The sequence below is a fragment of the Spirillospora sp. NPDC048824 genome (assembly GCF_043198455.1).
Taxonomy (GTDB): Bacteria; Actinomycetota; Actinomycetes; order Streptosporangiales; family Streptosporangiaceae; genus Spirillospora.
In genome coordinates this window covers 1-94,545 of sequence record NZ_JBICUS010000022.1, presented here as the reverse complement: position 1 = coordinate 94,545, position 94,545 = coordinate 1, and the positions used below count along the sequence as shown (strand labels likewise).

84 protein-coding genes, 3 tRNA genes and 1 pseudogene are annotated in these 94,545 nt (G+C 71.1%); 46 read left to right on the top strand and 42 right to left on the bottom strand.

Features of this window, described 5'->3' with window-relative positions; all coding sequences use genetic code 11:
* Positions 1-114: 114 nt before the first annotated feature.
* On the bottom strand, positions 115-849 hold the full coding sequence (locus tag ACGFIS_RS32605) for an SMI1/KNR4 family protein (protein ID WP_392903297.1): 735 nt from the start codon (positions 847-849) through the stop codon (positions 115-117).
* Positions 850-1,477: 628 nt separating this feature from the next.
* Here ACGFIS_RS32605 and ACGFIS_RS32600 point away from each other — a divergent pair.
* Positions 1,478-2,023, top strand: coding sequence for a hypothetical protein (locus tag ACGFIS_RS32600; RefSeq protein ID WP_392903296.1), 546 nt, complete (start codon positions 1,478-1,480; stop codon positions 2,021-2,023).
* A gap of 143 nt (positions 2,024-2,166) precedes the next feature.
* On the opposite strand, the gene ACGFIS_RS32595 is transcribed toward ACGFIS_RS32600, so the two are convergent.
* On the bottom strand, positions 2,167-2,355 hold the full coding sequence (locus ACGFIS_RS32595; RefSeq protein ID WP_392903295.1) for a hypothetical protein: 189 nt from the start codon (positions 2,353-2,355) through the stop codon (positions 2,167-2,169).
* 185 nt (positions 2,356-2,540) lie between these two features.
* On the opposite strand from ACGFIS_RS32595, the gene ACGFIS_RS32590 reads away from it, so the two are divergent.
* Positions 2,541-3,200, top strand: coding sequence for an SMI1/KNR4 family protein (locus ACGFIS_RS32590; protein WP_392903293.1), 660 nt, complete (start codon positions 2,541-2,543; stop codon positions 3,198-3,200).
* An 86-nt stretch (positions 3,201-3,286) separates the two neighbouring features.
* Positions 3,287-3,901, top strand: a complete 615-nt coding sequence (locus tag ACGFIS_RS32585; RefSeq protein ID WP_392903291.1) for a tyrosine-type recombinase/integrase — start codon at positions 3,287-3,289, stop codon at positions 3,899-3,901.
* A gap of 246 nt (positions 3,902-4,147) precedes the next feature.
* Here ACGFIS_RS32585 and ACGFIS_RS32580 read toward each other — a convergent pair.
* Positions 4,148-4,218 (bottom strand) — tRNA-Gly (locus ACGFIS_RS32580).
* 79 nt (positions 4,219-4,297) lie between these two features.
* On the opposite strand from ACGFIS_RS32580, the gene dcd reads away from it, so the two are divergent.
* The 4 genes from dcd to ACGFIS_RS32560 all read left to right on the top strand — a co-directional run bounded on the left by dcd (position 4,298) and on the right by ACGFIS_RS32560 (position 8,231).
* Complete coding sequence (gene dcd / locus ACGFIS_RS32575) at positions 4,298-4,873, top strand: dCTP deaminase (protein ID WP_392903289.1); 576 nt, start codon at positions 4,298-4,300, stop codon at positions 4,871-4,873.
* 202 nt (positions 4,874-5,075) lie between these two features.
* The gene (locus tag ACGFIS_RS32570) at positions 5,076-6,335 is read left to right on the top strand and encodes a glycine betaine/L-proline ABC transporter ATP-binding protein (protein WP_392973507.1); all 1,260 of its coding nucleotides are present in this window, start codon (positions 5,076-5,078) and stop codon (positions 6,333-6,335) included.
* Positions 6,325-7,293, top strand: coding sequence for an ABC transporter permease (locus ACGFIS_RS32565; RefSeq protein WP_392903284.1), 969 nt, complete (start codon positions 6,325-6,327; stop codon positions 7,291-7,293). The genes ACGFIS_RS32570 and ACGFIS_RS32565 overlap by 11 nt, the downstream gene beginning before the upstream one ends.
* 50 nt (positions 7,294-7,343) lie before the next feature.
* Complete coding sequence (locus tag ACGFIS_RS32560; protein WP_392973505.1) at positions 7,344-8,231, top strand: glycine betaine ABC transporter substrate-binding protein; 888 nt, start codon at positions 7,344-7,346, stop codon at positions 8,229-8,231.
* A gap of 110 nt (positions 8,232-8,341) precedes the next feature.
* Here ACGFIS_RS32560 and ACGFIS_RS32555 read toward each other — a convergent pair whose 3' ends face one another.
* Positions 8,342-9,091 carry a ZIP family metal transporter gene (locus ACGFIS_RS32555; RefSeq protein ID WP_392903279.1) on the bottom strand — a complete coding sequence of 250 codons (750 nt, stop codon included), beginning with the start codon at positions 9,089-9,091 and terminating at the stop codon, positions 8,342-8,344.
* A 178-nt stretch (positions 9,092-9,269) separates the two neighbouring features.
* On the bottom strand, positions 9,270-11,417 hold the full coding sequence (locus ACGFIS_RS32550) for a (Fe-S)-binding protein (RefSeq protein ID WP_392973503.1): 2,148 nt from the start codon (positions 11,415-11,417) through the stop codon (positions 9,270-9,272).
* Between the two features lie 299 nt (positions 11,418-11,716).
* On the opposite strand from ACGFIS_RS32550, the gene ACGFIS_RS32545 reads away from it, so the two are divergent.
* Positions 11,717-12,313, top strand: a complete 597-nt coding sequence (locus ACGFIS_RS32545; protein WP_392973501.1) for a TIGR03086 family metal-binding protein — start codon at positions 11,717-11,719, stop codon at positions 12,311-12,313.
* On the opposite strand, the gene ACGFIS_RS32540 is transcribed toward ACGFIS_RS32545, so the two are convergent.
* Complete coding sequence (locus ACGFIS_RS32540) at positions 12,310-13,518, bottom strand: acetyl-CoA C-acetyltransferase (RefSeq protein WP_392973499.1); 1,209 nt, start codon at positions 13,516-13,518, stop codon at positions 12,310-12,312. The two genes, ACGFIS_RS32545 and ACGFIS_RS32540, sit on opposite strands and share 4 nt — an antisense overlap.
* 184 nt (positions 13,519-13,702) lie before the next feature.
* Here ACGFIS_RS32540 and ACGFIS_RS32535 point away from each other — a divergent pair, with 184 nt between their 5' ends.
* The gene (locus ACGFIS_RS32535; protein ID WP_392903269.1) at positions 13,703-13,957 is read left to right on the top strand and encodes a hypothetical protein; all 255 of its coding nucleotides are present in this window, start codon (positions 13,703-13,705) and stop codon (positions 13,955-13,957) included.
* 75 nt (positions 13,958-14,032) lie between these two features.
* The gene (locus ACGFIS_RS32530) at positions 14,033-15,598 is read left to right on the top strand and encodes a 3-hydroxyacyl-CoA dehydrogenase (protein ID WP_392973497.1); all 1,566 of its coding nucleotides are present in this window, start codon (positions 14,033-14,035) and stop codon (positions 15,596-15,598) included.
* A 118-nt stretch (positions 15,599-15,716) separates the two neighbouring features.
* Here ACGFIS_RS32530 and ACGFIS_RS32525 read toward each other — a convergent pair whose 3' ends face one another.
* The 7 genes from ACGFIS_RS32525 to ACGFIS_RS32495 all read right to left on the bottom strand — a co-directional run bounded on the left by ACGFIS_RS32525 (position 15,717) and on the right by ACGFIS_RS32495 (position 25,064).
* Positions 15,717-16,922, bottom strand: a complete 1,206-nt coding sequence (locus tag ACGFIS_RS32525) for a hypothetical protein (RefSeq protein WP_392973495.1) — start codon at positions 16,920-16,922, stop codon at positions 15,717-15,719.
* 2 nt (positions 16,923-16,924) lie between these two features.
* Positions 16,925-17,488, bottom strand: coding sequence for an RNA polymerase sigma factor (locus ACGFIS_RS32520; RefSeq protein ID WP_392903263.1), 564 nt, complete (start codon positions 17,486-17,488; stop codon positions 16,925-16,927).
* A gap of 186 nt (positions 17,489-17,674) precedes the next feature.
* Complete coding sequence (locus ACGFIS_RS32515) at positions 17,675-18,895, bottom strand: CU044_5270 family protein (protein ID WP_392903260.1); 1,221 nt, start codon at positions 18,893-18,895, stop codon at positions 17,675-17,677.
* A 16-nt stretch (positions 18,896-18,911) separates the two neighbouring features.
* Complete coding sequence (locus ACGFIS_RS32510; protein WP_392903258.1) at positions 18,912-19,463, bottom strand: RNA polymerase sigma factor; 552 nt, start codon at positions 19,461-19,463, stop codon at positions 18,912-18,914.
* Between the two features lie 164 nt (positions 19,464-19,627).
* Positions 19,628-20,863, bottom strand: a complete 1,236-nt coding sequence (locus ACGFIS_RS32505; protein ID WP_392903256.1) for a hypothetical protein — start codon at positions 20,861-20,863, stop codon at positions 19,628-19,630.
* Positions 20,860-21,465 (bottom strand): RNA polymerase sigma factor, encoded by a 606-nt coding sequence (locus ACGFIS_RS32500; RefSeq protein WP_392973493.1) that lies wholly within the window; start codon positions 21,463-21,465, stop codon positions 20,860-20,862. The genes ACGFIS_RS32505 and ACGFIS_RS32500 overlap by 4 nt, the downstream gene beginning before the upstream one ends.
* Positions 21,466-21,695: 230 nt before the next feature.
* Complete coding sequence (locus tag ACGFIS_RS32495) at positions 21,696-25,064, bottom strand: S8 family serine peptidase (protein ID WP_392973492.1); 3,369 nt, start codon at positions 25,062-25,064, stop codon at positions 21,696-21,698.
* A gap of 327 nt (positions 25,065-25,391) precedes the next feature.
* Between ACGFIS_RS32495 and dnaK the strand changes: the two genes are divergently transcribed.
* The 5 genes from dnaK (at position 25,392) to clpB (ending at position 32,303) form a co-directional block, all read left to right on the top strand.
* Positions 25,392-27,257, top strand: coding sequence for a molecular chaperone DnaK (gene dnaK, locus ACGFIS_RS32490; RefSeq protein WP_392903249.1), 1,866 nt, complete (start codon positions 25,392-25,394; stop codon positions 27,255-27,257).
* The gene (gene grpE / locus ACGFIS_RS32485; protein WP_392973509.1) at positions 27,251-27,904 is read left to right on the top strand and encodes a nucleotide exchange factor GrpE; all 654 of its coding nucleotides are present in this window, start codon (positions 27,251-27,253) and stop codon (positions 27,902-27,904) included. Before dnaK ends, grpE begins: the two co-directional genes overlap by 7 nt.
* A 139-nt stretch (positions 27,905-28,043) precedes the next feature.
* Entirely contained in the window at positions 28,044-29,222 is a 1,179-nt protein-coding gene (gene dnaJ, locus ACGFIS_RS32480; RefSeq protein WP_392903246.1) for a molecular chaperone DnaJ, read from the top strand.
* A gap of 5 nt (positions 29,223-29,227) precedes the next feature.
* Positions 29,228-29,674, top strand: coding sequence for a heat shock protein transcriptional repressor HspR (locus ACGFIS_RS32475; protein WP_392903242.1), 447 nt, complete (start codon positions 29,228-29,230; stop codon positions 29,672-29,674).
* 31 nt (positions 29,675-29,705) lie between these two features.
* Entirely contained in the window at positions 29,706-32,303 is a 2,598-nt protein-coding gene (gene clpB / locus ACGFIS_RS32470; protein WP_392903241.1) for an ATP-dependent chaperone ClpB, read from the top strand.
* Between the two features lie 48 nt (positions 32,304-32,351).
* Here clpB and ACGFIS_RS32465 read toward each other — a convergent pair whose 3' ends face one another.
* Positions 32,352-33,059, bottom strand: coding sequence for a hypothetical protein (locus ACGFIS_RS32465; protein WP_392903238.1), 708 nt, complete (start codon positions 33,057-33,059; stop codon positions 32,352-32,354).
* Positions 33,060-33,165: 106 nt separating this feature from the next.
* Between ACGFIS_RS32465 and ACGFIS_RS32460 the strand changes: the two genes are divergently transcribed.
* The 4 genes from ACGFIS_RS32460 (at position 33,166) to ACGFIS_RS32445 (ending at position 38,487) form a co-directional block, all read left to right on the top strand.
* A complete protein-coding gene (locus ACGFIS_RS32460) occupies positions 33,166-34,149 on the top strand; it encodes an NAD-dependent epimerase/dehydratase family protein (RefSeq protein ID WP_392903235.1) in 984 nt (327 codons plus the stop codon).
* A gap of 73 nt (positions 34,150-34,222) precedes the next feature.
* Entirely contained in the window at positions 34,223-35,851 is a 1,629-nt protein-coding gene (locus ACGFIS_RS32455) for an alkaline phosphatase D family protein (protein ID WP_392903233.1), read from the top strand.
* 483 nt (positions 35,852-36,334) lie between these two features.
* Positions 36,335-37,762, top strand: a complete 1,428-nt coding sequence (locus ACGFIS_RS32450) for an NYN domain-containing protein (protein ID WP_392903231.1) — start codon at positions 36,335-36,337, stop codon at positions 37,760-37,762.
* Positions 37,763-37,842: 80 nt separating this feature from the next.
* The gene (locus ACGFIS_RS32445; protein WP_392903229.1) at positions 37,843-38,487 is read left to right on the top strand and encodes a tol-pal system YbgF family protein; all 645 of its coding nucleotides are present in this window, start codon (positions 37,843-37,845) and stop codon (positions 38,485-38,487) included.
* A gap of 12 nt (positions 38,488-38,499) precedes the next feature.
* On the opposite strand, the gene ACGFIS_RS32440 is transcribed toward ACGFIS_RS32445, so the two are convergent.
* A complete protein-coding gene (locus ACGFIS_RS32440) occupies positions 38,500-39,027 on the bottom strand; it encodes a hypothetical protein (RefSeq protein ID WP_392903227.1) in 528 nt (175 codons plus the stop codon).
* A 138-nt stretch (positions 39,028-39,165) separates the two neighbouring features.
* Between ACGFIS_RS32440 and pyrE the strand changes: the two genes are divergently transcribed.
* On the top strand, positions 39,166-39,702 hold the full coding sequence (gene pyrE / locus ACGFIS_RS32435; protein ID WP_392903225.1) for an orotate phosphoribosyltransferase: 537 nt from the start codon (positions 39,166-39,168) through the stop codon (positions 39,700-39,702).
* Here the strand turns inward: pyrE and ACGFIS_RS32430 are convergent.
* Complete coding sequence (locus tag ACGFIS_RS32430) at positions 39,699-40,118, bottom strand: RodZ domain-containing protein (RefSeq protein WP_392903223.1); 420 nt, start codon at positions 40,116-40,118, stop codon at positions 39,699-39,701. The two genes, pyrE and ACGFIS_RS32430, sit on opposite strands and share 4 nt — an antisense overlap.
* Positions 40,119-40,178: 60 nt before the next feature.
* On the bottom strand, positions 40,179-40,904 hold the full coding sequence (locus ACGFIS_RS32425; protein ID WP_392903221.1) for a DedA family protein: 726 nt from the start codon (positions 40,902-40,904) through the stop codon (positions 40,179-40,181).
* Between the two features lie 173 nt (positions 40,905-41,077).
* Here ACGFIS_RS32425 and fbaA point away from each other — a divergent pair, with 173 nt between their 5' ends.
* The 6 genes from fbaA (at position 41,078) to ACGFIS_RS32395 (ending at position 45,939) form a co-directional block, all read left to right on the top strand.
* Positions 41,078-42,100 carry a class II fructose-bisphosphate aldolase gene (gene fbaA / locus ACGFIS_RS32420; RefSeq protein WP_392903218.1) on the top strand — a complete coding sequence of 341 codons (1,023 nt, stop codon included), beginning with the start codon at positions 41,078-41,080 and terminating at the stop codon, positions 42,098-42,100.
* A 97-nt stretch (positions 42,101-42,197) separates the two neighbouring features.
* Entirely contained in the window at positions 42,198-42,647 is a 450-nt protein-coding gene (locus ACGFIS_RS32415) for a winged helix-turn-helix transcriptional regulator (RefSeq protein ID WP_392903217.1), read from the top strand.
* A 57-nt stretch (positions 42,648-42,704) separates the two neighbouring features.
* Positions 42,705-43,229: a GNAT family N-acetyltransferase gene (locus ACGFIS_RS32410; RefSeq protein ID WP_392903213.1), complete on the top strand. Its 525-nt coding sequence runs from the start codon at positions 42,705-42,707 to the stop codon at positions 43,227-43,229.
* 35 nt (positions 43,230-43,264) lie between these two features.
* Entirely contained in the window at positions 43,265-43,684 is a 420-nt protein-coding gene (locus ACGFIS_RS32405) for a DUF3151 domain-containing protein (protein ID WP_392903210.1), read from the top strand.
* Between the two features lie 126 nt (positions 43,685-43,810).
* On the top strand, positions 43,811-45,094 hold the full coding sequence (locus tag ACGFIS_RS32400; protein WP_392903208.1) for an adenylosuccinate synthase: 1,284 nt from the start codon (positions 43,811-43,813) through the stop codon (positions 45,092-45,094).
* A gap of 5 nt (positions 45,095-45,099) precedes the next feature.
* Complete coding sequence (locus ACGFIS_RS32395; protein WP_392903205.1) at positions 45,100-45,939, top strand: glycerophosphodiester phosphodiesterase family protein; 840 nt, start codon at positions 45,100-45,102, stop codon at positions 45,937-45,939.
* A 20-nt stretch (positions 45,940-45,959) separates the two neighbouring features.
* On the opposite strand, the gene ACGFIS_RS32390 is transcribed toward ACGFIS_RS32395, so the two are convergent.
* Positions 45,960-47,045, bottom strand: a complete 1,086-nt coding sequence (locus ACGFIS_RS32390) for a magnesium and cobalt transport protein CorA (RefSeq protein ID WP_392903203.1) — start codon at positions 47,043-47,045, stop codon at positions 45,960-45,962.
* A 324-nt stretch (positions 47,046-47,369) separates the two neighbouring features.
* Between ACGFIS_RS32390 and purD the strand changes: the two genes are divergently transcribed.
* From purD to ACGFIS_RS32370, 4 genes are read left to right on the top strand one after another with little or no spacing between them, the layout of a single operon-like run.
* Positions 47,370-48,617, top strand: coding sequence for a phosphoribosylamine--glycine ligase (gene purD, locus ACGFIS_RS32385; RefSeq protein WP_392903201.1), 1,248 nt, complete (start codon positions 47,370-47,372; stop codon positions 48,615-48,617).
* Positions 48,618-48,654: 37 nt separating this feature from the next.
* Positions 48,655-49,800 (top strand): low temperature requirement protein A, encoded by a 1,146-nt coding sequence (locus ACGFIS_RS32380; protein ID WP_392903198.1) that lies wholly within the window; start codon positions 48,655-48,657, stop codon positions 49,798-49,800.
* The gene (gene purB, locus ACGFIS_RS32375) at positions 49,793-51,103 is read left to right on the top strand and encodes an adenylosuccinate lyase (protein WP_392903196.1); all 1,311 of its coding nucleotides are present in this window, start codon (positions 49,793-49,795) and stop codon (positions 51,101-51,103) included. Before ACGFIS_RS32380 ends, purB begins: the two co-directional genes overlap by 8 nt.
* 28 nt (positions 51,104-51,131) lie before the next feature.
* On the top strand, positions 51,132-51,914 hold the full coding sequence (locus ACGFIS_RS32370; RefSeq protein ID WP_392903195.1) for an MOSC domain-containing protein: 783 nt from the start codon (positions 51,132-51,134) through the stop codon (positions 51,912-51,914).
* Between the two features lies 1 nt (position 51,915).
* Here ACGFIS_RS32370 and ACGFIS_RS32365 read toward each other — a convergent pair whose 3' ends face one another.
* On the bottom strand, positions 51,916-52,959 hold the full coding sequence (locus ACGFIS_RS32365; RefSeq protein ID WP_392903193.1) for a suppressor of fused domain protein: 1,044 nt from the start codon (positions 52,957-52,959) through the stop codon (positions 51,916-51,918).
* 272 nt (positions 52,960-53,231) lie between these two features.
* Between ACGFIS_RS32365 and murA the strand changes: the two genes are divergently transcribed.
* Both murA and ACGFIS_RS32355 read left to right on the top strand, forming a co-directional pair.
* Positions 53,232-54,518: a UDP-N-acetylglucosamine 1-carboxyvinyltransferase gene (murA, locus tag ACGFIS_RS32360; protein WP_392904038.1), complete on the top strand. Its 1,287-nt coding sequence runs from the start codon at positions 53,232-53,234 to the stop codon at positions 54,516-54,518.
* A gap of 813 nt (positions 54,519-55,331) precedes the next feature.
* The gene (locus tag ACGFIS_RS32355) at positions 55,332-56,660 is read left to right on the top strand and encodes a transcriptional regulator (RefSeq protein ID WP_392903189.1); all 1,329 of its coding nucleotides are present in this window, start codon (positions 55,332-55,334) and stop codon (positions 56,658-56,660) included.
* Between the two features lie 52 nt (positions 56,661-56,712).
* On the opposite strand, the gene hisC is transcribed toward ACGFIS_RS32355, so the two are convergent.
* The 7 genes from hisC to ACGFIS_RS32320 form a co-directional block, all read right to left on the bottom strand.
* A complete protein-coding gene (hisC, locus tag ACGFIS_RS32350; protein ID WP_392903186.1) occupies positions 56,713-57,792 on the bottom strand; it encodes a histidinol-phosphate transaminase in 1,080 nt (359 codons plus the stop codon).
* A 54-nt stretch (positions 57,793-57,846) separates the two neighbouring features.
* A complete protein-coding gene (locus ACGFIS_RS32345) occupies positions 57,847-58,128 on the bottom strand; it encodes a DUF6401 family natural product biosynthesis protein (RefSeq protein ID WP_392903183.1) in 282 nt (93 codons plus the stop codon).
* A 49-nt stretch (positions 58,129-58,177) separates the two neighbouring features.
* A complete protein-coding gene (locus tag ACGFIS_RS32340; RefSeq protein ID WP_392903180.1) occupies positions 58,178-58,855 on the bottom strand; it encodes an NUDIX domain-containing protein in 678 nt (225 codons plus the stop codon).
* Positions 58,856-58,969: 114 nt separating this feature from the next.
* Positions 58,970-60,313, bottom strand: coding sequence for an SPFH domain-containing protein (locus tag ACGFIS_RS32335; protein ID WP_392903176.1), 1,344 nt, complete (start codon positions 60,311-60,313; stop codon positions 58,970-58,972).
* A 93-nt stretch (positions 60,314-60,406) separates the two neighbouring features.
* On the bottom strand, positions 60,407-60,589 hold the full coding sequence (locus tag ACGFIS_RS32330) for a hypothetical protein (protein WP_392903172.1): 183 nt from the start codon (positions 60,587-60,589) through the stop codon (positions 60,407-60,409).
* 129 nt (positions 60,590-60,718) lie between these two features.
* Positions 60,719-61,411 carry a hypothetical protein gene (locus tag ACGFIS_RS32325; RefSeq protein WP_392903169.1) on the bottom strand — a complete coding sequence of 231 codons (693 nt, stop codon included), beginning with the start codon at positions 61,409-61,411 and terminating at the stop codon, positions 60,719-60,721.
* 85 nt (positions 61,412-61,496) lie between these two features.
* Positions 61,497-62,168, bottom strand: coding sequence for a lysophospholipid acyltransferase family protein (locus ACGFIS_RS32320; RefSeq protein WP_392903166.1), 672 nt, complete (start codon positions 62,166-62,168; stop codon positions 61,497-61,499).
* A 368-nt stretch (positions 62,169-62,536) separates the two neighbouring features.
* Here ACGFIS_RS32320 and ACGFIS_RS32315 point away from each other — a divergent pair, with 368 nt between their 5' ends.
* Positions 62,537-62,926, top strand: coding sequence for an STAS domain-containing protein (locus tag ACGFIS_RS32315; RefSeq protein ID WP_392903163.1), 390 nt, complete (start codon positions 62,537-62,539; stop codon positions 62,924-62,926).
* A gap of 1 nt (position 62,927) precedes the next feature.
* Here the strand turns inward: ACGFIS_RS32315 and ACGFIS_RS32310 are convergent, their stop codons facing one another.
* The 7 genes from ACGFIS_RS32310 to ACGFIS_RS32280 are packed head-to-tail and all read right to left on the bottom strand — an operon-like array spanning position 62,928 to position 72,302.
* Complete coding sequence (locus tag ACGFIS_RS32310; protein ID WP_392903160.1) at positions 62,928-63,755, bottom strand: glutamate ABC transporter substrate-binding protein; 828 nt, start codon at positions 63,753-63,755, stop codon at positions 62,928-62,930.
* A gap of 14 nt (positions 63,756-63,769) precedes the next feature.
* The gene (locus ACGFIS_RS32305; RefSeq protein WP_392973489.1) at positions 63,770-65,284 is read right to left on the bottom strand and encodes a hypothetical protein; all 1,515 of its coding nucleotides are present in this window, start codon (positions 65,282-65,284) and stop codon (positions 63,770-63,772) included.
* Positions 65,281-66,057, bottom strand: coding sequence for an FHA domain-containing protein (locus ACGFIS_RS32300; RefSeq protein ID WP_392973488.1), 777 nt, complete (start codon positions 66,055-66,057; stop codon positions 65,281-65,283). The genes ACGFIS_RS32305 and ACGFIS_RS32300 overlap by 4 nt, the downstream gene beginning before the upstream one ends.
* 5 nt (positions 66,058-66,062) lie before the next feature.
* Positions 66,063-67,376 (bottom strand): VWA domain-containing protein, encoded by a 1,314-nt coding sequence (locus ACGFIS_RS32295; protein ID WP_392903152.1) that lies wholly within the window; start codon positions 67,374-67,376, stop codon positions 66,063-66,065.
* A complete protein-coding gene (locus ACGFIS_RS32290; protein WP_392903149.1) occupies positions 67,373-68,485 on the bottom strand; it encodes a protein phosphatase 2C domain-containing protein in 1,113 nt (370 codons plus the stop codon). The genes ACGFIS_RS32295 and ACGFIS_RS32290 overlap by 4 nt, the downstream gene beginning before the upstream one ends.
* A gap of 2 nt (positions 68,486-68,487) precedes the next feature.
* Positions 68,488-71,091 carry a tetratricopeptide repeat protein gene (locus ACGFIS_RS32285; protein ID WP_392903146.1) on the bottom strand — a complete coding sequence of 868 codons (2,604 nt, stop codon included), beginning with the start codon at positions 71,089-71,091 and terminating at the stop codon, positions 68,488-68,490.
* Complete coding sequence (locus ACGFIS_RS32280; RefSeq protein ID WP_392973486.1) at positions 71,088-72,302, bottom strand: hypothetical protein; 1,215 nt, start codon at positions 72,300-72,302, stop codon at positions 71,088-71,090. Before ACGFIS_RS32280 ends, ACGFIS_RS32285 begins: the two co-directional genes overlap by 4 nt.
* A gap of 342 nt (positions 72,303-72,644) precedes the next feature.
* Between ACGFIS_RS32280 and ACGFIS_RS32275 the strand changes: the two genes are divergently transcribed.
* The 4 genes from ACGFIS_RS32275 (at position 72,645) to ACGFIS_RS32260 (ending at position 78,927) form a co-directional block, all read left to right on the top strand.
* Positions 72,645-74,081 carry a hemolysin family protein gene (locus ACGFIS_RS32275; RefSeq protein ID WP_392903140.1) on the top strand — a complete coding sequence of 479 codons (1,437 nt, stop codon included), beginning with the start codon at positions 72,645-72,647 and terminating at the stop codon, positions 74,079-74,081.
* The gene (locus tag ACGFIS_RS32270; protein ID WP_392903137.1) at positions 74,069-75,085 is read left to right on the top strand and encodes a hemolysin family protein; all 1,017 of its coding nucleotides are present in this window, start codon (positions 74,069-74,071) and stop codon (positions 75,083-75,085) included. Before ACGFIS_RS32275 ends, ACGFIS_RS32270 begins: the two co-directional genes overlap by 13 nt.
* 140 nt (positions 75,086-75,225) lie before the next feature.
* Positions 75,226-76,206: a cation diffusion facilitator family transporter gene (locus ACGFIS_RS32265; protein ID WP_392903134.1), complete on the top strand. Its 981-nt coding sequence runs from the start codon at positions 75,226-75,228 to the stop codon at positions 76,204-76,206.
* Between the two features lie 81 nt (positions 76,207-76,287).
* Complete coding sequence (locus ACGFIS_RS32260; protein ID WP_392973485.1) at positions 76,288-78,927, top strand: hypothetical protein; 2,640 nt, start codon at positions 76,288-76,290, stop codon at positions 78,925-78,927.
* Positions 78,928-78,975: 48 nt separating this feature from the next.
* On the opposite strand, the gene ACGFIS_RS32255 is transcribed toward ACGFIS_RS32260, so the two are convergent.
* Positions 78,976-79,446, bottom strand: a complete 471-nt coding sequence (locus tag ACGFIS_RS32255) for a hypothetical protein (protein ID WP_392903129.1) — start codon at positions 79,444-79,446, stop codon at positions 78,976-78,978.
* A 200-nt stretch (positions 79,447-79,646) separates the two neighbouring features.
* Between ACGFIS_RS32255 and ACGFIS_RS32250 the strand changes: the two genes are divergently transcribed.
* Both ACGFIS_RS32250 and recQ read left to right on the top strand, forming a co-directional pair.
* Positions 79,647-80,306: an HAD family hydrolase gene (locus ACGFIS_RS32250; RefSeq protein ID WP_392903126.1), complete on the top strand. Its 660-nt coding sequence runs from the start codon at positions 79,647-79,649 to the stop codon at positions 80,304-80,306.
* Between the two features lie 45 nt (positions 80,307-80,351).
* Positions 80,352-82,208 (top strand): DNA helicase RecQ, encoded by a 1,857-nt coding sequence (gene recQ / locus ACGFIS_RS32245; protein ID WP_392973483.1) that lies wholly within the window; start codon positions 80,352-80,354, stop codon positions 82,206-82,208.
* 111 nt (positions 82,209-82,319) lie between these two features.
* Here recQ and ACGFIS_RS32240 read toward each other — a convergent pair whose 3' ends face one another.
* Together ACGFIS_RS32240 and ACGFIS_RS32235 are read right to left on the bottom strand one after the other, a co-directional pair.
* Positions 82,320-84,020 (bottom strand): hypothetical protein, encoded by a 1,701-nt coding sequence (locus tag ACGFIS_RS32240; RefSeq protein WP_392903122.1) that lies wholly within the window; start codon positions 84,018-84,020, stop codon positions 82,320-82,322.
* 59 nt (positions 84,021-84,079) lie between these two features.
* Complete coding sequence (locus tag ACGFIS_RS32235; protein ID WP_392973481.1) at positions 84,080-85,423, bottom strand: flavin monoamine oxidase family protein; 1,344 nt, start codon at positions 85,421-85,423, stop codon at positions 84,080-84,082.
* 43 nt (positions 85,424-85,466) lie between these two features.
* Here ACGFIS_RS32235 and ACGFIS_RS32230 point away from each other — a divergent pair, with 43 nt between their 5' ends.
* The 5 genes from ACGFIS_RS32230 (at position 85,467) to ACGFIS_RS32210 (ending at position 88,769) form a co-directional block, all read left to right on the top strand.
* Entirely contained in the window at positions 85,467-85,607 is a 141-nt protein-coding gene (locus tag ACGFIS_RS32230) for a hypothetical protein (protein WP_392903119.1), read from the top strand.
* Between the two features lie 69 nt (positions 85,608-85,676).
* On the top strand, positions 85,677-86,168 hold the full coding sequence (locus tag ACGFIS_RS32225; protein WP_392973479.1) for a DUF5666 domain-containing protein: 492 nt from the start codon (positions 85,677-85,679) through the stop codon (positions 86,166-86,168).
* Positions 86,169-86,228: 60 nt separating this feature from the next.
* Positions 86,229-86,906, top strand: coding sequence for a response regulator transcription factor (locus ACGFIS_RS32220; RefSeq protein ID WP_392903115.1), 678 nt, complete (start codon positions 86,229-86,231; stop codon positions 86,904-86,906).
* Positions 86,903-88,258, top strand: a complete 1,356-nt coding sequence (locus ACGFIS_RS32215; protein WP_392973477.1) for a sensor histidine kinase — start codon at positions 86,903-86,905, stop codon at positions 88,256-88,258. The genes ACGFIS_RS32220 and ACGFIS_RS32215 overlap by 4 nt, the downstream gene beginning before the upstream one ends.
* Before the next feature lie 205 nt (positions 88,259-88,463).
* On the top strand, positions 88,464-88,769 hold the full coding sequence (locus tag ACGFIS_RS32210) for a hypothetical protein (protein WP_392903109.1): 306 nt from the start codon (positions 88,464-88,466) through the stop codon (positions 88,767-88,769).
* A 468-nt stretch (positions 88,770-89,237) separates the two neighbouring features.
* Here the strand turns inward: ACGFIS_RS32210 and ACGFIS_RS32205 are convergent.
* Positions 89,238-89,310: transfer RNA gene (locus ACGFIS_RS32205), tRNA-Arg, on the bottom strand.
* A gap of 189 nt (positions 89,311-89,499) precedes the next feature.
* On the opposite strand from ACGFIS_RS32205, the gene ACGFIS_RS32200 reads away from it, so the two are divergent.
* Together ACGFIS_RS32200 and ACGFIS_RS32195 are read left to right on the top strand one after the other, a co-directional pair.
* A complete protein-coding gene (locus ACGFIS_RS32200) occupies positions 89,500-89,922 on the top strand; it encodes a hypothetical protein (protein ID WP_392903107.1) in 423 nt (140 codons plus the stop codon).
* Between the two features lie 150 nt (positions 89,923-90,072).
* A tRNA-Ser gene (locus ACGFIS_RS32195) sits at positions 90,073-90,161 on the top strand.
* Between the two features lie 154 nt (positions 90,162-90,315).
* Here ACGFIS_RS32195 and ACGFIS_RS32190 read toward each other — a convergent pair.
* The 5 genes and pseudogenes from ACGFIS_RS32190 to ACGFIS_RS32170 all read right to left on the bottom strand — a co-directional run.
* Positions 90,316-90,957: pseudogene (locus ACGFIS_RS32190) on the bottom strand (tyrosine-type recombinase/integrase); the annotation flags it as partial.
* Between the two features lie 761 nt (positions 90,958-91,718).
* Positions 91,719-91,997: a hypothetical protein gene (locus tag ACGFIS_RS32185; RefSeq protein ID WP_392903105.1), complete on the bottom strand. Its 279-nt coding sequence runs from the start codon at positions 91,995-91,997 to the stop codon at positions 91,719-91,721.
* Between the two features lie 175 nt (positions 91,998-92,172).
* The gene (locus ACGFIS_RS32180) at positions 92,173-92,379 is read right to left on the bottom strand and encodes a helix-turn-helix domain-containing protein (RefSeq protein WP_358464976.1); all 207 of its coding nucleotides are present in this window, start codon (positions 92,377-92,379) and stop codon (positions 92,173-92,175) included.
* A gap of 144 nt (positions 92,380-92,523) precedes the next feature.
* Positions 92,524-93,441: a phosphoadenosine phosphosulfate reductase gene (locus ACGFIS_RS32175; RefSeq protein ID WP_392903103.1), complete on the bottom strand. Its 918-nt coding sequence runs from the start codon at positions 93,439-93,441 to the stop codon at positions 92,524-92,526.
* A gap of 14 nt (positions 93,442-93,455) precedes the next feature.
* Positions 93,456-94,265, bottom strand: coding sequence for a C40 family peptidase (locus tag ACGFIS_RS32170; RefSeq protein ID WP_392973475.1), 810 nt, complete (start codon positions 94,263-94,265; stop codon positions 93,456-93,458).
* Between the last annotated feature and the right edge of the window lie 280 nt (positions 94,266-94,545).

The following is a 94,545-nucleotide window of genomic DNA, read 5'->3' as shown; positions in this document are numbered from 1 at the left end:
TACGCCGGGTACGGCGTGTTCGTTTATCCAGGCCACACAGCCACAGCAGCCACCTCGCCGCCGGTCAACGACCCACGGGAACAGCAGAAGAGCCGACAGTCGCGCGGAGGGCCATCATGTCGGATATGGACTGTGGGGTTGAACGTCCTGGAGCCATGCGGGGCGCATCCCCCAAGAGTCCGCCGGCGTGCTGCCCCATTCGCAGGCCGGTCCGAGGTGATCGATCTCTAGAGTCGAGTTGTCAGGATCAGCCGCGTACAGTTCCAGATCTTCGGCGTAGCGGACAAGCAGCTGCGTCCAGGACGGGGCCAGCACGTCCCATGAGGCGCATTCGACGTCGACCCGAACCACTTGTCCGGGTGTTCCCCCCGGTGCCGGATCAGAGTCGAGCAGCCACTGCACGTCGCCATTCATGTCGCCCACGACCACTGCGCCCGGCGAGCCGATGATCGGCCGTACCGGCCCGTTCAGCCAGAGCATCTTCGTATCGGCCAGGTATGCCCAGACTTGGGGATCGTCCCAGTCCGGCTCCGGATGGTGGTTGTCGCGCCACATCCGGGTCATCTCGATGATCTCGTTGGTGTCGCAGAGATAAGTAAGCGGTACCGGGCTGGGCTCAGGGGGCGGCAGGGTCGGACCGGGGTAGGTTCCGTCGTGAATGCGGAGGCTAGCGCGGAAATCCCAGGGCAGTGGTATGGCCAAGGCGGCCTCTACCGCATCGATTTCCTGTACCGCGGCCTGCGCATTGAGGTGGTGCAGGGAAGCCGGCAGGACGCGACTCAGGCCGGCCTCGATCCGCGCCCACGCCTCGGCAACGCGCTTGTCGACGTCGGCTCCAGTGTCGTTCACGACACAGACTCTAGACATCGCCGCCTTTGTACCGGTACGGGCGTCCTCTGCTGCCGCAGACCGCGCGCTCATGCCGAAGAGCGGATGTCAGCTGTTGGGTGTGGCGCTAGGGTGCTCCAGCGCCCAGGAGCAGATGGCGGACAGCGGCTCCTGCAGGGTCTTTCCGAGGCTGGACGCGCTACTTCGAGTGAAGCGGACGGGCGACGACGATGACGACGGCTCGGGGTCGCTGGTGCCGGTGGCGTAATCGCCCGCTAATGGCCCGCCGGTGATGACGGTGATAAACGATCAAGGCCCAGCGTCGGGGATCATGTCCCTGACCTGGGCCTTCTCAGTGAGCGGGTGACGGGAATCGAACCCGCGCTGTCAGCTTGGGAACCAAGACGGACTCGGCCGTCCCTCTTCCTGACCTGGCGTTCGCCCGTCCCGTAAGTGACCGCGAGTACCCCTCAATGACCGCCCCTAATGGCACGCTAATGGCACGCGCTCGGTCCACTGACCTGGGCTCTCGTGCGACCTCGTCGCCTGCCGCGCCTCTCGCCTTGCCTCGTCTGAAGTCAGGTCGCGATGGTTCAGCCGACGACGCTGGGCCTACCCGAAGGGGCGACCGAGGGGAGTGGCCGGCGCCGTGGGCAACTTCCAGCCCGAGCGTCATCACTCCTGGGAGCCGCTGCCCGGTACAGGCGAACCCGCGCTCACCAAGGGCAGAGACAAGTCGCAACCGAAGGCCCCCGATAGTCTCGCCGGATATCTGCACCACCACCCTGGAGACGAAGTGTCCGACACCCCCGAGCAGTTCGATGACGACGATGACATGTTCCATAACCCCGACCTCGTGGAGCGGGACGGCCTGGTCGCCATCTGGCTGAACGTTGCCTTCGAGGAGGACAACAAGACCATCGGCTGGTACGACCACGATTACGAGGAAGGCTCGACCATCGGCCACCTACAGCCGATACGCGAGTTGCTGACAGGCTTCAGCTACTGCGAAACCTGGATCGATGCCGCGGTACAGGCTGCGGAGAAACTGGGTGTTACCGAGGCGTACAACGCCTGGATGCTGTTCGACCACGAGTACGCGGCTCCAGCGGGGCCGTTCGAGATAGCGACAGAAGAAGAGAGGGTCGACGACCTAACTCCTTACTACCTGGGCGCGTTCCACTTCACCCCCTGACCCGTACAGGCGCAGCTCGGCGCCGGGTTCGGGGTCGGAATCACCACAGCCTGGCGGTACGTCAACGAGACGGTGACGCTGCTGTCGGCCCGATCCCCCAAACTCAGCCGGGCGCTGGCCAAGGCCAGAAAGGATGGCCTGCTCTACCTGGTCATGGACGGCACGCTGATCATTGTCGTACCGGCCTCGTGGAGCCGGCCGTGGATAAGGTAACGCAGGATCGTCATGTTCGCCGGTCCGAGCCCGGTGCGGATCTTGTTGGCGTCCTCGCCGAAGGTGACGTCCCGGACGTGGTGCAGCACCTCGATGAAACAGCAGTGCAGGGAGGTCATCGAGGTTTGTCGGACTGGCCAGGACACCGACGACGGGCGTTGAGATTCATGTACGCCGCTGTGGTTTACTGTAACTCGTTGCTGTGCAGAAACGTTTCACTTGATCTCCGTTCACCGCGCCGGCTGGGTCCGGCTGTGAGAGGATAATCTTTATGGACTTTAATTTTCGCGCGGAGTTGGACCAATTGGCCGAGGAGATCCGGCGGGATCCCCTGCTGGAACTGATCGAGTTCGAGGTGGGCGACCCCGTCCCGGAAGAATCCATCAACGCTGCGGAAGTTCGTTTCGGAACGCCCTTACCAGCGCCGCTGCGCCGGTTCTACCGGTCGCTCGGCAGTGTCAGCCTCTACTGGTGTTTCAAATCAAGCCTCGACGAGCGAACCCTTCAACTCATCAGCGAATGGGATCCGTACATGATCCCGGCCCCCGGCGTCTTCGACGGCGCTGTCAGGATTGTCCCGCTGGAGGATTTGCTGTTTAGCGAGGAGTTCACAATGGAGCAGCTCGAATGGCAAGAAGGAGAATCTGAACCGGAGTTCGACTTTAATGGAACGGTCTATACCAACAGTGATTTCGGCCGTATGGTGCGGCATTTTGACGCGATCAACCTCTATTATGCGATGTCGTTCATCGTGCAGCCGGACCATGCAGACTGGAAGATGATGCTCCTCGGCGACCACTGGATCGAGTACGACAACTCGCGGGTGACCTATCTGGAGGACTACCTCAGGTACGTCATCGCGGCCCGGGGTTTGGTGAGCGCCCGAGTGGAGTTGTTCAGCGAGTACCGCGGAGACCTCCACGAGCCGCTGCGATACGACAACGCCGTCGTCGCCGGCACCTGAACCCGACCTTCGGCCAGACGAACATCGGCGACATCCGGGAAGAGGACGTTCGGAAATGGCGGACGTCTCGTCTCAAGGCGGGCCCCATGAGCAAGCCGTCCTTCGGGCCGGTCACGGTCGCCAAGGCGTATCGGCTGCTGCGCGCCATCCTCAACACGGCGGTCCGGGACAAGCGCATCAAAGAGAACCCGTGCCAGATACCCGGCGCCGACCGGGAGTCGAGCCCAGAGCGGCCCGTCCTGAGCGTGGCCGAGGTCTACCGAATCGCCGACGTCATCGCGCCGCGCTACCGGGCGCTCGTCCTCCTCGCGACTTTCGGCAATCTGCGCTGGGGCGAGTTGGCGGGCCTTAGGTGCATGAACCTCGACCTTGACGCCGGGACGGTCCGGGTGGACGAAACCGTCTATGAGTTGGGGCCGCTGGTGAAGGGAACGCCCAAGTCGGAAGCTAGCCGGCGCACGGTCGTCCTTCCCGACCTGATCATTCCCGACCTGCGCAAGCACCTGGACGAGTACGCCCAACCCGGCCCCAAGGGGTTCGTGTTCGTCGGCGTCCGGGATGGGCAGCTTCGGCAGAGCAACTTCTCCAGGATCTGGGCTCGGGCGCTGGAGAAGGCAGAACTGGAAGTCGGTGCGATCCACGTCCATGACCTTCGCCACACGGGCAACACCTACGCGGCCGAGTCGGGCGTCGCTGGCTGAGCTGATGAACCGGATGGGGCACTCGTCCACGCGGGCCGCACAGGTCTACCTGCACGCGCGGCAGGATCGTGACCGGGAGATCGCCTCGTCGCTCGACAAGATGGCCGCGCGGGAACTCAAGAAGAGCAAGAAGAACAAGAAGCGGCGCAAGCCCAAGGGAGTCGGGCACGTAGCGGGCACGGTGGCTGATGAACAGAAGAGGCCCAGAGTCAGTGATAAGTCACTGGCCTGGGCCTTCACCTTGGGAGCGGGTGACGGGAATCGAACCCGCGCTGTCAGCTTGGGAAGCTGAAGTTCTACCATTGAACTACACCCGCGTGGGCGGCCGGTGGGGCCGCCATGCTGTGGATACTGTACCGGATCGTTGGTGCGGGTTGGGTGGGATAGTTTTCTGGCGTGCTGCTCTCCGATCGTGACATCAGGGCCGAGCTCGAGTCCGGGCGGGTGAAGATCGACCCGTATGAGCCGGGGATGGTTCAGCCGTCCAGTGTGGACGTGCGACTGGACCGGTGGTTCCGGGTGTTCGAGAACCACAAGTATCCGCATATCGACCCGGCTGTGGAGCAGCCGGATCTGACCCGGATCGTGGAGGTGGACGCCGAGGAGGCGTTCGTGCTCCATCCGGGGGAGTTCGTGCTGGCCTCGACGTACGAGGTGTTCGGGTTGCCGGACGATCTGGCGGCGAGGCTGGAGGGGAAGTCCAGTCTGGGGAGGCTGGGGCTGCTCACGCACTCGACGGCCGGGTGGATCGATCCGGGGTTCGCCGGCCATGTGACGTTGGAGCTGTCCAATGTGGCGACGCTGCCGATCAAGTTGTGGCCGGGCATGAAGATCGGGCAGATGTGTCTGTTCCGGACGAGTTCGCCGGCGGAGTATCCCTACGGGGCGGAGCGGTACGGGTCGCGGTACCAGGATCAGCGGGGGCCGACGCCGTCGCGGTCGTACATGAACTTCCATCGTACGAAGGTGTAGAACGTGCTCGATTCGTGACCCCAACGTGACGAAACGCACCAAAAGATGAAACATGTTCTCTGAACGGGTAGTTTCGGGCGACGCACTGGTTTGGCGTCTGGTTGACGATCTCATTGCGTGAGGTCGCCGCGTCCGGGCGCCTGGACGGATAAGGCGACCCGTTTCCGCGCCTCACCCGGCCGTGGGAACCCGAAAGGAGATCGTGTCAGTACTCCGCGCGGAAAGCGTCACCAAACTCTTCGGCCGTAAGTCGGCCGAGGCCCAACGGAAACTCAAGGCGGGCGCCGATCTGAAGGCGATCCGCGACCTCGGGGTCACGCCGGCTGTGGTGGACGCCTCGTTCGAAGTCCGCGAGGGTGAGATCTTCGTGGTCATGGGTCTGTCGGGGTCCGGCAAGTCCACGCTGATCCGGATGCTGAACGGACTGCTCGGGGTCACCTCCGGGAGCGTCGAGATCGACGGCGAGGACATCGCGAAGATGCCGCCGAAGGCCCTGCGGGCGCTGCGGCAGAACAAGGTCAGCATGGTCTTCCAGCACTTCGCGCTCTTCCCTCACCGGACGGTTCTGGCGAATGCCGCCTACGGGCTCGAGGTCCGCGGCATCCCGAAGGAAGAACGTGAGAAGAAGGCCCGAGAGTTCCTGAGACTGGTGGGTCTCGAAGGCTGGGAGGACAAGGTTCCTCGTCAGCTGTCGGGCGGTATGCAGCAGCGTGTGGGGCTCGCCCGGGCGCTCGCCGCGGAAACCGACATCATCCTGATGGACGAGGCGTTCAGCGCGCTGGACCCGCTGATCCGCCGGGAGGTCCAGGACCTCCTGCTGGATCTGCAGGGACAGTTCGGCAAGACGATCGTGTTCATCACCCATGACCTGAACGAGGCCATGCGCATCGGGGACCGCATCGCGGTGATGCGGGAGGGCCGGATCGTGCAGATCGGGACGGCCGAGGAGATCCTCACCGACCCCGCCAACGACTATGTCGCGCAGTTCGTGGCGGATGTGGACCGTACCAGGGTGCTGACGGCGTCCTCGGTCATGGAGAAGCCGCTGGTCACGGTCCTGTCGACGACGGGGCCGCGGACGGCGCTGCGCACGATGCGCGAGCATCAGACCTCGGCGGCGTTCGTGATCGGGCGGGACCGGAAGCTGATCGGCCGGGTCCGCGCCACGGTGATAGCGGACGCGGTGCAGGACAACGTCCAGAAGCTCGACGGGCTGATCGATCCGGAGGATCCGGAGCCCGTGGCGCCCGACACCCCCGTCGCGGACCTGTTCGTCCGGTGCGCCGAGAGCGACCTGCCCGTGCCTGTCGCGGACGAGGACGGGACGCTGATCGGCGTGATACCGCGGGTGACGCTGCTGACGGCCCTCGGCGCGATCAACTCGACGGTGGACGAGGTCATCGACGACGGGCCGGAGCCGGAACTGGCGCTGACGAAGGAGGGCAGCGGCGTTGACGACTGACGTGCGCGCGATCGAGCTGCCCCGGGCGCCGGTCGGCGAATGGTTCGACAGCCTGGTGAGCTGGTGCACCGACAACCTGGGGTGGCTGTTCGACGGGATCGGTTCGGCGATCGACGCGTCGGTCGTGGGGCTGACGGACGCGCTGACGGTCCTGCCGCCACTGGCGCTGACGCTGGTGCTGGCCGTGCTGGCGCTGCTGGTGAGCGGCTGGAAGCTCAGCGCGTTCACGGTCCTCGGCTTCGTGCTGATCGACAGCATGGAGCTGTGGGAGGACTCGATGGACTCCCTGGCCCTGGTGATCGTGTCGGCGGTGGTGTCGACGGCGATGTCGGTTCCGATCGGCATCGCGGCGGCCCGCAACGATGTGGTGAGCCGCATCGTCCGGCCGGTTCTCGACTTCATGCAGACGATGCCGGCGTTCGTCTACCTGATCCCGGCGATCTTCTTCTTCAGCATCGGGGCCGTCCCCGGCGTGGTCGCGACGGTGATCTTCTCGATGCCGCCGGGAGTGCGGCTGACCGAACTCGGCATCCGCGGCGTCGACCCGGAGATGGTCGAGGCGGGCGAGGCGTTCGGCACCCCGCCGAACCGGATCCTGACCCGCATCCAGATTCCGCTGGCGATGCCGTCGATCATGGCGGGCATCAACCAGCTGATCATGCTGTCGCTGTCGATGGTCGTCATCGCGGGCATGGTCGGCGCCGGCGGTCTCGGTGGCGTGGTGCTGGAGGGCATCAACCGGGTGGACGTCGCCAAGGGCTTCGAGGGCGGTATCGCCGTCGTCATCCTGGCGATCTACCTGGACCGCCTCACCGGTGCCCTCACCCATGGCCCGAGCATGCTCCGCACGCTGTTCGCGCGCGGCAGGAACGGCCGCGGTACGGCCCACCGCGGTGCGGCGGCGCCGGTGGCGGACCCGGTGGCAGACCCGGCAGCCGGCAAGCAGCTCGTCGGCTGACGAACCGCTCCCCCCAATCTCTCTATACGCAGGTCAACGAAAGGACGGGAATGCGCTTCAAGTTCAAGGGTCTGGCCATCGCGGCGATGACGCTGACGCTGGGGTTGAGCACCGCCGCGTGCGGCGACTCCAGCTCCGGCGGGGGAGAGGCCGACAAGGACATCACGATCGGCATGGTCGCGGGCTGGGCCGAGGGTGAGGCGGCGACGCAGCTGTGGAAGAGGCTGCTGACCGACAAGGGCTACAACGTCGAGGTCAAGACCCTCGACACCGGGCCGCTCTACGCCGGCATGGCCAAGGGTGACGTCGACCTGTTCCTCGACGCCTGGCTGCCGGGCACCCACGAGGACTACTGGAAGCAGTACGGCGACAAGCTGGAGAAGGTCGGCGCGTGGTACGACTCGGCGCCGCTGACGATCGCGGTTCCGGAGTACTCGCCGCTGAAGTCGCTTGAGGACCTCAAGGGCAAGGGCGGCCAGTACGACGGCAAGATCGTCGGCATCGAGAAGAGCTCCGGCCTGTACCGGGTGTCGCAGGAGGAGATGCTCCCCGCGTACGGCCTGAAGGACGAGTACACGGTCGCGACGTCCTCGACGGCGGCGATGCTCACCGAGCTGAAGAAGGCGATCGACGCCAAGGAGGACATCGTCGTCACGCTGTGGCGGCCGCACTGGGCGTACTCGAAGTTCCCCATCCGCGACCTGCAGGACCCGAAGGGCGCCATGGGCAAGCCCGACGGCATCTACACGGTCGCCAGCAAGGGCTTCAGTGAGGAGCAGGCGGACGTCGCCGGCTGGCTCAAGAAGTTCAAGATGACCGACGAGCAGCTCGGGACTCTTGAGGACCTCATGGAGAACAAGCACAAGGGCAAGCCCGACCAGGCCGTGGACGAGTGGCTGAAGAACAACGCCTCGTTCGCGCAGTCCATGACGGGCTGACCGCCCGCCTTCAGGGGCGTCACGTCCCAAGGCGCCAGAGGGCCGTCCGGGTTTCCGGGCGGTCCTCTGCCTTTGCGCCCCCGCGGTGTCCGGACGGGTCCGCGGAGGCGTCAGTGTGCGAGGCCGACGATGAACAGGACGGCGGCCAGCCCGAGCCCGGTGGCGCACAGCGTCATCACGCGCGGGTGGACGCTGTGGGCCTCGGGCAGGATCTCGGCGGCGGACAGGTAGAGCAGGACGCCGGCGAACAGCCCGAGGTACGGCCCGAGGACGGCGTCCGGTACCTGCGCCAGCGTCCCCAACGCGGCCCCGGCGACGGGGGCGGCGGCGTCGGCGAGGAGCAGCAGGACGGCGGGCCGGCGGTCGCCCCGGTTCAGGGACGCGGCGGTGACGGTGTTGAACCCGTCCGCGAAGTCGTGCGCGACGACGGCGAGGGCCACGAGGATCCCCACGTCCGTCCCCGACTGGAAGGCGAGGCCGATGCTGAGGCCGTCGATGAGGCTGTGCGCGACGAGCGCGGACGCGGCGAGCAGCCCCGCCGGGCCGGCGGTGGGCGCGTGGCCGTGGGCGTGCACGTGCGGGGCGTACTCGTGCTCGTGGGCCCGGTGGATCGCGACGGCCTGCTCCACGACGTGCAGCAGCAGGAACCCGGCCGCGAAGCCGATCATGGGGGCGGGGACGCCGAACGGGCGGTGCCGCGTCATCTCCAGCGACTCGGGGATCAGGTCGAACGCGACGACGCCGAGCATCAGCCCGCCGGCCAGTCCGAGGACGAGGTGCCGGTTGTCGCGTACCCGCATCGCCGCGACGCCCCCGACGAGCGTCATCAGGAACGCGACGAGGGACACGAGGACGGCCATCCCTGGGTTCTACCAGGCCGACCCGTCCGGAACCGCTCCCGGCGCCCTGAAACGCGGCAGAGGCCCTGGTGCGGGGCATACCGCAGGCGCCTCCCGTCCAGGGCCTCTGAAAGACGGGCGACGAGAAGGACCCCCGGCCGAGGCGGCGGCCGGGGGTCCTTCCTTCGTTCGGTGTCCGCTACTCGGCGGCCACGGGCTCCTTCTCCGGGGCGGAGCCTTCGCCCTTGATGGAGCGGATCAGGAGCTGGGAGACGTCGACGACTTCCAGGGACTCCTTGGCATCGCCGGTGTTCTTCTTCTCGTTGATGGCGTCGCCCAGCATGACGAGGCAGAACGGGCAGGCGGTGGAGACGGTGTCGGGGTTGGTCTCCAGGGCCTCGTCCACGCGCTCGGTGTTGATGCGCTTGCCGATGCGCTCTTCCATCCACATCCGCGCGCCGCCGGCGCCGCAGCAGAAGCCGCGGTCCTTGTGGCGGTGCATCTCCTGGGTCTTGACGCCTGGGACGGTCGCCATGATGTCGCGCGGCTGCTTGTAGACCTTGTTGTGGCGGCCGAGGAAGCAGGGGTCGTGGTAGGTGATGTTCTCCTCGATCGGGGTGACCGGGGTGAGCTTCCCTGTCTCCACCAGGTGCGCGAGCAGCTGCGTGTGGTGGACGACCTCGTAGTTCCCGCCGATCTGCGGGTACTCGTTGGCCAGGGTGTTGAAGCAGTGCGGGCAGGTCGCGACGATCTTCTTGGCGCCCGCGTCGTTCAGCGTCTCGACGTTCTGCTGGCCGAGCATCTGGAAGACGAACTCCATGCCCAGGCGGCGGGCCGGGTCACCGGTGCACGCCTCCATGGGGCCGAGGACGGCGAACTTGACGCCCGCGATGTGCAGGAGTTCGGCGACGGCCTTGGTGGTCTTCTTGGCGCGGTCCTCCAGGGCGCCGGCGCAGCCGACCCAGAACAGGTACTCGGTGTCCTCGGGGAGCTTGTCGTCGACGACCTCGACCTCGAAGTCCAGCTCCTCGATCCATTCGAGGCGCTTCATCTCGGACATGCCCCACGGGTTGCCCTTGTTCTCGAGGTTCTTCAGCATGACGCCGGCCTCGGACGGGAACGAGGACTCGATCATGACCTGGAAGCGGCGCATGTCCAGGATGTGGTCGATGTGCTCGATGTCGACCGGGCACTGCTCGACGCACGCGCCGCAGTTGGTGCACGACCACAGGACGTCGGGGTGGATGACGCCGTCGTCGGCGACGAGTTCCTTGTCCACCTGCATGGCGAGCTTCTGCTCGTCGGTGAACTTCTCCCGCTCCTCTTCCGAGGCGGTCATGTAGGGCGCCTTGGCGAGCGCGTGGTCGCGCAGTTCCAGGATGAGCATCTTCGGCGACAGCGGCTTGCCGGTGTTCCAGGCGGGGCACTGCGACTGGCAGCGGCCGCACTCGGTGCAGGTCGCCATGTCGAGGAAGCCCTTCCAGGTGAAGTCCTCGATCTTGCCGCGGCCGAAGATGTCCTCGTCGGGGTCGGCCTCTTCGAAGTCGAGCGGCTTGCCGTCCGACATCATCGGCTGGACGGCGCCGAGGCCGTCGGGGCGGCGCTTGAACATGACGTTCAGCGGTGCCAGGAAGATGTGCAGGTGCTTGGAGTGGACGACGAAGACCAGGAAGACGAGCGCGACGCCGATGTGCAGGATGAGCCCGGCCGATTCGAGGATTTCGAGGGTGTCGTCGCTCATGCCCTCGAACAGCTTGCCGGTCAGGTGGGAGAAGTAGGCGGCCTTGTTGTAGCCGAAGTTGCCGCGGGCGACCTCGACGCCCCGGAAGAAGAACATCGTCCAGATCACGTTGAAGATCATGAAGAGCGTGATCCAGGCGCCGGACAGGTGCGAGCCCTTGAACCGGGACTGGCGGCCCAGCCGCTTCGGCGAGTTCTTGAACCGGATGAGGGTGAAGACGACCAGGCCGGTGAGGCAGGCGAGGGCGATGGTGTCCTGGACGAAGCCGATCGGACCCCAGGTCTGCAGGACGGGGATGTGCGCCTCAAGCCCGAACAGCAGCTGGACGGCCGCTTCCCCGTAGACGGTGGCGAGCAGGAAGAAGGCCCACATGACGGCGAAGTGCGCGGCGCCGGCGATCGTCCATTTCAGCAGCTTGCGCTGGCCGAGGACCTCGACGGCCTGGCCTTCGAGGGCCTTCTTGGGCTCCCGCTTGACCTGCAGCGTTCGCTCAGGGTCGGGCTGGCCGCTCTTGGCGATCTGGTACAGGAACAGCACCCGCCGACCGGCGAGCGCCAGAGCGACCGCCGTTCCGGCGAGCCCAATGACCAACGTGATCCAGAACACTGTTCCGTCCTCCTGGGGTACGGGCGATGGCAGTCAGCGTAGGGCTCGCGACGGACTGCGCTTCATCCGGGGCCCGAATACTACTCGGTAGTAGCTTATGCGTCACATGCGCAGGTCACCCACGCTACGGCCGTACGAGGCCATTTCACGCACCGCCCTGGTGTCACGCATCCCCATACCTTATGGATTTCATGCGGCGATGAGTATCGGGCGGTTCCCGAGTCCATATCACCGGGCGGCGGCCGTCCAGCCGGCATCCCGTCCAGCGGTACGCACCGAACCGTTCCAGGAGGATTCGAATGACCGCGATGCCCGACCTCACACCCGCCGCGCAGCGCCTGGCCGGCCTGCTCGCGGGCGTCCGCGACCACCAGCTCACCGCGCCGACGCCGTGCACCGGCACCTCGCTCGCCGCGCTCATCGACCACGTCAACGGACTGACCCTCGCCTTCACGTGGGCGGCCACGAAGGACTTCCCGGACGGCGCGTCGCCGCCGCCGTCCGCCGACGCGTCCGCCCTGCCCCCGGACTGGCGCGCCCGCATCCCCGAGCAGCTCGACGCGCTCGCCGCCGCCTGGCGCTCCCCGGACGCCTGGCAGGGCATGACCAAGGCCGGCGGCATCGACCTGCCCGGCGAAGACGCCGGCCATGTCGCGATGAACGAGCTGGTCGTGCACGGCTGGGACATGGCCCGCGCCAGCGGCCAGCCCTACGACGCCGGCACGGAGGAGATCGAGGCCTGCCTCGCCTTCGTCGCGCCGACCGTCGAGCAGAGCGGAGGCAAGGGCGTCGAGGGCCTCTTCGGTCCCGCCGTCGAGATCCCCGGCGACGCGCCCGCCGTGGACCGCCTCGTGGCCCTCACCGGCCGCGACCCGTCCTGGACCGCGGCGTCCTAGACCCTTTCGAAGACCGCGGCGAGGCCCTGGCCGCCGCCGATGCACATCGTCTCCAGGCCGTAGCGGGCCTCGCGGCGGTGCATCTCGCGGGAGAGGGTCGCGAGGATGCGGGCGCCGGTCGCGCCGACGGGGTGGCCGAGGGAGATGCCGGAGCCGTGGACGTTGACGCGGTCCCAGTCGGCGTCCTTGAGGCCCCACTCGCGGGCGACGGCGAGGACCTGCGCGGCGAACGCCTCGTTCAGCTCGACGAGGTCGATGTCGGCGAGGGTGAGCCCGGCCCTGTCCAGGGCCTTCGCGGTGGCGGGGACGGGGCCGAGGCCCATCGTGCGGGGCGGCACGCCGGCGCGGGCCCACGACACGAGCCGGACGAGCGGCCGCAGCCCCAGCTCGGCGGCGCGTTCGGGGGTGGTGACGACGCAGGCGGCGGCCGCGTCGTTCTGGCCGCTGGCGTTGCCGGCGGTGACGGTGGCCTGGTCGTCGGACCTGCCGAGGACGGGACGCAGCTTCGCCAGCCCCTCGGCGGTCGTGCCGGGACGCGGGTGCTCGTCGGTGTCGACGACCGTGTCGCCCTTACGCCCCCGGACGGTCACCGGGACGATCTCCTCGGCGAACACCCCCGACTCCTGGGCCGCGACGGCGCGCCGGTGCGAACGCGCGGACAGCTCGTCCTGCTCCTCGCGCCCGATGCCGTACTCGCGCCGCAGGTTCTCCGCGGTCTCCAGCATCCCGCCGGGTACGGGGTGGTTGACGCCGCCGGCGGTGACGCGGCCCTGGGCGAGCGCGTCGTGCAGTTCGAGGGACGGGCCGCGGACGCCCCAGCGCGCCTGCGTCGTGTAGAACGGCGCGTTGCTCATGCTCTCCGCCCCGCCCGCGATGATCACGTCGCTGACGCCGAGCTGGATCTGCATGGCGGCGTCCAGGACGGCCTGGAGCCCCGATCCGCAGCGCCGGTCGATCTGGGTGCCGCCGACCTCGATGGGGAGCCCGGCGTCGAGCGCGGCGACGCGTCCGATGGCGGGGGCGTCGGCGGTGGGGTAGCAGTGGCCGAGGACGACCTCGTCGACCGCGTCGCCGGGCAGGCCGGTGCGTTCGGCGAGCGCGCGGATGACGGTGGCGGCGAGCTCGACGGGCGGGACGGTCTTCAGCACCCCGCCGAACCGGCCGATCGGGGTACGCAGCGGCTCGCAGATGACCGCTTCACGCATGTTCGCTCCTCAACTCGGGTGCCGACGGCGGCGCTTCGAAGGTTACGGCCCGGCTCCGGGCAGGGTGTCGGCGGGCTTCCGCCCAGTGGAGGACACCGCTCGGACGTTGGGGCGGACCGCGCCCGGGTAGCCCCGGCGTGGAGCGTCCCGCCCTGGGACGCTCATCAGGATCTGGGAGGACGTCATGGCGAGGCTGCCGATGAAGATGCTCAAGACGTTGATCGCCGCGGTGCTGGCCCTGACGCCGGCGTCGGTCCCGACCGCGATGGCGGTGGCCGGGGTTCTGGGGGCCACGGCCGCGGTGACGGCCGGCTGCGGCGGCGGCGGTGGTGACGAGGACGGCGACGGCGGCGGCGGTGACGAGGACGGCGGCGACCGGGAGAACGAGGACGGCGGCGACCGGGAGAACGAAGACGGCGGGGGCGGCGACGACGACTGACCCGCGAGCGGGCACCCGGCACCGTGGGCGTCCGGAACGCCCCCACTATCCTGCCGACGGACGCGGGAGGCGGCATTGCGGAGCGGCACGGTGGAGCACTGGGCGCGGGACGTGCGCACGATCCGGGTGATCGGCGCCGGGGCGATGGGGCGCGGCATCGCGCAGTTCGCGGCGGCGGGCGGGCTGACGGTGGAACTGGCGGACGTCCGGGCGGAGGCCGTGGTCGACGCGGTCGAGTACGTCTCCGGAATGTTCGACAAGCTCGTCGGCAAGGGACGGATGGCCGAGGGTGAGGCGGAGGCCGCCAAGGGCAGGCTGCGGCCGGTGGGTGAGCCGCTCACGCCGTTCCAGGAGTGCGATCTCGTCATCGAGGCTGTGCGCGAAGACCTGGATACCAAGCGGGAACTGTTCTCGGCCCTGGAGAAGGCCTGCCCCGAGCACACGATCCTCGTGACGAACACCAGTTCTCTGCCGGTGACGGCGATCGCGGCGGCTCTGAAGGACCCGTCCAGGGTCGCGGGGCTGCATTTCTTCAACCCGGTGCCGTTGATGCGGCTCGTCGAGGTGATTCCGGGCGCGCGGACGGCCGAGTGGATCCCGGGGGCGCTCGCCGAACTCGTCCAGCGTCTCGGGCACGAACCGGTGCTCGCGCCGGACGCACCCGGCTTCCTGGTCAACCATGCTGGGCGCGGCCTGGTGACGGAGGCTCTGCAGATCCTGTCGGAAGGTGCCGCCGAGCCCGTCGACATCGACCGGGTCGCACGGGACGTCCTGGGCCTCAAGATGGGCCCCTGCGAACTGCTCGACCTCACCGGGATGGACGTTTCGCACCCCGTCATGGAGTCCATCTGGACGGGCTTCTACACGGAGCCGCGGTTCCGTCCGTCCCGGCTCGGGCGGGCGCGGATGGAGGCGGGCCTGCTCGGACGCAAGACGGGCGAAGGCTTCTACAAGTACGTGGACGGGTCCAAGCAGGAGCCGCCCGAGGTCACGGCACCGGCCGTGGAGGCCCGCCCTGTCTGGGTGCACGGCGACGTCCGTGAGGAGCTGGGCGCGCTGCTGTCGACGGCCGGAGTCGAGGTCGAGGCGGGGGACGAGCCGTCCAGCCGGGCCGTCGTGCTCGTCGCACCGCTCGGGCGCAGCACCGTCGACACCGCCCGCACCGAAGGCCTCCCCCTAGAGCGCACCTTGGGCGTCGACCCGTTCGGCGGGTTTTTCACCCGTCTCACCGTGTCCGTGCACCCGGGTGTCGACCAGGAGACCGGTCGCGCCGGTCTCGCGGCCCTCGCCGCCCCGGGACGCCCCGTCACCGTCGTCCGGGACGCCCCCGCGCCCGTCGCTCAGCGGCTTGTCGCGTCGATCGTGAATGTGGGCTGCGGGATTGCGGAGCAGAGGCTCGCCCGTCCCGAGGACATCGACACGGCCGTCCGGCTCGGGCTCGGCTACCCGCGCGGTCCGCTGGAGTGGGGTGAGGACGCCGGGGCCGGCCGCGTCCTAGAGGTCCTGCGCGGCCTGCACGCCTCCACCGGGGACCCGCGCTACCGTCCGAGCGCCTGGCTGGCCGAACGGGTGGCGCTCGGCCTCCCCCTCACCGCGACCGGCACAGTCCCGTCCGACCTCACGTCCGACCTCACGTCCTGACGGCGACCGGGTACGCCCGTCCGGCAGGCCGGTCCGGCAGGCCCCGGCCCGGCAGGCCCCCGCCCGGCAGGCCCCCGCCCGGGTGCCGGACGGGGGCCTGCCGGGTGGGAGCCCCGGGTCACAGAGGCCAGGAAGGGAGCTTCTCGGCCGGCTTCGGCCTGGTGTCGGTCCAGCCGGAGTCGCGGACGACCGAGTAGTCGATCACGAACCCGGGCTCGCGGTCCCGGTACGGTCCTCCGGGCCTGGTCAGCACGTTCTGCGCGGCCAGCATCTCGCCGGTCTCCCGGTCGAAGATCAGCTCCGCCCGGCTGTCGTACTCGCCGCGTTCGGCCTCCGGCGCGCCCCACTCCCCGGTGATGCGGCTGGTCTCCCGGTCGGCTGCCAGCGCGACGCCCTCACGTCCCAGCGGGTCGGTCCGCTCACCCACCGACCTCACCCCCGGCTGCGCGGCGAGCGCCCGCATGAGCCCGGCCCGGACCGCCGGCGGCACGGGCGCGTCCTGCAGCATGTTCTCGACCAGAAAGAGCTTGTGGAAGGCGGTCATCGGCGGCGGCGTCCGCAGCCTCCCGCTGTGCTCCCCGACCCGCTCTTCGGCCTGGCGGAGCTTTCGCGGGTCCATGATCTTGCGCGACCCACGGGGCACGAAGAACATGGCGGCGAGCTTCTCCGGGTCGGTCGGCAGCCGCTGGAAGTCCTCGACGGTCCTGCCGCCCAGCCAGTTCCCGCCGCCCGCCGGGTCCGGGTCGTCCACCTCCCACTCCGTCGCCTTCCGGCCGTAGGTGTAGTAGTGGTCGTTCGACCAGACCCTGAACTCCGGCGGCGACCCGGCCTTCTTCCACAGCTCCTTGTCCCGCGCCGTGTGGAGCCTGGCCGGCAGTTCGCGTCCGTAGAACGCCTCGCCCATGCCCGACTTGGCGCCCGACCATCTGAAGAACTCGGTCTGCGCGCCGACGATCGCGTAATCACCGGTCTCGGCCCGCACGATGTAGGACTGGCCCGAGATCCAGCCGGAGGACCAGTACTTGCCGATCGGCTGCGCGGCGGCCTTGTCCGCCGCCGCCAGCACCGCCCGGTCGGCCAGCTCCACCTGAGACGGCGACCCCGGTGGTGCGGGCGCCCCCGAACCGACGGCGGTGATGGCGACGGCGGCCGCCGTGCCCGCCGCGACCACGCCGAGCCCGGCCTTGAACCGCAGCCCGAACCACGACGGTGTGCGGCGCGCCGGGGCGGCGATCTCCTTGCGCAGGCGCCGGCGGCCCGTGTCGGCGGCGGCCTCGGCCGGCCGCTCGTCCAGCATCTCGGCGATCATCTGCATTTCGTCCATGGTCAGTCTCCGTCGGTGAGAGAGAGGGCCGCACGCAGCTTCCGGCGTGCGCGGTTCAGGCGGGAGCCGACCGTTCCGGACGGGACGCCGAGCACGGCGGCGATCTCCTCGTGCTTGAGGTCGGCGAGCGCCACCAGCAGCACGACGTCGCGTTCCTTGCGCGACAGCCGGGTCAGCGCCCGCGCCAGGTCCGGACGCCTCCCGGCGGCCGTCACGGCGCCCACGACGCGGTCCTCATGGCCGCCGATGTCCGGTTCGGCGCCGAGCCGGGCGAGCGCCCGGTAGCGGCGGGTCTCGACGCGGCGGTGCTGCGCGACGAGCGTGGTCGCGATGCCGAACAGCCAGGGCCGGACGTCCCCCCGGGCGGGATCGAACGCGGCGCGGCGGCGGAACGCGGCGAGGAACGTCTCGGCGACGACGTCGTCCGCCGCCTGCGCGCCGAGGCGTCCGGCCACGTACCGGTACACGGCCGGGAAATGCCGGTCGTACACGGCGGTGAACCGCTCGGGGTCGTCCAGGGACGCGGCGACGATCGCGGTGTCGTCGATCTCGTGCGCGGTGGTCACGCGACCGTCCGTGTGCCGGATCCATCGGTCATCACACACCTCCAGGGGGGATTGTCCTCACCCCTTACTCCGTCACCGCCCCGTTCCGCTTTCGGTGATTCGCCGGCCGTTTTCCGAATGATCCACGCAAGCAGGCCCCCCGCCCCGGGTCGGGGGCGGAGGGCCTGCGGGACGGGAGCCCCGGGGTCAGTGAGGCAGCTTCGCCGGCGGCTTCGGCTTGCCGTCGGTCCACGTCGCCGACCGGACGGTCTGGTGCTCGACGACGAAGCCGGGCTTCATCCCGGCGTACTCGCCGCCGGGCCTGGTCAGCTGCTCCTGCCGGGACAGCAGCGCGCCCGTGCGCTCATCGAAGATGATCACCGGGCGGGAGTGCCACGTCCCCCGGCCGGCCTCCGGCCCGTCGGTGATCGTCGTGGCGCGGTCGGCGGCGGCCAGGGCGACGCCCGGCCGGCCCAGCGGATCGGTGACGCGGCCGATCGGCCGGACCCCCTCCTGAGCGGCCAGCGCCCGCATCAGGCCCGCCCGCACCTTCGGCGGGAGCGGGTTGTTCATCAGCAGGGACGCCACCCTCATGATCTTGCTGTGCGGCACGGCCCGCCGGAAGGCGGGGCCCTTCGCCCGCGCGCCCGGCTGGAGACCGGCGGCCGCCCCCTCGTCCTCCGGACTGAGGAACATGGCGGCGAGCTCGGCCGGGTCGGTCGGCAGGTTCCGCAGATCCTCCGCCGACTTGCCGTCCAGGAAATCGCCGCCGCCGCCCGCGTCGTGGCCGGCCTCCGGCCCCTCCGACCGCCACGGCGCCGCCTTGGTGGTGAACGTGACGTCGCCGCCGTCGGTCGGGACGCGGAAACTCGCCGGCGACCCGGCCTTCCGCCACAGCTCCCGGTCCCGTGCGGTCTGCGGGCGGGCGGGCAGGTCGCGCTGGAAGTACGCCGAGCCCATCCCGGACTTCGCGCCGTGCCAGCTGAACGACTCGCCGTGCGAAACGGTGATCGCGTAGGCCCCGGTCGGGGCGCGCACGACGGCCGCCCGGCCGCTGACGATGTCGCTGTACCAGTACTCGCCGGTCGGCTGCGCCTCGGCGTTCTCCGCCGCCGCCAGCACCGCCCGCTTGCCCAGGTCGACACTGGCGGGAGTGCCCGGCGTCGCCGGGGAGCCGGAGCCGGAGCCGATGGCCGCGACGGCGACGGCGGCCGCGGCGCCGGCGGCGAGGGCGCCCAGCCCGAACGCCCCCCAGCGGACGGGACGGCGCCCCCGTGCCCGTCCCGCGGGCGGCGCCGCCTCCGGGGCCGCCCGGAGCGCCCGCTCCAGGTCACGTTCCCGGCGCGCGCCGGCGGCGGCCGGGTCCGCCGAGGGGTCGAGCTGCCCGGGCCGTGCCGCGGACAGCGCCTTCATCACGTCATGCTTCATCGGACTGCTTTTCCTCTCAGGAGTGATTCGGGACGGCGCCGCGCGCGGACACGTCGGGGTCCGGTATCCGCGACTGCGCGGTCAACGCGCGCTCCAGCCGCCGCCGGGCGCGGTGCAGCCGCACGTAGAGCGCGGCCTTCGAGCATCCGACGACCTTCGCCGCCTCGTCCGGTGACAGCGCGTGCCAGGCGACCAGCGTCAGCAGCTCGCGGTCGCCGTCGGACAGGTCCGCCAGCGCGCGCAGCACCCCGGCGCGCTCGGCCACCGCCTCCGCGACGTCACCGGCGGGCGGCTGCCCCGCCGCCCAGGTCCGCAGCTCGCGGGTCAGCGCGTCCCGCCGTTCCCGCACCCGGTACGACTCGCGCAGCAGGTTGCGCGCGATGCCGAACAGCCAGGGCAGCGGCTCGTCCGGTAGGTCGCGGATGCGCCGCCACGCGACGCAGAACGCCTCACTCGTGATCTCTTCGGCGGCCTGCCCGCCGACCCGGCTCACGACATAGGCGTGGACGCGCGGATGGTACGCGTCGTAGACCGCCGTGAACCGGGCGATGTCTTCGGGGTCCGACAAGGTTCGAGCCCTTCGTCCGGGGGTTCGTCACCCGGGTAGTGGTCCGGGCCCGCCGCTTCTTACCGAAGCATCCGGAGTACCTGGAACGGAACGGCCGGTCTCGGTCCGGTGGAAGGACGGAGACCGGCCGGTGCGGGACCCCGGAACCGGGCCCGGCCTGCGGGTCAGCGCAGCCGGAAGGGCTGTTCCGCCGGCGGCGAGGGCTTGGTGTCCGTCCAGCCGGTGCTGCGGAAGACCTCGTAGTTGATGACGAAGCCGGGCTTCCGCGTCCGGTACGGGCCGCCGGGGTCGGTCAGCTCCTCGTGCAGGGACAGCAGTGCGCCGCTGCGCTCGTCGAAGACGATCACGTTGCGGGAGCGGTAGGTCCCCTGCTCGCTCTTCGGCGTGCCGGACTCGCCGTCGTCCGTGCTGGGGAGGGAATATCCGGCCAGCGCGACACCCTGGCGGCCCATCGGGTCGGTGACCTGGCCGATCGCATGGACGCCCGGCCGGGCTGTCAGCGCCCGGATGAGACCGGCCCGGACCTTCGGCGGCGTCGGGCCGCCCAGCAGCTCCCCCACGTTCCGGATCTGGACGTTGGGCAGCACCCGCGGGGCGATGGGCGGGGGCGTCCTCCCCAAGGACCGCAGCCTCTCCAGATCCGCCGGCCCCTCAAGGAACATCGTGGTGAGCTCGGCCGGGTCGGTGGGCAGGTTCTGAAGCTCCTCGGCCGACTTGCCCAAGGCGACCTTCCCGGCGCCCACGGGGTCCGGGCCCGTGCCCGGCACGTCCGAGCGCCACGTCGTCGCCTCGGTGGTGAAGGTGAGGTGCTTGTCGCCCGACCAGACGCGGAAACTCGACGGCGACCCGTCCTTGCGCCACAGTTCCCCGTCCCGGGCGGTCAGCGGGCGGGCCGGGAGGTCGCGGCCGTAGTACATCCCGCCCATGCCGGGCTTCACGCCGTGCCAGCCGAACAGCTCGCTGTGCGCGCCGACGATCGCGTACGCGGCGCCGGACTTGGACCGTACGACGTAGGACTGGCCGCTGACGACGTCGGTGTACCAGTACTTGCCGGCCGGCTGCGCCTCGGCGTTCTCCGCCGCCGCCAGCACCGCCCGCTTGCCCAGGTCCACCGAGCCCGGGGACGTGGGCGCGCCGGGCGCCTCCAACCCCGCACCCGGCCCCACGGCCACGATCGCGACCGCGGCCCCGGCACCCAAGGCGGCCACACCGGCACCGGCCTTGAGCCGCCAGCCGAACCGCCGCCGTCCCGCTCGGGAAGCCCTGAAGCGCTTCCCGCCCGGCGCCATCTCTGCCTCCAGCATGGTCAGCGCCTTCGCCGCGGCCTCGGCCGACGGGGGCGGCGGCTCGCGCAGCAGCCGCCGGATCCGGTCCGTCTCGTTCGCGTCGATGTCGTTCACGCGGGCGTCTCCTCAATGATCAGGGTGGGGTTGACTCCGCCGAGCGACTCCCTCAGGCGGCGGCGGGCACGGTGGAGCCGGGACGCGACCGTGCCGGTCTTCAGGCCGAGTGCCTGCCCGACCTCCTCGTAGGACAGGTCGGCCAGCGCGATCAGCAGCAGGACGTCCCGGTCCCCGCGCGGCAGGCGGGCCAGCGCGTCCCCGAGGTCGGCGCCCACGCCGCCGGCGGTGACGCGCGCCGCGATGACGTCCTCGTGGCCGTCCTCGGTGTGCTCGGCGGGCGTGCGTGCGAGGGCCCGGTAGCGGCGGCTCTCCGCACGCCGGTGCAGCCCGATCAGCCGGGTCGCGATGCCGTACAGCCAGGGACGGACCGTGCCGCGCTCCGGGTCGAAACGGCCGCGCTTGCGGAACGCGGTGAGGAACGTCTCGGCGGCGATGTCGTCCGCCGCGTCCACGCCGAGGCGCCGCGCCGCGTACCCGTGGATCGCGGCGAAATGGCGGTGGAAGATCTCCGCGAACGCGGCGGGATCGCGCCGCGAGCGGACGATCGCCACCGCGTCGGGCGCGTCCGCACCGGGATCCGGTGGGTCGGGATGGGCCATGAGGTGATCCTCGCTGTCGGGGGGGAAGTGCTCGGTCACCCGGTTCTCAACCGATGCCCCGCTCCGCCTTCACGCACATGCCTCATCCTGCTCATGGCGGACGGCGGACGGCGGACGGCGCGGTCTCGGGCGTCGTCCCCCCTCCCCGCGGAAACGCCTTCGCCCTTCCCGCAGGGAGCCCGGGAAGGGCGAAGACCTCTGGTGAGCGGTGAATCCGGCACCGCCTCGGATCAGCGGATGCGGTAGGCCCGGATGATCTGCTGGTCGATGCCGCTGCCGCCCGCGTCGGCGGCCGTGACGCGGACCGACACGGACCGGCCGCCTGCCGCCGGTGGGAGCGGCGCGCTGAAGCGGCCCTCGCCCAGCGGCTTCACGGCGGCGGCCTGCCAGGTCTTCCCATCGTCCAGGGACGTCCAGAAGCGCAGGCCGGTGACCTTGGCGCCGCCGGTGCCGGCGACTCGCGCGACCGTCAGGACGGCGGGCTTGCCCGTCGGCTGATTGCGCAGGTCGAGGCCGAGGTCGTAGTCGACGGTCAGCAGCGGGACGCGGACGCTCTCATTCCCGCGCGGCGCGGCCGAGCGGAACGTCCAGGACGTGGAGGTGCGGGTCGACACCGGCAGGATCGCCGACGCGTCGTTCCGGTACGTCAGCCGGTACTCCCTGCGGCCGGACGGGATGAGGAAGTCGCCGGCCGGCCCCTCCTTCTCGCCGAGCTTCTCGTCTCCGGCGAACAGCGTGAGCTTGCCCTTTATCCCGTTCACGCCGCAGTCGAACCCGTCCGGACGGGTCTGCAGGTCGACCAGCTGGACGTGCAGGTTGCCGCGCGTGCGGGTCGTGGGGGCGGGCGTGCAGATGCTCGGGGAGACACCGGTGGCGGAGTATGGGCCGGGGCGCAGCGGCTGACGTCCCCATGTGTGCTCGACACGCCGGCCCGGCCGGAGTTCGAGGAACGTGCTCTGGTCGACCCATCCGTCAGGAATGCCCTGCGGGGACCCCCAGGCCAGCCAGCGGACGCCTCCGCCGGTCGACACGTGATCCGTACGGGTCGTCCCGGCCGGTGTGTCGGACGCCAGTCCATCGAAGAGCAGCAGGCCCTCGGGGGTGAGCCCATAGCGCTTGTCGCTGATGAGTTCGCTCTCGTTCCCGCCGAATGCGGCGAACCGCTGGTGGACGCGGGCCATCCTCGCCTGGGCGGCGGTGGTGATGACGTGGGACGGATCCGCGGGGATCCCGCCGCCCAGAGGACGCAGCACGTCGTAGAACCCCTCGGGCCCGCTGAGCCGGTGTGCCGTGTAGGCCCGGAACCCGCCGGTCTCGGGGGCGTCCATCGGCTGGAGCATCATGGGTGACGTCTCGGCGTCGCCGGAAGTGACGAGCATCGTCCAGATGCCCTGCCTGGTGGAGCGGACGACGGCCGCGTAGTTCGAGAGCGCCTTCGTCCGGGTGCCCTCGACGCTCACCGTGGCCGGACGGGCCTTCGCGCCGTCGAGCGTGACGGTCATGTCACGGTCGACGAGGACCTCGGGGGTGCCGGCGAGGGCGTAGCGCCAGTCGTTCCCGCCCGTTCCGCCGTGCTGGACGGACCCGAGGACGGCATACCGGCCTTCCGGGACACGGATCTCGGTCGTGCCGTCCAGGACTTCGACGATCGTGGAGAGCTCGACGATGTCGGTCAGGTGGGTCACGGTCGCGTAGGCGTACAGGTCCGCGGCGTCCGTGCCGGGCAGGGGAGTCGCCTTGACGGTGAGCGTGTGCGTCGGGGGTTCGACGTAGAAGGTCACCGGCGTTTCGAGGGTCGCGCCGGCGCCCTTCGCGGTCACGACCGCCGTGTACAGGCCGGGACGTCCGGCGAGCTTCGAGGCGTCGATCTCCAGGTCGGCGGACGCGGTGGCGCCCGCCGGGATCTCGACCCGGGCGGGGACGCTCGCCGCGCCGTGGGCCGTGCGGCCCTGCCGGTCGACGACCTCGACGCTCAGCCCCATGTGGACGGGGCGGGAGGCGTTGGACGTCCAGCCGAGCTCCGTGGACAGGGCGCCGTGGTCCGGGTACTGCGACGTCCCGAGGTCGACGATGCTCTGGGCGGTGAGGACGGGGGCGCGTGCGGCATCGCCGGCGTCGAGCCGTCCGGCCCCGCGCTCGTAGGCGTCACCGCCGGTGGCGGGGTCGCCGGTGCCGACGAGGGCGGCCTTGAGCCGGGCGGGCTTCCAGCGGGGGTGCTTCGCGGCGAGCAGCGCCGCGGCGCCGGCGACGTGCGGTGCCGCCATCGACGTGCCGGACATCTTCGTGTAGTTCGCCCCGATCGGGGTGCCCAGCGCGGTGCCCTCGGCGCGCGCGGCGACGATCTCGACGCCGGGTGCGACGATCTCCGGTTTGGCGGTATGGCCGACCGGGCCCCGGCTGGAGAACTCCGCGAGTGCGTCGTGGGCGTCGACCGCGCCGACCGTGAGCGCGGCCTTGGCCGTGCCCGGCGCGCCGACCGACTGGATCGCACCGTCGTTGCCCGCGGCCACGACGAACAGCGTGCCGTGCTCGGCGGTGAGGTTGTCCAGCGCCACGGAAAGGGGGTCGGTGCCGTCGGTGGGGAAACCGCCGAGGCTCATGTTGACGACGTCGGCGCGCGGTGCGGCCCACTGCATCCCGGCGATCACGCCGGAATCGGTGCCGTAGCCCCGGTCGTCGAGGACCTTGCCGATCAGCAGGTCCGCGTCCGGGGCCATGCCCTTGCGCTCGCCGCCCGACGCGGCACCGGTCCCGGCGATCGTCGCGGCGACGTGCGTGCCGTGGCCGAGGCGGTCGGCGGTGCCGGGCGATTCGGAGAAGTTCTTCGTCGCGGCGATGCGGCCCTTGAGGTCCGGGTGCCCGGCATCGACGCCGGTGTCGAGAACGGCGACCTCCGCTCCCTTGCCGGTGTATCCGGCCCGCCACGCCTTCGGGGCGCCGACCTGGCGCAGGTTCCGGTCGAACCGGCGTGCGGTGGGGGCGGTGGGGGCGAAGTTCGCCTTGACCCTGCCGTCCAGCCAGATGCGCCGGATGCCGCCCGTGGCCTTGGCGGACGGGCCGCGCATCCCGGCGAGTGCGTCGCCGAGGGTGCGCGCGTCGTCCTTGGACTGCCGGACGGCGACGGCGTCGATGCTCGGCAGGTCTCGCGTCTTGTCGAGGGCGCCGCCGAGCGCCGACATGGCGTGGACGCCCTTGTCGCGCTGGACGATCAAGGGCAGGTCCTTGCTGCGGGCGTCGTCGTAGCCCTGCGAGATCAGGGCGGTGACGTCGAACAGTTCGCGGTCGATGACCCGGCCGGCCAGCGGCGCGATGTCGAGCGGAGTGACCACGACGTGCCCGTCCGGGCGGATCTCCTTGCGGAACGAGCGCTTCTCGCGGCCTGGTGCGGGGGTCACCGAGACCATCGGTGGCTTGCCCTCGACCGTCCGAACCTGGACCACGTCACCGGTCAGCAGGGTGACCTTCCATGCCTTGCCCGAGGGCAGGCCGCCCGTGGGGGGTGGCGGCGGGTCGGCTTGGGCCGGCGCGGGCGTCGCGGTGAGCGCGCCCGCCGCCAGCAGGATGCCGAGCAGTGCCCGGCTCCGGCTTCTGGGGGTCATCGAGTCTCCTCTCCTCACAAGTGATCACCCGATGCGGGTGATCGACTTCACGGCGGAGGTGTCGACGGATCCCGGTTTCTTTCAGGAGATGGGGAACTGGAATACCTGGCTCAGACGTCCTGTTAATGAAGACGTCAGCAAAGTTGAGTCCGGTCGACTCAAGTCATTTGACAACATGGGGAGGTCCGGGCACCCTTGCGAACAGCAACCGAACCGGCCGCACCCCGGGGGGCGACCGGGGCGCGATAACAACCGGAACCGCGGCAGAACACCCGAACTGCGGCAGACACCGGAACCGGTACACCGGAAACGACGGAGGACGAGAACATGGCACGTGCGGTCGGCATCGACCTCGGGACGACCAACTCGGTCGTCGCGATTCTGGAGGGCGGCGAGCCCACCGTCATCGCGAACGCGGAGGGGTCGCGGACCACGCCGTCCGTCGTCGCGTTCGCCAAGAACGGTGAGGTTCTGGTCGGAGAGGTCGCCAAGCGACAGGCGGTGACCAACGTGGACCGGACGATCCGTTCGGTCAAGCGCGAGATGGGCACCGACTGGAAGACCAAGATCGACGACAAGGACTTCAACCCGCAGCAGATGAGCGCGTTCGTGCTGCAGAAGCTGAAGCGCGACGCGGAGGCCTACCTGGGCGAGACCGTCACCGACGCGGTCGTCACGGTTCCCGCCTACTTCTCCGACCACCAGCGGCAGGCCACCAAGGAGGCCGGCCAGATCGCGGGCCTGAACGTCCTGCGCATCATCAACGAGCCGACCTCGGCCGCGCTGGCGTACCACCTGGAGAAGGAGAACGAGGCCACCATCCTGGTCTTCGACCTGGGCGGCGGCACGTTCGACGTGTCCCTGCTGGAGGTCGGCGACGGGGTCGTCGAGGTCAAGGCCACCAGCGGCGACAACCACCTGGGCGGCGACGACTGGGACCAGAAGGTCGTCGACTGGCTGGTCGAGAAGTTCAAGAACGCCAACGGCGTCGACCTGGGCAAGGACAAGATGGCCCTCCAGCGGCTGCGTGAGGCCGCGGAGAAGGCGAAGATCGAGCTGTCCGGTTCGTCCGAGACGCAGATCAACCTGCCCTACATCACCGCGTCGGCCGAGGGCCCGCTGCACCTGGACGAGAAGCTCACCCGTGGCGAGTTCCAGCGGATGACCTCCGACCTGCTCGACCGGACCAAGGCGCCGTTCCACTCGGTGCTGAAGGACGCCGGCATCGGCGTCGACAAGATCGACCAGGTCGTCCTGGTCGGCGGCTCGACCCGGATGCCCGCGGTGTCGGACCTGGTCAAGGAGCTGACCGGCGGCAAGGAGCCCAACAAGGGCGTCAACCCCGACGAGGTCGTCGCGATCGGCGCCAGCCTCCAGGCCGGCGTGCTCAAGGGCGAGGTCAAGGACGTCCTGCTGCTGGACGTGACCCCGCTGAGCCTCGGCATCGAGACCAAGGGCGGCATCTTCACCAAGATCATCGAGCGGAACACCACGATCCCGACCAAGCGGTCGGAGACGTTCACCACCGCCGACGACAACCAGCCGTCCGTGGAGATCCAGGTCTACCAGGGCGAGCGCGAGATCGCCGCGTACAACAAGAAGCTCGGCACCTTCCAGCTCACCGGTCTGCCGCCGGCGCCGCGCGGCGTCCCGCAGATCGAGGTCACCTTCGACATCGACGCCAACGGCATCGTGAACGTCAGCGCGAAGGACCAGGGCACCGGCCGCGAGCAGTCGATGGTCATCACCGGCGGCAGCGCGCTGCCGAAGGACGACATCGAGAAGATGATGCGCGACGCCGAGGACTACGCCGAGGAGGACCGCAAGCGCCGCGAGGAGGCCGAGGTCCGCAACCAGGCCGACACCCTCGCGTACTCGACCGAGAAGTTCCTGCGGGAGAACGACGAGAAGGTCCCCGACGAGATGAAGACCGAGGTGAGCGACGCGGTCGCCGAGGTCAAGAAGGCTCTGGAGGGCACCGACGTCGACGCGATCAAGGGCAGCGCCGAGAAGCTGGCGCAGGTCAGCCAGAAGATGGGCGCGGCCATGTACGCGCAGAACCCGGAGGGCGCGCAGCCGGGCGGCGAGGACGCCGGCCCGACGGCCGACGCGCAGGGCGGCGACCAGCAGGACGACGAGGTCGTCGACGCCGAGATCGTCGACGAGGACAAGCCGAAGGGTGATGCATCGTGACGTCCTCTCCCGACGAGGGCGAGGAGAAGGAGGGCCCGGTGATCCGCGACAAGCGGCGCATCGATCCCGAAACGGGGGAGGTCCGGGGGACCGGTGAGTCCGGCGCGCAGGCGGCGCGGCCACCGGCCCCGGAGGCCCCGGCCAACGGGGGCGCCGAGGTTACGGGCGAGGAGGTCTCCTCGTTGAAGACACAGCTGGCGGAGCGTCTCGCGGACCTCCAGCGGCTGAAGGCCGAGTACGACAACTACCGCAGGCGCGTCGACCGCGACCGGGTCGCGGTCCGGGAGCAGGCCGTCGGGCAGGTCCTGTCCGAACTGCTCCCGGTCCTGGACGACATCGGGCGTGCCCGTGACCACGACGAGCTCACCGGCGGCTTCAAGTCCGTCGCCGAGAGCCTGGAGGCGGTCACCGGCAAGCTCGGCCTGGTGCGGTACGGCGAGAAGGGTGAGCCCTTCGACCCGACCGTGCACGAGGCGCTCATGCATTCGTTCTCCCCGGATGTGACCGAGACGAGTGTCGTGGACGTCCTCCAGCCCGGTTACCGCATCGGCGAGCGGATACTGCGCGCCGCACGCGTCGCGGTGGCCGATCCCGAGCCCGACGCCGCCGGAGAGCCCGGCGACGAGGCGGGTGACGACGGCGAGTGACCCCCGGCCCGGCGCCGAGGGGTCCGGGGGTCGCCCCCCGGAAGGACCCGGTGTCCCGTCCCGGCCGCGACGGCCGGGGCGGGACCGCCGGGGCACGTGAAGACATGTGGCAAGTGGCGATAGCAGAAGGCGGGGCGCCGTGAGCACCAAGGACTACCTGGAGAAGGACTACTACAAGGTCCTCGGTGTCGCGAAGACGGCTTCCCAGGAGGAGATCAAGAAGTCCTACCGGAAGCTGGCGCGCAAGTACCATCCGGACGCCAACAAGGGCGACACCGACGCCGAGGACCGTTTCAAGGAGGTCTCCGAGGCCTACGACGTCCTGTCGGACGACAAGCGCCGCAAGGAGTACGACGCGGTCCGGTCGATGCCGGGCGGTTTCCGCGGCCAGCAGGGCGGCGGCTTCCCCTTCGACTTCGGCGACCTGTTCGGGCAGCCCGGCAGCGGCGGCGGAACGCAGGCGGGCGGCGCCGGGGAGCGCATCGGCGACCTGTTCGGCGGCCTGTTCGGGCGGGGCGGCGGCGGCACCCGCACGACGGGCACGACGCGGCGTGCGCGCCGCGGCGCGGACGTCGAGACCGAGGTGACGCTGTCGTTCGGACGCGCGATGAACGGCGTGACCGTCCCGATCAAGCTGACCAGCGAGGCCCCCTGCAACGGCTGCCGCGGGACCGGCGCCAAGGCCGGCACCGTGCCGCGGGTGTGCCCGAACTGCGAGGGCACCGGCCACGAGACCCGCAACCTCGGGAACTTCGGCTTCCAGGAGCCGTGCAAGGACTGCCACGGCCGCGGCCTCGTCGTCGACGACCCGTGCCCGATCTGCCACGGCAGCGGTCGCGCCACCGGCACCCGCACCATCCAGGCGCGCATCCCGGCGGGCGTCGCCGACGGCCAGAAGATCCGGCTCAAGGGCAAGGGCGCGCCGGGCGAGAACGGCGGCCCGCAAGGCGACCTCTACGTCAACATCAAGGTGCAGCCGCACCGGGTGTTCGGCCGCACCGGCGAGAACCTCACGCTGACCGTCCCGGTCACGTTCCCCGAGGCCGCGCTGGGCGCGGAGATCAGGGTGCCGACGTTCCAGGGCCAGCCCGTCACGCTGCGCCTGCCCGAGTCCACGCCGAACGGCCGCACGTTCCGCGTCAAGGGCCGCGGCGCCCCCCGGCGCGACGGCACCAAGGGCGACCTGCTCGTCACCGTCGACGTCCAGGTCCCTCAGAAGCTCGACGACCAGGCACGCGAGGCCCTCGCCCGGCTCCGCGCCGCGGGCACCGGCGACGACCTGCGCGCCGACCTCCTCCAGCAGGCACGACAGGAGTGAGTTGGGTGGATCCGTTCGGCGATGACACACCGGTTTATGTGATCTCGGTGGCGGCGCAGCTGTCCGGGCTGCATCCGCAGACGCTGCGGACCTATGACCGGATGGGGCTGGTGTCTCCCGGCCGGACGGCGGGACGGGGCCGCCGCTACTCGATGCGCGACATCGTGATGCTCCGCGAGATCCAGCGGCTCTCGCAGGAGGAGGGCATCAACCTGTCCGGCATCAAGCACATCCTGGAGCTGCAGCGCGACAACGTGCGGCTCCGCGAGGAGCTCCTCAAGGCGCACGCGGCGCTGGAGGACCTCGCCAACGAACTCGAATCGACGCGTTCCGTCGCGGCGCGGCTGGCGCAGCAGCGGCGGCACGGTGAACAGGGCGGTACCCCCGGCTCCGACCTGGTGCCCATCAGGCACACGAGCGTCGTGGTCTGGCACGAGCGGAACCGGGACTAGGACATCAGGTGGTTGACGGGGGGTCTGGGACATGGACTACAAGCTGACGCAGAAGAGCCAGGAGGCGGTGTCGGTCGCGGTCCGGAGGGCCGCGGCCGAGGGGCACCCCGAGGTGGAGCCCCAGCATCTGCTGGTCGCGCTGATCGCCCTGGCGGACGGCACGGCGGTGCCGCTGCTGGAGGCCGTCGGCGCGGACTGGCAGGCGATCAGGCGCCGCGCCGAGGAGCAGCTCGCGGCGAAGCCGAAGGCGCAGGGCTCGACGGTGGCGACGCCGCGCCTGTCGGGTCAGCTGCAGCGGTCGGTCAACACGGCGGCGAACCGGGCCCAGCAACTGGAGGACGACTACGTCTCGACCGAGCATCTGCTGGTCGGGCTCGCCGCGGACGGGGGCCCGGCGGCGGGCCTGCTCAAGGAGTTCGGTGCGACGCCGCAGGCGCTGCTGGACGCGTTCGAGAAGGTGCGCGGCCACGCCCGCGTCACCACCGAGAACCCCGAGGGCACCTACCAGTCGCTGGAGAAGTACGGCGTCGACCTGACGGCGGCGGCCCGCGACGGCCGGCTCGACCCGGTGATCGGGCGGGACTCGGAGATCCGCCGGGTCGTGCAGGTGCTGTCGCGGCGGACGAAGAACAACCCGGTGCTCATCGGTGAGCCCGGCGTCGGCAAGACCGCCGTCGTGGAGGGCCTGGCGCAGCGCATCGTCGCGGGGGACGTCCCCGAGTCGCTGCGCGGCAAGAAGCTCGTCTCGCTGGACCTCAGCGCCATGGTCGCGGGCGCGAAGTACCGCGGCGAGTTCGAGGAGCGGCTGAAGGCCGTCCTGAACGAGATCAAGGAGAGCGACGGGCGGATCGTCACGTTCATCGACGAGCTGCACACCATGGTCGGCGCGGGCGCGGCCGAGGGCGCGATGGACGCCGGCAACATGCTGAAGCCGATGCTGGCCCGCGGCGAGCTGCGGATGATCGGCGCGACGACGCTGGACGAGTACCGCGAGCGGATCGAGAAGGACGCGGCGCTGGAGCGCCGGTTCCAGCAGGTCTTCGTCGGCGAGCCGACCGTGGAGGACACGATCGCGATCCTGCGCGGGTTGAAGGGCCGCTACGAGGCCCACCACAAGGTGCAGATCAACGACTCGGCGCTGGTGTCGGCGGCGGCGCTGTCGGACCGCTACATCACGTCCCGGTACCTGCCGGACAAGGCGATCGACCTCGTCGACGAGGCCGCGTCGCGGCTGCGCATGGAGATCGACTCCCGTCCGGTGGAGATCGACGAACTCCAGCGCACCGTCGACCGCCTCAAGATGGAGGAGATGAACCTGTCCAAGGAGACCGACGAGGCGTCCCGGCAGCGTCTCGACCGGCTCCGCGCCGACCTGGCGGACAAGCAGGAGCATCTGACCGGCCTCGTCGCCCGCTGGGACAAGGAGAAGGCCGGCCTGAACCGCGTCGGTGAGATCAAGGAGCGGATCGACCAGCTCCACGGCGAGGCGGAGCGCGCCCAGCGCGACGGCGACCTGGAGACGTCCGCGCGGCTCACCTACGGCGAGATCCCGGAGCTGGAGAAGCAGCTGGAGGAGGCGTCGGAGGCCGCCGACAACCGCGACGCGATGGTCAAGGAGGAGGTCGGCCCGGACGACGTCGCCGACGTGGTCGCGTCCTGGACGGGCATCCCCGCCGGGCGTCTCCTCGAAGGGGAGACGGAGAAGCTGCTGCGCATGGAGGACGAGCTCGGCAAGCGCCTGATCGGCCAGGCGGCCGCGGTCCGCACGGTGTCGGACGCGGTCCGCCGCGCCCGCGCCGGCATCTCCGACCCGGACCGCCCGACCGGATCGTTCCTGTTCCTCGGCCCGACCGGGGTCGGCAAGACGGAGCTGGCGAAGGCCCTCGCGGAGTTCCTGTTCGACGACGAGCGGGCGATGACCCGCATCGACATGAGCGAGTACTCCGAGAAGCACAGCGTCGCCCGGCTCGTCGGCGCCCCGCCCGGGTACGTCGGCTACGAGGAGGGTGGGCAGCTCACCGAGGCCGTCCGGCGCCGCCCGTACTCGGCGGTGCTGCTGGACGAGGTGGAGAAGGCCCACCCCGAGGTGTTCGACATCCTCCTCCAGGTCCTCGACGACGGCCGGCTCACCGACGGGCAGGGCCGCACGGTCGACTTCCGCAACGCGATCCTGATCCTGACGTCCAACATCGGGTCGCAGTTCCTCGTCGACCCGACGCTGGAGAACGGCGCGAAGCGCGAGGCGGTCTGGAACGCCGTCCGGAACTCGTTCAAGCCGGAGTTCCTCAACCGCCTGGACGACGTGATCCTGTTCGACGCGCTGTCCACCGCCGAGCTGACCCGGATCGTGGACCTGCAGGTCGCCAAGCTGGCCGAGCGTCTCGCGGAACGGCAGCTCACGCTGAAGGTGACCGACGCGGCCCGCGAGTGGCTGGCGATGACCGGCTACGACCCGCTGTACGGGGCGCGCCCGCTGCGCCGCCTCGTCCAGACGGCGATCGGCGACCAGCTCGCCCGCGAACTCCTGTCCGGCGGCGTCCTCGACGGCGACGAGGTGGTCGTCGACCTCGACGAGCCCGCCGACCGCCTCACCGTCGAACCCACCCGCGGCCTGAACCTCACGAAGTAGGGCGCCTGTGTGCCCGCCACCCTTTCTGGGCCGGCGGGTGCCCGCGTGTCAGGCGGTGAGCCAGTCGGCGGGGATGTCGTCGCGGAGGCGGTCGAGGGTCTCCTCGTCGCGGGTGCGGACGGAGAGCCAGCCTCCGCCGTCGCAGAGGAGCACGCCCGGGCCGGCGTAGAAGGCCTGTCCGTCCTCGCCTTCGGGGTGGGCGGGGAAGGGCAGGCGGGTGAAGCGGCGGTCCAGTTCGCCGTCGTCCTCGAAGTCGCCGTGGTCGCAGACGGGCTCGTCCGCCTGGAGTGCCTCGGACAGGACGATCTCGATGCAGGACACGGAGAAGGCGTCCAGCCAGCCCTCCCAGCGCTCCGCCTCCTTGTCCTGGAGGTCCCGGCGCATGCGGACGGGCGGGTCGGCCTTGTCCAGGTCGGTGAGGAGGACGCCCCACGACGCGGCTCCCTGGTTCTCTTCGCGGAAGACCAGGGCTTCCTTGCGGTCGTCCACGTAGAACTCGTCCGGGCGCAGCAGTGAGTGCATGGTGCTGTGCAGGTCGGCGCGGCGCCCGAAGAGCGTGTACGCCTCGCGGAGGGCGGCGGGCAGGCGCATGCCGAGGTGTTCTTCGGCCGCCGTCAGTTCGGCTTCCGGCGTCCCGTCCTCCGGAGTCAGCGGTGTGCGCCAGGTCGCGGCGAAACCCCGGATGTACGTCCAGGCCGCCGACCGGTCGCGCAGCGCGGACGGGAGATCCCGGACAAGGTCGAACGAATCGGTCACGTTCGGGAAGCTACTCCGGTCATCGCCCGTCCGTCGGCCGATGACCGGTTCTGCTGTGAGCGTGGAACCGTTCCGTACAGAACGTACAGAAGGCAGAGTCTTCCCCATGAAGCTTCTGATGCTGGGCGGGACGGAGTTCGTCGGACGAGCCGTCACCGAAGACGCGGTCGCCCGCGGATGGGACGTGACCGTCTTCCACAGGGGCCGCCACGAGCCGCCTCAGGGCGTCGTGTCGTTGCACGGCGACCGCACCGCCGAGGACGGTCTCAAAGCCCTCGCCGGCGGGCAGTGGGACGCGGTCGTCGACACCTGGTCGGGCGCACCGTCTGCCGTACGGGACGCCGCGCGGCTCCTGGACGGGCGGGTCGCACGGTACGCCTACATCTCCAGCCGTTCGGTCTACCGCTATCCCACGCCGGCCGGGCTCGGCGAAACCGCCGCCGTGGTGGACGGCTCCCCCGACGACGGCGAGGTCGACTACGCGTCGGCCAAGCGCGGGGGAGAGCTCGCGGCGACGGACGTGTTCGGCGACAGGGCGCTGCTGGTGCGGGCCGGGCTCATCATCGGCCCCTACGAGAACATCGGGCGCCTGCCATGGTGGCTGACGCGGATCTCCCAGGGCGGTGAGGTTCTGGCGCCCGGCCCACGCGACGCGGGTCTGCAGTACATCGACGCCCGGGACCTTGCCAAGTGGACCCTGGACGCCATCGAAAACGGAACCGGCGGGGCGTTCAACCTCGTCAGCCCACCAGATCACACGACGATGGGCGAGTTGCTCGAAGCGTGCATCCAGGCGACGGGCTCTGACGCCGACCTCGTCTGGACGTCCCCGGAAAAGATCCTTGAAGCGGGCATCCAGCCTTGGACGGACCTTCCGATCTGGATTCCACCCGGCGAGGCGTACGACACGATGCACCGCGCAAGCGTGACCAAAGCGGTTTCCGCGGGCCTGCACTGCAGAACCGTCCAGGAAACGGTCGCGGACACGTGGGAGTGGCTCCGAGCCATCGGAGGCCGGGCGCCGCAGCGTCCCGACCGCCCGGTGGTCGGCCTGAACGCCGAGACCGAAACGAAGGTCCTGCGCTCCTGACGAGGCCGCTCTGCCCTAACCCGGATGCCGCTTCAGTGGACGCGACAGGCCCCGGTCGGCTAGAGAGGCTCACATGACCGCTTTGGTACTGGGGCCCCATCTCCGGCACGTGAGTCACCACACCGCGACGATCTGGGTGGAGACCGACCGTCCGTGCGAGGTTCGGGTCGTCAGCCAGGAGCACGGCGTGGACGCGAACGCCCGGACGTTCACCGCGCACGGCCACCACTACGCGCTCGTCGAGATCGAGGGGCTCGCGCCGGGCGCGCGGATCCCTTACGAGGTGCAGGCCGACGGCGAGACCGTCTGGCCCGAAGCCGGCACCGGGTTCCCGCCGTCCCGGATCAGGACGCTCGACCCGGAGGGCGCCCTGCGGATCTCGTTCGGGTCCTGCCGCCGCTCGCCGGGCACCGTCGAGCAGTTCGGGTACGACGCGCTCGCCGCGTTCGCGGACCGGCTCCGCGCGGGCGGCGACTCGGTCACCTGGCCGGACATCCTGCTCATGGTCGGCGACCAGATCTACGCCGACGAGCTGACCGACGAGATGCGCGAGTTCATCGGGAGCCGCCGCGAACCGGAAGAGCCGCCCATCGACGAGGTCGCCGACTACGAGGAGTACACCCACCTCTACAAGCTGGCGTGGCACGACGATCCGGCGGTGCGGTGGCTGCTGTCCACCGTCCCGACCTTCACCATCTTCGATGACCACGACATCAGGGACGACTGGAACACCTCCTATGCGTGGCGCCAGGAGATGTGGTCGCAGCCCTGGTGGAAGGCCCGCATCACCGGCGGGATCGGCTCGTACTGGGTCTACCAGCACCTCGGGAACATGTCGCCGCAGGACCGCGCGTCCGATGCCGTCTTCAAGGCGGTGCGGGCGGCGTCCGACAGCACCGGCGACGCGGGCGCCGTCCTCGACGAGCTCGCGGAGAAGGCCGACAAGGAACCGGCCAGCACGCGCTGGAGCTACGCGCACGACTGGGGCGGAACCCGCCTGATCGTCGTCGACAGCCGATGCTCCAGGCTCCTCACCGCCGACCGCCGCGGCATGCTCGACGACGAGGAGTTCCAGTGGCTGGACGGCAAGTGCCAGGGCGGCGTGGACCATCTCCTCATCGCGAGTTCCCTCCCCTACCTGCTGCCCAGGGCGATCCACCATGCGGAGTCGTGGAACGAGGCCATCGCCGGGGGCGCCTGGGGCAAGGCCGGAGCCAAGTTCGGGGAGAAGGTCCGGCAGGCCGCCGACCTGGAGCACTGGGCGGCGTTCGAGCGGTCGTTCCGCACCCTGGCCGCCGCCGTCGTCGCCGTCGGACGCGGTGAGCGCGGCCCCGCCCCGGCGAGCATCTCCTTCCTGTCCGGCGACATCCACTACTCGTACCTGGCGCGGGTCACCGAGCCCGGTACCCAGTCGAAGATCACGCAGATCGTCTGCTCGCCCCTGCGCAACCCTCTGGCCGGGGTGTTCCGCTGGGCCAACCACCTCGCGTACTCGCGGGCGGTCGGCGGACCGTTCCGCGCCCTGGCGAAACTGGCGAAGGTGCCCGTCCCGCCGATCCGGTGGCGCATGACCGACGGCCCCTGGTTCGACAACGCCATCGCCACCGTCGAACTGTCGGGGCGCAGCTGCGACGTTCGCTGGGAGACACCGCGCGACGGCGGCAGGCTCACCGAGATGGGCAGCGCGGAAATTACGGGCTGACGGGTATCCGGCCGGCGGGGGACGCGTTCCGTGAAAATCCGCCGGCACGGTCAGAATGAGGCAACAACCAGTGGTCAAGCCATCACAATTTGCGAGCATGAAACGGCGTGCTCCACTCGGGCTCGCATGAAAAGCCGCGGAACAACCCCCGGGCGCGCCGCTCACCGGTCGCTCACGCTGCCGCTCACCATGGGCGGTTTAAGCGCGGGTCGCGGGGATCCCGGGATTGAACCCGCGACCTGCTTCTTCCCGTAAAGATCATGGGGAACTACAGGGCCGGCCCGAATCGGCTGGTAGCGTCCGCCGCGGCTTCTGATTTCTTTGTTACCGGGGAGTCGCCAACCGGCGGCCTGCCATGAAAGAGTGGCGAAACGCCGTATTGGCCTACCGGGCTTACGCGCTTCACTACGCTATAGGCGCCCGAGGACACTACGCCGGATGGGCATGCTGTGAGCTCCCGTGTTTGAGGAAGGGCGGTGTCGCATGGATCGCTGCGCGCTGTTCGTAGACGCCGGCTACCTGCTGGCCGACGGCGCGATGTCGGTGCATGGCACACGTCATCGCGAAACCGTCTCGTGGGACTTCGGCGGCCTCCTGCAGCTCCTGGGCAATCTCGCCAGAGAACGCACCGGAATGCCGCTGCTGCGCTGCTACTGGTACGAGGCGACGGTCGAGGGCCGCCGCTCCCCCGAGCACGACGCGCTCGCCGACCTGCCCGGACTCAAGCTGAGACTCGGCCGCATCCGCCCCGGCCGCCGCGAGGGCGTCGACTCCGAGATCCACCGCGACCTGATGACCCTCGCCCGCAACGGTGCGCTCACCGACGCCGTCCTGGTCAGCGGCGACGAGGACCTCGCCCAGGTCGTCACCGACGCCCAGGACCTCGGCGTCCGCGTCACCATCGTGCACGTCGCCGTCGACGGCAACTGGACGATCTCCCGCGTGCTGCGGCAGGAGTGCGACGACCTCATCGAGATCGGCTCCGGCCACCTGCGGCCCTACGTCAACCTGCTCGCCGGCATGGACGGCACCGCCGGCTCCTCCTCCCTCGGGGCGAGCCCGCTGTCCAACGGCCACGGCTCCAACGGCCACGGCAGCTCACTCGGCCCCCTCCAGACCACCTCGCACAACGGGCCGCCGCCCGCGTCCCCGCTCAGCCGGCCGCCGGCGACGCCCGCCCCGGCCGTCCGCGACCTCGGCCCGGCCATGACCGGCAACACCGGGCTGAACGGCCCCGGCTCGACCGGCGGCCACGGCACCGGCCCGATGCCGCTGCCCGGCTCGTCGGACGGGCACGGGGGATCGTCGTACGGCTCCGGCGGCGGATCGTCCTACAGTTCAGGCAGTTCAGGCAGTTCAGGCGGCGGGTCGTCCTACGGGTCCGGCGGGGGATCGTCGTACGGGTCCGGTGGCGGGTCGTCCTACGGCACCGGCGGGCAGCAGGTCCCGCTGCAGGCCGCGCCGACGTCCGGGCCGCCCTCCGCGCAGGCCCCGCCGTCCCAGGCGCCGCCCGCGCAGCCGCCGAACCCGGGGCCGCAGTACACCTCGTCGCCGATCCCGGCACCGTCCCCGCCGCCGCCACCGCAGACGATGCAGTCGGGCGGCCAGAACGGCCCGTACACGGGCCCGCAGCAGGTCTCGCCCGTGCCGGTGCAGCAGAACGCCCCGACGCTGGCGGACGCGGTCAAGGCCGCCCACCAGGAAGGCCAGGACTTCGGCGAGTCCGTCGCCAGGGACGCGCCCGCCCTGTGGCTGGAGGCCGTCCTCGCCCGCAAACCGCGCATGCCGTCCGACCTGGAGGCGCGGCTCCTGCAGGGCTCCTCGCTGCCCATCGACTTCCTTCTGCACGACGAGGTGCGGCACGCGCTGCGCCGCGGATTCTGGGACGCTCTAGAACGTTCCCGCAGGTAAGCCGCCAGGTACGCACCGGTATTGCGCGATCATCACCGATTCGGCCGCTTCGGCCGCGCGGCGACGGGTAGCGTTGAAGCGTGACGCATGTGACGGAAGACGATCTCGACGACCTGGAGTTCGACACCCTGCGCACCGGCGATCACATCTCGGCGGCCCGCCGGCTCGCCGAGCTGGCCGAGTCGGTGTCCGGCGGGGTGTCACGCGCCAACGTTCTGCTGCGCGCGGGTGAGCAGTGGCAGCATGCCGGCGACCACGGCAAGGCCGCCGAGCTGTACCGCAGGGCCCTGGACGACGGCGGCGAAACCTACGGCGACCCGCGCGCCTACCTCGCCGACGCGCTCTTCGAACTCGAACGCCCCGACGAGGCCCGCACGCTCCTGGACCAGATCCGCGACGACAAGCCGCGCGACCCCGAGGTGTACCGCGCCGTCGCCGAGGTGCTCTACGCCCAGGGCGACGCGACCGGCGCCCACGAGTGGGCCACCAGCGGCGCCGACGTCGTCCTCGCCCTGCGCGACCGCGCCGTGGGCACCGGCATCGGCGGCCCCGACGAGCCCCCGGTCCCCGGGGCCGACACCCTCACACCGGGCCCGGACGACGTCGCCCTCGCCGAGGACAGCCTCGAAGCCCTCCTCCGCCTCCGCTACCGCGCCCGCATCGACCTCGGCCGCGGCGAAGACGATTACGACGCCCTCCTGGACGACCTCCTGAAGAACGGGTAGGGCTCCACCCGGCTACAGGGTGGCCACCAGTTCGCTCAGGGATTGGGCCACGGCCTTCGGAGGGTCGTGTTCGGTCACGGGCCAGCCGCGTAGGCGCGCCTCTCTGACGGCCTCCTCGTGCTCGGAGGAGCCGGAGCGGTCCGAATGGGTGCGGAGGTACCCGCAGGGCGCCTCCGGCCAATCTGGGGGCATGGGGAGGTCATCGTGGGGCGAGCCCTCACCGTGCAGGTGCAGGGGGCGCGGGAGGTCGGCGTCGACGAACACGTAGCCGCCCACGGGACGGTGCGCGGCGCGCTGGGCGAGGGCTATGCCGGGCAGCAGGGGCCCGGCGGCGCCGTGTGCGGCCAGGACGAGCGGGGCCACCGGATCGGTCGCCGTGATGATCAGGGAGACGCGGGCGATGTAGCGGTGGCCCGTGCCGTCCGGGACGTCCGGTGCGACCACGTCCAGGCCGTACGAGCGCAGCATCTCCGGCAGGTCGCCCCAGGCGGCCGCGTCGGCGTTCGGCGCGTGCAGCAGGATCAGCGTTCCCGGCGTCATCTCGTCCCCCTCCCGGGCACCGTACACGGCGGCGGCGGGGGCCGTGCACGGGGTGAACGGGCAGATGGGGGTCGAGCGGAGCTCGTCGATTGAATGGCGGTGGGTGGGGGCTGGAGACCGGTGAATAGGCTTCGTCGGGTGAGCGATCGCGAAGAGCTGCTGCAGATGATCAAGGACAAGGCCGTGGTGCACGGGGACGTCGTGCTGTCGTCGGGCAGGCGGGCGTCCTGGTACGTGGACCTGCGCCGGGTGACGCTGGACGGGGTCGCGGCGCCGCTGGTGGGGCGGGTCATGCTGGACGAGACCGCCGGCCTCGACTACGACGCCGTCGGCGGGCTCACGCTGGGCGCCGACCCGGTGGCCGCGGCGATGCTGCACGCGGCGGCGGCCCGCGGACGCACGCTGGACGCGTTCGTCGTGCGGAAGGCGGGAAAGGCGCACGGGTTGCAGCGGCGCATCGAGGGGCCGGACGTGGCGGGGCGCCGGGTCCTCGCCGTCGAGGACACCTCGACCACGGGCGGGTCCGTCCTCACCGCGGTGGAGGCGCTGCGGGAGGCGGGGGCGGAGGTCGTGGCGGTCGCGACGATCCTGGAGCGCGGCGCGGCGGGACGCATCGCCGAGGAGGGCCTCGCGTACCGGCATCCGTACGGCGTCGCGGACCTCGGCCTGAGCTAGGTCGCCGGCGCTTCGCCGACGAACCACTGGCCGCGCTGGCCGTTCGGCTTCGCCGGCTGCACCTCGCCGTAGATGGTGACCTGCAGGGAGCCGCCGTTGGTGGCGACGACCTGGAGGGGGGCCTCGTCGTACTGGAGCGTGTCGCCGGTGCCGAGCGTGCCGTTGGTGAGCACCTTGCCCTGGGCGTCCGCGACCCGGACGACGACGTTGGTGGGCTGCCCCGTCACGCGGATGACCAGGGGGACGGCGGCCGCCGGCGACTTCGGTGCCTGGCTTTCGCTGGGGGACGCGTCGGCGGACGCGGTCGCGGGCGTGGGCGTGACGGGACCCTTCTGTTCGGGCTCGCCGGAAAGGGCGTTGACCAGTGCCATGCCGCCCACGACCAGAAGGGCCAGGGCGGCCATCACGGCAAGCACCGCGATCAGTATGCGCGCGAGACCCCTAGGGTCCGACCGATGACGTCCCACATGGGGAGGTTAGCGATAACTGTCACCGCTGAGCGACGGACGTGACTCTTCGGGGCCATTCTTATTCGGACCCTGGTCCGGTTTACGCCCCTTCATCATCTCCCGGACGATCGGAATCAGGGACAGAAGGACGATGACCGCGACGCCCGGAAGGATGTACTTCTCGATGTCCGGGACCTGGGAGCCGAGGAAGTGGCCGACCAGGAAGAGCGTCTCCGTCCAGAGGATCCCGCCGACGGCGTTCCAGATCAGGAACTTGCGGGAGTCCATGCCGAGCATCCCGGCGAGCGGGTTGAGGAACGTCCGCACGATCGGGATGAACCGGGCCAGCACGACCGCTCGGGCCGGGCCGAACCGGTTGAAGTAATACTCGGCCTTCTCCACCCACTCGTGTTTGAAGATTCTGGAGTCGGGGCGGTCGAAGAGCCTGCGGCCGTAGCGCGCGCCGAGCCAGTGGCCCGTCTGCGCGCCGGCGATCGCCGCGATCGGGCCGCCGATCATCAGCACCGGCAGCGAGAGCGGCTGGAACTCCTGCCCGTTGACGGTCGTGACCGCCGTGAGGATCCCCGCGGTGAAGAGCAGCGAGTCACCGGGAAGCAGGCAGCCGAACAGCAGTCCGGTTTCGGCGAAGATGATGGCGATTACGCCGATCGTCGCGAACGTGCCGAAGAGCTGCAGCCATGCGGTCGGGTGCAGCCACTCGGTGATGCTGAGGGGAAGGGCAGTGAGATCCACACAGCGAGCGTACCTTTCCACACGCTCCGATTAGGCGGGATACTGAGGGTGGACGGCATGCCCGACCCGGGAGACCGGGTGACCTGGGCCCACACCCGGGTACCTGGACCACCGGGTGCTACCGCCCGGCCGGATGCCCGGCGGCACCGACCAGTATGAAAGGACGCTGATCAATGCCCATCGCAACGCCCGAGGTCTACGCGGAGATGCTCGACCGTGCGAAGCAGGACGGTTTCGCCTTCCCCGCGATCAACGTGACGTCCAGCCAGACGCTGAACGCCGCGCTGCGCGGCTTCGCCGAGGCCGAGAGCGACGGGATCGTGCAGGTGTCCACCGGTGGGGCGGAGTACCTGTCCGGCTCCACGGTCAAGGACATGGTCATCGGCTCGACCGCCCTCGCCGAGTACGCCCGGGTCGTGGCCGCCAAGTACCCGGTGAACATCGCGCTGCACACCGACCACTGCCCGAAGGACAAGCTGGACGGCTTCATGCGCCCGCTGGTGAAGATCTCGCAGGAGCGGGTGGCGCGCGGTGAGGAGCCGCTGTTCCAGTCGCACATGTGGGACGGGTCGGCGGTCGAGCTGCACGAGAACCTGCGGATCGCCGAGGAACTCCTGGACCAGTGCGCCAAGGCGCGGATCATCATGGAGATGGAGATCGGCGTCGTCGGCGGCGAGGAGGACGGCGTCGCCAACGAGATCAACGAGAAGCTCTACACGACGCCCGGCGACGCGCTCGCGACCGCCGAGGCCGTCGGCGTGGGCGAGAAGGGCCGCTACATCCTCGCGGCGACGTTCGGGAACGTGCACGGCGTCTACAAGCCGGGCTCGGTCAAGCTGCGTCCCGAGGTGCTCAAGGACATCCAGGACGCGGTCGGCGCCAAGCACGGCAAGGACAAGCCGTTCGACCTGGTGTTCCACGGCGGCTCCGGTTCGTCGCTGGAGGAGATCCGGGAGGCGGTGTCGTACGGCGTCATCAAGATGAACATCGACACCGACACGCAGTACGCGTTCACCCGCCCTGTCGCCGAGCACATGTTCCGCAACTACGACGGCGTGCTGAAGGTCGACGGCGAGGTCGGCAACAAGAAGCAGTACGACCCGCGCTCGTGGGGCAAGGCGGCCGAGGCGGCGATGGCCGCCCGCATCGTGCAGGCGGCCGAGAACCTCCAGTCCGCCGGGCAGCGGCTGAAGTAACCCGAAGCGGTACAGGCCGGGCGGCCGGGCTCGACGTCGAGAACCCGGGCCGTCCGGCCTGCGCGTTGTTTGACGAAACTCCGGTAGGCTCGGTGGCGTGGCACTGCCCCGCACCTACGAGTCGCAGAACTGCTCGATCGCCCGGTCGCTGGAGGTCATCGGCGATCGGTGGACGCTGCTGGTGATCCGCAGCGCGCTCGAGGGCGTGCGGCGCTTCGACGACTTCCAGGACGCGCTGGGCGTGGCCCGCAACGTCCTCACCGACCGGCTCAACCGGTTGTGCGACGAGGGCATCATGCGCCGCGTCCCGTACCAGGAGCGGCCGGAGCGGCACGAGTACCGGCTGACCCGCAAGGGCGTCGAGTTGTGGCCCGCGATGATGACCCTGCTGATGTGGGGCGACCGCCACTACGCGCCCGAGGGCCCGCCGCTGATCATCGGACACCGCGGCTGCGACGGCGCCCTGACCCAGCAGTTCACCTGCGACTTCTGCGGCGCCCCCCTCGGCCCGTCCAACGTGGAACCCCGCCCGGGCCCGAGCGCCTGACGCCGGCCGCCCCTCTTGGAGTTGCTTCACGCAACTTTATGCGGTCCAATGAGTTGCATGACGAAACTCGATGTGCGCACCGCCGCCCACATTGACCCGGCGCTGAACGACGTCCGGATCCGCCCGTACGGCCTCACCGACCACGACCGCGTCCACCGGATGTCGGCCCGGCTGTCCGCCGCGAGCCTCTACATGCGCTTCTTCTCCGGCACCCCGCGGATCCCCGACCACTACACCGGCATGCTCGGCCGCCTCGACCACTGGGACCGCGAGGCCATGGTCGCGCTCGACGGCGACGAGATCGTCGGCATCGCCGAGTACGTCCGCGGCACCGGGCGGCCCTGGTGCGCCGACCTCGCCGTCCTCATCACCGACCCCTGGCAGCGACGCGGCCTCGGCAGCGTCCTGGTCGCCTGCCTGGCCCAGCTCGCCGCACGGCGCGGCATCACCGAGTTCGACGCCGACGTCATCCTCGGCAACCGGAACGCGGTCCGATTCGTCCAGCACGGCTGGCCCGCGGTCCGCCCGACCAGCGAGGGCGGCTCCGCGCACTTCCGCCTGCCGCTCCCCACGGCGGGCTGACCCGGGTTGGTCGGAGCCCGGCAGCCCTGCTTACGATGACCCGCATGACCCAGAACCTGCTCGGCGGTCCTCCTCCGACCGAACTGCCGGACAACACCGAGGCCCGCACGGCCCTGGAGAACGGCGTCGACCCGTTCGAAGTCGCCGCGCGCCACCCCGACTACCCCGGCGCTTGGGCCGAACTGGCCGACCGTGCGTTCGCGGGCGGCAGCGTCATCGACTCCTACGCGTTCGCCCGCACCGGCTACCACCGCGGCCTCGACATGCTCCGCCGCGCCGGCTGGAAGGGCCAAGGCCCCGTCCCGTGGGAGCACGAGGCCAACCGCGGTTTCCTCCGCTGCCTCCACGCCCTGGGCCGCGCCGCCGCCGCCATCGGCGAGGACCACGAGGCCGACCGCTGCAAGACCTTCCTCCGCGACAGCAGCCCCACCGCCGCCGACACCCTGGCGAACTGATCGTGCCCCGCCCCCGGCGGTGAGGTGCGGTTTCCTCGATCTGCTGGGAAAGGTAGGCTTCGATCGCAAGAGGCCCCATCGCTACTTGCGGCGACCGGGGCCTTCGTCGTGGGAAGGGAAAGTGGCATGCCTGCCATCGTTCTTGTCGGGGCGCAGTGGGGAGATGAAGGCAAGGGCAAGGCCACGGACCTGCTCGGCGGGGACGTCGACTACGTGGTCCGCTACCAAGGCGGCAACAACGCCGGCCACACCGTGGTCATCGGGGACAAGAGCTACGCGCTCCACCTGCTGCCGTCCGGGGTGCTGTCACCCGACGTCGTCCCCGTGATCGGGAACGGCGTGGTGATCGACCCGGCGGTGCTGCTCGGGGAGATCGACGGCCTGCGGGACCGCGGGATCGGCTGCGACCGCCTGCTGATCTCGGCGAACGCGCACCTGATCATGCCGCACCACCGGGCCCTCGACAAAGTCACCGAGCGGTACCTCGGCAAGGCCCGGATCGGCACCACCGGCCGCGGTATCGGCCCCGCCTACGCCGACAAGATCAACCGGATGGGCATCCGCGTCCAGGACCTGTTCGACCCGAACATCCTCACGCAGAAGCTCGACCTGGCGCTGCGCGAGAAGAACCAGGTCCTCACCAAGGTCTACAACCGGCGCCGCATCGACACGGGCCCGATCGTCCAGGAGTACCTGGCCTACGGGGAGCGGATGCGTCCGTTCGTCGCCGACACCGAGCTCATCCTCAACAAGGCGCTGGACGACGACAAGCTCGTGCTGCTGGAGGGCGCCCAGGGCACGCTGCTGGACATCGACCACGGCACCTACCCGTTCGTGACGTCGTCCAGCCCGACGGCGGGCGGCGCGTGCGCGGGCTCCGGCCTCGGCCCCACGAAGATCAGCCGCGTGATCGGCATCATCAAGGCGTACACGACGCGGGTTGGCTCTGGACCGTTCCCCACCGAGCTGCTGGACGAGCAGGGCGAGTACCTGCGCAAGACCGGCGGCGAGTACGGCGTGACGACCGGGCGCGACCGCCGCTGCGGCTGGTTCGACGCCGTCATCGCCCGCTACGCCACCCGCGTCAACGGCATCACCGACTACTTCCTCACGAAGCTGGACGTCCTGTCGGGGCTGGAGCGCGTCCCGGTGTGCGTCGCCTACGAGATCGACGGCGTGCGCGTGGACGAGATCCCCACGACGCAGACCGAGTTCCACCACGCCAAGCCCGTCCTGGAGTACCTGGACGGCTGGCAGGAGGACATCACCGGCGCCAAGACGTTCGACGACCTCCCCGCGACCGCGCAGGCGTACGTCCGGTCCCTGGAGGAGATGTCCGGCTGCCGGATCTCCGCGATCGGCGTCGGCCCGGGACGCGACCAGACGCTGTCCCTGCGGTCGCTGGTCTGAGGCACGTGGCCGTCGAGGTCCACGGCCACCGGGGAGCGCGCGGCCTGCGCCCGGAGAACACGCTCCCCGGGTTCGTCCACGCCCTCGAACTGGGCGTGGACGCGATCGAACTCGACGTGGGCATGTCCGCCGACGGCGTGGTCGTCCTCAACCACGACCAGGCCCTCTCGCCGGTGAACCTCACCGACACCGCCCCCGCGTGGCCCGGCGACCCCGCCTTCCCCTACGTCGGCAGACCGATCCGGGAGCTGACCCTCGCCCAGCTCCGCACCGTGGACGCGGGTGCCCGGCGACACGAGGCGTTCACGCAGACCCCCGTCCCCGGCGCCGGGATCCCGACCCTCGCCGAGGCATGCGCCCTGCTGGCCCCCACGGACGTGGAGATCGCCGTGGAGCTCAAGACCGACCCCGGCTGGCCGGCCGACGACATTGAACGCCTCACGGACGCCGTAGTGGAGGTCCTGGCGTCCGCCGGCCTGAACGGCCGGTCGCGCCTCCTGGCCTTCGACTGGCGCGTCCTGACGGAGGCCCGCCGCCGTCACCCGGAGTTCCCGCGTGTGGCCCTGGTCGAGCGCAAGACCCTCGTCGCGGACACCCCCTGGCTCGCGGGCCTCCCGCCGGGCGACCCGGTGGCCGCCGCCGCGGAGATCGGCGCCGCCTACCTGTCCCCCGAACACGCCGTCACGACCCCTGGCCTGATCGAAGAGGCCCACGACCGCGGCCTCCGTGTCGCCGTCTGGACGGTCAACGCCCCCGAAGACATGGTCCGCTTCATCAAATACGGCGCGGACGCCCTGGTGACCGACTACCCGGACCGCGTGCGCACCGTCCTCGCGGCCGTGTAATTCCTGCGACCACGCGATCCCTACAACCAGCCGTTGCGGCGGAAGCCCCGGTAGAGGGAGAAGCAGGCGAGGGCGATGACGCAGAGGATCATGGGGTAGCCGAAGCGCCAGCGGGTTTCGGGCATGAAGTCGAAGTTCATGCCGTAGACGCCGGCGATGGCGGTGGGGACCATGAAGATGGCGCCCCAGGCGGAGATCTTGCGCATGTCCTTGTTGTCGGCCACGGTGACCTGGGTCATGTGGGCCTGGAGGATGGGGTTGAGGAGCTCGTCGTAGGACTCGACCTGCTCGCGGACGCGGGTGAGGTGGTCCTCGACGTCGCGGAGGTACTCCTTGATCTCGGCCGGGACGAAGCGGCGGCCCGACAGGCTGCGGAGCGGGCCGGCGAGCGGGCCGACGGCGCGCTTGAGCTGGATGACCTCGCGCTTGAGGCGGTAGATGCGGCGGGACTCGTCGGTGCGCTCGGGAGAGAAGACGGCTTCCTCGACTTCGTCGATGTCCTCCATGACGGCGTCGGCGACGCCGACGTAGCCGTCGACGACGCGGTCGGCGACGGCGTGCAGGACGGCCGCGGGCCCGAGGGCAAGGCGGGCCGGGTCCTTCTCCAGGTCGCGGCGGACGGGTCCGAGTTCGCCGTGGGTGCCGTGCCGGACGGTGACGACGAAGTCGGGGCCGCAGAAGAGCATGATCTCGCCGGTCTCCACGATCTCGGCGCCGCCGGGGCCGCTGGCGACGTAGCCGACGGTCTTCATGACGACGAAGTGGACGTCGTCGTAGCGCTCCAGCTTGGGCCGCTGGTGGGCGTGGATGGCGTCCTCGACGGCGAGCGGGTGCAGGCCGAAGACCTCGGCGAGTTCGGAGAGTTCGGTGGCGGACGGCTCGTGGAGGCCGACCCAGACGAAGCCGGCGCTGTCGCCGTCCGGGGTGAGGCGGCCGTCGCGGATGAGGCGGACGGCGTCGGCGACGGTGTCGGTGGAGACACGGTGGCCGTCGATGTAGGCGGCCCAGTCGATGACGGCGGAGCCTCGGTGCGGCGCCTGGACGCCGGTGGGACGGCCGCGCGTCTTGAACAGGACGCGGCCGGGGCGGACTCGTGTCATGGCCATGGGGTGCTCCTAACCCGCCGGCCACGCACGCAGGGGCGCGCTCGACCCGTGCCGGTCAGCGAGGGGAGCGCGCGAGGGCGGTGGCCGGACGCCAGATGGAGGCGGACGGTCGGACAGTTCCGTCCGGACTGTGAGGGTTCTCCGGCGAACTGCAAGGATCACCAGGACTCATCCCGACCACCTCCTTTCACACCTCGGCAAAGCCTGTGGAAGCGTACCAGCCGACATTAAGGACGCCGCCCGCAACGGTCGCGTTCACGTCCGCCGATGTGATGCCCGTCTCGTGCCTCCTTCCCCTCACGGTGCCCAGTAAGCTCGCGTCACGTGCGAGTACTCGTCCTTGGATCGGGTGGCCGCGAGCATGCGCTCGCCCGCGCCCTGCATCGTGACCCTGCCGTCACCGCCCTCCACTGCGCTCCGGGCAATCCGGGCACGGCCGGGATTGCGGACAACCATCAGCTCGACCCCACCGATCCGGTGGCGGTGACGGAGCTGGCCGGGCGGCTGCGCGCGGACCTCGTGGTCGTGGGCCCGGAGGCGGTCCTGGTGGCCGGCGTCGGCGACGCGCTGCGCAAGGCCGGGTTCCCGTGCTTCGGGCCCGACCGCGACGCCGCCCGCATCGAGGCGTCCAAGGCGTTCGCGAAGGAGATCATGGCGGCGGCGGGAGTCCCGACCGCCGACGCGCGGGTCTGTGAGACGGCCGCCGAGGCGGAGGAGGCGCTGGACGCCTTCGGCCCGCCCTACGTGGTGAAGGACGACGGTCTCGCGGCGGGCAAGGGCGTCGTCGTCACCGAGGACCGGGCGGCCGCGGCCGGACACGCCGCCGCCTGCGGACGTGTCGTGATCGAGGAGTTCCTGGACGGCCCCGAAGTCTCCCTGTTCGCCCTGTGCGACGGTGAGCACGCCGTCCCGCTGCTGCCCGCGCAGGACTTCAAGCGCGCGTACGACGGCGACGGGGGCCCCAACACGGGCGGGATGGGCGCGTACACCCCGCTTCCGTGGGCGCCGCCCGAGCTCGTGGACGAGGTCATGTCCACGGTCGTCCAGCCCGCCGTGGACGAACTGCGCCGCCGCGAGATCCCCTACGTCGGCGTCCTGTACGCGGGGCTGGCGCTGACGTCCAGGGGCGTGCGCGTGGTGGAGTTCAACGCGCGTTTCGGCGACCCCGAGACCCAGGTGGTCCTGGACCGCCTCGCCACCCCGATCGCGACACTCCTGCAAGCGTGCGCGATCGGCGGCCTGGACCCGGAGTTCCGCCCCGAGTGGCATCCGGGTGCGGCCGTCACGGTGGTCGTGTCCGCCGAGGGGTATCCGGCCGCCCCGGTGAAGGGCGACGAGATCACCGGCCTGGACGAGGCCGCCAAGGTCGAGGGAGCCTACGTCCTGCACGCGGGCACGAAGCTCGACGCGGACGGGCGTCTCGTCACGAACGGCGGCCGCGTCCTCAACATCGTCGGCACCGGCCCCGACCTGCCCACCGCCCGCGGAGCCGCCTACGAGGCCGTCTCCAGGATCACCCTCCGCGGCTCCCACCACCGCACCGACATCGCCCTCAACGCCTCCCGCATATGAGATGATTACTTGATTACACCCCCATAAGCGAGGTTCCATGACGTCCTCCCCCATGGCGCCAGGCGGGGAGGTCTACCGCGTCACGACGCTGGAGCTCTTCTTCGATCTGGTCTTCGTCTTCACGCTGATCCAGCTCAGCCACGTCCTGGTCGACGAGCTGACCCCGCTCGGGTTCTTCCGGATCGTGCTGATGTTCGGCGTCCTGTGGTGGATGTACGGCGGGTACGCGTGGCTGACCAACACCCTCGCTCCGACCACGACGGCGCGGCGGCTGATCATCCTGGTCGGGATGGGCGGCTTCCTCATGGTCGCGATCGCCACCCCGACGACGTTCGAGGACGGCGGGGTCGTGTGGGGGCTCGGCTACCTGGTCCTCGTCCTGGCGCACGCGACGCTGTACGCGCAGGACAACAAGCACATTCTGCGCGTTCTGCCGGCGAACCTCCTCGCGGCCGCGCTCATCATCGTCGCCGGTCTGCTCACCCCCGGGCCGGCGGTCTACGCGTTGTGGACGGCAGCGCTCATCGTGCCGATCGCCCAGCCCTACATCGTCCCGGCGGGCGGGCTGTTCACCATCCGGCCCGCGCACATCGTCGAGCGGCATGGGCTACTCGTCATGATCACGATTGGTGAGTCGATCATCTCCGCGGGGTCGGGCGCCGTGAACGCCCATCTCGACGCCGGTCTGGTCGTCGCGGTACTGCTCGGGCTGGCGCTGGCGGCGGCGATCTGGTGGAGCTACTTCACCGGCGACGACGCGCGTGCCGAGGAGTCGCTGGCCGCCGCCGACGACGTCCACCGGACGCAGATGACGATGTTCGGCTACTTCTATGCGCACATGCCGATGATCATCGGTGTGATCGTCATAGCGGCCGGGATGAAGAAGGCCGTCGGGCACGCCTGGGACCACCTTTCCGTCGGGCCCGCGCTGGCCCTCGCGGGCGGGGTCGCGCTCTACCTGGCGGGAAATGCCGCGTTCCGCGGGATCATGCGGATCGGGCCGTCGCGCGCCCGGCTCGGCGGCGCGGCGGCCGCGCTCGCGGCCGCCCCGGTCGGGCTGTGGGTGGCCGCCGCCGAGATCGCCGGGCTGGTGCTGGTGATCGTCGCGGTGCTCGTCCTGGAAGCGCGAGTGCCCCGGGCGGACGCGGTGGCGCCCGGCCTGGGACAATCGTCGGGTGATTGAGCGCTACACCCTTCCGGAGATGGGACGCGTCTGGAGTGACGCGCACAAGTACGAGCTGTGGTGCCAGGTGGAGGTCCTCGTCGTCGAGGCCCACGCCGAGGCCGGCACGATCCCGCCGGAGGTGGTGGAGCCGGTTCGCAAGGCGCCGCCGCCGACGCCGGAGGCGGTGCACGCGATCGAGGCGGTCACGCAGCATGACGTGATCGCCTTTCTGTCCGCGTGGGCGGACAACACCGAGCCCCGCGAGGCCGCCCGGTACGTCCACTTCGGCATGACGTCGTCCGACCTGCTCGACACGGCGTTGGCGCTGCAGCTGGTCGAGGCCACCGACATCCTGCTGGAGAAGGCGGACGCGCTCGTCGGGACGCTGCGCGACCACGCTCTCGCGCACCGGGGGACGCTGCGGGTCGGGCGGACGCACGGCATCCACGGCGAGCCGGACGTGTGGGGGCACCGCGTCGCCGACTTCGCGTTCGCGATGGCCCGGTCGCGGGACCGGCTGCGGCGCGCCCGGGAGGCCGTCGGGGTGATGGCGATCTCCGGTGCGGTCGGGACGTACTCCAACATCGACCCGGCCGTCGAGCTGCATGTGGCGCGGAAGCTGGGCCTGCAGAGCGCGGACGTGTCGACGCAGGTCGTGATGCGGGACGGCATCAGCGAGTGGGTCTCGTCCCTGGCGATCATGGCGACGGTGTGCGAGGCGATCGCGCTGGAGGTCAGGCACGGCCAGCGCACCGAGGTCCGGGAGCTGTGGGAGCCGTTCGGCAAGGGCCAGAAGGGCTCGTCGGCGATGCCGCACAAGAAGAACCCGATCATCTCGGAGCGGCTGGCGGGGATGGCGCGGATCGTGCGTGCGCAGATCGTCCCGGTTCTGGAGGGCATCCCGCTGTGGCACGAGCGCGACATCTCGCATTCGTCCACGGAGCGGATCGCGCTGCCGGACGCGTCCGTCGCCCTCGACTACATGCTGAATCTGACGAACCGCCTCATGTCCGGACTCGTCGTGGACGAGGCGCAGATGAGGGCCAACCTGGAGTCGACCGGCGGCCTGATCTACACCTCGACCGTGCTGCTGGAGCTGGTCGAGGCGGGCATGTCGCGCGACGACGAGGCGTACCCGCTCGTCCAGAAGGCCGCGATGGAGACGTGGGAGAGCGGCACGCCGTTCCGCGAGACGCTGCGCAAGCACGCGACGGAGGCGGACCTGGCGCTCGACGAGGCGCGCCTGGACGAAGTGTGCCGTCCGGAGCGTTTCGTCGAACGCCTGGGCCCGGTCTTCGGCCGCCTGGCGCAACTCCGATGACTCCTCCACCGGCCCGGCGGGAGGGGCCTTGACCGCGACCCTGATCGAGCTGAACACCTACCCGCTCAAGAGCGGCGGCGGAACCTCGCTGGAGAGCGCCGAGCTGACCGCCACGGGTCTGCCGCTCGACCGCGAGTTCATGCTCGTCACCCCCGAGGGCCGTTTCCTGTCGCAGCGGGATCTCGCGGAGATGGCGCTGATGCGGCCGTCCTACGACGGCGAGATCCTCACGGTGGACGTCCCGGACGCCGCACCGCTCGTCCACAAGGCCGCGGGCGACGGCGAGGTCCTGGACGTGGTCGTCCAGCGGAAGGAATGCCAGGGCGTCGACCAGGGCGACGAGGCGGCCGCGTGGTTCTCGTCGCTGCTCGGCCAGGACTGCCGGCTCGTGCGCTTCACCGGCCACCGGCCCACGTCGCGGGGCGGCGGCGAGGTGATGTTCGCCGACGGCTACCCGCTGCTGCTCATCTCCGCCGAATCCCTCGCCGACCTCAACGCGCGCCTGGACGTGCCGCTGCCGATGAACCGGTTCCGGCCGAGCCTCGTCATCGAGGGCCTCGGCGCGTTCGCCGAGGACACCGCGCGTCTCCTGCGCGTCGGCGAGACCGTCATCGAGGCGGTCAAGCCGTGCAGCCGCTGCGTCATCACCACCACCGACCAGGAGACCGCCGAACGCGGCCGTGAGCCGCTGCGGACGCTCGCCGCCTATCGCAGCCGCGACCGCGGCATCCAGTTCGGCCAGAACTGCGTGCCCCGCACGCTCGGCACCCTCGCGCTCGGCGACCCGGTCGAGGTCCTGGAAGCACGCTGAGTCAGCCGACGACCTGGTCGGTGTCGTTGCCGTAGCGGTCCTTGATGACGGTCGGGACGATCTCCACGGTGAGGCCGGGAAGCGAGGCGACGGCGCTGCTGCCCGCCACGGGACGCAGAACGGCCGTGAGGTCGTCCAGGGCGGTCAGCGGGACGTGCACGTCCAGGACGCCCTCCCGCGGCTCCTCGACGGCGTAGGCGTCGGCGGGACGGAACGTGAGCCTGGCGTCGTCGGCCTCCAGGATCAGATCGCGCCCGAACGGGAGCCGCCCGCGGAGCGAGTCCGCGACATGCGGGGCCTGGTGCGCGCCGATCCGCAGCGTCGTCGATCCGGCGGCGCGCTCCCACTCCACCTTGGGGATGTGCAGCAGGCCGCCGCTGGAACCGTCCCGCGCGCTGCCCTCCTCGACGGCCCGGGCGACGTCGGGGCGGGCCATCAGCGACGGCCGGTCGATGTCGGTGACGAACAGCGGCAGGTGCGGCGCGAGGATCTTCATCAGCTCGTCGGCGTTCCACTGGCGCAGCGCCTCGTACTCGTCCTCGGCCAGCCCGACGACCTGGAGGAAGAGGACCCGGCCGTGCGGCGTCGAGATCTCGCCGAGCTCGGGGTCGGCGATGAACGTGACCGCGCGGATCTGCGAGTCGTGCCGGTCGGCGTTGATCGGCCCGTTGGCGTTCATGTGGTGGCCGGGCTCGAACCAGTTGCCCGACTTGAACACGTACCGGCCGAGGTTCTGCAGCAGGTTCGGCGCCCACATCGGCGGCGCCTCGTCCGCCGGGTCACGGGCGACACGGAAGGTGAACTCGAAACCCCAGCCCGACTCTTCCGGGTTCTGGGACTCCTTCGTGTACAGCTCGCTCATGCCGTACGAGACGAAATGCCAGTGCGGGACGGGATCCGTACGGGGGTAGGCGCTGATGCCGTCGAGCGGGTCGGAGCCCCCCAGCGACCATTTGAGGATCGTTGCCAGGTGGAGCGGATTCGCGTCCCCGTAGAGGGGGCGCAGGGCGTTGTCGATGGCGTCCCATCCGGGTGATTCGTCCATGGATGATCACCATAGACTTGACCGCGGACACCGCGCCGACACTTCGCTCACCTTGTAATTTTCCCGTAGGAGGCGAACCTTCGGGGTACTTCGGGTGTCTCAACGAACAGAACCGACGCCACGGTGGCGCGGGCCGGACATCACACACCCGGGCCGATGGTTTACTGGGGTCGCGTTGGCGCAGAGGGGGACACCGTTCGGCGCGCTCGGCCCTCGTGCTCCCACTTGCAGGTACGTAACCGGCATCCGAGAAGGAGTATGGCGGCATGAGCATGGGCCACGAGGTTCGCTATCGCGTGCGCGGCGGCAGGCAGCTGCACGGCACGGTTTTCGTCCAGGGGGCCAAGAACGCCGTCCTGCCGATGATCGGCGCCTCGCTGATGGCCTCCAAGGGACGGACCGTCCTGCGCAACGTCCCGATCATCGAGGACGTACGGCGGGCGGTGGAGCTCGCGCGGGCCATCGGGGCGAAGGCCGAGCTGCACGAGACCGAGCGCACCCTCGTGATCGACGCGTCGTCGCTGAGCAGCCCGGTGCTGCCCGCGGAGATCGCCTCCCGGTTCCGCGGCTCGTTCCTGTTCGTCCCCGCGCTGCTGCACCGGCTCGGCGAGGCGGTCATCGAGGGCGTAGGCGGCTGCAATCTCGGCAGCCGCAACCTCGACTTCCACTACAACGGCTTCAAGCGGATGGGCGCCACGGTCACCGAGCACGTGGCCGACAACGGCGACGGCATCATCCACATCAAGGCCGGCGACCTGCGCGGCGGAACGCTCTACTGCGACACCCCGTCGCACACCGGCACCGAGAACCTGATCATGGCGGCGGCGCTGGCGTCCGGCACCACGCTGATCAAGAACGCGGCGCTGGAGCCCGAGGTCCTGGACAACATCGCGATCCTGCAGGCGATGGGAGCCAGGATCAGCGGCGGCGGCACCGGGTTCGTCACCGTCGAGGGCGTGGACGAGCTGACCGCCGTCGAGCACACCGTGATGCCCGACCGGATCGACGCCGGCGTGTTCGTGATGGCCGCCGCGATCACCGGCGGCGACCTCAGCCTCGTCGGCGCCAGCCTGGAGCATCTCGGCGTCGCCGCCGACAAGCTGGAGCAGATGGGCGTGGAGTTCCACCAGCAGGGCGCGGTGCTCCAGGTCCGCCGCGAACGGACGCTGCGTCCGATCAACGTCATCACCGACGAGTACCCGGGCTTCGCCACCGACCTGCAGTCGCCGATCATGGCGCTGTCCTGCCTGGCCGACGGCCCGTCCTACGTCTACGAGCGGATCTTCGACGGCCGGTTCAAGCTGGCGGACGAACTCGGCAAGATGGGCGCCGACATCGAGGTGGACGGCAACCGCGCCAAGGTGAACGGGCCGCGGGCCCTGCGCGGCGCCGAGGTCGAGGCACACGACCTGCGGTGCGGCAGCGCCCTCGTCCTGGCGGGCCTCGCGGCCGAGGGCGAGACGACGATCACCTCGGCCTACTACCTGGACCGCGGTCACGCGCACACCGCCGAGCGCCTGTCCCAGCTCGGCGCCGAGATCGTCCGCGAGGCCGACTAGGCGACGGCGGCCGTCCGGGGCGGTGTGGTCCGTCCGGGGCGGGGTGGTCCGGCCGATTGTGGCCCCGTCCTGACCAACTCCGGAGTGGCATCTGACGGGCACTGTTACGCCGAACCCCGAAAGTGGTTCAGCAATGTGTGACGAGTCGACTACGGGCCGCTGGGCCGCTTTGCCCGCCTGCCCGCCTGCCCGCCTGCGATCACCCGCTGAGCTGGGCAGAAAACAGCTGGAACGGTCCGCTTCGGCCGGGCCGTAACCCGGTAAAAAATCACCGGCCTCGATCATCGGAGCCGAAAGGCCGGATCGCTCGTCCTTCCAGGAGGGCTGACAGCGGGGCGGACAAGTTTCGGCCCGCGTGTAAACCAAACGGACGCCCCAGGGGTCTTTCCAGTGCGCGACGGCGTCAGGAGAGGCCCCCAGACGTGTTTTCGGGTCTTGTTTTTCAACTTCGGACGCCCGAAGATGCAGGATCAAGGCTGGCCGAATGGTGACAAATTACTGACCAGGGGGTCCCGTAGGTTACTTTTTCGCCGCACTCTTGATTCGATTCCGCGTCTGGGCGTCACACATCGCCGCCTTGACCCGATCTGCTAGCAGAAGGGGCTCCGGGTGAGTGGGGCTGCAGGAGGAGGTTCTCTTCCGCTTCTGGGTGGCGGTGGGGGGCTGCGGGAAGGCGAATCGCACGGGAACTGCGGTGCCGGGTCAGAAGGCAGGGCGACAAGCCATGAGTCAACCGTTGGGCGGAGCGTGCGCGAACGCGTGGTCGGGGTCGGACCCCCGCCGAGAGGACGGACCGGAAGCGAGCGATCATCGATGACGGCCGCACGAACGGGGTCGGTGAGCCCCGACCTCACGATCGGTGTCGTAGGCCCGCATGACCTGGTCGAAAGGGTCATGCTCATGGGCCACGGCCCCACACCTGTACCGAGCCGGCTGGTCGCTGCCGCCTACCGAGACGAACAGGAGGCGGCCGACAAGGTCGTGCGCCTGGGCTCGGGCGTGGACGTGTGCCTGTTCGCCAGCCCAGTCCCCTACGACTTCGCACGCAAGGCGGGCGTGCTCACCATGCCCGCGACGTACGTCCCGCTGAACGGCGCCGCCCTGCAGGGCGCGCTGCTGCGGGCCTCACTCGACGAACGCTTCGACCCGGCCAGGGTGAGCATCGACGTGCTCGGCCGCGCCGAGGTCGAGGAGGCGTACTCCGAGATCAGCCTGGGCACCGAGCAGGTGCATCTGCGCGAAGAGGCGGCGGGCCCCGGCACGCTCGCCGCCTTCCACGAGCGGCTGTGGCGGCGCGGCGCGACGACGGTCGCGATGACCTGCGTGCACGCCACCGCGGAGCGGATGGAGATGGCCGGCGTGCCGACCCTCCGCGTCCGCCCCACCGGCGCGGCCATCCGAAGCTCCCTGCAGACGGCGGCGCTGCTCGGCGCCCACCACCGGCTGGAGGAGTCGCAGCTCGTCGTGGTGCTGGTGGACGTGCCGACGCTGCGCGAGACACCGCGCCGCGTCACCCCGCGCTACTGGCGGGACGAACTGAAGCTCGCACTGCACCGGGTGCTGCTTCAGGAGGCGCACCGGATGAACGCGTCGGTGTGGCCGCTGGACGACCACAGCTACCTCGTCATCGCGACGCGCGGCTCGGTCACCGCGTCCACCGAGGGGTTCCGGACGCCTCCGTTCGTCGAACGCGTCCGCGAGGAACTCGGCCTCGCGATCGAGGTCGGCATCGGCATGGGACGCACCGCGCACGAGGCGGAGAACCATGCCCGGGCGGCGCTGGCCCGCTCGCAGACCTCCCAGCGGGCACAGGGCTTCGCCCTGGACCGCGACGGCCGGGCCCTCGTCCCCGCGCCGCGCACACCGCCGCGCACACCGCCGCAGGCCAAGCCCAAGGGCCTGGAGATCCTCGCACGCCTCGCCGACAAGCTCGGCGACCAGGAGCAGCCTCTGATCGTGGACGCGGAGAACGCCGGCAAGATGCTCGGCGTCACCCCCCGCACCGCCCGCCGCCTCCTGCGTACCCTCGTCGAGGAGGGCCTGGCCTGGCCACTGCCCCCGAACCGGACCCCGCAACCCGGCCGCCCCCGCCAGCTCTACCGCCTCATCGTCGAGAAGCTGGGGCCCGCGAAGACCAGCTGACAGGCCGTCAGAGCCCCCGGACGCGTACACCGGTCCGGGGGCGGGGCGGGCCTCAGTTCCGGTAGGGGACGCTCTTGGCCACGGCCAGGAAGGCGTCGTTCTCCTCGGGGGAGCCGATGGAGACTCGGGCGCCCTCACCGTCGAACGGGCGGACGCTCACTCCCTGGGCGTCGCAGGCTCCGGAGAACTCCATCGTCCGGTCGCCGAGGCGCAGCCAGACGAAGTTGGCCTCCGTCGGCGGGACCGTCCAGCCGGCCGCGAGGAGGGCGCCGCGAACGCGGTCGCGTTCCTTCACCGTCCCCTCGACGCGCTCCAGCAGCTCGTCCGTCGCCTTCAGCGACGCGATGCCCGCCGCCTGCGCGACGGAGTTCACGCTGAACGGCAGGAACGTCTTGCGGATCGTGCCGGCCACCAGCGGGTGCGCCACGAGGAACCCGATGCGCAGACCGGCGAGCCCGTACGCCTTGGAGAACGTCCGCAGGATCACCAGGTTCGGGCGGTCGCCGTACAGCGTGAGCCCGTCGGGAACCTCGTCGTCGCGGATGTACTCGCGGTACGCCTCGTCCAGCACGACCAGGCAGTCGGCGGGGACGCGGTCCAGGAACGCCTCCAGTTCCGCGCGGCGGACGACGGTGCCCGTCGGGTTGTTCGGGTTGCAGACGAAGATCAGCCGCGTCCGGTCGGTGATCGCGTCGGCCATCGCGGCGAGGTCGTGCGTCTCGTCCCGCAGCGGCACCTGGACGCCCGTCGCGCCCGACAGCGACACCAGCAGCGGGTACGCCTCGAACGACCGCCACGCGTACACGACCTCGGCGCCCGGCTCGGCGACGGCCTCCAGGAGCATCTGGGTCACCCCGACCGAGCCGCAGCCCACCGCGACATGGTCGGCGGGGACGCCGCAGAACGACGCGATCGCCTCGGTCAGCGCGGTGGCGTTGTTGTCGGGATAGCGGTTGACGTTGCGCGCCGCCTCGCCGATCGCGTCCACGACCGACGGGAGCGGCCCGTGCGGCGACTCGTTCGACGACAGCTTGAACGAGCGGCCCTCGGGCGACACCACGACCTTGCCGGGCTTGTAAGCCACGAACCGGTCGAGGACGGAGCGGAAGCGCGGAGTGGTTGCCTCGGACACCGTTGTCCTCCAGTTGCACAGGGGTATTGCGCCCAGCCTACGCAGCGCCCCTCATCACGCGGTACGCCGCATCATCCAGCAAACCGCCACGATGCGGACGAACTCCCAGTCGTGCGTGTCGTCCGGCCACCAGCCCCGATGGAACGCGTCCTCGGCGAATCTCCGCAGATACCCCATCAGCTCTTTCTCGCCGGGATGCCCGAGTTCCTCCCGGAGGCTGGCGACATGCTGGTCGACGGCCGCCGCAAGGCCCGGGGAACCGGCCATCTCGGCGACGCCGGCCTCGCCGATGTCCCTGACGAGCAGGCCGAGCACTTCGGGGGAGTCACCGTCCATAGGGTGCGAAACTAGCAACCGTCCCGCGACGGCGTGAAATCACCCCTGGTCAAGGAACCCGGGGACGCAGCATCGGCGGACGCAGCTGCTCCGCGTCGCCGCGCCTGTACAGCCGTGCGGGGCGGCCGCCGTCCCGCGTCGTCGTCCGCTCGGTGGGGATCAGGAACCTGTCCGCGCCGGTGACCTTCCGGTGGAAGTTCCGCGGGTCCAGGCTCGTCCCCCACACGATCTCGTAGACGCGGCGCAGCTCCGCGACGGTGAACTCGGGCGGGCAGAACGCGGCGGCCAGCGATGTGTACTCCAGCTTGGCGCGCGCCCGCTCCATCCCGTCGCACAGGATCCGCCGGTGGTCGAACGCCGCCCGGTCATGGTGGACGAGATCGTCCACGGCCGTCCACAGCACCTGCGCGCGGCTCGACGCGGGCAGATCCGGCGCTAGCCCCAGGTAGGCGACGCTGACCACCCGCTGCCGGGGGTCACGGTCGGGATACCCGTAGGTGGCGAGCTGCTCCAGGTGGATCCGCACGTCCGCGAGACCCGCCCGCTCCGCCATCAGCCGGGACGCCGCGGCCGGCAGATCCTCGTCGAGCTGGATGAACCCGCCCGGCAGCGACCACGCTCCCTCGTACGGCGCCCGGTCACGCCGCCACCGCAACGCGCACAGACGCTGCTCCCGCACGGTGAGCACGACAAGGTCGACGGAAACGGCAAGCCGCGGCACGGACATGAGAACGAACCTAGCCCGAGTGGCCCACCGCTAGCGCCCGGACCGCCACACCGTCCGCAAAGATCACGAAGGCCCGGCCGGATTCCGGCCGGGCCTCGCGCTCGCGACGGAACGTCAGTCCTCCTTGGGGGCTTCCACGGGGACGGGGGGAGCTGCCGGGGCGGAGCCGTTCTGGCCGGCGTGCCCGTTCTGGGCGTTCAGGTTGCCGAGGAGCTGGCGGGCGACGCCGAGGCCGGTGCCGCCCAGCGTGAGGGCCTTGGCGAGCATGTCCTCGATGCCCTGGGCGCCGTTGAGCACGACCATGTTGTCGACGTTGCCGAACACGCCGGCGCCCGCCTCGACGATCTGCGGCCACTGCTCGGCGAGCTGCTGGGCGATGACGGCGTCGGTGTTCTCGGCCAGCGCCACCGCGCGGGCCTTGATCGCCTCGGCCTCGGCGAGGCCCTTCTGGCGGGTCGCGTCGGCTTCGGCCTCACCGAGGAGCCGGATGGCCTCCGACTCCCGCTGCGCCTTCAGCTGGACCTCGGTCGCCGCGGCCTGGGCGTAGGAGATGCGCTCCTCGCGCTCCGCCTCGGCCAGCTTGACCTGCTCGTACGCCTTGGCGTCCGCGGGCTTGCGGATCTCGCTCTCCAGCCGCTTCTCGGTGCGCTCGGCCTCCAGCTCGGCGTTGCGGGTCTCCTTGAGGATGACCTCCTGGCGGGCCTGCTGCGCGGCCTGCTGCACCTGGCCCTCGTACTCGGCCTTCTTCATCTCGGTGTCGCGGATGACGGCGGCGTTCTGCCGCTCGGTCTCCTGCTCGCGCTCGGTGGCCTCCTGGTTGCGCTCGGCCTCGGCGATGCGGGCGGCGGCGGCGACCTTGGCGGCGTGCGGACGGCCGAGGTTGGTGATGTAGTCCGTCTCGTCGTCGATCTCCTGGATCTGCAGTGAGTCGACGACCAGGCCGAGCTTGCTCATCTCGTCGGCGGCGGAACTGCGGGTCTCGCTGGTGAGACGCTCGCGGTTGAGGATGAGGTCCTCGACGGTGAGGTTGCCGATGATGGAGCGCAGGTGGCCGGTGAACAGCTCGTGGATCGCGCCGTCCATCGAGGCCTGCTGCTCCAGGAAGCGCCGGGCCGCGTTCGCGATCGAGACCAGGTCGTCCCCGACCTTGTAGATGACCACGCCGCGGACCTTGACCGGGATGCCCTGCTGCGTCACGCAGCTCACCTCGAGGTTGGCGGCACGGCTGTCGAGCTGCAGCCGCCGGGACACCTGGAAGCCGGGCAGGACGGCCGTCCCCTTGCCCGTCACGATCTTGAATCCGAGGCTGTCCATGCCGTCGATCGGCTTGGACCTGGCGCCGAGCCCGGAAATGATCAGCGCCTCGTTCGGCTCGGCGACCCGCCAGACCAGTTTGAACAAGATGATCAGCAAGATGACGGCGACGACGGCTGCGATGGCCACGGCGAGCACGGGCATACGGCCTCCTCTTCATTTATGGGGCTGCCGCGCCCCTTCAGGGCGGGCGCCGCAGAGTTTCCCAGTAGACGCGGGAAACGGGCGTTCGGTTCATCACTGGCCTAGAGCGGCCGCCACGTACACCGTGCGGGGCGGCTGATACTCGACCACGATGACGATCACGCCGACACCGAACTCGTCGCGGGGGTCCACGGGATGGGCGTAGAACGCCTCCACCCCGCCGCGGATCGGGATCATCACCTCCCCGACCAGCCCCGGCCCGATCTTGCCGGTCACCCGGCCCTCTCTGCCGATCAAATGCACCCCCACGCTGGACTGGAATGCTCGAAGCCGCGCTCCGCGCACGTAAAGCGAACGTTAGCCCCTGGATGAGACGGATAGCGACCCACGTCCCCCGGCCGTGGACTACGGGAGGATGCGGTCGGCCTGGGCGAGGGTGTCGCGGGCTAGGCGTTCGGCTTCTGTACGGGTGGCCTGGGGGCCGTAGACGGTGAGGGTCGCCAGGTAGTGGCGGCCTCGGAAGACCACGTACCAGGTCCGGGTCTTGGTGTTTCCGGTGGTGGTGACGACGCCGACGGTGCGGGAGCCTTCGCCTATGTCGCCCTTCGGTGACTCCACCACGCGGTGCTGTGACCATTGGGAGCCGACCTTGGTGCGGAACTTCAGGCAGCCGGCGGGGATGCGGGCGTTGACCTGCTTTTCGGCGTCGGCGGCCGGCATGCCCATCAGGGTCTCGGTGACGGTCTGCCCGCGTTTGGCGAAGGTGACGAGCGCCGCGGGGACGTCGCCGGGCACCGCGCCGCCGGGGCGGCCCGTCCCGCAGCGGGGTTTGTCCAGTTCGGCGGCGCGCTGGAGCCTGGTGGCGTTCTGGATGGCCGTGAGCGTGCCGTAGGAGCCCGAGTCGGGCTCTCCGGCCTTCTGGTAGCCGGGGACCTCGGTGAGGAGGGCCTGGGCGAGCTGGTCGGAGGTGTAGCCGACGCCGGCCACCTCGGCGGGGGCGGTGCCGTTGACGGGGCGGGCGCGTTCTCCGGCGCCGCCGCATGCGGACACCGCGGCGGCCGTCGACAGCAGCATGATCGGGAGGAGCCTGTGCGCCATGGCGGTGACCTTACGGCGCAGAGGGTGCGAGTCGCCCCGGACGACACGCGTTCGGGGCGAACCGGGCCCGAACATCCGGGCCGGCTCAGCTCTGCTCGGCTCGTTCGTTGTACTCGGCGGCGTAGTCCTGGCCGGACAGCTTCTGGATCGTCTCGACGATCTCGTCGGTGATGGCGCGGCGGGCCTTGGCGGGCGGCAGGTCGCCGTAGTGGGAGAAGTCCATCGGGGGGCCGATCCGCACGGTGGGGCGGGGGCCGAAGACGCGCGGCAGGGACGCGCCGAGCGGCTGGATCTTCTCGGTGCCCTCCAGCGCGACGGGCAGGACGCGGGCGCCGGACTCCAGGACCAGCCAGCCGACGCCGGTGCGGCCGCGGTACAGCCGTCCGTCGGGGGAGCGGGTGCCCTCCGGGTAGATCGCGAAGGCGCCGGCGTTGTCGAGGACCTCGGCGGCCTGCTCCAGCGCGCCCATCGCGGCGCGCCGGGCGCCGCGCCGGACCGGGACGTGGCCGAGGTTGGTGAGGAACCAGCGGACGAAGCGCTTCTTGAGCCCGCCGCCCTCGAAGTAGTCCGCCTTGGCGATGTAGGTGACCGGCCGCGGCACCGCCAGGGGGATGATGAAGCTGTCGATGAACGACAGGTGGTTGCTGGCCACGATGAGCGGCCCGTAACTCGGCACGTTCTCCCCGCCCACGACCCGCGGACGGAAAAGCAGCCAGAGGATCGGACGCACCACGCGCGTCATGAACGTGTAGAACATCCAGCCTCCCGAATTCGCCACCGACACTGTAACGTCTGCGCCGATCCGGGCCCGAGTCAGCGCCCGCCTTTCCGTCCGCCGGTCGGGTCAGGAATTGCCCATCCGCAGGTCAAGGCTGGCCTGGCCGCCCTTATCCGCCATTTCTTACCGTATAGTAAGTTTCTGTCCGGTAAGTTATTGGCCCGTTTCCGGGAGGTCCGGGACGCGCCCGGACGGTCCGGACGATCCGTCGGGTAGGGTCTAGAGCGGAGACCGGACGGCCGTCTCGGGCAGGTTACGGTCCGGGGCACCGCCGGGCGACCTGGTCCTTTTCCCGGGAAGTGCTTGGAATGCGGGCACGGGTGCGCAATCCTGAGGAGTCACCTGAGATGGCCGGGTACCACCGGATGGGGCGTGAGGTGACCATGGACTTCGACATCAACCTGATGCGCGACGACCGGTGCACTCTCGTGCGCGTGCACGGAGACATCGACGTGGTGTCCCGCGCCCGCTTCGAGGAGACCCTGTTCGAGGTCGTGGACTCGGGCGAACCCCTCGTCGTCGACATGCGCGAGGTCACGTTCTGCGACTCGACCGGCCTGAACGCGCTCGTCGCCGCCAACCGCCGCGCCGGTGAGCGCGGCACGTCCGTCGCCCTCGTCGCGCTGCCGCCGCGCGTCCAGCGGGTCTTCCGCATCACCGGGATCGACAAGTTCATCCCGATCTACGACACGCTCCGCGAAGCCATCGTCGCCCTCCCCACCACCACCAGGCCCTGACTCAGGTACAGCCCTCGAACTGGGGGACGTGGGTGTTCAGTTTCAGGCCCGAGTCACCGAACCACTTCGTCAGCAGGCGCGCGGCAGTGCCGTCCTGGTACATGCCGGTGATGGCGCGGTTGACGGCCTCGCAGCCCTTCAGGTCGCCCTTCTTGAGGCCGACGCCGTACTTCTCGTCCGTGAACGGCGCGTTGATCATGCGGCCGGGGCGGCCGGCGGCGAACCCGGCGAGGATCAGGTCGTCGGTCGACACGGCGTCGAGTCTCCCGGCGGCGAGCGCGTCCATGCAGGCCCCGTAGGTGCCGACGGTGACCGGCTTCGCGGCGACCTTGCGCTCCTCGATGACGCGGCGCCAGGAGTTGGAGCCGGTCACCTCGCAGATCCGCTTGCCCTTCAGGTCCCGCACGTCGTTGATGGACGCGGCGTCCGCGCGGACGAAGGTGTCCTGGTGCGCGACGTAGTACGGGCCGGCGAAGGTCACCTTCATCTTGCGCCGCGCCGTGATCGAGTACGTCGCGACGATCATGTCGACGGTGCCGTCGGCCAGCGCCTCCTCCCGGACCGACGAGTTCGTCGTCCGGAACGTGACGCGGTCCTCCGGGACGCCCAGCTTGCCCGCGATGTAGGTGGCGACGTCGACGTCGAAGCCCTCGTACGTGCCGTCCGGGCGTTTCACGCCGAGGGCGGGCTGGTCCTCCTTCACGCCGATGACGAGGGAGTCCTTGCCGGCGACGGTCTCCTCCTCGGCGCCGCCGAGGCCGCAGGCCGACAGCGCTGCCGCGGCGGCCAGGAACGCGGCGGCCGCGGCGATGGCACGGGTGGCGCGCATGCTCGTCTCCCTTTTCAGCGGAACTCGGCCAGCCGGGGGCGGACCCCCGCGAGGATCAGCAGGGCGATGACGGCGGCGCCGCCCGCCGGGACGGCGTCCCAGCCGCGCAGCCCGCCGTCGGCGTCGTCGATCGCCTCGTCGAACGCGTCCTGGTGGACGGCCGTCAGCTCGCTCAGCGCCTTGTCGTAGGCGCCGAAGTCGTTGATCGCGTTGGACGTCCGGCCCATCCGCACGTCGACGGCCCCGGCCCGGTTTCCGGCCGCCGCGAGCTGCCGCATCCGCGCGTCGTTGCGCTGGACGGCCCGGTACGCCTGGAGCGTCTTCTGCAGTGCGTCCGCCTCGCGGCCCGGTTCCACCGTGCGCGCCTCGTCGCCGAAGAAGCCGAGGAACGGGACGTCGTCCTGGCCGGACTTGAAGGAGCCGAGCGTCCCCTCGAGCCCCGCGTAGTAGTTCTCCAGGTTCACCGGCTTGTCCCCGAGGTCCGGGTAGATCACCGACAGCGACTTGTCGAGGTAGGTCTGCTCGTAGGTGTCGGCGCGTCCCGGGTCGAGGAGGTAGCGGCTTTCGTCGGCGAACGCGCTGTGGCTGATCGCGCGGGCCCGGGACAGCTGCAGGATCGAGTCGAAGCCGTCCTCCTTGGCCTTCCGCATGTGCCCGGCATGGGCCGTCAGGAGGCCCACGCCCACGGCGGTGAGGGCCAGCGTGGCGAGCGTCGCCAGCACCAGCGGGACGTTCAGGACGCGGCGGAACGTCCGTCCGAGGTAGAGCTGGGTGGCGATCAGGAACAGCAGCACGATCAGGCCGGTCACGGCGACCCACGTGCGTCCCGCCAGCACCGCCGAGCGTTTCGTCTCGTACTGCTGCCGGACCTGCGCGCCCGTGTCGAGCGTGATGTTGTACGCCTTGGGCAGGAGCTGGAGCTTCATCAGGTCGGTCGCCTGCCGGTAGGCGTCGACGACCTCCTGCGGCAGCTCGCCCGGCGGATGGTCGGCCTGCGCGTCGAGTTCCATGGCGCGCCCGACGAGCCGCTCGTACTTGCCGAGGCCGTCCAGCACCTCCTGGACGGTGCGCCGCAGCGCCGGGTCGCGGCCGGCGAGCTGCGCGGCCTGCACCGCGGCCGCGTCGGCCTCCGCGCGGCGCCGCTCGTACACCTTCAGCGACTCGTCGTAGCCGATGCCGAGGTCGTGGTCGCGGCCGATGAGCAGGATGTTGGAGACCTGCGCGTCCATGTCGCTGAGCGCGAAGTACAGGGTGCCGGTCGCGACGACCTGCGGGCCCGCGTCCCTGCCGATCGTCTGGACGGAGTCGCGCGCGTTCCCGATCGCCAGGGTCAGGACGGCCAGCAGTGCCAGGATGGCGGCCAGGCACAGCACCACGTGGATGCCGACGCGGCCCGGGATCGTCCGGAGCCAGCGTCCGCGCACGAACGTCCGCAGGCGTCCCGCGCGGGGCCGCACGGTGTCCGCCGGCGGCCTGGACGCCGGGGAGGGCGGGCCGGCCGATGGACTTCGGGGCGGAGTCATCGTCATGGCGGGCCTTCCTGCAGGGACAGCGTGATCGTCGTCCAGGCGCCGACGTGGATGCGGTCGCCGTCGGCCATCCGCACCGGCGTGTTCACCCCGATCGGGTCCGCTCCGCCGTTCACCGTGGTGCCGTTGGTCGAACCGGGGTCGACCAGGTTCCAGGTTCCGTCCGGCTGGGCGAGCAGGACGGCGTGCAGGTGCGAGACGCCGGGGTCCTCGGGGGGTGCGCTCAGGTCGATCTCCGGGAGGAGCGCGCGGGACGTGCTGCGCCGCCCGATCCGGACCTGGTCGCCGATCAGCGGGACGCGGCGCTCCGGGCTGTACGGCGGGAACGTCAGCCCCGCCGCGTCCGGCCCCATCTGCGCGATCACCGTGTCGAAGTAGGCGCGGTCGGCGGCGATCAGCGCCGATGGGCCGGGCGGGGAGAGCCGCGGGCTGCTCGTCCGCTGCGACGGCACCAGCGGCCTCGGCCGGGGGGCGGGCGGCTGGGCGGTGCGGAGGGCGCCGGTCTCGAAGTCGTACCCGTCGACCTCGCAGAAACGTCCGGAGCGGGGCGTGCCGCAGTGCGGGCATGCCGGGGAGGCGGCCTTGTCCGGCCCCGCGTCCGGCCCCGCGTCCGGCCCCGCGTCCGGCCCTTCCTCCACGTCCGCCTTCGGCGCGGGGGCGGGTACGGGTGCGGGCGCGGCGAACTCGGCGCGCTGCGCGCCGTCCATGAGATCGCCGCACACGTCGCAGTAGTCGGCGGCCTCGGACGTGTGCCCGCTCGGGCAGACCGGCATGAGCCTCAGCCTCCTCCTCGCGCCTCGTCGCCGTGGCGGGTCCGCACAGTCCGCACGGAACGGGTGTCGAGCGACATCTCGTCCGCCTTGGACACCTCCCGCTTCAGCCGTACCGTGCCGCGCACCGGGTCGATGACGTCGACGACCCGGTCCAGCAGGCCGGAGATCTGCTCGTTGCCGACCTCCCGCGCCAGGACGACCGCCCGCCCGAGCCTGGTCGTCGCGGTGTCCTCGTCGCCCTCCCGCCTCGCCTCCAGGCCCTCCTGGATGGCGTCGGCCAGTTCCGACTGCCCGGTGTGGTGGGCGACCCGCCCGTTGATCCGCGTCGACCTGGCCTCGTCGTCGGTCCACTCGGCCAGGACGTTCCCGGACGCGAGGACCTCGTCACCGGCGATGAGCTTCACCCACGCGGCCCGCATCTGCCGCCCCACATCGCCGGGCTCGACCTCCACGCACACGTGGTACTCGCGGTTCTCGTCGCCCCACGCGCCCAGCGGATAGTCGGCCGTCTGCTTCCCGGACTCGACGCGCCTGCCGGTCAGATCCTCCACGGTGGGCACCATCTGCTTGACGAACCGCAGTTCCGCCTGCTGCGGCGTCCACACGCGCAGCGACACGTCCGCGACCTCCTTGCTCATCGCGGTCTGCGTCATCGCGAGGAAGTCGGCCTCCAGGTCCGCCGGGTCGGGGACGTCGAGGAACCCGCCCAGCAGCGCGGAGGTGATCTTGCGGACCTCGGCGACGTCCCAGTCGGTGCCGACGCCGCGCGCGTCGCACTGGAAGTGCCCCGAGCACTGCTCCAGCGCCGCGCCCAGATCCTCGGCCGACTCGTGCTGGTTCTTGCCGTCGGTCAGCAGAATCGTGTGCTTGACGGCGTCCTCGTAGCCGGTGAACAGCCGGTCGGCGAGCCGCAGCCACGACCCGATCGCCGTCCCGCCGGCCGCCTCCAGCCGTCCCACCGCCTGCGCGGCGCTCCGCCGGGACGTGTCGTTGGCCTCGGCGAGCCGCTCCCCCTGCGGGTAGATCATGCGGGGCTGGTTCGCGCCCGCGACGACGGCGAACCGCACCCCGTCGCGCAGCACGTTCACCGCGGCCCGCGCCGCCCGTTTCGCGGCGGCCATCTTGCCCCGGTAGGACATCGACCCCGAGGTGTCGATGATGATGATCTCCGCCGCGGGCGCCCGCCCGGTGCCCGTACCCCCGCCGCCACCGCCGGACGAGCGCGCCTCCACGGTCACGATCGCGTGCATCTCCCGTCCGCCGTCCGGGAGGTAGGGGTTCTGGTCCACGCGGACCGTGAACTCGGGGAAATCGCTCATCTGCCCGGCTCCCTGCTCGGTTCTGGCGGCGGACAGGGGAGCACCGCCACCGTGACGTTGTCGTGCCCGCCCGCGTCGAGCGCCGCCCGCAGCAGCCGCCGCGCCACGCCGAGCGGCCCGTCCGGCCCGCTTGGCCCGTTCGGCCCGCCCGGCCCGTCCGCGCCGCCCAGTGCCACGGCCGCGAGGTCGGCGGCCTCGGGCAGGTCGTTCCACAGCCCGTCGCTGCAGAGCACCACGAAGCCCGGGGCGGCGGGCCGGAACGCCGCGAGCCGCGGCTCGGCCGCGCCCGCGTCCGCGCCCAGCCATGCCGTCAGCAGATGCGCCCGCCGGTCCGCCCACGCGTCCGCCGCGCCCATCTCACCGCGCTCGACCATCTGCGCCGCCCACGAGTCGTCCCGCGTGAGCGGCCACGAGCCGGCGGCCGACAGCCAGTACGCCCGGCTGTCCCCGATCCACCCGATGGTGACGTCCGGCCCGTCGACGACGGCCGAGACGAACGTGCACGCGGGCGCGGACTCGGGGTTCTTGGCGAGCCCCGTCACGACCTCGCCCGCCCGCGCCGCCGCGCCGCGGGTGGCGTCCCGCGGGTCCATGCCCAGCGAGACGCGTCCCGCCAGGACGGCGGCCGCGGCATCGGCGGCCACCCGCGACGCCTCCTCCGACCCCGGCGCGCTCGCGACGCCGTCGCACACCACCGCGCACGCACCGGCGGGCAGCGCCGCGAGCGCGAACGCGTCCTCGTTCCGGCCGCGCCGCAGCCCGAGGTCGCTCACCGCCGCCGCGAACCCGCCCAGCTCCGCCTCGACGTGCTCCCGCCCGCTCGGCTGCCGGAACCCGCACTGCTCGCAGTACCCGTCCGTCCCGACGGCCCCGTCCCCGCAATCCGTGCACACGCCCTTCCCGGCCGCATGCCCGGCCTCAGGGTCCGCTGCGAGCGCGGCGCCTGCGCCGGGCGCGGAGTCCGGGGGCACCGTGGTCTCGGGGGGCGGGGACCAGTCGCCGGTCGTCGGGTCGGGGCGGCCGCATCTCTCGCAGAAGCGGTCGTCCTCGTGGACGGGCTCGCCGCAGGTTCGGCAGAGCCCGATGTGGGTGTGCTGGTCCGCGTTCATCGTCAGAACAGCGTCCTCGGGCGTATCGCGTTGGCCCGTTTGACCATCGCGTGCCGGTGCTCGGTGCCGTCCGCGAGCTTGGCGAGGACGCGGTAGGTCTCCTCCAGCTTCGCGCGCAGGGACGCCTCGTCCAGGTCGGTGCCGAGGATCTGCATGCGGGAGCCCGGCGGCGCCGGGGTGCGGTCGGCGCGGACCCAGGTCAGGGCGGCCTCCAGCACCTCGGCGGCGAACGCGGCGGTGCGCTCGGTGTCGAGGCGCAGGGACGACAGGCGCCGGCCGGCCTCGACGAGCGTGGCGGCGTTCAGCTCACCGGGGCGGCGGCCCCGGACGGCGGTGGCGATGGCGGCGAGCTGCGCGGCGAGGTAGTGGCTGGAGACGCGGGGGACCGAATCCAGCACGCGTTCGGCGGCCTGCCGGTCACCGGCGGCGATACGGGCGCGGGCCAGCCCGAACACGGCGCTCACGTGGGTGGGGTCGGTGCGCCAGACCGTCTCGTAGAAGCGGTCGGCGTTCGCCATGTCGCCCAGGATCTCGTGGCAGAAGGCGAGCGCCAGCTTCGGCGCCTGCTCACCCGGCGCGAGGTCGTACAGGTCGTTGAAGACGGCGGCGGCCTCCGCGCCGCGCCCGCCCGCGAGGGCGCGGACACCGCGGTACCAGTCGACGCGCCAGTCGTCGGGGGCCTCGGCGGCGATCTCCTCGATGAGCCGCCGGGCGCCGTCCAGGTCGTCCAGCTCGATCCGGACCCGGACCAGCGCGAGCCGGACCTCCCGGGACGCGACCGGCGCGGCGCTCAGCGCGGCCGCCAGGTCGCCCGGGTCGCGGGCGGTGAGCCCGGCCAGGAACGCGGCGGCCGCGTCCGAGCCGTACACCAGCGGGACGGGCAGCGCCGCCGCGGCGGCCGGCGGCTCCAGCGGCGCGAGGATGGGCGGGGCGGCGCCGTTCACCCGGTCGCCGCCCCGGTCGGCCAACCCGATGATCTCGGCGCCGGCGGTGTGCTGCTCGGCGCCGAACAGCGGCGACGGCGCGGGCCGCGGGCGCCCGTCCTCGGCCGACAGCACCTCGCGCAGGACGCCGGTGAGCTGCTCGGCCATCTCGGCGGCGCTCTGGAAGCGGCGGGCCGGGTCCGGGTGCGTGGCGCGGCGCAGCAGCCGGTGGTACGACTCGTGCCGCTGGAACAGCGGTACCTCTTCGCGGGGCGGCAGGCTCCGCAGATGCCGTCCGGTGTAGCCGCGGAACGGGAAGCTCAGCACCGCCAGCGTCCGGCCCACGGTGTACAGGTCGGACGTGACCGACGGGCCCTGCGAGCCGATCTCGGGGGCCTGGTAGCCGGGGGTACCGAAGATCGGGCTGTCGATGTCGAACGCGCGGCGCACCCCGCCGAGGTCGATCAGCTTGAGCTGCTCCTCGGACTGGATCGCGTTGTCCGGCTTGAAGTCGCAGTACAGCAGGCCGACGCCGTGCAGGTAGCCGAGGGCGCTCAGCACCTCGAGCCCGTACGCGATCACCTGGGGGAGCGGGAGCGCCGCCTGGTCGCCGTGGTCCTGGCGGGTGCTGAGCAGGATGTCCTTCAGCGACCGGCCGCCGACGTACTCCATCACGATGTAGCCGGAGTCGTCATGCCGGACGAAGTTGTAGATCTTGACGATGTTGGGGTGCTCGACCTCGGCGAGGAACGCGCGCTCGGCGGTCGCGGCGGCCAGCGAGTCGGCGTCCCCGGTGTCCAGCAGGCCCTTGAGGACGACCCACCGTTCGCTGACGTTGTGGTCGCGGGCCAGGTAGACCCAGCCGAGCCCGCCGTGCGCGAGGCAGCCGAGCACCTCGTACTGGCCGCCGAGCACCTCGCCGGCGCGCAGCTTCGGCGTGAACGAGAACGGGTGCCCGCAGTTGCGGCAGAACCCCTCGGTACGGCCCGGGCGCCCGCCCCGGCTCCGCCCGACCTTCTCGTCGCACCGGCTGCAGTAGCGCCGGTTCTCCGGCACCTCCGGCGTCTCCATGATCGCGGAGGCGGGGTCGCGGGCGGGGACGGGCGGCACCTCGACGAGCCCGGCGCCGAGCATCCCGCGCCTGCTGGCGCCGCTGGAGCCCGTCCCCCGGGTGCCGCCGCGCGACGCCGTCCGCCCGGACCCGACCGTGCCCCGTCCGCTGCCCGCCGTGCCGGCGGACGCCGAGCCGGGGCCGCTCGGGTGCGACGGGGCGGACGGACCGGACGAGGCGGACGGACCGGACGAGCCTGACGAACCCGGCTGCCTGGTGGTCGGGGGCGCGGCCGGCGTCCGCGTCGTCACCGCGGCACCCGGCCGAGGCGGCACGGCGGGGGCCGGCGGGGTCGGCGGGGCCGGGTAGGGACCGGACGGCGCGGACGGCCGCGCGGGCGGCGCCGACCGGGCGGGCTGCGGAGCCGGGGCGCCGGGCCGCGGCGCCTGCGGAGGCCGCACGGGCTGCGACGTCTGCACAGGCTGCGCCGCGGGCTGTGCCGGTTGCGCGGGCTGCGCCGGTTGGGCGGCCGGGGCGGGCGCGGGGGCCGCGACCGGGGCCATCCCGCAGACGTCGCAGAAGCCGTCGGCCTCCACCTCGCCGGTGCAGCCGGGCTGGGTGCATCGGTTCATCGCCGGGTCCCCGTCTCGCTCTCGCACGCCCTGATCGCTCGCTGGTACTCCCCGAGCACCATGGTCGCCCTCCGCAGGTCGCAGGGCGCCGTCCACAGCACATCACGGGCCTCCCCGTACAGCGCGGTGAGCCGCTCGTCCTCGACCAGGCCCAGCCGTGCGGCCTTGGCCAGGTACGCCTCCAGGCGTCCGCGCAGCTCGCTCCGCCGGTCGAGCAGGCCGGCACTGAGACGCAGATCACCGCGCGCCCGTTCCAGCGCCTCGACGGCGGCGCGTTCGAGCTCGGCGAACCGTCCGGCCATCTCCACCCACCGGCCCGCCTCGCGGAGCCGCTCCAGGGCCGTGAGCCGGTCGCGGAGCGCGATGCCCAGCCCCCGCGACGGTTCGGGAAGATTCGGCGAAAGGATCTTGATGAGGGCCATCGCGTGCGCCTCGCAGGCACGCTGCTCCGTCCGCTCGATCTCCTCGATGGACGCGGTGACCCGCGCGACGTGGTCCGCGTAGTCGTCGCGCATCCGGGCGACACCGGCCAGCTCGTCGTCCAGCGAGGTCAGGGCGCCGCGGACGCGGTCGAGGCGGCCGGTGTCGGCGCGGCCGTCCCGGACGAGCGACAGCGGGTCGGTGCGGATGACGCGGCCGAGCGCGGTCAGCTCACGCCCGACCCGGTCCAGCTCGGGATGCCGGGTGCCGTCGAGGGAGTGCGCCAGCCGGGCCGTCTCCCGCCAGCCCTCCTCCACCTCTTCGAGCGGCAGCAGCAGCGCCGTCCAGGCCGCGTCGGCGGCGGCGACCTCGCCCGCGACGGACTCGTACGCGCCGCACATCATCGCGACCGCGTCGTTCAGCGTCACCCGCCGCTCCTGCGGGCCGAGCAGCGTGCGGTCGCGCAGCGGGGTCTCCCCGCCGGGCAGTTCGACCGACGTTCCCGACAGCAGCCCGGACAGCTCGACCAGCGTCGCCATGTCGGGACGCGACGACCGTCCGCGCAGCTCCGACGCGGTGTCCAGGACGCGCTGGTAGGCGTCGAACAGCGCCCACAGCCCCGCCATGACGGCCTTCGCCTCCTCCCAGCGGCGCCACGTCTCGCCGGTGAGGCGGGCGCCCTCCAGAAGCCGGCTGCCGTCGTGGCCGTCGAGTTCGAGAAGCGACGCCGAGATGCGGTCGCGCTCCCGCCGGAGGGTCCGCAGGGCATGGTCGACGCCTTCACGACTCATGGGCGCGGCGGCCCCGGCCCCGCTCTGGTCCAACGTCTGCCCCGCGATCGCTCTCCTATGGTCCCCCCGAGCATGCCCGGCGCACCGGTCTGGGAGCGCGGACCGGTCCACTATCGGACGTACGCTCTCATACAAGTGTGATCCGTGACACTAGCCGAAACAAGCGTCTTTCTCCCGCGGACGGGCCACACCGGGCGCGTCCGGCCGGGACCGTCCGGCCGCCGACCCGTACCCTGTGGACCGGGAACCTCGTTGTCATAGGTGACGTTACGAGAGGTAGCACGTCTACGAGAGGAGTGGTGAGTCCGCAGTGCCGGACCCCAGTCATAGACCCGGTGCCCCATGCTGACCGCGGTGCTGGGGGTGCTGGCGGTGATCCTTCTCACCGCCGCCACCGGATACTTCGTCGCCCAGGAGTTCGCCTACGTCGCCGCTGACCGCGCGACTCTGGAACAGGCCGCCGAACGTGGCGACATTCCCGCGAAACGGGCACTGAAGGTCATCGGCAGGGTTTCGTTCATGCTGTCGGGCGCGCAGCTCGGCATCACGATGACGACCCTGGTCGTCGGCTTCATCGCCAAACCCGCCCTCGCAGAGCTGATCCAGCCGCTGCTGGAGGTCGCGGGAGTCCCCATGGGCGCGACGGGCGCGATCGCGCTCGCCACCGGATTCGTCCTGGCGACGCTCATCCAGATGCTGCTGGGCGAGCTGTTCCCCAAGAACCTCGCGCTCGCGCGCGCCGAGTCGCTGGCGCGCGCGCTGGCCGCGTCCACCCTGATCTACCTGACGATCGCGGGGCCGCTGATCCGGCTGTTCGACAGTTCCGCCGAGCGCCTGCTGCGCGCCGTCGGCGTCGAGCCCGTCGAGGAGCTGCACAGCGGCGCGACGCTTGAGGAGCTCGGCGACATCATCGGCAAGTCGCACAGTTCCGGGCACCTGCCCGCCGACCTGTCCGGCCTGCTGGACCGGGCGCTGTCGTTCGGCGACCTCACGGCCGACGAGGTCATGGTGCCCAGGCCGCAGGTCCGGACGCTGCCGGCCACCGCGCCCGTCGCCGACCTCGTCGCGCTGATCCGCGAGACCGGGCACAGCGCCTACCCCGTCTACGGCCAGGAGGTCGACGACGTGATCGGCGTCGCGGGCGTCCGCGAGGTCGCCGACGACACCCTCGACCCCGCCACCCCCGTCGGCCGCGTCGCGCGGCCGGCGCTGCTCGTCCCCGGCAGCCAGCCGCTGTACGGGGTGATCGAGCACATGCGCGACTCCGGCGAGGAGTTCGCCTGCGTCGTCGACGAGTACGGCGGCCTCGCCGGCATCCTCACCTTCGAGGACGTCGCCGAGGAGCTCGTCGGGGAGATCGCGGACGAGACCGACGCGCAGGAGGAGATTCCGACCTCCGGGCCCGACGGGTCCTGGCTCGTCGACGCGGGCATGCGCATCGACGAGGTCGGCCGGCTGACCAAGCTCGACCTGCCCGAGGGCGACGCCTACGACACCCTCGGGGGGCTGGTCATGGCGGAGCTGCGCCGGCTGCCGTCCCCCGGGGACCGCCTCACCGTCGACGTGGAGGCCGGCTCGGTCGAGCTGGAGGTCGTGAGCGTGGCCCGCCGCGTCGCCGAGAAGATCCTGATCAAGGCGCCGTCGGCCGTCCCGGCGGAACGCCCGCGGGGCTCCGCCGAGCCGTCCGAGCCGTCCGAGGCGTCCGAGGTGCCGGCTCCGGCTGCCGCCGCCGAGGACGACACGGTCCCGTCCGGTTCGGAGGCGTCGTGGACCCGCTGACCACGCTGCTGATCACCGTTCTGCTGCTGGTCGGGAACGGGTTCTTCGTCGCTGCCGAGTTCGCGCTGGTCGCGGCGAACCGCCCCCAGCTCGAACGCGCCGCCGCCACGGGCAGCCGGCCCGCCGTCGCCGCGCTCGCCGGCGTCCGGGAACTGTCGCTGATGCTCGCCGGCGCCCAGTTCGGCATCACGATGTGCTCGCTGGGCCTCGCGATCGTCACCGAGCCCGCGTTCGAGCACCTCCTGGAACCGCCGCTGCACGCGCTCGGCGTCCCCGACGCCGGGACGAAGGCCATCGCGCTCGGCACCGCCCTCGCCGTCGTCACGTTCCTGCACATGGTCATCGGGGAGATGGCGCCGAAGTCGTGGGCGATCACGCACCCGGAACGCTCGGCGCTGATCCTCGCGCTGCCGTTCCGCGCGTTCGCGAAGGTGTCCAGGCCGATCCTGTCGGCGCTGAACTCGACGACGAACGCGCTGCTGCGGCTCTTCCGCGTCACGCCGAAGGACGAGCTGGACAGCCACACCGACCCGGCCCGGCTCAGCCACCTGGTCGGCGAGTCCCGCCGCCTCGGCCTCATCGGACGCCGTGACCACGAGCTGCTCCGCCGGGCGATCTCGGCGCGGGAGGCCACCGTCGGGCATCTGGTGGTGCCGGCGACGTCCGTGACCGCGATCGGCGCGGACGCGACCGCGGCGCAGATCCGCCGGACCGCCACCGCCAGTGGCCACAACCGGCTGCTCGTCCGCGACCGCGACGGCGCGATGACCGGGATCGTGCACGTCCGGGCGGCCATCACCGAACCGGACGGCGAACGCCGCGCGGACGAGATGGCCCACCCGGCGACCGTCCTCACGGCGGAGACGACGGTCCTGGACGCGGTCAGCCGCATGCGCCGCGCCCGGGCCCCGCTCGCCGTCATCAACGACGAGCGGGGCGAGTTCGCGGGCATCGTCACGCTGGACGACCTCCTGGCGGAGCTTCTGGCCACGAACCCGCACTGACGCACGCCGCGCACCTGCGACGACGGCGCAGGTGTCGAGGTGCTGCAACGGGATATCCGGGTCATCCTGGCCATATGAGCGGACACGGTCACGGTCATGGGCACGGGCAAACACAGGGGCACGGGCACGGACACGGTCGTGTGCGATCGCTCAAGCGCCGGTTGCTCCACCTCCTGCGGCCCCACTCGCACGAGGCGGCCGACAAGGTGGACTCCGCGATGGAGGCCAGTGCCCAGGGCATGCGCGCCCTGTGGATCTCTCTCGCCGGCCTCGGCGCGACCACCGTTCTCCAGGCCGTCGTGTACGCGTTCACCGGCTCGGTGGCGCTGCTGGGCGACACGCTCCACAACGCCGCCGACGCCCTGACCGCCGTCCCGCTGGGAATCGCGTTCCTCCTCGGCAGGCGCCCGCCGACCCGCCGCTACACCTACGGATACGGACGCGCCGAGGACCTCGCGGGCGTCGTCATCGTCCTGGCCATCGCCGCATCGGCGCTGGCCGCCGGGTACGCGGCCGTGCAGCGGCTCGCCCATCCACAGCCTGTGGAACACCTGGCCGCCGTCGCGGGCGCCGCCCTCATCGGCTTCGCCGGCAACGAACTCGTGGCCCGCTACCGCGTCCGCGTGGGCCGCCGCATCGGCTCGGCCGCCCTCGTCGCCGACGGCCTCCACGCCCGCACGGACGGCTTCGCGTCCCTCGCCGTCCTGCTGGGCGCCGGAGGGCTCGCCCTGGGCGCACCCTGGGCCGACCCCGTCGTCGGCCTTCTCATCACCGTCGCGATCCTGGCCGTCCTGTGGCAGACGGCCCGCGAGGTCTGGCGCCGCCTCATGGACGCCGTGGACCCCGTCCTCGTCGACCGCGCCGAGGCCGCCCTGTCCTCCACGCCGGGCGTCCTCGCCGTGGGCGACGTCCGCCTCCGCTGGATCGGCCACCATCTCCGCGCCGAATGCGACGTCGTCGTCGACCCCGCCTCGACCGTCGTCCGCGCCCACCAGGTCGCCGTCGAGGCCGAGCACAGCCTCCTGCACGCGCTCCCCCGCCTGTCCGGCGCCGTCGTCCACCCCGACCCGGAGGCCCGCCACGGTGAAGATCATCACGCCGCGCTGGCCGGACACCGATGATCATCGACCTGTGAGACGTTAGTCCGGCGCAGAACGGGAAATTACGGCCCCGGGCGGTCGATCTGGGACGGGATGTCGTCGGTGAATCAGCCATCAGAAACCAACGGGCCTGACGAAGAGAGCCCGGAAACCCTCGGAGACGAGAACACCACGCCTGCCTACGTCCCGCCCTCCGACGTCCCCACCGTCGTCGCCCCCCGCCCGAAGAGCACCTTCGGCAACGCGGCGGACGACCTTGAGCCCACACCCGCCTCCCCGGCGGACGACGCTCCCGAGGACGTCCCGGTGCCCGCTCCGCCCGAAGAGCCGGCCGACGAAGAGCGGACCGGGGAAGATCCGGCCGGGCTGGACCCCCGGGCGGCGTTCGAGACCATGCCGCTCGACGAGGTCGAGGAAGGGCGTGAGCCGACACCGCCGCTCGGGACGGAGGCCGCCGAGGACGGGTGGGGCGGGCGTGAGCTGGTCGAAAGCGTGTACGGGCCGCTGACCGGGTTCTACGAGCGACTCGACGCGCGGCTGCGGGAGGTACCCGAGGACGTCCCGCCGGTCGGCTGGGCGCCGCACATCGCGGCCCTCCGGGCGTTGCGGGAGGGACGGGTCACGGGGGACTGGGAGGTGCTCGCGCGGTTCCTCGTCGCGCCCGGTTCGCTGGAGGCGGGGACGGAGGAGGTCCGGCTCGTCCAGGCGGAACGCGGAGACGAGGTCGTCCGGGAGATCGTGAAGGAACTGGCGGCGGCGGACGGCCGGGCGCTGCTGGTCGCTCCCACGCCGGAACGGGCCGCCGACCTGCTGCGGGGCCTGGAGAACGATCCCGAGGTCTTCTCTCTGCTGATCGAGACCCGCCCGGCGACGGCGGAGGCCCGTTCGGTGGCGACGCGGGCCATGCCGCCGGTGGACGAGGAGGCCGTCGAGGCACCGCCGATGCGGGAGCCCGGTTCCGGTGGGACGGTCGAGTTCAGGCCCGTGACGGGGCGGCCCGAACCGGAGCCGGAGGAGAACTCGTCGGCGGTCACCAGGGCCGAGCCGCTGCCCGTGCGGCCCGAGGCGGAGCCCGCCGTCCCGGAGGAGGGGCCGTCCGCGCCGGAGACTCGGGTGCGGTCGGCGGCGCTGCGTCCGGTCGGGGAGGCGTGGCGGCATTCGTGGGACACCGAGACGCGTCTGCTGCGTCGCGGGCTGATGTGGCTGGAGCAGTGGCCCAGGGACGCGGCGACGCTGAGGTCCGTCCAGGCGGAGCATCTGCGGAGGGGCGAGGAGCTGGAGGCCGAGCAGGCGGCCTTGGCGCACACGATCGGGGAGTCCCGGAACGCGGCGGAGGGCGCCGGGCGGGCCGCCGAGGAGGCCGAGGCGGAGGCGGAGCGGCTCGCCGCAGTCCAGGAGGAGGCGGAGGAGGAGCTGACGGGTCCGCGCGCGGAGGCGGAGCGGCTCCAGACGATCGCGGACGAGGCGGCGGCGGAGGCGAACGCCCTGACCCGGACGGCCGACGCCACCTACGCGCGCTGCGTCCAGATGGACGAGCGCGCCAAGACCGCACAGGCGGAGTTGCAGGCGGCGCGGCAGGCGGAGGCGTCCCTGACCGACGAGCTGGCGCAGGCGCGGGGGGCTCTGCCCGGCGCGGCGGAGGAGGCCCACCGGCTGACGGCGGCGGACGCGGACGCGGCGGCGGAGGGCCACGCCGCCTACTACCGGCTCGTCTCGGCGGAGTCGGCGCTGTCCGCGGTACGCCGGAAGATGTCGTTCGGGCAGCGGCTGCATGTGGCGGCGCCGCCGTCAAACTGGAAGGGCCTGCGCGCGGAGGTCAAGGCCAAGACGCGGGAGGCGGACGAGGCCGCGCGGCGGGCGCGTGAGGCCAAGGACGCGGCGGAGAACGCGGAGCGGATCCGGCGGGGCCTGGCGTCGTTCGTGTCGGAGGGCGGAGCGCGGCTCAAGGCGGCGCAGGAGGCGCAGGAACGCCTGGGGACGGAGCTGACCTGGCTGGCGTCGGAGCGGGAGACCGCGGGCGCCGAGCATGAGGAGCAGGCGCGGCTGGCGTCGGAGTCGGTGGAGCGGGCCACGCAGGCGGCCGTCCGGGCGCGCACCGCGCGGCAGGCCGCGCAGGAGATCGAGGACCGGGTGAACGCCGCCCGGACGTCCCGCGAACGGGCCCTCGCGGCGGCGGGACGGGCCCGGTCGGACGCGGAGACCGCCACGGCCCGGGCCGCGGAGGCGGAGGCGGCGCTCGAACGCCGCACCGCCGAGGCGGCCGAGGAGATGTCCCGCCGTGAGGCCGATCTGGAGACCGCGCAGCGCACCGAGGCCCGTTCGCGGGAGAACGTCGTGGAGGTCTGCGGCTCGGATCCCGCCGCCGACCCCGAGGTCGTCCCCGCGCATCAGCGGCGCGCGATGGCCCGCATCGAGCAGCTCACCGGCTACCTGGAGGGCGGGCTGGCCGCGGGGAGCGAGGTGCTGCTCCGTACCGCCGACCTCGTCATCGGGACCCCGGCGGGTGTCGCGCTGACCGCCCGCGACGAGGAGTTCGACGCGTTGATCGTCGCGGACGCGGGGGAGGTCACCGACGGCGAGTTCCTCATCGGCGCCGTCCGGGCCCGGCGCTGGGTGCTTCTGGGCGCGGCGGGCTCCCGTCCGCCGTCGTACCGGGAGTACGCCGGGGCCCCGTCCGGCAGGCTGGAGGACGGCCCGTTCGGACGCGCCGCGACCGCGGCCCCCCACCTGCTCGGCGGCTGAGCGGCCGGTCGGCTCCGCGCGGGGGGCGCCGCCGCGGCCCGGAGCCCGTCAGTCGTTCCGGGTGAAGAACGGCGAGGCGCCGGGGTTCTTCGCGCGGGGTGCGACGTGGGCGCCCTGGACGGCGGCGGCCGGCTCGCGCCGCGGAACCGGTCCGGTGTTGCCGGACGGCCCGGACGGGGCCCGGACGGGGCGGGGGCCCTGCCGAACCTGGGCGAGTTCGCGCTCCAGGCGGCGCTTCTCCGCGACCAGGGAGGTGAGCGACTCCTCGTGTTCCTCGCGCAGGTCGCGCAGGTCGCGTCGGGTGCGCAGGCGGCGGCCGGCGCCTGCGAAGGTGAGCAGCATCCCGCTGAAGAAGACGATGGCCACGGCCGCGCCGGCGAGGAAGACCTGCCATTGCTCGTTCACGCCGGGAACGGACTGGCCGAAAACGACGAGGTTCGCGGCGTCGGTGTTGTCGAGGACGACGCCGACTCCTGCGGCGACGGCGGCCGCGACGAGCAGGAAACCGAGGAACACCATGGGCAGATCTCCTCTGCAGTGACTCCGGAGGGGGTACGGAGGTTCTCCACCATGCCAGACTGCAACCGGGTCGTGTCGCATTCGTCGGATAAATACAGGTCAGAGGGCATTCGTCCGAACCGATGCGGAAGGTTCCCTCCCGACCTCACCGGGTAGTGCCCGTTGCCGGGAGGGCGCACCGACGAACCCGGGAGGAACCCATGCCCGTCGAGGCCATCGTCTTCGATCTGGACGGCGTCCTGATCGACTCGGAGCCGGTGTGGGAGGAGGTGCGGCGCGCGTACGTCGCCGAACACGGCGGACGCTGGCTGCCCGACACCCAGGACCGCCTCATGGGCATGAGCACCGAAGAGTGGGCCCGCTACCTCGCCACCGACCTCATCGACGGCGTCACGGCGGAGGAGGTCGCCTACGAGGTGATCGACCGGATGCTCCAGCGGTACGAGGCCGGGCTGCCGCTGCTGCCGGGGGCGGAGGACGCCGTCCACCGGATGTCCGGGTACCGTCCGCTCGGCCTCGCCAGCTCGTCCCCGCGCGCCCTCATCGACCTGGTGCTCGGCAAGCTCGGGGTGTACGGGCGGTTCCTCGCCACCATCTCGACCGAGGAGGTCGACCGCGGCAAGCCCGCCCCGGACGGGTACCTGACCGTGGCCGCACGGATGGAGGTGCCCGCGAGCGCCTGCGTCGCCATCGAGGACTCCAGCAACGGGCTCCGGTCGGCGCACGCCGCGGGGATGACGGTGATCGCCATCCCGCGTCCGGCGCACCCGCCCGCGTCCGACGCGCTGGAACTCGCCGCGCACGTCGCCGGTGACCTGGACGAGGTGACCCCGGAGCTGGTGGAGGTCATCCACAGCTGAGCGTTCCCGGGGGCGGGCGTCGGCGGGCGCTCATAGTATGGGCCGATGGCTTCCCCCGAGACTCCGGAGACCCTCGACACCCTGCGGCGCGTGTTCGGGTACGACGCGTTCCGGGACGGCCAGCGCGAGATCATCGAGCATGTGGTCTCCGGCGGGGACGCCCTGGTCCTGATGCCGACCGGCGGCGGGAAGTCGCTGTGCTACCAGATCCCCGCGCTCGTCCGCAAAGGCACCGGCATCGTCATCTCGCCGCTCATCGCCCTCATGCAGGACCAGGTGGACGCGCTGCGGGCCCTCGGCGTCCAGGCGGGCTTCCTCAACTCCACCCAGGACCTCGACGAGCGCCGCGTCACCGAGGCGCAGTTCGTCGCCGGCGAACTCGACCTGCTGTACCTGGCGCCCGAGCGGCTGAAGCTCGCCTCGACCGTCGAGCTGCTCGACCGCGGGACGGTCTCGCTGTTCGCGATCGACGAGGCGCACTGCGTGTCCCAGTGGGGGCACGACTTCCGCCCCGACTACCTGATGCTGTCCGGCCTGCACGAACGCTGGCCCGACATCCCCCGCATCGCCCTCACCGCGACCGCCACCGAGGCGACCCGGGGCGAGATCGCGTCCCGCCTCCGGCTTGAGGTCGGCCCGGGGGCGAAGACACGCCATTACGTCGCGAGCTTCGACCGACCCAACATCCAGTACCGGATCGAGCCGAAGACCGACGCCAAGCGCCAGCTCCTGCGCCTCCTCCAGACCGAGCACAAGGGCGACGCGGGCATCGTGTACTGCCTGTCCCGCAACTCGGTGGAGAAGCACGCCGCGTTCCTCACCGAGAACGGCATCGAGGCCCTCCCGTACCACGCCGGCCTTGACGCGCGGATCCGCGCCGCCAACCAGTCGCGTTTCCTCCGCGAGGACGGCCTCGTCATCGTCGCGACGATCGCGTTCGGCATGGGCATCGACAAGCCCGACGTCCGCTTCGTCGCCCACCTCGACCTGCCCAAGTCCGTCGAGGGCTACTACCAGGAGACCGGGCGCGCCGGACGCGACGGCCTCCCGTCCACCGCCTGGCTCGCCTACGGCCTTCAGGACGTCGTCAACCTCCGCAAGATGATCGACGGCGGCGAGGGCGACGCCGCGTTCCGCCGCCGCCAGGCCATGCACCTCGACTCCATGCTCGCCCTCTGCGAGACCGTCGAATGCCGCCGCGTCCAGCTGCTGAACTACTTCGGCCAGTCCGGCGAGCCGTGCGGCAACTGCGACACGTGCCTGACACCGCCCGAGACGTGGGACGCGACCGTCCCCGCGCAGAAGGTCCTGTCGGTGATCGTGCGGCTCGACCGGGAACGGCGGCAGAAGTTCGGCGCCGGGCACATCATCGACATCCTGCTCGGCAAGAAGAGCGCCAAGGTCATCCAGTTCGACCACGACTCCCTGAAGCCCTTCGGGGTCGGCGCCGACCTGCGCGAGGCCGAATGGCGCGGCGTCGTCCGGCAGCTCCTCGCCCAGGGCCTGATCGCCGTCGAGAGCAACCACGGCACACTGCTCCAGACCGACGCGAGCGCCGACGTCCTGCGCGGGGAGCGCAAGGTGATGATGCGCCGCGAACCCGAACGTCCCGCAACGAAGGCCGCGAAGACCGCCAAGGACCGCAAGGCTCCCGTCGAGCTGCCCGCCGAGTCCATGCCGATCTTCGAACGTCTCCGCGCCTGGCGCGCCGCCGCCGCCAAGGAACAGGGTGTCCCCGCCTACGTCATCTTCCACGACGCGACACTGCGGGAGATCGCGACCGCCCTCCCGTCGTCCCTCACCGAACTGGGCCGCGTGAACGGCGTCGGCGAGAACAAGCTCGCCAAGTACGGCGACCAGGTCCTGGAAACCCTCGCCGCCTCCGCCTCAGACGAGGAATGACCGCACGAGCCTCGCCCCCGATTCCCTCGCACGACCCCCCCGTAGTCCGCAGCGGCCGGCACCCCGCGACGACCGCCGAGCCGACCCCGCCCCTGGCATCGGCCCCGCATGTCACGAAGGGCTGATGACCGTGCGGTCCCCGTCCCTCTCGTAGGCCACGACGTGGACGACCGGGAGGCCGGCCCTCTCCGCGCGCGCCCCGCTGGTGCGCGGGCCCGGCACCACCAGCAGGGGCGTCCCGTCCCGCCGGTCCGCCCCCTTCTCGTGGGAGCCCAGCTCGCCGGCCGTCCTCAGCCGCGTGACGCCCGGGCCTCCCGCCGCCACCAGATGCCAGCGCCGGGGCGACCGCCACCACACGGCGGCGGCCACCGTCGCGGCGGCGGAGGTGGTGTCGCTGTTCGTCCCGCCCCGCTCGGACAGAGCCCGCCCGCCGCCGGAGATCAGGATCGAGCTGCCCGGGGCGGCCCACGGCGACGACGCGTCCACCGTCAGCAGCGTCGCCCGGCCGCCGCCGTCGGGCAGGTCGCCGCTCCACAGATGCCCCAGCCGCAGGTCGCCCGACTCGCTCAGCGACGTCGCCGCCTCGCAGGCGACGGCGTGCAGCGCCGCCCAGCGGAACCGCTCCGCCTCCTCCGGCGGGTCACGGAACCACACCCGCGGCGCCGCGGCGTGCGGGTCGTGCGAGGCGAGCTGCGTGACCGTCCGCGGCGACCCGCCTGCGGCCGGCCGGAACGTCATCTGGAACGCCACATAGTTCTGGCAGGGTCGCGTGAACCAGTCCCACGGCAGCGGATCGCTCAGCCCGTCCCGGACCGCCACCGGCGTCCAGTCCGGGGAGCGCCCGGACGGCACCGCCGCCCGCACGTCCCGCAGCCACGGCGGGACGAGGTAACGCCACGTCATGCCCAGCATGATGAGCTGCCCATCGCCCGTCCCGAGCCTGCGGACCGACTCCACGCCGCGCGACAGGCGCCGCTCGAAGTACTGCGCCACGCTGGGGGTGTCCCGCGGGCCGGGGGAGTCGCGCAGAACGACGAGGGACGCGCCGTCCACCGTCCCGGCGTACAGGACGACGATGCGGCCGAGCGGCGGGTGCCGGTGGTGGGCCCGCCACGCGCCGGCGGCCCGGCGCAGCAGCCGGGCGTCGTGCCGCAGCCCGCCCTGGGCGGGCCATTCATCGATGGTCGGCGTGCGGGTCGTCCGCCACGCCCGCGGGTCGATCGCGGCGGGCTCGCCGGGCTCCTCGTCCGGCCCGGTGAGAATGAACCCCGCGCACAGCAGCGCGGCCGCGAGCCCGGCCGCCACGGCGGCGCGCCAGACGGGCCGGGCGGCGCGGGGCGTGCGGAGCCGTACGAGGTCGGGCTCGAACGCCTCGATCTCGGCGCGCTGCGCGGCCTCGTCCAGCCCCGTCCGGGCGTCCACGGCGGCGGTGGCCCGGTCCACGTCCCGGAAGTCCGCCTGGCCGTGGACGCCCAGCTCGGCGGCGACCTCGGGTGCGGTGAGACCGTCACGGCGCAGCAGGAACGCGAGACGCTCGCGCGGCGCCAGCTCCAGCAGCGCCGCCCGGACCGGCCCCCGCGGCGCCGGCGCGGGCTCCAGGAGAACGCGGTGCAACCGGTGCCGCCCGGTGGGCGGGTCGGTGAGCAGGATCGCGACGAGCCGCGCCCGCATGGCCGGGTAACCGCCCTTCCGCACCCGGGCCGCGCGGGCGGCGATCCGGCGCGCGCTCATGAGCGGGGCGTCGCCGTCGTCCAGCACCAGGTACGCGAGCCGCACAAGGGCGGCGTAGTGCTCGCGGTCCACCGTTCGCACCGGGCACCTCCCACACGCATTGTGCGCAGCGCTCGGTAACGGCCGGGTGGAGGCGCCGCTCAGGGCGTTCTGAGCCTGGCCTCCCGGGCGGCGCGCTGCCCCGATTCGACGGCGCCGTCGATGTATCCGGCCCACCTGGTCGCCGTCTCGGTGCCGGCCCAGCGCAGCGGCCCCACGGGTTCGCGCAGCGCCGGGCCGAAACGGGTCAGCGTCCCGGGCGCGGCGAACGCGCCGTAGCAGCCGCGCGAGTACTCCTCCTCGCCCCAGTCCCGCTCGATGTACGCGACCGGTTTCCTCGCCCGCGGCCCGAAGTATCCGGCGAGGTCGGCGAGGACCTGGGCGCGGCGCTCCGCTTCGGTCAGGCGGGCGGCGATGTCGGCGTGCCGCCCCTCCAGGAACCCGACCAGCACGCCCGGCGCACCGCTCTCCGGCGTGTTGTCGAACGTGATGCCGAACGGCCGCCGCGCGCTGGTGACCTGGCCGCTGAACCCGTCCCCGCGCCAGAACGGCTCGTCGTACACGACGTTGACCTTGATGACGCGTCCCATCGGCATCCGCTGGACGAGCTGGTCCCGGTCACCGGGCAGGCCGGGGGTGTAGCGGATGCGTCCGGCCAGCGGCGGCGGGACGGCGATGATCGCGCGGCGGGCCCGGATCTCCCCGCCCGGCGTGCGGAGCCGCACGGAGTCGTCCGCCCAGTCGATCTCGGTGACCGGGGAGTTCAGGGAGATGCGGTCGCCCAGCCCGTCCGCCAGCGCGAGCGCGATCCGCTGGGACCCGCCGGAGACCCGGTCCTGCTGGGCACCGCCGGTCGTGTCGATCAGCGGGTCCAGGCCGCCGGCGGCGGACATGTAGAAACCCGCCCACAGCGCCGACATGTCCTCGGCCTCGGCGGAGAAGACCGCCTGCGTGATCAGGCGCATGAACGCGCGTCCCCCGCCGGTGTGCAGGTTCCGGCGGATCCACGTCTCGAACGTCTGGGCGTCGAGCCTCGCCGCGTGCCGGGCGGTCCACGGCGCGTCCGCCGGGATGCCGCGCATCATGCGCTCGACCCGCACCTGCCCCTGCGCGATGTCGGCGAGCGTGACGGGCGAGAGGCGGGGGATGCGGCCGGTGTACTCGCCGCGGGTCCTGCCGATCTCGGCGATGTGCCTGCCCTGGTCGTAGGTCGGGTAGGTGGACAGCCCGAGTTCGCCGATCAGGGCGAGCACCCTGTCCTGGCCGGGCCCGACCCACTGGCCGCCGACCTCGATCGGCTCTCCGCCGGGCAGTTCTCCGTTCAGCAGCCGTCCGCCGACCCGGTCCCGGGCCTCCAGGACGACCACCTCGTGCCCGTCCCGGACGAGGTCGCGGGCGGCGACCAGCCCCGCCGTCCCGGCCCCGACGATCGCGACATCGACCATGTCACCGCTCCCTCATGCAGACCGCATCCGACATACATCATGTATGTGTTACGTCCTCACCACGGCCGCGTTCTACGGCGCGCTGACCGAACTGGCCCTCTCCATCGCCGACGCCGCGGACCCGCCGCAGGCCCGAGACGAGGCCGTCCGCCTGGTCGGCGCCATGCTCGACGGCCTGAGCTGAAGACGATTCCCAGGGTTCTCCCAGGATCCGCGCGGACTAATGCCAGCGGCACCGGGTTACATGATCTCCATGCGAACCAGACACACGACCGCCGCCGCCGGCGTGGGCGTCGCGGGCCTCCTCGGCCTGGGCCTCTACCTCGCCGTCCCCGCCTTCGCCGACGACCCCTCCCCGTCCGCGTCCCCCACGGCCGAGCCGAAACATCCCCGCTGGGACCGTCCCGGCGAAGACCGCCCGTTCCGGCGCGGCCACGGCCTGCCCGGTCACCGCTTGGGCGGGCACGGCGTCCACGGCGAGGCCACCGTCCAACGCGACGACGGGTTCCGCCTCGCCACCTGGCAGCGCGGCGAGATCACCGCCCTGTCGTCGACGACGCTGACCGTCAAGAGCGCCGACGGCGTCTCCTGGACCTGGACGACCAACGCCGACACCCGCGTCCGCAAGGACCACGAGAAGGCCGCCGTCAAGGACCTCGCCGACGGTGACAAGATCCTGGTCGCGGGCGAGCGCTCCGGCGGCACCCGCACCGCGAAGCTCATCCGCGTCCCGAAGGCCGGCTGACCCCCGGCGGCTCGCACGCGCGGTATTTTCAGAGCAGGGGACGACGATGCGCGGGAGCCGATGAGCGAGGGCAGGCGGGTCCTCGTCGTGGACGACGAGGCCAACATCCGTGACCTGATCGAGGTCGCGCTGCGCTTCCACGGCTTCACGACCGTCACCGCGGAGACCGGCGACGAGGCGCTGCGGGCCGCCGCCCGCGAGCGGCCCGACCTCGTCCTGCTCGACGTCATGCTGCCCGACGTCGACGGCTTCGAAGTCTGCCGGCGGCTCCGCGCCGACGGCGACCAGGTCCCGGTGATCTTCCTGACCGCGCGGGACACCCCGTCCGACACCGTCACGGGCCTCACCCTCGGCGGCGACGACTACGTCAGCAAACCGTTCTCCATCGAGGCCCTGATCGCACGGGTGCGGGCCGTCCTGCGCCGGGCGGCCCCGCCCCCGTCCGACGCCGTGCTGCGCGTCGCCGACCTGGAACTGGACGAGGCGCACTGGACGGTCCGGCGCGGCGGCGTCACCGTGGACCTGTCCCCGACCGAGTTCCGCCTCCTGGCCTACCTCATGCGCAACGCGGGCAGGGTCCTGTCGCGCGGCCAGCTCCTGGAGGGCGTGTGGGGCTGGGACCACGGCAGCCCGCAGGTCGTCGAGACCTACATCAGCTACCTGCGCCGCAAACTGGACCCGCTCGGCACGCCCCTCATCCACACCCAGCGCGGGGTCGGCTACGCGCTGCGGCCATGACGCTCAACGCCCGGCTGCTCACCGGCCTCCTCGCCATCACCCTCGCGGGCCTGGCGGTCATGGGCCTGGTGAGCGCCCTCGTCCTGAACGGCTACCTGATGCACCGGGTGGACGAGCAACTCCAAGCCGTCCCGGACCGCGCCGTGGCACGCCTCCTCCGACCCGGACTGCCCGAACGAGGCGTCGCCCCGGCCCAGTTCGTGGTTTTGGTCGTCGGCCCCGCGAACCAGGTACGCGTCCTCAGCGGCGACGCACCGAACCCCGAACAGGCCGTCACCGAAGTGGAACGCCTCCCCCGAACCGAGCTGGACGCCCACGCCCGCACCCGCGAACCGTTCTCCCTCCCGGGCCTGCGCGCCGTGGCCCGCCCCAGACGCAGCAGCGTCATCATCGTGGCGTCCCCCCTCGGCGAGATCCACTCGGCCGTACGCAACCTGGTGCTCTCCGAGATCGCCACCGGCCTCGTCCTCGTCGCGATACTCGCCCTGCTCGGCCGCAGGCTGATCGGCCGCGGCCTGCGCCCGCTCGGCCGGATGGCCGCCACCGCCGACGCCATCACCGCCGGCGGCGACCTGCGCGCCCGCATGCCCGACCCCGGCCACCGCACCGAAACCGCCCGCCTCGCCGCCGCCATCAACGTGATGCTGGAACGGATCGAGCAGGCGTTCTGGGCCCGCAGCCGCTCCGAGGCCCGCGTCCGCGCATTCGCCGCCGACGCCTCCCACGAACTCCGCACGCCCCTCACCGCCATCCAGGGTTACGCGGAGCTGTACCGGCACGGCGCACTCGGCCCCCGCGAGCTCCCCGACGCCATGCGCCGCATCGAGGACGAGGCGCGCCGCATGAACCGCCTGGTCACCGACCTCCTGGAACTGGCCCGCCTGGACCGCGAGGCGTCCCTGGAACCCGTCCCCACCGACCTGGTCGTCCTGGCCCGCGACGCCGTCGCCGACGCGACCGCCACGGCCCCCGACCACCCCATCGAACTGGACGCCCCGGAAACCCTCATCGCGACCGTCGACGAGGCACGCATCCGCCAGGTCCTCACCAACCTCCTGGCCAACGTCCGCGCCCACACACCCCCCGGAACCCCGGCGACCATCCGCCTCGCACCGGGAGTCATCGAAGTCCGCGACGAAGGCCCCGGCATGTCCGCCTCCGACGCCGCCCGCGCCTTCGAACGCTTCCACCGCGCCGGCCAGGGCACCACCGGAACCGGCCTGGGCCTCCCCATAGTCGCCGCCATAGCCGCCGCCCACGGCGGCCGCACAGAACTGTTCTCCACCCCCTCCAACGGAACAACAGTCCGCCTCACCCTCCCAACAGCACCCGAACCGGAAACCCACACCTAGGCCGCCAAGACCCCCTGCCTTGGCGCGTCCGGCGCAGGCACTCGTCCCCGCCCTGATCAAGCCTCGCGGTCGCACGGCCACACGCAGGAGCCCCTCAAACCAAAGACCGGAAGCGGGGCGCGCCCCGAGTCCCCCAGAGCCGGAGTGCCTCGCCAGAGGCGTCCTCCGCCTGTCGGGACGCTCCGCCATGTGCCAGCATCCCGGGATGGCTGAGGTGACGTTGGATGTGGACGCTGATCCGGTCCCCCTGTTGATCGTGCAGACCGAAACATGGGAGGTGCATATCTGGGCGCCTCTCGCGGACTTGTCTCGGCTGAGCGGGATCCGTGAGGCACGTTGGGACGAGCGCCGCTCCCTGAAGGTCGGCGTCTGTGCGGGCTCGCCGGTCTTCTGGTCGCTGTCCGAAGACGGGCAGGCAACGATGCTGATCGGCCGGGACGACGAGACGTGGGATGCCGCGCTGATGATTCCGCTCACCGTCGTGGACGAGATCGTCGCCCTTGCGCACTGAGATCGAACCGCCTGCGGCGCGCCCCGTGACGGTCGGCGAGAGCGACGCCAGCGGACGCGTCGCGATGCGCGGGGAAGGCGTCCGGCCAGGCAGAGCGTGAAGGCACCATGGCGGGCAACGTAGGCGCTCGTTCGCCAACTCCCCACGTGGTCGCCGGAAAGGGACGAACGCTCACGATCGACCAGGCGAAACGCGGCTCGACACGGTGACCGGCCACCACCGTGAAGCGCATCAAGAACCACGACAAGACGATCAAGCGCAGGACGTGCCTGGTGATCAGGGACTCAGAACGCCCAAGCCACGCCGGACGCTGGTCCTCACTCCGCAGTTCGCGGCCAAGCCCCGGACACTCCACCTCCGACAGCCTGAGGCCAAGATCGGCGCTCTCTCCGAAGCCTGACGAACCCGTTGCCCCCACGGCACATGACAGAGGCCCCTTCCATGATCGGAAGAGGCCTCTGACGTGTGCGCACCCGAAGGGATTCGAACCCCTAACCTTCTGATCCGTAGTCAGATGCTCTATCCGTTGAGCTACGGGTGCCTGCCGGGGACAACTGTACCGGCTCCCTGGACTCGTCCGCGAATCGGTTCGGGCAGGACTTGCGAGCAGGAGTGTGACCTGAGTCACGGAACTTTTTGTGGTGAAGGTACGCCAAAAGGGTGATCGAGTCGGGAGCGACCTGCGAGGTTTGACTCCGTTCGAAGCCCAACCCCCTGAAGGAGAATCCTCATGCGCATGTCTGCCACCAAGCTGGTCGGCATCCTCGCCGTCGGTGGCCTGATGCTCGGCTCCACCGGTTGCGGGGCGGTCGACGCCCTCGCCGGAGGCAAGAAGAAGACCGCCTGCGAGAACATCGAGAAGGAGCTGCGGAGCTTCTCCACCAGCGGCCTGTCGTCGTCCGGCGGCGCCGACGCCACCGCCCGGAAGTTCTCCGACACCGCGTCCGCGATCCGCGCGGAGGGCCAGAGCGCCGGCGGCGACGTCGAGAGCGCCGCTGTCGCGTTCGCGGGCGACCTGGACGAGACGGCGGAGCTGCTGCGGGACATGAGCTCAGGCAACACGACCCCTCGCCAGCCCAACACCGCCGCCATGCGACGGCACGGCAACGACCTGGCCGAGGCCTGCGGTTTCAGCGCCTTCCGTCTGGGCTGACCATCGCGCTCCTGCGGCCCCGGGAGCGCATCGTCCGGCTGATTGTCTTAGCGTAGCCATGCCGTCTCGGACTATGCTGCTGGGACCAACGGGCCAGACTTTGCCGGTAGGCGCGCCGAACCGGTAGCCTGTCTGCGCCTGACGGCTACTGGAGGATTCGCCTAGTCCGGTCTATGGCGCCGCACTGCTAATGCGGTTTGGGTGCAAGCCCATCCGGGGTTCAAATCCCCGATCCTCCGCCTCTGACCAGCGCCTCCGCTGAGGACCACCATCCTCGGCGGGGGCGTTTTTGGTGTCTGGTGTGGCCATGGTGTGGCCATCACGTCGCAGCGGCACCACGGCGGCCACCGCTTCGGCTGCGGCCTTGGCCACCTCGGGCAGGACCGAGGTGTAGGTGTCTGCCGTGAACGATGACCGAGCGTGACCGAGGGTCGCGCTGATCACCTTCATGTCGACCTTGCCGAGCAGGCCGAGCGTCGCCGCGCCGTGCCGGAGGTCGTGGAACCGGATCGGCGGTAGAGGGCCGCTGTCGATGGCGACCATGGCCGCGTCCTGGCTGATCCGGTGTCGCCGAGCGATGCGCTCGATGGGCCAGTCCTCCTCGAAGTACCTCTTACGGACGGCGTTGTAGCGTTCGATCAGGGCGTCGAAGCGCTGGGAGATCCACTCTGGCCGCAGCGGCGAACCGTCCTCCCGGGTGAACACTCGTCCCGACGCCACCCAGATATCGGCGTCGGCTGCCAGCTCCTCCTTGTTCTGGCGAGTACGCCAAGAGCGCAGCGCCGCGAGGGTGGTCTTATCGAGGCTCACGGAACGCTCGCCCGCTTCGGATTTGGTGTCGTCGTACTCATCGTCTGGACGCGTCTCCCGGACGGTGAGTGTCTCGCTGGCGTCGAGGTCGGTGTCCGTCCAGGGTAGGCCTGCAACTTCTCCGCGGCGCAGTCCGCGGAAGGCGACCAGGTGGAAGAGGGCGTAGAGCCGCTCCTCGGCTGCGAAGTCGAGGAACGCGCCCGTTTGAGCGGGAGTCCAGACCATCACGGGGCCAGGTACCTTGCCCGTCTGAAGCCAATGCTGGACCCGCGCGGACGTCCAGACGATGGGCTTGGCCCGGCGCCCCTTTACGCGGGGCAGCTCCACATGTTCCACAGGGTTGTAGGTCAGCCGCTTGGTCTTGACTGCGGTACCCATGGCAGAGGAGAGAACGGCGTGGATCTTCTTGATCCGGGCCGGAGAGATCGGCTTGGTCTGCTTCTTTCGGCGCGGCTCACCGTCTGGATGCTGCTTCTTTGCGGAGTCGGCTCTCACCTCCGTAAGCCTTCGCAGCACTTCGCTGGGCTTCTTACCGTCGGGGAGCGGACGGTTGATTTGGGCGATCGCCTCGTACATGTTGTTGACGTCCCGGTCACGAAGGTCCACCAGGCGTAGATGCCCGAGCGCCGGCTTCAGGTAGAGATGAACTATCTCCTCGTAGTCGGCGTAGGTTGAGCGGGCGAGGCTTCTTTTGCCTGGCAGCCAGTGTTTCTCGAGGTAGGTTCCGACCGTCAGGGAGCGATCGGTCACATGACCTACGTGACCAACCTTCGCGAGTTCCTCCGCCAGCGCATTGTCCGCGTCTCGTTCACTGGCGAACGGACCTACTAAGGGTCTGCGCCTCTTACCGTCCACGCCACGTGGTGCGTCGTAGCGAAACCACCAGGCACCGTGATTTCGCTTCTTGAGCTGTGGGCACTTGCCCTCTGGGTACTTCTTGCCGGTCTCTGGGTTGCGGCATCCACACCGCTTGAAGGTACGTCCCTTCACCCGTCATCCTCCTTCGGTCGGGATCGTCCGGATCCACGGTCGTTCTTGATCGCCCTCGAGATCGCCTGGACGCTGACGTCAAGCTCGGCGGCGATACCCGTCAGCGTCATGCCTGAGTTGCGAGCTTCCAGCAGCGCGGCCCTACGCACGGCAGCCAGTTCTCCGATCAACGCTCGGCCGGATGCGGCAAGGACTTCGCACTCCTTGGCGCGCCCAATCGCGTCGAGTCGGTCGAGTCGGGCTAGGCGCGTGGCGAGCCACTCGACCGTACGCACGGCGTGGTCGTGAGGGGCTTCTTGGCTCAGGGGTTTGTCTGCTGACGGATCCATGACGGAGACCGATCAGAGCATCACTCTCCGTAAATGTCAACCCTGGGGTTGACAGATACCTCGGGCCGGGACGCAGAGGCTGCCCCGGCCCGTAGCGAAATCGGCAGGAGGAGAGTCCAGATTACTGGCGGGCTACGCCGAGCAGCTTGAGCAGCTCGGCAGTAGGTACTCGGTATGCCGCGCCGATCCGGATGACTCGGCACGGAAAATCGCCACGCTTGGCGAGTTCGTAGGCATACGTGCGGGAGAGCCCAAGGGCTCGAGCTGCAGTCACGATGCTGACGACGGTCGGAAGTTCATCCAGGTCCGAGGACTTGAGGGTTTCCATGATCCTGCCTCCAGGTTGGGTGTTCTGGCCTGTCGCGGCGTCCACGTCGGGCGCGCGAACGCATCGATGCAGAGATACGTCAGGCCGCCTGTGAGATTCGGGCAAATGCTTGCCACGGTGTGCCGTCCGGGACTGACGGAAGTGTCAGGTGAAGCACCATCCGCTATCGCAGGTGCCGTCGCCGTTCTCGAAGGGGAGGGTGTCGGCGGTGGGGGTGACGTCGGCGAGGGAGGCGTTGTAGCGGGTGAGGTAGACGGGGTCTTTGCCCAGGTGGGCGCGGCGTTTGTTGATGGTGGCTTCGAGGTGGCAGGCCTTGGTGAACAGGGCTGGTTGGTCGCGGCGCATGTCTTGCCAGGTGGTGAGGCGGTGGAAGGGGCAGAACCAGCAGGCGGATTTGGGTGGGACGGGCAGGCCGGCGGAGCGGATGATGCGGGGGCAGTCGGTGCGGCGGATGCCCAGGTCCAGGAGTGGGTAGACGATGCGTTCGTAGGGTTCGTGGCGGCGGGTGTTGGCGCGGTGGATTTCGTCGAGGCTGATGCCGATGGCGATGGTGGCGGGGTTGGCAGGGCTGGCGCCGTGGGCTTTGAGCCAGCGGCCGATGACGCGGATTTTGAAGTCGGCGGTGCAGGAGCGGGTGCCGGGGGCTCCGTTGCTCATGCGGACGGGGATGGGGATGGAGCGGGACCCTTCGCGGATGAGGCGGCCGTAGAGGGTTTCGGTGGTGCCGTCGCGGCGGATGCGGTGGAGTTCACGGAGGTCGATGCCGTGGGCGGCGGCGTAGGGGGCGGCGTGTTCGCGGATGTAGCGCAGGGTGGCGGGGTGTTCGGAGTCGTCGCCGACGTTGGCGAATAGGAAGCGTTGGAAGTTGATGCGGCCTTGGGCGGCGAGGACGAGGGCGGCGGTGGATTGCCATCCGCCGCCGTAGCTGAAGGCGCGGATCGGCCCGCAGGACGGCTTCTTCTTCGTCCCCTTCGTCGGAGACCTGCGTGGTGGGTGCTGGTTCCTGGTTGGAGGGGCGTGGCTGGAACCGTGGCGGCGGTTGGGGTTGTGGTGTGGGTGCAAGCGTGGGCCTCCGGTCAGGGTTCGGTGGTGGATGGTGTGGGGCGGGTGGCGCCGGTGTATTGGCGTTCGCGGTAGGGGTTGCCAGCGAATTGGGCGATGCGGACGACGTCGCCGGTGTAGGGGGCGTGGATCATGCGGCCGCGGCCGTAGTAGATGCCGACGTGGTGGATGGTCGCGGAGTTGGCGGGGTTGGTGGCGAAGAAGAGCAGGTCGCCGGGCTGGAGTTGGGCTCGGGGGATGTGGGTGCCTGCGTTGTACTGCGCGGCGGCGACGCGGGGTAGGTGGACACCGGCCTTGGCCCAGGCGTGTTGGGTGAGGCCGGAGCAGTCGAAGCCTTTGGTGCCGGCGCCGTGGGCGATGCCGTAGGTGGGGCCTGAGGGTCCGCCGCCGCCCCAGGAGTAGGGGGTGCCGAGCCAGCGCAGGGCGGCCTTGACGGCGATGGCGCCTCGTCGGCTGGTGGTGGGGGTGGCGTAGCGGGTGGCTTGGTCGAGGACTTTGCGGACGTACCAGTCGGCGTGGTTGTAGCGCCAGATCGCCTGCTTGAGGCGCTTACTGCCTTTGCCGGCGCCGTTGGCGCACAGGTAGTTGGCGGCGCCGTAGATGGCGTCGGCGGGGTTGTAGCGGTCTTTGCGGCCGTCGTGGTCGCCGTCGGCGCCGTAGGCGGCCCAGGTGGCGGCGAGGAATTGCATGGGTCCGCCGGCTCCGGCGTGGTTTTCGCCGGTGTGGACGCCGGGCATGGTGGAGCGGCCGTGGTCGGATTCGATCTTGCCGATCGCGGCCAGGACGTTCCAGGGCAGGCCGGGGCACGATTGGGCGGCATCCATGTACCAGCGCAGATACGCGGCCGGGATGTCGCGTTTGGCTTCGGCGGTGGGTCCCGCGTTCCGCAGTTCGTAGACACACGGCTGTGATCGCCGGCGAGTCGCCGCTGGTCAGCGCTGTGCGGCGCTGGTTTCCAGGGCTGGCAGGCTCGAAAGTGTAGTAACACGAGTTTGTGGGATTCCACTGTGGAACAGGGGAGTCCCTGGTTTCCTGTGGTCATGTACTTGCGGTTCACGCAGCGGAGCAACGCCGATGGGTCGATCGTCCGGTATGCGGCGCTTG

Excerpts from the sequence above, each read along its gene's own strand:
- ACGFIS_RS32230 (WP_392903119.1), top strand. The coding sequence starts at position 85,467 with ATGTGTTACGTCCTCACCACGGCCGCGTTCTACGGCGCGCTGACCGAA.
- ACGFIS_RS32460 (WP_392903235.1), top strand. The coding sequence starts at position 33,166 with ATGAAGCTTCTGATGCTGGGCGGGACGGAGTTCGTCGGACGAGCCGTC.
- ACGFIS_RS32220 (WP_392903115.1), top strand. The coding sequence starts at position 86,229 with ATGAGCGAGGGCAGGCGGGTCCTCGTCGTGGACGACGAGGCCAACATC.
- ACGFIS_RS32400 (WP_392903208.1), top strand. The coding sequence starts at position 43,811 with ATGCCTGCCATCGTTCTTGTCGGGGCGCAGTGGGGAGATGAAGGCAAG.
- ACGFIS_RS32290 (WP_392903149.1), bottom strand. The coding sequence starts at position 68,485 with ATGAACGCGGACCAGCACACCCACATCGGGCTCTGCCGAACCTGCGGC.
- ACGFIS_RS32410 (WP_392903213.1), top strand. The coding sequence starts at position 42,705 with ATGACGAAACTCGATGTGCGCACCGCCGCCCACATTGACCCGGCGCTG.
- ACGFIS_RS32345 (WP_392903183.1), bottom strand. The coding sequence starts at position 58,128 with ATGGACGGTGACTCCCCCGAAGTGCTCGGCCTGCTCGTCAGGGACATC.
- ACGFIS_RS32320 (WP_392903166.1), bottom strand. The coding sequence starts at position 62,168 with ATGTTCTACACGTTCATGACGCGCGTGGTGCGTCCGATCCTCTGGCTG.
- ACGFIS_RS32255 (WP_392903129.1), bottom strand. The coding sequence starts at position 79,446 with ATGGTGTTCCTCGGTTTCCTGCTCGTCGCGGCCGCCGTCGCCGCAGGA.
- ACGFIS_RS32535 (WP_392903269.1), top strand. The coding sequence starts at position 13,703 with ATGGCGAGGCTGCCGATGAAGATGCTCAAGACGTTGATCGCCGCGGTG.
- ACGFIS_RS32285 (WP_392903146.1), bottom strand. The coding sequence starts at position 71,091 with ATGAACCGATGCACCCAGCCCGGCTGCACCGGCGAGGTGGAGGCCGAC.
- ACGFIS_RS32455 (WP_392903233.1), top strand. The coding sequence starts at position 34,223 with ATGACCGCTTTGGTACTGGGGCCCCATCTCCGGCACGTGAGTCACCAC.
- ACGFIS_RS32280 (WP_392973486.1), bottom strand. The coding sequence starts at position 72,302 with ATGAGTCGTGAAGGCGTCGACCATGCCCTGCGGACCCTCCGGCGGGAG.
- murA (WP_392904038.1), top strand. The coding sequence starts at position 53,232 with ATGGGCCACGAGGTTCGCTATCGCGTGCGCGGCGGCAGGCAGCTGCAC.
- ACGFIS_RS32335 (WP_392903176.1), bottom strand. The coding sequence starts at position 60,313 with ATGCCCGTGCTCGCCGTGGCCATCGCAGCCGTCGTCGCCGTCATCTTG.
- ACGFIS_RS32440 (WP_392903227.1), bottom strand. The coding sequence starts at position 39,027 with ATGACGCCGGGAACGCTGATCCTGCTGCACGCGCCGAACGCCGACGCG.
- ACGFIS_RS32315 (WP_392903163.1), top strand. The coding sequence starts at position 62,537 with ATGGCCGGGTACCACCGGATGGGGCGTGAGGTGACCATGGACTTCGAC.
- ACGFIS_RS32500 (WP_392973493.1), bottom strand. The coding sequence starts at position 21,465 with ATGGCCCATCCCGACCCACCGGATCCCGGTGCGGACGCGCCCGACGCG.
- ACGFIS_RS32310 (WP_392903160.1), bottom strand. The coding sequence starts at position 63,755 with ATGCGCGCCACCCGTGCCATCGCCGCGGCCGCCGCGTTCCTGGCCGCC.
- ACGFIS_RS32215 (WP_392973477.1), top strand. The coding sequence starts at position 86,903 with ATGACGCTCAACGCCCGGCTGCTCACCGGCCTCCTCGCCATCACCCTC.
- ACGFIS_RS32200 (WP_392903107.1), top strand. The coding sequence starts at position 89,500 with ATGCGCATGTCTGCCACCAAGCTGGTCGGCATCCTCGCCGTCGGTGGC.
- ACGFIS_RS32275 (WP_392903140.1), top strand. The coding sequence starts at position 72,645 with ATGCTGACCGCGGTGCTGGGGGTGCTGGCGGTGATCCTTCTCACCGCC.
- ACGFIS_RS32555 (WP_392903279.1), bottom strand. The coding sequence starts at position 9,091 with ATGGCCGTCCTCGTGTCCCTCGTCGCGTTCCTGATGACGCTCGTCGGG.
- dnaK (WP_392903249.1), top strand. The coding sequence starts at position 25,392 with ATGGCACGTGCGGTCGGCATCGACCTCGGGACGACCAACTCGGTCGTC.
- ACGFIS_RS32180 (WP_358464976.1), bottom strand. The coding sequence starts at position 92,379 with ATGGAAACCCTCAAGTCCTCGGACCTGGATGAACTTCCGACCGTCGTC.
- clpB (WP_392903241.1), top strand. The coding sequence starts at position 29,706 with ATGGACTACAAGCTGACGCAGAAGAGCCAGGAGGCGGTGTCGGTCGCG.
- ACGFIS_RS32380 (WP_392903198.1), top strand. The coding sequence starts at position 48,655 with ATGACGTCCTCCCCCATGGCGCCAGGCGGGGAGGTCTACCGCGTCACG.
- ACGFIS_RS32585 (WP_392903291.1), top strand. The coding sequence starts at position 3,287 with ATGAGCAAGCCGTCCTTCGGGCCGGTCACGGTCGCCAAGGCGTATCGG.
- ACGFIS_RS32340 (WP_392903180.1), bottom strand. The coding sequence starts at position 58,855 with ATGTCCGTGCCGCGGCTTGCCGTTTCCGTCGACCTTGTCGTGCTCACC.
- ACGFIS_RS32595 (WP_392903295.1), bottom strand. The coding sequence starts at position 2,355 with ATGACCTCCCTGCACTGCTGTTTCATCGAGGTGCTGCACCACGTCCGG.
- ACGFIS_RS32250 (WP_392903126.1), top strand. The coding sequence starts at position 79,647 with ATGCCCGTCGAGGCCATCGTCTTCGATCTGGACGGCGTCCTGATCGAC.
- ACGFIS_RS32515 (WP_392903260.1), bottom strand. The coding sequence starts at position 18,895 with ATGAAGCATGACGTGATGAAGGCGCTGTCCGCGGCACGGCCCGGGCAG.
- ACGFIS_RS32365 (WP_392903193.1), bottom strand. The coding sequence starts at position 52,959 with ATGGACGAATCACCCGGATGGGACGCCATCGACAACGCCCTGCGCCCC.
- ACGFIS_RS32545 (WP_392973501.1), top strand. The coding sequence starts at position 11,717 with ATGACCGCGATGCCCGACCTCACACCCGCCGCGCAGCGCCTGGCCGGC.
- ACGFIS_RS32300 (WP_392973488.1), bottom strand. The coding sequence starts at position 66,057 with ATGCCGGTCTGCCCGAGCGGGCACACGTCCGAGGCCGCCGACTACTGC.
- ACGFIS_RS32170 (WP_392973475.1), bottom strand. The coding sequence starts at position 94,265 with ATGGATGCCGCCCAATCGTGCCCCGGCCTGCCCTGGAACGTCCTGGCC.
- ACGFIS_RS32305 (WP_392973489.1), bottom strand. The coding sequence starts at position 65,284 with ATGACGATGACTCCGCCCCGAAGTCCATCGGCCGGCCCGCCCTCCCCG.
- ACGFIS_RS32405 (WP_392903210.1), top strand. The coding sequence starts at position 43,265 with ATGACCCGCATGACCCAGAACCTGCTCGGCGGTCCTCCTCCGACCGAA.
- recQ (WP_392973483.1), top strand. The coding sequence starts at position 80,352 with ATGGCTTCCCCCGAGACTCCGGAGACCCTCGACACCCTGCGGCGCGTG.
- ACGFIS_RS32295 (WP_392903152.1), bottom strand. The coding sequence starts at position 67,376 with ATGAGCGATTTCCCCGAGTTCACGGTCCGCGTGGACCAGAACCCCTAC.
- ACGFIS_RS32540 (WP_392973499.1), bottom strand. The coding sequence starts at position 13,518 with ATGCGTGAAGCGGTCATCTGCGAGCCGCTGCGTACCCCGATCGGCCGG.
- ACGFIS_RS32355 (WP_392903189.1), top strand. The coding sequence starts at position 55,332 with ATGACGGCCGCACGAACGGGGTCGGTGAGCCCCGACCTCACGATCGGT.
- ACGFIS_RS32390 (WP_392903203.1), bottom strand. The coding sequence starts at position 47,045 with ATGGCCATGACACGAGTCCGCCCCGGCCGCGTCCTGTTCAAGACGCGC.
- ACGFIS_RS32495 (WP_392973492.1), bottom strand. The coding sequence starts at position 25,064 with ATGACCCCCAGAAGCCGGAGCCGGGCACTGCTCGGCATCCTGCTGGCG.
- ACGFIS_RS32235 (WP_392973481.1), bottom strand. The coding sequence starts at position 85,423 with ATGGTCGATGTCGCGATCGTCGGGGCCGGGACGGCGGGGCTGGTCGCC.
- ACGFIS_RS32525 (WP_392973495.1), bottom strand. The coding sequence starts at position 16,922 with ATGGACGAAATGCAGATGATCGCCGAGATGCTGGACGAGCGGCCGGCC.
- fbaA (WP_392903218.1), top strand. The coding sequence starts at position 41,078 with ATGCCCATCGCAACGCCCGAGGTCTACGCGGAGATGCTCGACCGTGCG.
- ACGFIS_RS32225 (WP_392973479.1), top strand. The coding sequence starts at position 85,677 with ATGCGAACCAGACACACGACCGCCGCCGCCGGCGTGGGCGTCGCGGGC.
- ACGFIS_RS32210 (WP_392903109.1), top strand. The coding sequence starts at position 88,464 with ATGGCTGAGGTGACGTTGGATGTGGACGCTGATCCGGTCCCCCTGTTG.
- ACGFIS_RS32560 (WP_392973505.1), top strand. The coding sequence starts at position 7,344 with ATGCGCTTCAAGTTCAAGGGTCTGGCCATCGCGGCGATGACGCTGACG.
- ACGFIS_RS32450 (WP_392903231.1), top strand. The coding sequence starts at position 36,335 with ATGGATCGCTGCGCGCTGTTCGTAGACGCCGGCTACCTGCTGGCCGAC.
- ACGFIS_RS32325 (WP_392903169.1), bottom strand. The coding sequence starts at position 61,411 with ATGGCGCACAGGCTCCTCCCGATCATGCTGCTGTCGACGGCCGCCGCG.